Raw genomic sequence first — 114,018 nt, forward strand, 5'->3', positions numbered from 1 at the left:
GGCGAGGCCGCCTACATCCCGCTGGCCCATGACTACCTGGATGCCCCTGCCCAGCTCGATCGCAAGCAGGTGTTGGCGTCGCTTGCTCCGATACTGGCCGATGAGCGCATCGCCAAGATTGGCCAGAACCTGAAATACGACATCTCGGTACTGGCACGCTACGAGATGGCGGTCGCCGGGCCTCTGATCGATACCATGCTCGAGTCCTACGTGCTGGATTCCACCGCCACCCGGCATGACATGGACTCCCTGGCGCTGAAGTACCTGGGCGAGGGCACGGTCAAGTTCGAGGATATTGCCGGCAAGGGTGCCAAGCAGCTGACGTTCAACCAGATTGCCCTGGAACAGGCGGCTCCCTACGCCTGCGAGGACGTCGATATCACCCTGCGCCTTCACCACGAATTGCGCCCCCGCCTCGAGCAGACGGGGCGATTGGCCGAGGTGCTCGACAGGCTTGAACGGCCGCTGGTTCGGGTGCTGTCGCGGATGGAGCGCAACGGGGTAGCGTTGAACGTCGAACTGCTGCACACCCAGAGCCAGGAGCTGGCCGAGCGCATCCGTGAGCTCGAGGCCAGGGCGTTCGAGCTGGCCGGACGAGAGTTCAACCTGGGTTCGCCCAAGCAGCTGGGACAGATCCTGTTTGAAGAGCAGGGCATTCCCGTGATCAAGAAGACCCCCAAGGGCGCGCCGTCCACCGCCGAGGCGGTGCTTGAAGAGCTGGCACTGGATTATCCGCTGCCCAAGCTGATCATGGAGCATCGTGGCCTTTCGAAGCTGCGCTCCACCTATACCGACAAGCTGCCCAGGCTGGTCAACCCGTCCACCGGTCGTCTGCACACCAGCTATCACCAGGCGGTGACGGCCACCGGTCGTCTGTCGTCGTCAGATCCCAATCTGCAGAATATCCCGATTCGTACCGACGAAGGACGCCGCATCCGTCAGGCCTTTGTGGCACGGCCTGGTTATCGCATCGTGGCGGCGGACTATTCTCAGATCGAGCTGCGCATCATGGCGCACCTGTCCGGCGACAAGGGCCTGCTGTCCGCCTTTGCCGATGACAAGGACATTCACGCCGCCACGGCGGCTGAGGTGTTCGGTGTCGGCCTGGACAAGGTGTCCAGTGATCAGCGCCGCAGTGCCAAGGCGATCAACTTCGGGCTGATCTACGGCATGAGCGCCTGGGGGCTGGGTCGCCAGCTGCACATCGAGCAGAGCCAGGCCAAGACCTACATCGATCGCTACTTCGATCGCTATCCCGGGGTAGCCCGCTATATGGAGCGTATCCGTGCTCAGGCGGCCGAGGATGGCTATGTCGAGACAGTGGCCGGGCGCAGGCTCTATCTGCCGGAAATTCACTCTCAGAACCGCGCTCGTCGCCAGGGCGCCGAGCGCACCGCCATCAATGCGCCCATGCAGGGGACGGCGGCAGACATCATCAAGCAGGCCATGATCGATATGGACGATTGGCTGACCGACCAGGCGGGCAGCAATGGCTTCGATGCCTGGATGGTGATGCAGGTCCACGATGAGCTGGTGTTCGAGGTCAAGGAAGACCAGGTGGACGCCTTCATGGCCGAGGTCAAGGCGCGCATGCAGAATGCTGCCAGCCTCGATGTGCCCCTGATTGTCGAAGCCGAGAGCGGTGCCAACTGGGACGAGGCCCACTGATAGCGCCAGCCATGGTCTATGCTGTTGTCCCAATGGAGGTGCTGGCAAGGCACCGTACGCGGCCGACAAGGAGAGCAACAGCATGGCGACGCCCTGGCAACGACCCAAGATACTGGCCTTCGATATCTTCGGCACCGTGGTGGATTGGCACGGCAGTATCGTGCGCGAGGTCGAGGCCCTGGGCCTGCTTGACGGTCCCGGCTGTGCGCTGACGCCAGCTGACTTTGCCCGAGCCTGGCGGGCGGGCTACAGGCCTGCAATGGCTCGGGTGATGTCAGGCGAGCTGGGCTGGACGCGCATCGACGACTTGCACCGGATGATTCTGGACGAGCTGCTCGATCAGTATCACCTGGCGCTGGACGAGCCGGGGCGGAGGCAGCTCAACCTTGCCTGGCACCGGTTGGCGCCTTGGCCCGACAGCGTCGAGGGGCTTTCGCGACTCAAGCAACGCCATGTGATCTGCACCCTGTCCAACGGCAATCTGGGGCTGCTGGCCGAGATGGCCAAGCTAGGGGGGCTGCCCTGGGACCTGATTCTGTCAGCAGAGGTCTTCCGCGCTTACAAGCCCCATCCGGACACCTACCTAGGCGTCGCAGAGGTGTTCGAGGTGGACCCTTCGGAGGTCATGCTGGTGGCCGCCCACCAGGATGATCTCGACGCCGCTCGCGGCTGTGGCCTCAAGACCGCTTACATCGAGCGCCCCCACGAGTTTGGCGCCGATGCCCCCAAGTCGGTGGAGGGATCCTCCGCCAACGACCTTCACGCCAGCTCGCTGACGGACCTGGCCCGGGCACTGCAGTGCTAGTGGGCCAGTCGCTGGAGGCTAAGGGTAATGACCATGGAACCTGGTGATGCCTGGGGGCTGGCTTTGCTCGCCAGGTAGTCCGCCTCGACAAGAGGTCATTCACCACTGCCGAGATCGTGTTGCGGGTGCTATGGTGTCGGTCATGGAATGCCAACTTGGTCGTGGATGCCACGGCCCCATTGCCGGAGACAAGGATATGACACGGGTAAAGATGGGATGGGCAGCGCTTGCCATGGTGACGCTGGCAGGCTGTGCGTCGACCTCGCAGCCACAGACCGCCGCGGAAATGTTTGACTGTAGTGCGCTCAATCAGGCGGTGGCGAGTGCCGAAGGAGGCTTTGCTGGCATCAAGGGGCGTTTCGAAGACAACCGTCTGACCCGCACCTGGGAAACCGACGTTCAGGCGTTTCATGAGTCCTGCCTGATCACCTCATCCCAGCGTCCCGATCATTATTCCTGTTTCGGCCGCATGGACAGCAATGATCCGCGCGGGGCGCTCGCGGTCGGCGGTGAAGCGCTGGGGCAGTGTCTTGGCGCGGACTGGTCCTCGACCCGTGAGGAAGGCAGCGACCGCTTGATCTTCTCCAAGGCAGGCACCGACACCACCGTGTCACTGGAAACCTTCCTGAATGATCGCGGGCGTCGCATGGCCAGCCTGGATGTCTGGCAGCATCCGGATGATCTGCGACTGGAGTCCACCGGCCGTTGAGCGCCATCTCGACGTTGCGGACGAACACGCTGCGATCCAAGACGCTGCGAACGAAAAAGCCCCGAGCCATCGACTGGCTCGGGGCTTTTTTTGCGTCAGGCCTGCAACTTGGCAGTCGCTGGCCTCAGCGATGGATCAACGCCAGCCAACGCGGTCGAAGATCTTGATCGCTTCCGGGTTGTTTTCACCCAGCACGCTGACGTTGACGTCGTCCTTCTTGAACTCGCCCCAGGAAGACAGCACCTCATCGAGGGCGACGCCTTCCACCACCGGGAACTCGTGATTGCCCACCGCAAACAGCTCCTGGGCCTTGTCGGATGCCAGGAACTCAAGGAAAGCCACCGCGTTATCGTGGTTCGGCGCACCCTTGACCAGGCCAGCGCCGCCGACGTTGACGTGGGCACCACGGTCATCCTGATTGGGGAACAGGATCTGGACGCTCTCGGCAGCTTCGCGCTCGTCGTCGTTGTCGGACGTCAGCAGGCGCACGTAGTAGTAGTGGTTGGCGACGGCCACATCGCACTCACCGCTGGCCACGCCCTTGATCTGGTCACGATCACCGCCTTCCGGGTCCCGCGCCATGTTATCGACGACGCCCTGGGCCCACTCCTCAGCCCCTTCCTCGCCGTGGTGCTCGATCATCGATGCCAGCAGTGACTGGTTGTAGATGTTGTTGGACGAGCGAATGCAGATCTTGCCCTTGAGGCTCGGGTCGGCAAGCTTCTCGTAGGTGTCGACCTGTTCAGGATCGATGGTCTCCGGGTTGTAGAAGATCGCACGCACACGCTGGCTGAAGCCGAACCAGTCACCTTCAGGGTGGCGCATGCTGGCGGGCAGGCGCTCATTGAGTACCTCGGAGTCCACCGCCGCGAAGATGCCTTCTTCCTCGGCACGCCACAGACGGCCAGCGTCCACGGTCATCATGATGTCTGCCGGGCTGGCTTCGCCTTCGCGCTTGATGCGCTGAATCAACTGATCGGAATCGCCCTGCAGCACATTGACCTCGATGCCGGTCTCCTCGGTAAAGGCATCGTACATGGCCTGGTCTGAGTCATAGTGACGAGCGGAGTACACGTTGACGCTGCCGTCGGCGTAGGCAAGGCCGGAAGCGCTTGCCAGGGCAATGGCTGCGGCGAGGCGAGTGGCGTTTGACATCGGAGACCTCTTGTAGTGGGGAATGATAATACGTGTCATTCTGCGATGATATTGAACGGCTTGTTGCCCGTGGCGTCAATCATTGTGCCTCCACGGAGCGATGGCGATGGCTTCACTCGGCATAGTCGGCACGGCTCATTCGAGGTAAGCCCGCTACCATAGGGGCAGTTACCTCAATAGAGGCAGTAGCCTCGACGAGGATTGCGCCTGCCAGGGGTGTGACAGGCGGTGCGGGGCACGCACCGGCGCTTGCCAGCGTCTGGTGAAGGGAGCTGGCCGGCGTCTGGTAACGGAAAAGGGGGAAGGCGTGTTGGAAGGATTCGCGTTACCATGGCCTGCCCAGCGGCGCTGGTGGGCGTCCCGAGGCCGCAGGGCCTGACACCCGCCACTCTTGTTTTCGGCTCTTCAGGTGCGATGACCGTCATGCCCCCACACTCTGCCTCCGCTGCTGCCGAGCAGCTAGCACTCGAACAGACACCGTTGATGACCATGCACAAGGTCCAGCATCGCTACGCTGATGCGCTGGCGGTGCGTGATGTGTCCTTTTCGATAGCGCCAGGGGAAGTGGTGTGCCTGCTCGGGCCCTCCGGCTGTGGCAAGACGACCTTGCTGCGCATTGTGGCGGGGCTTGAGGCGCTGCAAAGCGGGGAGCTGGTGTTCGATGGGGAGCGCCTTGCGGCCCCCGGGCTGGCCCATGTCCCCCCCGAAAAGCGCAGCGTCGGCCTGGCATTTCAGGAGTCGGCGCTGTTTCCTCACCTTAGCGTGCTCGACAACGTCAGTTTCGGGCTTAAGGGACTGCCGTCAGCCAAGCGCCGACAGCGGGCGCTGGAACTGCTTGCCCAGCTTGGCATGGACGGTTATGCCGAGGCATTTCCTCATACCCTGTCGGGAGGTCAGCAGCAGCGCGTGGCCCTGGCCCGAGCCCTGGCGCCTTCGCCCAAGTTGATGTTGCTTGACGAGCCCTTTTCCAGCCTCGACGCACGACTGCGGGACCGGATTCGGGACGATACCCTGCACGTGCTGAAGCAGCTGGGCGCTGGCACCCTGCTGGTGACCCATGACCCGGAAGAGGCCATGTTCATGGCCGATCGTATCGTCTTGATGCGAGAAGGCAGGGTGGTGCAGGCAGGCACCCCGGAAGAGCTCTACTGTGCGCCCGCGACGCCCTTCGTGGTGACCTTCTTTGGGGACGTCAATCGTCTTGAAGGGACGGTGCAGCGGGGCTATGTGCGCACGGCCGTGGGACCGGTGGCAAGTGACCTGGCCGAGGGGTCGCGTGCGCAGGTGCTGGTGCGACCGGAAGCGCTGCGGGTGGTGGAGATCGACAGTCCCAAGGCGCACGAACATCACAGCCACGTGCTGATGGCACGCCTACTGGGACGCAGCAGCCTGTTGCACCTCTGCGTGCATGGCAGTGATGGCCAGGAAGCCCACATGCACGCCCGCGTACCCGGCGTCTTTCTTCCCCGCGAAGGCCAGGCCGTCCAGGTCAGTCTCGATCCGGCCCAGGCCTTCGTCTATCCGGCCGACATGGTCTGATATCAGGTGACATGAGCTGGCTCGGCTGACGCCCGGTCTGATCAGGCGCCTCTGTGACCAGGGCGCGAGCGGCGCATGGCCAGACTCAGCAGAACCACCGGAATGATCCCCACCGCCACGATTGCCAGCGAGGACGTGGACGCCTCGGCGAGCCGCTCGTCGGCGGCCAGGTTGTGGGCCCTGACCGCCAGGGTGTCGAAGTTGAACGGACGCAAAATGATCGTGGCCGGCAATTCCTTCATGACATCCACAAAGACCAGGATACCGGCGGCCAGCAGACTGCCTCGCATGATCGGCGTGTGCACCTTGCGCAGCGTGCCGGTAGCGGTCTCTCCCAGGGTGCGTGCAGCGGCATCCATCGACGGTGTGACCTTGCCCAGGCTGGCTTCCACCGCGTTGAAGGACACCGCCAGGAAGCGCACTACGTAGGCGTAGATAAGGATGAAGGCGGTGCCGCTGAGAATGAGCCCGATCACCTCGCCGGTGGCGGCCTTGTAGAGCTGATTGACATGGTCGTCGACCCAGGCAAAGGGAATCAGGATGCCGACGGCCACGACGGACCCCGGGATGGCGTAGCCAAGGGAGGCAATTCGCGTTGCCGTGCGGGTCACCGCGCTGGCTTCCAGTCTGGCGCCGTAGCTCAGGATGACCGCCAGTCCCACCGCCACCAGCGAGGCGCTGATGGCCAGCAGCAGGCTATTGCCGGCGTACTCCAGAAAGGCGCCTCCCAGCACGCTGTCGCCAGCCTTCAGGGCCATGCTGCCCAGCAACAGGCAGGGCAGCACGAAGCCCACGGTCACCGGCACGGCGCAAGCCAGTGTCGCGCCCCAGGCACGGGCACCGCTAAGTCGATACTCCGGCAGCTGCTGATAGCGGTGCGAGGTGTGATGAAAGCGGCGCTTGCCCCGTGACCAGCGCTCGAGCAGCACGAACAGGATGACGAAGGCCAGCAGGCAGGCGGCCAGCTGGGCGGCGGCGACCTGCTCGCCCAGGCCGAACCAGGTGCGGTAGATGCCCGTGGTGAAGGTATCGACGCCGAAGTACTGCACCGCGCCAAACTCATTGAGGGTCTCCATCAGCGCTAGCGATACCCCGCCCACCAGAGCCGGACGCGCCAACGGCATCGCTACCTGGGTGAACATCTGCCAGGGCGTGCGACCCAGCGTTCGTCCCACATCCAGCATGCACACCGACTGCTCTAGAAAGGCGGCTCGCGCCAGCATGTAGACGTAGGGGTAGAGCACCAGGGTGATCAGGGTGGCCGCCCCAGGCAGGGAGCGAATGTCGGGGAACCAGTAGTCACCGCGCGACCACTCGAAGGTCTCCCGCAGCAGGCTCTGCAGTGGGCCTGCGTACTGCAGAAAGTCCGTATAGGCATAGGCGATGACATAGGTAGGCACCGCCAGTGGCAGCAGCATGGCCCACTCGAACAGGCGCTTGCCCGGGAAGCGGCACATGACCACCAGCCAGGCGCAGCCGGTACCGATCGCCAGCGTGCCAAGGCCGACGCTCAGGACCAGCAGCAGGGTGTTGACCAGGTAGCGACTCAGCACAGTGTCGGCAAGGTGGCGCCAGATATCGCCAGCAGGCACAAGAATGTGGCCAAGAATGACCAGCACCGGCAAGGCGACCACGGCGGCAACACCCAGAGTGAGCCAGCCCCAGCGAGATAGCCGTCGTGATGGAGCGTTGGCCATTGAGGAAGAACTGCTGGACAAGGGGATACTCCTGGTCGGACACCGCAGGTCGGGCGGGACGCAAGATGATACCAGCCCGTCGCGGATGCTGCAGTCAGTGGAAAGGGGCAGGGGCGCGGTATCGCTCAGGTATTCCTGCAAGGCAACCACTGGATGGCTTTGAAAGTGAATGAGTATTCATTTATTTTAAAAGGCATCTGACAGGAGGCTTTTACATCGTGCGACCCCGTGATGACAGCAAGCGAGTGGGACTGCTCGAAGCCACTCTGGTCGAAGTGACAGAGCACGGCTTTCAGGTCGCCTCGGTCGCGCGTATTGCGCGTCGCGCCAAGGTCTCGCCGGCGACGGTCTACATCCACTTCACCGACAAGACAGCGCTGCTCGAAGCGACCTTTGTGCACGTGTGTGACCGCTTGATCGATACCGCGCTGGAAGCCTTCGATGACGAAGTCGACTTGCGTGCAGGGCTCAAGGCGATCTGGCGGGCGTTGTTCGGCTTGGCGCTGGAGCAGCCGCGGCTGTTTCGCTTTCACGATGCCTTTAGTCACTCGGTATGGATGACCGAGGCACTGCGTGAGCGCAACGACCGCCGACTGTCGCCGCTGCTTGACGTGGTGGACCAGGGCCAGCGCAGCGGTGTGCTCAAGCCCGCCGGTCGCGCCCTGGTGCACTGCTTTCTGTTTTTGCCGATCTATCAGCTGGTACACGGCCAGCAGTGCCACCCCTTCGACCCCAGTGACGCCAATATCGAGCTGGCCTTTGCCATGGCCTGGGATGCGATAGCCGCCAGTCCGGAGGCGGCTACGCAAGGCTGTCGCTGAATACGTCCTGTTGGCGCAACAGCCTGAACCAAGAGCCTGACGCAAGACATTGAAACAAAACTGAATACTGACCCCCGATAGCCCCTGACCCAAGACCCCTGGATGCATTGGAGCCCCCATGATCCCTTTCCGCCAGCGCCTGATTCTTCGTCGACGAAGCCTTGTTGCCACGCTGCTTGCCGTCGTTGTGATAGCCGGCTGTGAGGCCGACCAGCCGCCACTGACGCAGCAACAGGTGCATCCGGTGAAGCTGGTAGCGCTGGATGCCAAGCGCCAAGGCATGCTGATGCGCTATCCCGGTCAGGTTCAGGCGTCTGAGCGTTCGGAGCTCTCCTTTCGCGTTGGCGGAGAGCTGCGCGAGCTTGCCGTACAGCCAGGCGATGAGGTTGAAGCCGGCGACTTGATCGCTCGGCTGGACGACCGCGACGCCGAGAGTCAACTGGCCAGCGCTCGCTCCAGTTACAGCCTGGCGGAGGCGACCTACGAGCGCATGCGTATCTCGCTGGAGCGCGGCGCCATCAGCCGCTCACGCTTCGACGAGGCCAGGGCCGAATACCTCTCGGCCCAGGCCCAGCTCAAGCAAGCACAGGATCAGGTCAGCTACACCGAGCTGACGGCGCCGTTCAGCGGTGTGATTGCCTCGGTGCCTGTCGATAACTACCAAGTGGTCACCGCCCAGCAGACCATCGCCGAGCTGCAGCAGCCAGGTTCCATCGATGTCACCTTCCAGCTGCCGGAACAGCAGGTGCGCCGGATCAACGACGAGCGTGCTCAGGCGGTGCAGGACGGTGATGAGGCCGTGGTGTGGGTCACCTTCGCCGAAAATCAGCAGCAGCGGTACCCGGCCCGCTACAAGGAGCACGACAGCAGTGTGAGCCAGGGCTCGCTGAGCTATGAGGTGACCCTGACCCTGCCTGAGCCGGAGGACATCACCGTGCTGTCAGGCATGAGTGCGACCGTGCTGCTCGACATGAGTGCGCTCACCGGTGACAGCCGAGACCCCTGGCGCGTGCCGGTGGCCGCGGTGACCACTCGCGAGTCAGCCCCTGAGCAGCCTGTGGTGTGGCGCTTTGTGCCGGATGATCCCGCCGCCGCTGAAGGCCCCGGCAAGGTCGAGGCCGTGCCGGTGACGCCGGGGCCGATTACCACCCGCGGGATGTTGATCGAAGGCGAGCTTGAGGCCGGTGATCGGCTGGTGGCTGCCGGTGCAGAGCGGATGCAGGAAGGGCGACAGGTGCGCCCGTGGATCAAGGAAGAGGGGCTCTGATCAATGGTCGATTTTTTCCTGCGCCAGAAGGTGATCAGCTGGATGATCACCCTGCTGCTGGCCATCGGCGGCGTCGTCTCCTTCTTCGGCCTGGGCCAGCTCGAGTTCCCCGAATTCACCATTCGTAACGCCATCATTTCGACCCAGTACCCTGGCGCGACGCCTGAGCAGGTCGAAGAAGAAGTCACGCTGCGCCTGGAGAAGGCCATCCAGCAGATGCCTGACCTCAAGCGTGTCAGCTCGGTCAATGCCGACGGGCTGTCGCAGATCACCGTGGAGCTGGAGAACACGGTGCGCGAGAACGAGCTGGATCAGTACTGGGACCTGCTGCGCCGCAAGATCAATGATGCCCAGGTTCAGCTACCTCCTGGAGCGGGCACGTCGATCGTCAATGACGACTTCGGTGACGTTTTCGGCTTGCTGCTGACCTTGACGGGCGCGGACTACGGCCAGCAGGACCTGGAAGATCATGCCGACCTGCTGCAACGCGAACTGCGCCTGGTCGAGGGGGTCAAGAAGGTGGCCATCGCCGGCACGGTGCAGGAGCAGGTGGTAGTGTCCCTCGATCGTGACCGCATGAAGGCGCTGGGAATTTCGCCGCAACAGCTCAGCGACCTGCTCAATGCGCAGAACGTGGTCGGCGATTCCGGTCACATCAAGCTGGACGGCCTGTCCCTGTCGCTGCAGCCGACCGGCGAGTTCGACAGCGTCGAAGCGCTTGAGCAGCTGGTGGTAGGGCGGCCGGGTAATGGCCTGATTCGGCTGGGGGATATCGCCGAGGTGTCGCGTGAGCTCAGCGACACGCCCCAGTTGTTGTATCACGCGGGCGGCAAGCCGGCGCTGTCCATCGGGATTTCCTTCGCCTCCGGGGTCAATGTGGTGGAGGTCGGCGAGCGGGTAGAGGCCCGACTCGCTGAGCTGTCCCAGCGCATGCCGCTAGGGATGGAGCTGGAGACCGTGTATCACCAGCCCCACGTCGTGGAAGACGCGGTCAACGGGTTTTTGATCAACCTGGCGGAAGCCGTTGGCATCGTCATCCTGGTACTGCTGCTGTTCATGGGCGTGCGCAGCGGACTGCTGATGGGCTTGATTCTGCTGCTGACCATTCTCGGCACCTTCATCATGATGTCGATCCATGGGATTCAGCTGCAGAAGATTTCGCTGGGCGCCTTGATCATCGCCCTGGGCATGCTGGTGGACAACGCTATCGTTGTCACCGAAGGCATGTTGATCGGCATGGCCAGAGGCAAGACCAAGCGCCAGGCGGCACTCGAAGTGGTCGGACAGAACCGGCTGCCCTTGCTGGGGGCCACGGTGATCGCCATCACCGCCTTTGCCCCGATAGGGCTGTCTCCTGATGCCACCGGTGAGTTCGTCGGGTCCCTGTTCTGGGTGCTGTGCTATTCGCTGTTTCTCAGTTGGATCACCGCCCTGACCCTGACACCGTTCTTCTTTGATCTGTTCTTCAAGGACCGCGTTGCGGGCGATGACCAGAGTGACGACGTGGACCCCTACCGCGGGCTTTTGTTTCGGGTCTTCCGGCGCATGCTTGTCCTGGGTATACGGTTTCGCTACCTGACGCTGTTGCTGGCGGTCGCCCTGCTGGCCGGTGCTCTGTCGGTGTCCGGTCAGGTCAAGAACGCCTTTTTTCCGGATGCCACCACCCCGCTGTTCTTCGCCGACGTGTGGCTGCCGGAGGGGACCGACATTCTCGATACCGAGCGCACCGTCGAGCGGCTGGAGCAGAAGGTCCTCGAGATGGAAGGCGTGACCCAGGTGACCAGTGTGATCGGTGGCGGCGCCCAGCGCTTTACCCTGACCTATGCCCCGGAAGACCGCTACGCGAGCTTTGGCCAGTTGATCGTCGAGACTCGTGATCGCGACAGCCGAGAGGCGCGCATGCGCGACGTGATCGAGACGCTGCGACAAGACTTCCCGCGGGTTCAGTACAAGGTGCAGGCGCTGCAGGTAGGCCCATCGGCCAAGGCCAGCATCGAGGCGCGTATCTACGGTGATGATCCCGAGACCCTGCGTGAACTGGGGGCACAGGTGCGCGGCATCTTTCAGGATGAACCCATGGCGGACAGCATTCGCCTGTCATGGAGCAATCGCGAGAGCGTCATTGTCCCCGAGTTCCTGGATGAGCAGGCACGCCGGGTGGGGGTGACCCGCGATGGTCTGCAGCAGGCCTTCCGTCTCAACAACGATGGCGAGCAGGTCGGCGTCTATCGGGAAGGCAGTGAGCTGATCCCGATCGTGATGCGCTCCCAGGAGGGGCAGCGTCACGACATCGATAACCTGGGCGCCATCAACGTCTGGAGTGAAGAGCAAGGGCGCTACCTGAGTGCGGGCAACGTGCTGGGTGAGCTGCGTACCGAGCTGCGGGACCCCTTGATCAAGCGCCGCGACAGGCGGCGGATGTTGGCCGTCTACGCAGAGCCCATGCCGCTCTCCGGTGAGACCGCTGCCAGCGTGCTGGGACGGCTGCGGCCCCAGGTGGAGGCCATCGAGCTGCCGCCAGGCTACGCCATCGAGTGGGGCGGTGAGTACGAGACCGCCAGCGAAGCTCAGCAGGCGCTGCTGTCGTCGCTGCCGATGGGCTTGCTTGGCATGTTCATCATCACGGTGCTGCTGTTCGGGCGCCTGCGACAGTCGCTGGCCATCTGGTCCATCGTGCCATTGATGATGATCGGCATCATTGGGGGCCTGGCCCTGTTGGGAGCACCCTTCACCTTCATGGCGCTGCTCGGCACCCTGAGCCTGATCGGCATGGTGCTGAAAAATGCCATCGTCCTGATGGAAGAGATCAACGTCCAGCGCAAGATCCAGGACGATGCCCATGATGCGGTGGTCCAGGCTGCCGTCAGTCGTGTACGCCCGGTCACCATGGCGGCGATCACTACCATGTTGGGCATGTTGCCCCTGTTCACCGATGCGTTCTTTGCCTCCATGGCCGTGGTGATCGTGTTCGGCCTGGGGGTGGCGACGCTGCTGACGCTGGTGATGGTGCCGGTGGTGTACTGCACGCTGATGCGCATTCGCGCGAGCTGAGAGTGGGCCGTGATAGCTCCCGGCGACGTCAGCCGCCGGGGGCATAGAGTTCGCGATTCGGTGTGACGGCAGAGGCGTCCTGCGTGCTCTGTGCCTGCGGGTCAGTGGACGCCAAGTGCTGCTCCAGCCACCCCGTCAGCAGGGGCCACAAGGTCTCCCGGTGGCGTCGGCGGAAGCCGTCCAGGTGTCCCAGTGCGCCACTGCCCAGCGTCTCAGGAGTGAGCTGCAGACGCGTCACCGGGGCCTGGGTGAAATAGGACGTCAGCAGGTCAATGCTGTCGCGGCTGGCGTAGGGGTCGTCATCGAAACCGACCACCAGCAGCGGTATGGTCAGCCTGGCGAAACGGGCCTCTGCGGCAAGCTCAGGATCATCGAAGAAATAGCGCGGCAGACTGATCCAGTGGCTGCACTGGCGGGCAACGCCGCAGGGAACGTCTTCACTGACCCCCAAGCGCCGACAGGGGACATAGCCGGCGACGCGGGACAGCAGAGGAAACAGGATCTTCAGCAGCACATAGGCCCGCAGGCGAAGCCACGGTGACGTGATGAAGCGCAGGCAACTGGCGTTGCAGGCGATCAACACCGCGGCGCTCAGCAGTCGACTGGCCTCGCCCAAGCCAATGGCATGCCCGCCAAAGCTGTGTCCCACCGCCAGCATCGGGAGCGTCGGCCAGCGCTGGTGCGCCCAGCGCGTCACGCTGTCGGCGTCCAGTTCTGCCCAATCCTGCATGCTCACCTGTAGCTGGTCGAGGTGTTCCGGTCGCGACCGGCCTATCCCGCGGTAGTCATAGCAGATCACCGTCAGCCCTCGTTCACACAGGGCATTGGCAAACCCCTGATAGAGACGCTGGGAGACAGCGGAAGCGGGATGGATGATCACCACTCCTCGCGGGTCCTGGTCGGGTTCGAAGAGGCTGGCGCCGAGCGGATAGGCGTCGGCGGCAGGTAGGGTAAAGCGAGAGACATTGGCCATCGGTTGGGCCCTGCACGGTAGGTGGATCGAGAGGTCGGGATCTCTCGATAAGTAATACGGCGCAGGAACTAGGTCGAGGCTTTACCAAAACGGTAGCGCGGGAGGGTGAAAAGCCGAAGAGTATGCTCTCTCGGTACTGGAAATCTCGTCGCTGCAAAGTAAAAAAGCCCCCGCCGAAGCGGAGGCTCACTCGTACCGTCGCGGTGATCTTGCGTGTACTTATCCGAGCAGCTTGGAGGGCAGGCCGGTGACCAGCCAGGGGAAGTACGACATCAGCACGCAGGCCAGCAGGATCAGCGCGCAGAAGGGAATGACCGCCTTGTACAGATCCAGCGTCTCGACCTCGGGCGGGGCCACGCCCTTGAGGTAGAACAGCGCGTAGCCGAAGGGCGGGGTCAGGAAGGAGGTCTGCAGCACCACGGCGACCATGACCACGAACCACAGCATGTCGACACCCATGGTCTCCACGATGGGGAGCATGATCGGGAAGCTCAACAGTACGATGCCGGTCCAGTCGAGGAACATCCCCAGGACGAATACCAGCAGGAACATCAGGATCAGCGCACCCGTGGTGCCGCCCGGCATGGCCAGAACCAGCTCGCTGATCACATCCATGCCCCCGCCAATCGAGAACACCCCGGTGAAGGCGGTGGCGCCGACCAGCACGAACATCACCATGGTCGTCGTCTTGCCGGCCTCGATGAAGGTGGTATAGCAGGTCGACAGCTTGCGGTCGCCGAAGATCAAGAACAGGCAGAACGCCAGCGTCACGCCAATGGCAGAGGCTTCCGTGGCCGTGGCAATACCGGTGAACAGGGCTCCCAGCACGCCAAGGATCAGGCTCATGGGCGGCAGCACATACTTGCACAAGCGTACGATCAGCTCGCCGGTACTGGTTTCGGCGCGTTCCTCGACACCTACCGGGGGACCGAAGTCAGGTTTGATCAGGCAGACGATGAGCACGTACAGCGCGTACATGCCCCCCAGCAGCAGGCCAGGCACCAGCGCGCCGGCAAACAGTGCGCCGACCGACACGGGAGAGTAGCTGGCCATCAGGATCAGCATGATGCTCGGCGGGATCAGAATGCCGAGACAGCCGCTTGCCATGATCACCCCGGCGGACAGCCCCTTGTGGTAGCCGTACTTGAGCATCGGCGCCAGAGCGATCAGTCCCATGACGGCGATGGAGGCACCGACGATGCCGGTAGTGGCCGCCAGCAGTACCGAGACGATGACCACCGTCAGCGCCAGGCCGCCGCGCACACGTCCGAGCAACAGTCGCATGCTCTCGAACATCTTCTCGGTGACGCCGGAGTCGTTGAGAAAGCGTGCCATCAGAATAAACAGCGGGATCGCCACCAGAACATAGTTGTCCATGGCGCGCCCGTAGATGTTGTTGATGATGATGCCCAGCACCTGTGGGCCGGGGCCCAACCAGGCACCCAGCACCGCCATGCCACCCAGCACGAAGGCCAGCGGGTGGCCCATGAAGAGCCCCAGCATCAGTCCGGAGAACATGAAGATGGTAAGAAGTTCGGCACTCATCGGGCCTCCTCCCTGTCGTGGGTAGTCAGCTCCGTGATAGCGCGGATGACGATGGCGACGGCCTGCAGCAGGATCAGGACACCGGCGATGACCAACACGGCCTTCACCGGGTACACCGGAATGGAGACGATGCCGTAGGTGGACTCGGCGCGGCTCCATGAGCGTTCGAAGAAGCGCCAGCTATAAGTGATGAACATGATGATGAAGGGGGTGAAGAACAGCAGGTAACCCAGCAGGTCGATCAGCGCCCGGCCACGGCGGGACAACAGCTGCTTGACGATATCCACCTCCACGTGGGCGTGATGACGCAGCCCATAGGCGGCCATCAGCATGAAGTGGGTACCGAACAGCATGGTGGTGATGTCGAAGGCCCAGTCACTGGGGCGTCCGAAAAAGAAGCGCATCGCGATGTCGTAGACCACCACGAGGGTGATGATCGCGATCAGCGGAGCGATCAAACGGCCGAACCACTCGTTCAAGCAGTCAATGGCCTTGGCAATGGCGTTCATGGTGGAAGTCTCGTCGATATCCAACGATGACCGGCGGCCTGATCAAGGCCGCCGGCCGGTGAAGGCAAGCGTGTTGCCTAGTTCATGCAGGCTTCGATGTCGTCGAGCGACGGGATGTTGTCGGTGACGCGGCTCATGTTGAAGGGCACTGAGACGTCACGCCACTGGGCGTAGTCCTGCAGGTAGCTGATCATCGACTGATAGACCTTGGCATGCATCGGGTCCTCGCAGGCACCCTGCACGATCACCTCGTTGGTGATGTCCTGGATCTTGGCCAGATCCTCTTCGGACAGCTGGTTGATGGTGGTGCCATCCTCGATGAACTTGGCGGTGCCTTCTGTCGACTGCTTCTCGGACCAGGCCAGTGACCAGGCCATGGTAGCTTCAGAGGCGATCTTCAGCTTGGCCTGAGTTTCCTCGGACAGTGCGTCCCAGGCATCCTTGTTGATCATGACGCCGAACACACTGGCGGACTGGTGCCAGCCAGGGGTCATCCAGTAGTCAGCCACCTCGGAGAAGCCGGCCTTGTAGTCCACCCCAGGGGTGGAGAATTCGGCGCCATCCACCACGCCACGTTCGATGGCCTGATAGATTTCACCGCCAGCCAGAGTGACCTGAGAGCCGCCGAGTTGCTCGAGGACGCGGCCTTGGTCGCGACCGGACAGGCGCAGGCGCTTGCCTTCGATGTCGGCGATGGACTCGATCGGCGTGCCACCACGGAAACCCGATTCATTGTTGGTGATACCGTAGGGCAGGTAGACCATGTTGTACTGGCCGTAGATCTCCTGGTAGAGCTCAAAGCCCCCCCATTGGGTAATCCAGTTCAGGTAGTCGACGCCATTGAACAGGCTGGTGGTCGTTGCCAGCGGCGAAAATGCCGGGCTGCGACCGGCCCAGTAGCCAGGCCAGTCACCGGCGGCCTGGATGCTGCCGGTTTCGGTGGCATCGAAGACTTCGGTGCCAGGCATCAGGGTGCCGCCGGCGTAGAACTCGATCTGGACTTCGTCACCGGCCAGCTGGTTGACCAGCTCAGCCCAATGCTTGTCGATGGCGATCAGGTCGAGGTTCTCTGGCCAGGTGGTGGTCATGGTCCACTTTTCCTGGGCCATTGCCGAGCTGGACATGGTGGCCAGGGCGATACCAGCCACCAGGCCGGTAAGCGTGAATGTGGTGGTGTGCTTCATGCAGGTGCTCCCCGTGGGTTGTTGTGATTCTGCAAAGGAGGCGGTCGCTGCCTCTCCAGGTTGGCGTTTGGCATCCATGGTGGCGGTGCCTGGGAGTAGTGGCCGAACAGCGGGGGGACCCTCGCTGTCGCCTCGGCTTCATCAAGCTAGCACGGTCCACAAGCGTTGTTCGATGCGACACATGTCGATGAATCACCACGCTTTTTTGGCATATGCACAGCTCTTGAAGCGATAAAAAGTATCGACAATTCAAGAAAATGAATAAGTTAGAAGCGGATCTATGCTGCACCGCCATAGATCGCACGAGCGTTTAATCGGTGCTTTCATTAGACCAAAGTTGATTTATCCTGGAGCCGCCATGCATAGCCTCGTCACCCATGCCGATCTCGAGCGCCTACGCGACTATCGTGCGCGTCTGGCCCAGCAGCGTCAGCGCGGGATGGTGTGGATGACGGGGTCGCCGGAACAGGTCCGTCGTCGAGCCCTGGAGTGTCTCGCACAAGGGGGCTGGGAGGCGCCGCTGTGGGCGGGCATGGACCTCGAGGTCGTGGCAGAACCCGCACGGGACGAGGTGGAGATGGTGGCGCTCGGCAAGGCCAGGATGCGCCTGGGGCATGAACACGATCTGCTGATCGTCGATGCCCTGTCACCCGCCTCGGGGCTCGACCCCGATGCGCTGGGCGCGCTGTCCGGCACCCTGGTCGCCGGCGGTCTGCTGTTGCTGCTGATGCCAGACGACGGCGGCCGTCAGCCTGATCGGGACTACCGGCGTATCGCCGCTCATCCCTGGGCGCCGGCGTCGCTGACCAGTCACTATCTTACGCGCCTGCACCGCTTGCTGGGCGAGCTGGATGGCGTCATGCACTGGCATGGCGATGCCGGCCTGTCGCCAGCACGCTCTTTAGATGGGGCTCCAGACCGAGCTTCAGCCCAAACTTCAGACCTCTCTTCAGCTCGGGCTCCGGCGTCCTTATCGCCGACTCAATCCGAAACGGTGTCACCGTCCCCGGATGCTGACTGCCTCACCGTGGACCAGGCCGAGGCGGTGCGCCGGTTGTCTCGCCTCAAGCGCCGCCGTCCGCTGGTGATCACCGCAGACCGTGGTCGCGGCAAGTCCGCGGCGCTGGGCATCGCCTGCGCACGAATGCTGGAGCACGCCTCCGCCGATTCGCCGGTCGAGATCCTGCTGACCGCCCCCAGGGTGTCATCCGTGGAGGCGGTGTTCGCCCGTCTGGCGGCGCTGTTGCCGGAGGGCGTGCGTGACGGCAATGACTACTGCCTGGCCGCCGGGCGGCTGCGCTTCATGGCCCCAGATGGGCTTTGCGATGCCGTGACCCTGGGCGAAGCCGGAGGCGCCGGCAGCGTCCTGCTGGTGGATGAGGCTGCGGCGATTCCGGCAGCGCTGCTGGGTCAGTTGCTGAAGGCATTTCCGCGTGTCGCTTTCGCTACCACCGTGCACGGCTATGAAGGCTCTGGTCGCGGCTTTGCGCTGCGCTTCAGGCTTCAGCTCGACGCTATCACACCGCAGTGGCAGGCCATGGAGCTGACCGCGCCGATACGCTGGGCGGCCGGTGATCCCCTGGAAGCGGCGATATCGGCTCTGCTGTGTCTGGACGCGGAGATGCCCGACGTCCCGGTGGCTGCTGGCGACCTGGCGTCCCAGGTCGCGGCGCTGCCGTCGTCAGTACTCGATCGGGCGGCCCTGGCGCAAGATGAGGGAGCCCTGCGCGGGATGTTCGGGCTGCTGGTGCAGGCCCATTATCGCACCACCCCCAGTGACCTGCGGGCGCTGCTGGATGGTCCTGACACCCGCCTGTGGGTGCTGGGCCCGCCGGCCCATCCGGTGGCGGTCTGCGTGACCATCGATGAAGGCCGCTTTGACGACGACCTGGCAGAGCAGGTGCTGCTGGGGCAGCGGCGTCCACGGGGACACTTGATGGCCCAGTCCCTGGCCGCACACGCCGGCGAGCGAGGTGCCTTGACCGGGTCGTTGCGCCGGGTGTCCAGAATTGCCGTGCATCCTGACTGGCGTCGTTGCGGATGCGGAGCGCGCCTGCTCGATGATGTCGCCGATCAAGCGTCGCTAGATGGCTGCATGCTGCTTGGGACCAGCTTCGGTGCAGATCCCGAGTTGCTGAGCTTCTGGTACAGCCGGGACTATCGTCCGGTGCGCCTCGGCCTGACCCGGGAAGCGGCCACCGGGGAGCACGCGGTCATGCTGGCCCGGAGCCTGACAGATGACGGGCAGCGGATCCTTGAGCGCCTGACCCAGCGCTTCCAGCGACAGCTGCCAGGACTTCTGGCGTTCGAGCTGCCGCTGCTGCCGCCGCAGGTGGTGATGGCGTTGTTGGCCCATTCCACGCTGGCGCCGCCGGATGATCATGACCTGGGAGAGCTGACGGATCTGGCGCGGGGTCTGCGTGAGCCCGCCTTGTCGCGACCGGCGATCCAGGCCCTGGTCGTTGCCCTGGCCCGGCTGTCTCACCAGGCCATCACCTGTGGCGATCAGGGGGGGAATGGCGATCAGGGGGGGAATGGCGACCTGGCGTGGCTCGCGGCCTGGGCGTTTCAAGGCCGCTCGGAAAGTTCCCTGGCTGGAGCGCTTTCGCTCAGCGGCAAGGCACAGGTCAAACAATGGCTTCGGGACGCAGTGGGACATGGCCTGGACGTGACCGGTCACCTTTCCAAGCCGGCGGAGCAGGGGTAGAGTGCCTGCATCTGCAAAACCTGGGCATCACCTGCATGAACCGACATCTCGACACCCTCGCGCCTGCCATTGTCTGGCGCCACTTCCGTACCCTGTGCAACACACCGCGCCCGTCGGGCCATGAAGCCGCCCTGGTGGCCGCTATCGAGGCCTGGGCCGAGCAGCAAGGGATCGCTCACGACCGTGATGCCTACGGCAACCTGCGCCTGTCCAAGGCCGCAAGCCCAGGCCACGAACAGGCCCCCGGCGTCATTCTCCAGGGCCACCTGGATATGGTGGCCCAGGCCAATGCCGACATGCCCCACGACTTCACTCGTGACCCCATCGTGACCCGGGTCGAAGAGGGCTGGCTCAAGGCCGATCGCACTACCCTGGGCGCCGATAATGGACTGGGCGTTGCCGCTGCGCTGGCCATTCTCGAGGAGCCGGAGCTGGTCCACGGACCCCTTGAGGCCATCTTTACCCTGGAAGAAGAGACCTCCATGGGGGGCGCTCTCAACCTGGCCAAGGACTGGCTGACCGGCAGCATACTGCTCAATCTGGATTCCGAGGAGCCCGGTCAGGTCTACATTGGCTGTGCCGGCGGTGCTGATGTGGTGGTCGAGGCCCAGCTACCGATGGAGTCGACCAGCGAGGACGAGCAGGCGCTGACGCTCAGCCTCAAAGGCCTGCGGGGTGGGCATTCCGGGATCGACATCGACAAGGGGCTGGGCAACGCCAACCGGCTGCTGGTGCGGGTGCTGCGCGCCCTTGATGGCGGAGAAGTGCGCCTGGTGGAATACCAGGGCGGCACCCTGCGCAATGCCATCCCGCGGGAGGCACAGGCGGTGATCATGGTGCCCCGGGACGAGGTCGAGCACGTGCGCGGTCGTGTCACCCAGCTGGAGGAGGAGCTGCGTCAGGAGCTGAGCGGCGTGGATGAGGGCCTGCGCCTGACCCTGGAGCCCTGCCCAGAGCCTCGTCAGGAGGCGCTGACCTGTCACGCCAGCCGGCTGCTGGTGGCGGCCTTGCATGCTGCCCCCTGCGGCGTCGAGCGCATGAGCGTCGATGTTCCGGGCGTGGTCGAGACCTCCAACAATCTTGGCGTGATCCGCCTGGAAGAAGGCCGCTTTCACCTGTGTGCGTTGGTGCGCTCGCTGCGTGACAGTGCCACCGCCGACCTGGCCGAACGCTTCAGTGCCCTGTTTGAGCTGATCGGGGCTCGGACCCGCATTGAGAACGGCTATCCTGGCTGGACGCCACAGCCTGACAGCAGCGTGCTCGAGCGCTTCTGCACGCTGCATCGGGAGCAGTTGGGTGTGGCGCCGGAGATCAAGGTCATCCACGCCGGGCTCGAGTGCGGTATTCTCGGTGGCAAGTATCCACACCTGGAGATGATTTCCTTCGGCCCGCTGATTCGTGGTGCTCACTCCCCCGATGAGCGTGTCGAGATCTCCACGGTGGAAGCATTCTATGACCTGCTGAAGGCCGTGATCAGTGACCTGGCAAGGACCCCTGACTGAGATGAAAGAGGCGTTGCTTACGACCCCGATGACGCCGGCCTTTGCCGGCGTCTCGCTGTTGGCCCTGGTGGCGCTGTGGCTGGTCTGGCGTGGTCGCCAGCAGCGCCGCCGCCAGGATCAAGCGCTGGAGCAGCTGACACAGCGTCTGGAAGAGCGTCAGCAGGCCTCTCGTCAGCTGGAGCAGGAGCTGGCGATCAGCGATGCCCAGCTGGATGCCAGTCGAGAGCAACTGGAGACCCTGCGGCGCGAACGGGACAGCCTGCGTGAGCATATGGCCGAGGTGCGCGAGCACAATGCCCGGCTGGAAACCGAACGAGAGCAGATGACAGCACGCCACCGTGAGCAAATGGCGCTGGTGGAGCAGGCGCGGGACAACCTCAAGCAGGAGTTCCACCAGCTGGCCGGCCAGGTCTTCGAGGAGCGCCAGCAAGCGTATCAGGCACAGAGTCGAGAAGGCATGGAGTCATTGCTCAAGCCTTTCCGTGAGCAGGTCGATCAGTTCCGGCGACGGGTCGAGGAACTGACGGGACAGCACAGTCGTGAAGCGGTGTCGCTGAAGTCCCAGATCGAGCAACTGGCCAGCTTGAACGCGCGACTGGGAGAAGAAGCCGCTGGCCTGGCCCGGGCGCTCAAGGGTGATCAGAAGGCCCAGGGTGGCTGGGGCGAGCTGATGCTCGAAACGGTGCTGGAACGCAGCGGCTTGAGGCGCGACATCGAGTACCGGCGAGAGGTCTCGATGAATGGTGAACAGGGGCGCCAGCGGCCCGACGCCATCATCTATCTCCCCGAGGATCGCCACCTGATCATCGATGCCAAGGTCTCGCTGACCGCCTGGACGAGGGTGGTCAATGCTGACGATGAGGCAGAGCGAGAAGCGGCCATGAGTGCTCACCTGACCTCCCTGCGTAGCCACATACGTGGGCTCGCCGCCAAGGATTACCCGGCGTTGCCGGGGCTGCATTCACCGGATTTCGTGTTTCTGTTCGTGCCGGTGGAACCGGCCTTCGCCGCAGCCTTTGAGCGGGACCCCTCGCTGTTTCAGGAAGCCTTCGATCGCCAGGTGGTGGTGGTCACGCCGACCACCTTGCTGGCCAGTCTCCGCACCGTGGCGGGACTGTGGAGCATGGAGCGCCAGAATGAGAACGCGCGCATCATCGTGTCCCGGGCGGAGCGTCTGCTGGGCAAGTTCTCTGGCTTCGTCGAGAGTCTCGACGATGTGGGCAAGCACCTGGAACGGGCCAGTAACAGCCATCAGCAAGCGATGAACCGGCTGTCTCGCGGGCAGGGTAGCCTGGTGGCCCAGGCCGTGGAGCTTGAGCGTCTTGGCGCGCGCATGAAAAAGCCACTGCCTCAGGAGTTGAAGCGTGCGGCGGAGGCTTCCAGCACGCTGACCGGCACTGATGAGGCCGGCAGCCATGAAGGACATGGCAGGTCGTCCTGACGGCTGCCCCGGAATCTGCCTTGAACGTCACCCTTGAACCCCTGAAGTTAGAGGACTCGCGCAGGCAGCGCGGTGGTGACGGTCGGGTGGTTGGAAGCAAAACGCCCCGCGCGCCAGTGGCTGGCGCGCGGGGCGAGATCATTCAGGCCGGTGTGGCGGTGTGGTCAGCCCAGGTAGGCGCCCAGCATCCACACGGTCTTCTCCTGCTCACGGATGTAGTCCCCGACCTGAGAGGCGGTGCCCTCATCGTCGGCATCCGAGGCCACCGACAGGATTTCGCGCTGTAGTTCGATCAGCTGCTGGTACCCTTGGAGCACGCCGCGCACGCAGGCCTCACCGTCGTGCACGTCCTTGTCTTCGCCGATCCGTGACAGGGTGGTGTAGTCACTGTAAGCGTGGACGGGCTTGTGCCCCAGCGTAAGGATGCGTTCTGCGACCTCATCTACCTTGACCAGCAGGTCGGTGTAGAACTCCTCGAATTTTTCGTGCAGCTCAAAGAAATTGGGGCCCTTCACGTTCCAGTGATAGCCACGCACGTTCATGTAGAAGATCTGGTAGTTGGCCAGCAGTTCGTTGAGCTTGTTAGCCAGGTCGCTGGCGCTGCCTTGGTGCAGGCCGATGGCGTTGGTGTCGCTCATGCAATACCTCCTTGATCGCTGTGGTCCTGTATATCCTGACAGGATATCGATACCGGTGGGCGGGAGTGAAACCAATTACCTCCATCGCCGCGATAGGGCCCATTGATGACCGCTCCTAATGACATAGTGATGAACCCCTGCATTTTCAAGGGGCGTGTCCAGGGCGGCGTGTTCCATCAGCCCCAGCAAGAGCGCTTGTCGACAGATATTAGCGGCCTGACGTAGCGAGCATGGCACGCAGCAGATTTTCCGTGCGATCAGACAGCAGTTCGGCACAGCGAGCCAAGGCTTCATCGAGGTCCATGGGCCCATCTGCCAGTGCAAAGGCGGCGCTGACGCCCTCGTCCAGAGCGGCCTGCCAGCCGGGTGCCATGCGTCCTGCCAGCACGATGACCGGTACGCCACTGGCCCGTGCCGCACGGGAAATACCTATCGGCGTCTTGCCCGACAGGCTCTGGCCATCGAGCTGGCCCTCGCCGGTGATCACCAGGTCGGCATTGGCCAGCCGCTGCTCCATCCCGGCCTGCTCCATGATCATCTCGATACCCGGGCGCAGCTGCCCCCCGAGGAAGGCCTTTACCGCGAAGCCCATGCCTCCAGCGGCGCCGGTGCCTGGCGCATCTCTCCAATCCTGGCCCAGCTGCTCCGCGGCCTTGTCGGCCCAGCGCGATAGCGCGGCATCCAGGCGCTCGACGTCCTCCGGGGAGGCGCCCTTCTGAGGGCCAAAGATGGCACTGGCGCCACGCTCGCCCAGCAGCGGATTGTCCACATCCACGGCGGCCTCGACCACGACCGAGTCGAGGCGCCGGTCTAACCCGGAAAGGTCGACCCTGGCCAAGTGCTCGAGGCCGGCGCCAGTGGGGGAAATCGGCTGATCATCGGCATCCAGCAGCCGTGCCCCCAGCGCTGCCAGCATGCCGGCTCCGCCATCATTGGTGGCACTCCCGCCCAGAGTGATCAGCATGCGCTGGGCGCCGGCGTCGAGGGCCGCCAGGACCAGCTCCCCGACGCCGTGGGTAGTGCTGTGAAGCGCCGTACGCTCTTCGGGGCTCAGTGCCTGCAGTCCGCTGGCCTCTGCCAGTTCGATATAGGCCGTCTGGCTGGCGGCATGCCATCCCCAGGCAGCCTCGCCTGGTCTGCCCAGAGCATCCTGCACGGTGGCGGTACGGCGCTCGGCGCCGGTGGCGCTGAGCAGGGCCTCAAGGCTGCCTTCTCCCCCGTCTGCCATCGGACATTCATCCATGGTCAGGGTGGGGTCGGCGCGTCGCGCACCCTCGGCGATGGCGCGGGCAGCATCGGTGGCGCTCAGCGCGTCCTTGTAGCTGTCGGGGCAGATCAACACATTCATGGGTGGCCTCTCCGGTTCGAAGAAATGAGCGGGTGACATGAGCGGGTGACAAGGGGGACGACATGGACAGCCCCCTGGTCGGAATGTCCTGCTGGACCAGCGTTTGCCCCTGACTCGGGACAGCGTAGACTCTCGGAAGTATTTCACGTCATCGGCAGGAGGTCCTGATGCAAGTGTCCAAAAAATGGCGTCCTTCAAGCCGCCCCGATTGGGCGAAATGCTCAGGCGTGGCGGCGTTGTGTCTGTTGCCGTGGCTCAGCGCCTGTCAGACCACACCTCAGCAGATGCCGGTGGCGGAGCCAGCCCCGTCGCAAGCCTGCCAGTGGCCCGTCGTCGATGGGGCAGTGAGTCTTGCGGATGTGGTGGCCGTGCTCGAAGGCCGTGACTTTCTGGTGCGCGATACCGATACCGCGCTGGGGGTGGTCAGTGCCGAGAAGACCGAGCGCACGACCTACCATAATGCCGATGCGGTCAGGCCACGCCTCGGTGGCTTCGTGCTGGGGGGTAGCGGTGGGCATGTCGGCGCCGGAGTTGGCGTCGGGTTCGGTTCCTGGGGTTGGGGCGGCAGCGATGATGCCACCCGAGTGGAGCGCGTGTCCGTGGCGCTGACCGACCAGCAGGTTCAGCTGACGCGGGACATTCGTCTGTTTGACTGGACCGGCCAGCTACGGGAGTCGCGTACCGCCAGCGATGCCTCGTTCTGCGCCTCGATTCGCCAGCAGCTGGCATCCCAGGCGGGTGTCTCGGGAGGCATCGAATGAGCCGTTGCTGGGGAATACTCGTGCTGCTGTTGCTCAGCGGCTGTGCCGGCCCATCGGTCACCACGGAAGCGCCGCGGCAGATGCAGGTGGCCGTGAGCGCAGAGCAGACCCTGAACGAGGCGCTTGCCCTGTTGATGGAGCAAGGCTACGTCATCACCCAGGCAGATGGTGCACTTGGACGCATTGATGCCTCCTTGGCGCGGCCGCCTGGCTATCGTCTCGAGGTGCGGGTCGAGGACGTTGGAGACACCCAGGCCAGTGTCAGTCTGCAGGGATTTCGTGGCGGTCGCGCGCTGCCCGCTGACGTCGTAGAACCGCTGTTTGTTCAACTACAGGGAAGACTTGCCCGTTGATGTACGCACTACAATCCGTCCTGGCCGCGGCTGTCTCGCCGAAGCGCCGTGCCACCTGTGGGGATCGCCATTCGCTGTCGCCACGTGTTCGCCGCTTGATGACGATGGCCTGTCTCGTGCTTGTCCTGGTGGGGCCCTGGGCAAGCCAGGTAGCGCTGTCACACCCCCATAGCTGGGTCGATCTGTCGGTCCAGCTCGAGACCGATAGCGAAGGCCGGGTGGCGGCATTACGCCAGATCTGGCGTCTTGATCCGTTCTACAGTCTGGTGCTGCTGGAAGAGATCGATGCCGACGAGGAAGGGCGCGATGCGGCCCTCGACCGCCTGGGAGGGGACATGCTGACCAGTCTGGCTCCCCGGGACTTTTTCACCGAAGCCGAGATCGACGGCGAAAAAGTGGTTTTTCAGGGCGTCAGCGATGCCACCGTGATGGAGCGCGATGAGCGTATCGTGCTGCACTTTCGCCTGCCCCTGGCCGAACCCAGGGAACTTGCCGGCAGCACCCTCGAGTACCGGGTATATGACCCCTCCTACTACGTGGAGGTGGTCCACGAGGCCGATGCGGATGGTCCGTTGGACCAAGCGCTGACAGCGCCCGACGGCTGTCAGGCATCGGTCATCATTGCCGAACCCGATCCGGACAAGGTGATGGCGGCCGCCCAGCTGGATATCGACGACAGCGCGCCGGAAGGGTTAGGACGCTTCTTTGCCGAGACGGGGCGTGTATCGTGCTGAAGCTTCAACAACCTTGGGTTCAGGTGTCTCTCGCGGTGGGCGCCGTCGCGGGCGTGTTGCTGTTGCTGGCGGTGACCGGCGCGCTGGATACGCTCGGCCACTGGGTGCTCGCCATGCAGGCCGACCTGCATCGTCGCTTGACTCAGGCGGTCACACTAATCGACCAGACGCCGTCCGCTGCAGCCTGGGCCACCTTGATAGGCCTGAGCCTGTTTTACGGCGTTTTCCACGCGGCAGGACCAGGACATGGCAAGGCTGTGATCAGCGCCTACCTGGTCTCCCAGGGAGGCGCCTGGCGTCGCGCCCTGGCTCTGTCGGTGGGAGCCGCGCTGATGCAGGGAGCGGTCGCCATCCTGCTGATACTGGCGCTGGTGCAGGGGCTGGGCTGGCTGACCCGCGAGGCACTGGGCAGTGTGGTGTGGGTCGAGCGGTTGAGCTTCGCCCTGGTCGCACTGCTGGGGCTGTGGCTGAGCGGACGCGCGCTGAAGCGGCTGGTGTCGCTGTCGCGCCCAGCGCAGCAGTCTGCTGGGTCTGAGCACCATGGGGCACACCATCACGAGCCGCACCATATCGAGGCGCACCACCACGAACATCCGTCCCACGGGCATCATGCTCATGGTTCGCATCATGATCATCACGAGTGTTGTGGCGGTCATCACCATGTATCGCCGGATGGCAGTGGTCGCGAGGCCTGGCTGGCCGTGTTGGCGATCGGTGCCAGGCCATGTTCGGGGGCCGTGCTGTTGATGGGCGTGACCAGCCTGCTGGGCCAGCCATGGATGGGGGTGGCAGCGGTGCTGGCGATGTCGCTGGGTACCGCCATGACGGTCTCCACCCTGGGCATCGCCAGCGTGCTGGCACGGGACTGGGTGTCCGCTCGCGTGGCGCGGACATCCGCCACGCGAAGTCGCGCCGTGGCACGCCTGGCCGCCATGGTGGCACTGGCCGGTGGCGTGCTGATCATCGGACTGGGCGTTCTGCTGATGCTGCAGGTTGGCGCATCGGATCCTGGCTTGCCACTGATGGCGCCAGGTAGTCGCAGTGGTGGCCTCGGCGTGTGACAGCCCGTCAGGCGCGCAAGGACAGCCCGCCGGCCAGCGCCAGCACACGGTCCTTGGTGGCGGCCAAGCTGTCCTTGTCGTAGGCGATGGCCTGGCTGTGGCCCCACACCGGCCCTGGCCAGGCCGCGTCGCCTTCTCGCCGCACGATCACATGCACGTGCAGCTGCGCCACCATGTTGCCGAGGCTGGCAATATTGAGCTTGTCACCCCCGGCGTGGGTCTTCAGCGCCTGGCCCAGGCGAGTGGCTTCTCGCCACAGCTGTTGCTGGTCGGCTTCCGAGAGGTCGAACACCTCGATGGCGTTGGCCCGCCTGGGAATCAGTACCAGCCAGGGATAGCGGGCATCATCCATCAGGCGCAGCTGACACAGCGGTAGTTCGGTGACGGGATAGGTGTCGGCGACAAGGCGTGGGTCGATGACGAAATCGCTCATGGCGGGCTCCTGAATGGCGTTTCAGGCAGGGTACATCAGGCGGCCACGACAGGGGCATCTATTCGACGAAGTTCCTGTTCGACGACCTCCCTGCTCGATACACCCCCTATTCGAGACAAGCGAGAGAGGAAAGACGATGACCCTGGTCGAGGGAGCGGCCCTGCTGACGGCAGGTATCGTGGCAGGTTTTATCAATGTGCTGGCGGCGGGCGGTTCGATGCTGACGCTGCCGCTGTTGATGTTTCTCGGGCTTCCTCCTCAGGTGGCCAACGGCACCAATCGGGTGTCGATCACGCTGCAGAGTGTGTCAGCGGTGGCCAACTTCTTTCGTGCAGGAGCCCGTCATATCGGGCTCAGCCTGCGCCTGTCGGTGCCTGCTGTACTGGGCTCGATGCTGGGTGTGTGGCTGGCGCTCCAGGTCAGCGATGCGTTGTTCGAGACGATCTTGATGGTGGTGATGGTCGCCGCGGCAGTGATCATGCTGCTACCACAACCGAAGATCGACACTCGGCCCCTGACGGTGGAGCGGCTGACCCCTGGCATCTATCTGGCGATGTTCGTGATCGGTGTCTACGGCGGCTTCCTGCAGGTTGGGGTCGGGATTCTGTTCATGATCGTGCTGTATCGCATGCTCAAGATCGATCTTGGCCAGGTCAATGCCTTCAAGGTGCTGATCATCCTTGTTTACACCCTGCCTGCCCTGGGCATCTTTCTGTGGCATGACCAGGTGCGCTGGAGCTACGGCCTGGTGTTGGCCGCCGGCAGCATGACCGGTGCCTGGCTGGCGGTGAAGGTCAACATGAGTTCCCGGGGCGCCATGGTGGTCAAATGGCTGACGGTGGCGGTGATTGCCGTGATCATTTTGCGCCTGGCCCTCTACTGAGTGCTGTGCAGACCCTCGAAAAGCGCGACACAAAGCCTAGCGAATGAACGTCATCGTGCTAGATTATCTGAGGATGATGTATTTTGCTTACCCACCTGGCTGCAAGGAGAAGGGACAATGAAAAGGACGCTGGCATTGATTCTGGTATCGATGTTTACCCTGGCGCTGTTGAGTGGCTGCAACACGGTGCGGGGTGTCGGCCAGGACATCGAGAAGGGTGGTGAAGCCATCCAGAACAGCACCGCCTGATCGCTGGCCACAAACCTGCACTCCGCCAGGCTTTCTCCAAGGCCTTGGCAGCAAGGCCCTGGCAGAGAGCCACGGCAACGCAGGGATGCTGATCCAGCGACAGGAATAGGAATACGCACAGTAAAAGAAACAGAAACACAAACGGCGGTGATGTCACTCAGGTGCATCACCGCTTTTTTGTGGACAGGGCAGGCGCCTAGCCAGTGATGAAAAAATAAGGAACATGAGGCAAGTCAGGAGGGGATGCCAAGCATGGCGCAAGGCATCTGCTATGCTGGCCCCTTGTCATGTGCAGGGCCGCCTGGCGCCAGCGTTCAGGCAGCAAGTGACCCCTTGCCATGGGCCAGACGAAAGGACATTCAGGCACTGGAGGCCGATGATGAAAGCACTTCTTCCGTTATTCATGGTTGCTGCGCTGGCAGGGTGCAGCGCGTCGTCGGGCGGGACCGGTGAGCCCGCTCCGTTGCCACCCAAGCGGGCTCCCTTGGCCGAAGCCTGTGACGCGGCGGCTGTTCAGAACTGGGTGGGGCAGCATTACCAGGAGGCTCAAGACGAACGCCTGAAAGCCGAAAGTGGTGCCAAGACCCTGCGCGTGCTGAGACCGGGCGGAGTGGCGACCATGGACCTGCGCCTGGACCGCTTGAACGTGCGCCTGGATGACGCCGATACGATTGTCGAGCTGGGCTGCGGTTGATCCCACGTGCTGGCCGGCATTGTGATGGTGCGGGCCAGCAACCAGGAACCGTAACAGGAACCAGCACCGTCACCGCAGGCTGCGACAGGCCGCCTAGCGGCTGGCCTGTCGGGTCATCGCCGACCTCGTCGGATACGGCTTCGGGTGTCTCAGCGTTGGCCCAGCTCCTGCTGGGTGCGCTGCTCCTCTTCTTCCGCCTGCTTGCGCAGCTTCTTGCGCAGGGTGGCCTTTTCATAGCGCAGCTTGCGTATCGGCGTGTCCAGCGTCAGCGGCGGTACCGTGGCGGGGCGTCCGTCCGAGTCCACCGCGACCATGGTCAGGTAGCAGCTGTTGGTATGGCGAATGATCTTCTGGCGAATGTCCTCCGCCACCACCTTGATGCCAATTTCCATTGACGAGCGGCCGACGTGATTGACGCTGGCCAGGAAGGTCACTAGCTCACCCACATGGATGGGCTGCTTGAAGCGCACCTGGTCGACCGACAGGGTGACCACATAGTGACCTGAGTAGCGACTGGCGCAGGCATAGGCCACCTCATCGAGTTTCTTGAGGATGGCGCCACCGTGCACCTTGCCACTGAAATTGGCCATGTCGGGTGTCATCAGCACGGTCATGGTCAGTTCGTGCTGACCCGGGAGGCTCTGTTCTAGCATGGATGGCTCCTCAAGCATGCAGTTCGGTCTGTGATGCACATAGCATAACGCCTTGCCTCCGCGAGCGGAGACAAGGCGCACGTTGAAACTCAGTTGTTGCCGGCACTGTACAGCGGGGCGGTGACCGATCGGCCCGCCTTTGCCATCATCTCGCCCGGCTCGGGCGGCTCATAGCCAGGTCAGACACACCGAGATGATGATGCCGGTGATAAACAGCTGAACCAGGCAGAAGCCCATGATGTCCTTGGCCTTCAGTCCTGCAATTCCCAGCACCGGCAGCGCCCAGAAAGGCTGCAGCAGGTTGGTCCAGGCATCGCCCCAGGCGACCGCCATGGCGGCACGCGGGATGTCCACGCCAAGCGCCTGAGCGGCAGGAATGACGACAGGTGCCTGGACGGCCCACTGGCCTCCGCCCGAAGGCACGAACATGTTGACGATGCCGGCGCTGATGAAGGTCCAGAACGGCAGGGTGGTCTCGGTAGCGAAGGACACCATGGCCTGCGACATGGTCTCGGCGAGTCCTGACTGCACCATGATGGCCATGATACCGGCGTAGAAGGGGAACTGGATGACGATGCCGGCCCCGCCCTTGATCCCCTCGTTCAGGCTGTTCAGCAGGCTCTGAGGGGTGCGATGCAGCACGATGGCCAGAAACAGGAACATGAAGTTGACCACGTTCAGGTTCAGGCCACCGCCACCGACGAAGTAGCTGATCAGGTAGATCAGACCTGGCATACCCACCAGCAGCGCCAGCGTCATGCTGTTTTCCAGGCGCTCGGCCGGGCGGCTGATGCGCACGCGGCGGTCTTCTTCCTCTCCCAGCAGGGCCGGATCGACGTACACGCTTTCCTTTTCCCCCGGCAGCATCATGCGGTTGACCAGCGGCACCGCGATGAACAGAGCCAGCACAATCAGCAGATTGAAGTAGGAAAAGATGGTTTCGCCGGTGCCGATGACACCGATCTGCTCTGCCCAGGGGTTCCCTTCCGTGGCAATCGTCAGGGGGACCGATCCGGCCAGGCCGCCATGCCAGACCACGAAGCCGGAGTAGGCACTGGCGACCAGCAGGCGATAGTCGACGCGCACGACGCGGGCCAGCTCCTTGGCGAACAGGGCGCCCACCACCAGGCCGAAGCCCCAGTTGATCCAACTGGCGGCCAGCGACACCAGGGTGACCAGCAGGATGGCGGCACCCGCGTTATTGGCGATGCGAGCCAGACTTGCCAGCAGGCGCTTGACCGGTGGCGAGCTGGCCAGCATGAAGCCGGTGACCAGTACCAGCAGCATCTGCATGGAGAAGGACAGCAGGTTCCAGAAACCGTCGCCCCAGTACGTCAGCACCGCCATGGGCGACTGGCGCTCCACCGCGATGGCCGCTGCCGCAGCGATGATGGTCAGGAGCAGGACGAAGACATAGGGATCTGGTAGATAGCGCTCCACCAGTTTCACGGCGGGTCGTGACAGAGCTCTCAACATGGCGTATTTCGCTTCTTCTGGTTGTGAAAATGGCCTTCCCGGCCACCTGGCGTCAACGGTGCCGCAGTCCGCCGCCGGGCGTCAAAGTCACCTTTCAAGCGATGACGTTTGGGCATACACCGGCATCTGAGCTGACAGCAGGGGCATCGACCGGGCGAAGGCCTTAACCCGTGCTGCTCCAGCGCGTGCTGCGATAGCGAAGATAGTAGGCCACAAGGACCCCGGAACGCACTGCGGTAAAAGTCGTAAAGGCTAACCAAAGTCCATGATTTCCCATGCCTTGGGTCAGCCACCACAGGGGCAGATAGGCGGCCAGTGCAATAAAGATCGAGTTGCGCATTTCGGCAATGGCGGTGGCGCCGATGAAGACTCCATCGAGCAGGTAGCTCCATACCGCCACCAAGGGCATCAGGATTACCCAGGGCATGAAATCCGCGGCGCTGGCGCGTACCTCGGGAAGCCCGGTGAGCAGGGCGATCAAGGCGTTACCGCCCAGGGCAAAGGCCAGGCTTGCCAGGGCGGCGGTCGCCAGCGAACACAGGGCAGCCGCTCGCACCGACAGGGCGAAGTCATCGAAGCGCCGGCGGCCGATGGCATGGCCGGTCAGTGCCTCTGCGGCATTGGCGAATCCGTCCAGGCCATAGGAGGTGAGCATGATGAACTGCAGCAGCACCGCATTTGCCGCCAGCACCGTATCTCCCTGGGCGGCCCCCTGGGCGGTGAAGAATGCCTGGGCAAACAGCAGCCCCAGCGTGCGCACGAACAGGTTGGCATTGACCGAGAACAGCTCGCGATAGGCGCCCACGGTAAACAGCCGGGCCCGCTCGAAGTGGCCGCCCAAGCGGCCGAGGCGGTGCCGGCACCACCACAGCCCCAGCGCCACCGTGCAGTAGTCCGCGATCACCGTAGCCCAGGCGACGCCGTCACTGGTCATGTCCAGGCCCACCACGAACAGCAGGTCGAGGACGATGTTGACGCCGTTATTGGTCAGCAGCAGTGCCAGCGTCACGCGACTGTTCTGCTGCCCCAGGAACCAGCCAAGGATGGCGTAGTTGGCCAGTACCGCAGGTGCCGACAGCAGCCGGATCTCGGCGTAGCTGGCGGCCAGTTCGCTGGCTTGCGGGCTGCCATCGAGCAGCCATAGCCCCAGCGCAATCAGCGGGCGCCCCAGCAGGATCAACAGCACGCCGATGGCGCCGGCCAGCAGCAGTGACTGGCCGAGCAGATGACGGACCTGGTCATCTCGACTGCGCCCCATGGCCTGGGAAGTGAGGCCGGTGGTGCCCATGCGCAGAAAGCCGAAACCCCAGTAGAGAAAGCCGAACAGCGTGGCCCCCAGGGTCACACCGGCCAGGTAGCGTGAGTCGGGCAGGTGGCCGACCACGGCAGTATCCACGAGCCCCAGCAGGGGCACGGTGATGTTGGACAGGATGATCGGCCAGGCCAGCGCAGCGATGCGCGGCAGTCGACCAAGGGTGTCGGCTAGGCCGCTGGGGGAAGAGGGTGGAAGACTGGCCACGGTTGCACGTCTGCTCGGCTGTTGAAGATTCGGGTGAGGAGCGCAGTGTCCCGGCGCCGACCTCACGGGTCAAGCGGGACGCCTTGGCGGTCATGACGCAATGGCGTCATCCGGATCGTCATGGTGCGATGGATGGCCACGGAATGGCCGCTGGTCCGTTGGTTGCGTCTTTTATAGCGGCACAGCGTGTGCAATGTCAGACATATTGAATGCTGGTTCATTGATATCCGAGTGAAATGTTTAGTATCAGTTACTACCAAAAAATTACATTCCGTTTCCATCTCTAAGGTGACAGAAATACCTCTTCTGGCTACTAATAAGATAATCCCCTGAATTAATAAAAAAGGACTAGCAAGCAGGAGTAAGAAGGAGCAAGAAGCAGCCAGTAGACATCACGGGTGAGAAGGAACAGCCCCATAAAGGCTGGCGACCTTGGTGGCAGTGTGACGAACAATGATGAATCGGTAATTAAGACATAACGTATATAAAAATATCGATTTTACGCAGGAGTATCCACAATGAAAAAGTCCCCTCTCTTTTTCGCGAACCCCCTTTGCCCCAAGGCCGTCAAGTCCGCTGCCAGGCACCCCCAGCACCGCCGTCAGCGCGGGGCAACCGCTATTGAATACGGTGTTATCGTCGCCTTGATCGCTGCTGCGCTCTTCTTTGTATTTGGTGCAGGGGAAGGAAGTGGTGGATCTCTGGCCGACATGATTAGCAGCCTTCTTGATGACGTAAAGACAACTCTTGGCATCACTGACTCTTGAGGACTCAGAGGCACTTCAGCTGTATCGAATTCCTTTGGGTATTGTCGATGTCGGTGGCTAATCAATGGCGGCTATAAACGAGGCGAGCGGAGTGGGAGTGAAAGGGCTGCGAGTCGCGGCAACGGTGCTCATTCTATTGGCCATTATGCTGGCAGGCTTAGGGTGGTACACGAGCAGTACCGAAGCACCTCCGCTGGGGGCGGGGATTGAGTCGATGCAACATTCTGCGTCGCCCGAACCCCTGGGCTATCCGGTGCTGGTGGCCGCTCGGGAGCTGAGTGCGGGGGAGCGCCCCTCTGACCTGCCCGATGCACTGCGGCTGGCCTATTTTCCTACCCCGCTGGATGGCAGCTTTGCTGAGCTAGCCCAGGTGCCGGATGCGCGCCTGGCGCGGCCCCTCGGTGAGGGGGATGTACTGAGGCCGGGCGGATTCGTCGGCGGTGGTGCCCTGGCCGATGTGGTGCCCCCAGGCTTTCGTGCCGTCGGGGTGGGTATCGACGCGGTCATCGGCGGAGGTGGTTTCGTGGCGCCGGGGGACCGGGTCGACGTGTTGTTCTTTGCCGAGACGGATGACGGCAACGGTCAGCGCCATCGGCTGGCACGGCGGTTGTTTTCCGATGTCAGCGTGCTGGGGGTAGGCGAGCGGCTAGTAGGTGGCGACCGCCAGGAAGACAGTGGCTCTGAGCGCACGGCCGTGCTGGCCATGCCGGAAACCCAGACCGCGCGGCTGCTGCTGGCCGAGGCGACGGGGCGGCTGCGACTGGCAGTGGTGGGCAACCAGGAAGCGGCTCTGGGCGAATCCTTCGATGACGGTTTGCGCTTCGCGCTGGGGCAGAGCGTCCTGCCGGTATCGCTGGGCCAGAGCCTGAGCCAGCCCGGCAATAGCGTCAGCTTCGATGAGCTTACCGGCATCGAGCGAGAACCGCCCAGACCGGCGGCGCAGGCGTCACGCGCCCAGGGATACCAGGTGGTGCAACACGTCGGAGCCAGCAGTCGAGTGGTCTCACTGCCGTGATCGCGGGCAGCCAGCGGTAGGAAGGCTGGAAACGGGCGGTCAACAGACTGACATCATAATGAGAGGTTCGGCAGCGGTGGCGGCAGTCGCCATGGCTAGCGGAACCCGCGCAGGGAACAGGACCAAGCATGCAGCTAGATGGCAAGATCGCCCGACCGAAGTCGGTGTGCTGGAGAGTGTGTGCCCGCGGGACATGGCGCGGACTGGCGCCAGGCAAACGCCTGGTAGCCGTGCTGCTGCTGGCAGTAGCGTTGATCCCCGCTGTGGGGCTGGCGCAGTCACCCGAGTCACGGCTGAGCCTGGCCGTCGGTGATCAGCAGTGGCTGGGCCAGCCAGGACGTATCACCCGCACCGCGGTGGGGCGAGGTGACATCATTGACGCCCAGGTGCTGGACCCGCGGTCGCTGCTGGTGACCGCCGTCGGCCCCGGAAGCACCAGCCTCAAGGTATGGGTCGACGGTGCCAGCCAACCCCGGGAAACGTTAATACAGGTGCGCCCCGCCGGTGGCGAGGGGCTCGAGTCGGAGTACTCACTGGCCCCCGGCACCTCGCGTCCTGACGTGCGTGGCGTGACGCGCTCCCTCGAACGCCATGATCAGGCGATCTCTCGCTTTGCCAGCGATCCCATCGATGGGACCACCCAGGCCGGGCCGGTGCAGGTCCAGACCGACATCCGCGTGGTAGAGGTCAACCGCAGCCGCATGGCCTCCGCGGGCTTCTTCATCGGGCGCAACCAGGCCGGCTCGACCCGTTTCGCCCTGGGCCGCAGCGATGAGACGCTCGATTTCCTGGCGGGCGGTGCGGTGGCCCCCAACGCGGGTGACGGCGGCTTCTCGATCATTCAGGTCAATACCAGTGGCGTGCTCTCGGCACTCAGCGCCCTGAGCGCCAATGGCTTTGCCTATACCCTGGCAGAGCCCAGCCTGGTCAGCCTGTCTGGCCAGAGCGCCAGCTTTCTTGCCGGTGGCGAATTTCCCTTTCCCGTGCAAAGCGGTGACGACCAGATCAGCGTCGACTTCAAGGAGTTCGGTATCCGTCTGCAGTTGACGCCGACGGTGCTGGACGAGCGTCGCATCATGCTCAAGGTGGCGCCCGAAGTGTCCGAGCTGGACTTTTCCCGCGGGGTGCAGACAGCCGGTATCGCGGTGCCGGCGCTGAATGTGCGCCGCACCGATACCACGGTGCAGCTGGGCAACGGCGAGAGCTTCATCATCAGTGGTCTGGTCAGCCGCAACATCATTCAAAGCGTCGACAAGATCCCTGGGCTTGGTGATATCCCGGTCATCGGCGCGTTCTTCCGCTCGACACGCCTGGATCGTGACGAGAAGGAACTGGTCATGATCGTGACGCCGCACCTGGTCAGGCCGCTGGCCGCCGGGGTGGATCTGGGGCCGATGCCTGGCGCCGCGTTCGAGAGCTATGAGCCGAACTTCCTGGAACTGATGTTCGATCCACAGGATGCACAAGCCATAGAGCGTGTGTCCGAGGTGGGCTTCAGTCGCTGATCGGTGGTTGTGGGTGGGGTGAGAGGAGAGCGCCATGCCATTTCGTCAAAAGCGTGCCGAGGTCAGTCAGCGGAAGGCGGCGCCGGGGGCAGAGCCTGCCTTGATCAGCGAGCTTCACCAGCTGGTGGTCGAGCGCCTGGAGGATGACGTCAGGGGCATCGCCGATGAGCCCATGCAGCTGCGTCAGCAGGTGCGCGAGCTGGTGACAGAGGCGCTTAGCCTGCGGGGCTACGCCACGCCGACCGACAGTGTCGACGCTGTGGTCGAGGATGTCTGTCGCGAGCTCAATGGCTTCGGGCCCCTGGAGCCATTGCTGGCCGATGACACCATCTCCGACATCCTGATCAATGGTCATCGCCAGGTCTACGTCGAACGCCGTGGCCGGCTGGAGCCGTGTCAGCTCGCCTTCCTCGATGATGATCACATTCTCAGGGTCGTGCGACGCATGCTGGCGCCCCTTGGCAAGCGTCTGGATGAATCCAGTCCGATGGTGGATGCCCGCCTGGCCGATGGCTCCCGGGTCAACGCCATCATTGCGCCGCTGTCGCTGAACGGGCCCAGCGTCTCGATTCGCAAGTTTCGGCGGGAGGCGCTGACCGGGCAGGACCTGGTGGCCATGGGCAGCGTGCCGGCCAACCTCATGACCTTTTTGCGCCGAGCGGTGGAAGAGCGCTGCAATCTGTTGGTCAGCGGTGGCACCGGAGCCGGCAAGACGACGCTGCTGAACGTGCTGAGCGCAGCGATTCCACCCCAGCAGAGGGTGGTCACCATCGAGGACAGTGCCGAGCTGCAGCTGGCCAGCCACCACGTGGTGCGGCTGGAAACCCGAGCGCCGAACATCGAAGGAGAAGGCGAGGTCGGCGCCAGTGCACTGGTCAAGAATGCCCTGCGCATGCGCCCCGACAGGATCCTGCTGGGGGAAAGTCGGGGCGACGAAGTGCTGGACATGCTGCAGGCGATGAACACGGGACATCAGGGCTCGATGAGTACCGTTCACGCCAATTCGGCCGCCGATGCCGTGGTACGGCTGGAGATGATGGTGCGCATGTCGCGCTTTCAGGGGACCGATGCGCTGGTGCGTCAAATCATCACCACTGCGCTCGACCTGATCGTGCACGTCGCTCGCGACAGCAGCGGTCAGCGTCGGGTAGCAGAGGTGCTGCGTGTGGTCGGGTTACGCCAGGGCGAGGTGGTCCTGGAGCCGCTCTACCGAGAGGGGCAACCGGTGACTGACCACCTCACGGCGCGGCCAGCAGACCAGGCGTCTGCGGTCTGCTGGCCGCGGCTGCTGGCGGCGCTGGTGGATGGCGCTGAGGAGGCGCACCCATGAATGTCTGGGTGGTTTTTTCGCTGGTGGCGGCATGCCTTGCCACGGCTGCATGGCTACTGATGAAGAGCGCGCGTGCCCACACCGAGCGCGCGGCTGGCGGTCAGCGCACCGCGCGACGCCGCTCGCTGGTTACCCATGACTCGCTGATGGAATGGCTGGTCGAGCGCCTGACGGCGGCAGGGTTGCCCGCCTCGCCACTGAGTGTCGCTGTGGCCGGTGGCAGTCTGCTGGTGCTGGCGATGTTGCTGCTGTCACGCCTGGGGACCGTCTGGGGCCCGGCGACCGTGGTGCTGGTGGTGGTGCTGGCCAATGCGCTGATTCGTGTGCGTGCCGCGCGCACCCGGCGCCGTGCACGCCGTCAGCTGGCGCCATTTCTCAGTCAGGTCAGCCGTGGCCTGGTGGCCGGTCAAGGGCTGGAAACCGCCTTCGTGCACGCGACACGGCGGGTACGTCCTCCACTGTCGGATGCGCTGTCTCGCGTCATGTTGAGGCGTCAGCTCGGTCAGGAACTGGACGAAGGGTTGGCCCGTGAGGGGCAGATACTGCGGCTCGACGAGTTGGGGCTGCTGGCTACCGCCATGCGCATCAACCAACGCCATGGCGGCAGCCTGTCCGACATGCTCGATGCCTTTGCCGCCGCCTTGCACCAGCGTGAGCAAAGCGGTCGTGAGTTGGCGGCCATGACCGGAGAAACCCGCATCAGTGCTCTGGTACTGGGCCTGTCCCCCCTGCTGTTGACGCTGTTTATCCAGCTGACGCAGCCGGCATTTCTGCTGCCCATGCTGGAGAGCAGCGGAGGTCGCCAGGCCCTGGCGCTGGCCGTGGTCCTGCAGCTGAGCGGGGGATGGTTGCTGTGGCGCATGCTCAAGTCGGTATGACCCCCTCACTGCAACGAACGTCTGCCGGCGCTGCAACGCGGGTAGGTCAGACAAGGAGAACAGGCGGCTGATGTGGAATCTTTGGTGGAGCGGGTCCGTCGTGGCCTTGGCCCTGGCGGCCGCAGCCTTGCTGATCAGTACGCGGCTGCCCGTGGGCGAGGAAGGACAGCGCCGGCGGGAGGAGTCGCGGCTACTGCGGGAAGGGCGCGGTCTATGGCGCAGTCGCGCCAGCCGCCCTGGTCTGGCGGGACGGCTGTCCTTGCGTCTTCGGCAGTCTGGGCATGTGGGGGCCAAGGCTCAGCTGGCGGTGCTGCTGGCGTGGGCCGTGGTCATGGTCGGCGCCGCCATGCTGGGCGGGCTGCTGGCGATCATGGGCGGCAGGCCTGTGGCGGGTATCGTGGTCATGTCTGCCCTGTGGGGGGGCTTCGCAGCGGGGCTGGGGTGGCTCGCGCTGGAGCGCAAGCGTCGTCGTCGAACGCTGCGGCTCGATGAAGATATCGAACTGGTGCTGCAGGTGACGCGGATGCTGTGGGACACCGGCATGACCCTGGAAAGCCTGCTGCATCGACTGATTCAACAGCTGGGTGCGACGACCCCGGATATGGTGCTGGAACTGCGGATCGCCGCCAACCGCATCGACAGCGGCCAGGATCGCGAGAAGGTGCTGGAAGAGCTGGCCGCGGTGCAGGCCAGCGAAGGCGTCGAGCAGTTCTTCCTGATGTTTGCCCAGATGGCCAGAACGGGAGGCCGCGCCAGGGATAGCCTGACCACCCTGGTGGAACGCCTTGGGGCCCAGCGCCGCACACGCCTGCAACAGCGTGTCAGTCAGCTGTCCGGAACCATGTCGCTGGTGATGATGCTGTGTCTGTTCCCCGCCCTGTTGATCGTCATGGCCGGTCCCGCCTTGGTCAACCTGAGTGGACTGATGGGATCCCTGGGAGGGCCGTGATGCCGAGTCCTTTGCTTCACTACCGGTGGGAGACGCCGATGACATCGAGAGATCGCCACTCCACCCTCGCCGCTTCCGGCCAACCACCAGCTGGCATGCCACGGCACCCCGGAATGGGGGGCGCGTGGTGCGTCCTGGCCGCGCTGCTGGGAGTCTCGCTGCTGAGTGGATGTACCAGCGCGTCTTCACAGCCCATGCCCATGACGGCGTTCGCGCCGGCCGTCGAGGTGGTGGGCGACGCCCAGCAGCAGAGCAGCGGGCCCTGTGGACGCCGCTATGCTGCCGATATCGGTGTCGAGCTGTCGTTGATCGAGCGCATGCTGGACGACGGCAAGCCGCGCTCCGCCGCCGCTCACCTGGAGGCAGGTGACTATGGGCTGCCCCTTGCCTGGCGTCTTGAAGGCGATGCACGACGCGCCATCGGCGATGTCGAGGGCAGTAACCGCGCCTACGAGGCCCTGCTGGGCACCTGCCTGGTGGCAGATGGCTATCGCGGGCTGGCACGCAATGCCTTTCGTGCTGGCCGTCACGACCAGGCCATGACCCTGATGCGGCAGGCCCGGGAGTCCCGGCCGATCGATCCACGCATCCGCAATGATCTCGGCTACCTGCTGTTGCTGGCAGGCGAATCGCAGCAGGCGGCGGAGGAATTTCGCACCGCGCTGGAGCTCGACCCCAGCCACCAGCAGGCGGCCGCCAACCTGGTGCTGGCCCTGCGGCTGAGCGGGCAAGCCGCTCAGGCCGAACGCACCGCACGACGCCTGGGAGTCGACGCCCGACTGCTGGCGGCGCCGCCGCGTACGATCTCCCCGGCGGCATCTCCCGCTGAGAGGACGGAATCATGATGAGCCGACGCAGGATGCGCTCCTGCAAGGAGCGATGGACCGTGATGTGCAAGGACATTGTCACCCAGCCCAAGACCCTCATTGTGGCGGCGATGGTCTGCCTGCTGCTGAGCCTGGCGCTGATGCTATGGCCGGATCGCGCGGAAGCGCAGCAGACCGCTACCAGCCATCCCGGCATCGTGCGACTTTCCGCCAGTCGCGACCCCTTCGGCGAACGTACCCGAGGAATGCTGGCCGCACAGCGTGAGGGACGCGTGGCATCGCCCTCCGTCCAGGTGCTGTCGGGCAAGGTCCAGAGCCAGATCTATCAGCGCTATGTGGACAGCTTCGGCCACCCGATTCCAGAGCGCTATATCGAGACCGGCTTTGGCGAGGATTGAGGCTGGCACTCCGCGACGGCGACTGATGACATCGGCTGGCAGGCTGCAGCGACAGCGAGGCGCCATCGGCGTGATGACCGCCTTCCTGCTGGTCTGGCTGGTCGCCCTGGTGACCCTGGCCCTGGATGCCGGGCGCCTGTATCTGGAGCAGCGTCGCCTGCAGCAGGCGGCGGACCTGGCGGCAGTATCCGCGGCGGCAAGTTGCCAGGCGCTGTTTCAGGGGGATGCCTGTGGCCATGCCAGCCTGCGCCTGTGGGCCATCGATGCCGTGCAGGAAAATGGCATCGATGTGGACGCGGGGGACGCCACCCTGACCCTGACCCAGGGCGCGGTTGACGACGGTGGCAGGTTCCTCACGGAGTCAGGGCTCGCCAACAGCGTCGAGGTCAGACTTCAGCGTGAGGTGCCCAGCAGCCTGCTGGCCAACCTGGGTGAGCTGATCGGCGGCGAGGTGGACGACAACACCCGGCTGACCGCTACCGGGGTGGCAAGGCGCGCCTCGATGGTAACGCTGAGCGCCGGGACCAGCCTGCTTGAGGTCGATACCAGCGAATCGGCAGTACTGGCGCTGCTGCTCGATCGGCTGGTCGGTGCTCGGCTCGACCTGACGGTGCTGGGGGCGTATGACGGCGTTGGGCTCGAGCTCAGCCTGGGCGAACTGCTGGGGGTCGAGTCGCTGGACGTGGACCTTGAAGAGCAACTCGCGCAATCGCTGGATCTCGAGGCACTGGGCCAGCGTATCCGTGAGGCACTGGACTCGGTAAGCGCCAATCCGGTGCGTCCGGGGGCGCCTGGCGAGCGCTTCACCATGGCCGAGCTGCTGGCGATCGACCCACAGGGAGAGGTCGCGGTGCGCGATATTCTCACCGCTCGAGTGCCGGTTCGCGAGCTGCTGGAAGGCGCGCTGTTGCTCGACGCCAGCAAGCAGGGCGGAGTCCGTCTCGGGCTGGCAGACCTTTCCTCGATCGCCGTCGGGCTGGGGTTGGCCGACCTGTCGCTGGCACTCGAGGTCATCTCTCCTCCGACCATCGCCGTGGGACCTCCGGGCCCCGCTGGTGCAAGTCTGGCCAGCGACTGTTCATCGTCCTGCTATCGTAGCGTCGCCCGCAATGCGCAGCTCGAGCTGTCGTTGGAGCTTGGGCTTGGGCTGGCCGGACTGCTGAATGTGGAGGTAAGCACCCGGGTGACCGGGGCTGAAGGGCGCGCGGCGGTCGACGCCATGGCGGCGCTGGATGACGGGCTCGAGCTTAGCGTCGTGGCCCAGCGTTCGCTAGTGCAGATCGAGCAGGAGGTCAGGTTGCTGGGGCTTTTCTCCAATGACGAAGGTGCCACCGCGGGCAGCGCCCAGGGCGCCAAGGAGCAGCGACGACTGGTCTGGCCCGACCAGTCCCGGGCGGTCTTTGATGGCCAAGGTGGGGCCCAGGTGACCCAGGTGCTGGACGGACTGGTCACGAGTGTGGTCAACCAGCTGGGCTTGCTTGGTGGGCTGGTATCCACTCTTGGTGTGCCCTCCCTGCTGTCGGCGACGCTGTCTGACGTCAACGCGACCTTGCTGGAGCCGGCGCTCGAGGGCTTGGGCATCGGCGTCAACACCCTGGATGTACGGGTGCTGGCGGTGGATGCAGGGGGCGTTGAGTCGCTGACGGGGTGCGCCACCAGCTGGGCAGGCTGTCAGGACGGCGAGTCGCCCTGATACGACAACCGAATGACTCGGTGGAGGAGCGATGAACAGACACCGCAGGGGAGTGCAGGGCCAGCGAGGGGCGGTGGCCATCGAGTTCGCCGTCGTGCTGCCGATTTTCCTGCTGCTGCTGTACGCCTTGATCAGCTACTCGGTGGCCATGGTGCAGCAGCACCAGTTGACCCAGGTGGCCAGCGAAGCGGCGAGGTCTGCCGCGGTGGTCGCCAGTGCCCCGTGGCTCGCCGAGGAAGACGTCGAGTCTGACGCCGCGCAGCGGGTACTCGACAGTATCAGCGCCATGGGCTGGAGCGCCGAGCAGACTCCAGGATGCGCCGATGGTGCCAGAGTGCGTCTTGAGGGCGACAGCCTGATCGTGTGCCTTGAGCGCCGGCCCGCGATCACGCCGCTCACCCTGCTGGGGATCAGCGTGCCTGACCTACCGGAGGCCCTGAGTGGGCGTGCAGTGGTCAAGCTGTAAACGCCAGGAGCCGCCCTGGGGCGGCTCCTTCTAGCGTGAACGGTCAGCATGAACTTTCAGCATGAACTTTCAGCATAGACATGCCGGCCTCAGCACGTCAGCGTTAGCACGTTAGCGTCAGTATGGTCGACGATGGCCGGAGGTGATCAGGCCGCCGTGATGATGTGGTACTTCTCCATCAACGTCTCGTGGCTTTCGACACGCTCGGGGTCCAGCGGTATGCAGTCCACCGGACACACCTGCTGACACTGAGGCTCGTCGTAGTGACCGACGCACTCCGTGCACAGGTTGGGGTCGATGACGTAGATCTCCTCGCCGGGAGAAATGGCGCCATTGGGGCATTCCGGTTCGCAGACGTCGCAGTTGATGCACTCGTCGGTGATCATCAGTGACATTGAGGGTCCTCACGCAGAGTCGCGGCCCTGGGGCCGGGGCTTCCGGTCAGGCGCGTCGCACAGCGACGGGAGTTGGCCTGGCGGGCAGCCCGGGGAAACGGCATTGCCGGTCCCGGTGTTCGGGATCAACGGGATTGGTCCTGCAGCGCAAGAGGCATCCGCAGCGTCAAATCCCAGTGTGATGGTCAGGTATTGTAATGGCTACGCAGGGTTTGTGCGACCTTGGGGTGCACGTGCTTGCTGATGTCTCCACCGAGGCGAGAAATCTCTCGCACCAGGGTGGAAGAGATGTAGGAATTCTCGACCTCTGGCGTCAGAAAGACGGTTTCCAGATCAGGCATCTGCGCGCGATTCATGTTGGCGAGCTGAAGCTCGTACTCGAAGTCGGATACCGCCCGCAATCCTCGCAGCAGTACCCGCGCATTCTGGGCTTGCATGAAGTCGGTCATCAGCCCGCTGAAGCCGACAACCTCTACGTTGCCAAGGGGGGCGACCACGTCTCGGGTCAACTCGAGTCGGGTATCCAGGTCCAGCGCGGGCCCTTTGCCGGGGCTCGCCGCGATGGCGACCACGACTTTCTCGAACAGGCGTGACGCCCGTTCGATCAGGTCGTAGTGACCGTTGGTGATCGGATCGAAGGTGCCGGGATAGACGGCCGTCGTCATCACCTTTGCTCCTGTCTCTCGTCGTCGTTGTCGGCAAGCTGGCCAAAGGGGTTGTCCACCGCCAGCGATACCGGCTGGGCGTAGCCCGGGATATGGATGCTGTCGTGCTGCACCTCGAGCTCCGGTCCTTCGAGCACGCCCTCACCGAAACGATAGCGCACGGCGAAGTGCCCCGCATCCGCCTGCTGGTGATAGGCACGGGCCTGGGCCCGTGTGACCTCGCGGCGCTCACGCCAGGCATCCATCGCCTGGGCTCCGTGGCGCTGGGTCAGCAGCCGCTCGGTGGCATTCGGCGAAATCAGCACGCCGGTGGCATTGTTGCCGCCAAAGCCTTTGGCATTGATCAGGCTGGCATCTGCGACGAAGGATTGGGTCTCACGGAAGAACCGAAGGCGCTCGGCGTGGACATCGTCTGCGACCTTGTCCAGGGTGCAGATCCCCGGCAGCAGGCCATGGGCGAAGCTGCCCAGGGCGCTGGTGAGCTGATCACCGGCGGCGCTGCCCTGGGAATGTCCCAGGAAGGCCTTGATGGCCACCACTGGCCACTCGGTGATGCCGTTGGCCTTGGCCACCGCGTCAAAGACGTGGGACTCGGTGGTGCGGTTCTTCGGTGTCGAGGTACCGTGGGCATGCAGGAAGGAGCGCTCGCGCAGGCTCTTTTCTCCAAGCATGTCGCGGATCAAGGCGCAGGCCTTGCCCAGGGTTACGTAGTTGCCGATACCGGGCGCCGAGATCGAGCGCTTCCAGCCGTCGGCGTTGACGAAGACCTCCGGTGCAGCAGCCAGGATATCGGCGCCTGTTTCCAACGCCAGGGCGTCGTCCATCAGCATCACGAATTGGCTGGACTCGCCCATGGTAAAGCCGCAGTTGCGGGCGAAGGGGCGGCTGGCACGCTGGTAGTCGGCGTCGGTCAGCAGCTCCAGGGCGTCCAGGGCCTTCAGGCTATCATCGTCGGCAAGGGCCCCCATGGTGCGGAAGCCCTCGATGATCTCGGGAGTGATGGGCGCATCGGCGGTGCCCACCATGACGATTCTGCGACGGCCGCTGCGGATGTCGTCGATCCCCAGGCGCAGGTTGTACAGAAAGCTGGCGCAGGCCCCCAGCGCCGCGCCCGTGGCGCCGACGCTGCCCAGTACATAGGCGTTGAGGAAGTCGGCAGGCATCTGCCCGTAGCCCAGCGGCATCTGCTTTGAGGTGGCGCGTTTGCCGGACACAAAGCTCTTGAGCAGGCCGCCCCAGCCCTCGTCATCCAGCTGGCCGATCGAGTTGCCGGCGTAGACGGCGATCGCATCCGGGTCGAGCCGGTCGCGCAGCGTGTCCCAGTCGAGGCCGCTGTCGCCCAGGCAATCGCTGGCAGCGAACACCGCCATGGAAAGACCGCGGGGGTGGTGCACGCTGCGATATAGCTGGCTGGGATCAAAGCCGCTGGGTAGCTGGCCGGCGGCGCGCACCTGAGCAGGGCGTGTCTCGGGCAGCATGACGTCCATCTGCCCCGCTGGCACGGTGACTTCCAGGTGATGCCGGTCGACCTCACGCACCTGCCAGGTAGGCGGCAGGTCGTCGGGTAGCTGGCGTCGACGCAGGCGGAAGGTGATCGGCGATTCCAGCGCCAGGTTGGCGCGACGATTGGCTGGCAGGCCTTCGTCGTTGAAACGCGGATCTTCGATGCGACGAATCAGGGTATGGCTAAGTACCTGGTCACGGGTTTCGAGCGCCAGTTGGGCGGCATCGAGCTCCTGGCCCTGGGCATTGTGCCAGTGCTGGTCAGCATCGCAGTGGGCCAGGCGCATCATGGCGGCCAGACCGAGCAGGGTGGAGGTCTGCTCGTCGTCGGAAAGGGCGTCGAGCACGGTGCGACGGAAGGCCTGATGGCCCGAGGTACGGCCGGCCGGGTTGACGCCGCCCATGCCCACGATCACCGGTAAGTGTGACAAGCCGGAGTCCTCGTATTGAAGCGGGTGAAAGGCTCGCTCTGGGAGCGCAGAAAACGGCGCTGATGAAGACCCGGGCAGATCAGCACGTCAGTGCTGCCCTTGGTCGAGGTGACGCCAACAGGCCAGAAGCGGGAATCCGTGGATTCGGCGGTCTGGCTTCAGCGCTGCTGGTGTTCATGCCTCGATGCCAAGGTGGCGAGGAGTCGTGCCTCGCGCGATGCTGCCCGTGTCCCAAGCAAAACGCCGTTCGATATTGCCACGGGATAGGATTTCAGGCCAGCGATGTTAGCACCTGGTCGGTCCTTCGTCATGCGCGAGCAGGGCGACAGTGCTGCTGCGACAGCGTGCACCGGGTGTGTTGCAAGGTGTTGCACATGGTGAGAGTGGCGCCGTTGCCCTTGCGCTGGCGAGCATTGGGCTGGGGCGTCTGTACCTGCTCACTTACCGGGGCTTTGGTACACTGGCTGTGCTATTCACGGCAGCATGTCGCTGTTGCCGCTTTCCCCGCTCGAGACCGCATATGTCTGATGTTCCCCGTATCGTGACCTCCGCCCAGACCGGCCCTCACGAGGACCTGCTGCGCAGGGTCACTCGTGGCCTGTCCCATGTCTGGCGCAAGCCTTTGGCTCAGCACACCCGAGACGCCTTTGACGATGCCGAGGCCTGGCGTCGCTCCCAGGGTGAGCGAGGGCTTATTCTCGATGCCTGCTGTGGTGTCGGTCTGTCGACACGCAGGCTGGCCGAGCAGTTTCCCGAGCACAGCGTAATCGGCGTCGACCGCAGCGCCGACCGCTTGTCCAGGGATCATGGGCCGCTGCCGGACAATGCCTTGCTGGTGCGTGCTGACCTGGTGGATTTCTGGCGTCTGGCCCTGGCGACGGGCTGGCAGCCCGAGCGGCACTATCTGCTGTACCCCAATCCCTACCCGAAGTCGGTCCAGCTGAAGCATCGCTGGCACGGGCACCCGGTGTTCCCGGCCATTGTGGGGTTGGGCGGGAGGCTTGAGGTGCGCTCCAACTGGCGGGTCTACGTCGAGGAGTTTGCCGCCGCGGTGGCTCTGGCCACTGGAGTGTCGGCGCCGGTCGAGGCCCACGACCCCGGCGCAGCACCGATGACCCATTTCGAGCGCAAGTACCACGAGCACCACCAGCCTCTGTGGCGCCTGGTCGCCACGCTCGATCATCGCCCCCAGCTGATGCCAACCCCCTAGCGGACGGGGTCAGCGGGCGCCGGGGGCGGTCAGGCTATGGCTGACGGCGCGGAAGTTCTCGCCCAGGGTGGCGACCAGCCAGCGGGCGATAGGGCCCTTGGCGGCATCGCGGCGAATGACCGTTTCGACCTCGATGCTCGGGGGCTCGCCAAGGCCCGGTCCTGTCAGCGTCTGCAGCTTGTCGCGAAAAGGCGGATAGTCTGCCACGTGCTCCGGTACCAGCGACCAGCCGAGTCCGCGGGCCGTCAGCTCCGCCATGGAGTAGAAGCTATTGAGGCGCCAGTGCATGGGACTCAGGCAAGGCTCGGTGTGGGGCGGTGCCGTCGCCTCGCTATGGCGTGACGCCATCATCAGCTGTCGATAGCTGGCCAAGGCCGACGGCGTTACCGCTGCCTGCTGGGCCAGGGGGTGAGTGCTTCCTACCACCCAACGCTGCTTCAAATGGGCGATGCGACTGCCCTCAAGGGGGCCTGCCGCATGCACCTGACTGAGCAGAATGCCCAGGTGGGCGGTGCCCTGCTCAACCCATTCGGCGACGTCCCCCTGGGCGCCGTACAGCAGGGTCAGCGACAGTGCGGGGTAATGCTCGGCAAGGGCCTCCAGCGTCGCGTCCACCGGGGGCATCTCGATCAAGGCTTCATGCATGGCCACCACTAGCTGGGCCTCTTCGCCCTGTGCCAGGGTCGCCGCACGGGCGTTGAGTCGTTCGCACTGCGCTTGTACGGCTCTGGCTTCCGGCAGTAGCGCATGGCCCGCTGCGGTCAGGGTGGGGGAGCGCGAACGGCGATCGAACAGCTCGCAGTCAAGGTCCAGCTCAAGATGGGAAATGCCGGTACTTACCGCCGATTGCGCACGCCCAAGGTGACGCGCGGCGGCCGAGAACGAGCCCTGCTCGGCGCAGGCGATGAACAGCTGAATCTGGTCCAGGGTCCAATGCATGGTGGAAGGCCTACCTATCTGTTTACCTGATAGTAGCTAGCTGGAATCCATCGGCCAAGTTCCTAGAATAGGCGGCATCGTCAAGCGACAACGCCCTCGGGCGGGAGTGAACGTGATGCGGTCCTTGAAGGAACGTCTGGTACATATGGTGTCATTTGAGCTGGGTGGGCTGGTGATCGTCACGCCGTTGGCCAGCATGCTCAGCGGTCACGGCCTCGCCGAAATGGGAGTGCTGGCGGCCGGGCTCGCCACCGCCGCCATGCTGTGGAATCTGGTGTGGAACTGGATGTTCGACCGCTGGGTCCCCAGTCGCCGGCGCACCTTGCAGCAGCGTCTGGCCCAGGCCTTTGGTTTCGAGCTCGGGCTATTGGTCATGACGCTTCCTGCGGTGGCCTGGTGGATGAACATCGGTCTGGTGGAAGCGTTCTGGCTGGACGCCGGCTTTATGCTGTTCTTCCTGATCTATGCCATGGTTTTCAATTCGCTGTTCGACCGGATTGTCGAACGTCGTCTTCAGGGAGCAAGCGGATGAGTTATCTGTATCTGGCACTGGCCATCATCGCCGAGGTCATTGCCACCTCGGCGCTCAAGGCCTCCAATGAATTCACCCGGCTGTGGCCCAGCGTAGTGGTGGTGGTGGGTTACCTGGCGGCCTTCTACCTGCTGTCGCTGGTACTGCGCAGCGTACCGGTGGGGATCGCCTACGCCTTCTGGGCGGGGCTGGGCATTGTGCTGGTGACCCTGGTCGGCATCATCGTCTACGGCGAGAAGCCCGACCTGCCCGCCCTGGTGGGGCTCGCCATGATCATTGGCGGGGTCTGCGTGATCCAGCTGTTTTCTTCTGCGGCGTCCCACTGACGGTTCTCGGCGTCCCACTGACGGTTCTCGGCGTCCCTGTGACGGGTTCTCGGCGTTCCTGTGACGGGTTGTCGGCGTCCCTATGAGCGTGACGGGTAGCGATAAGCGCTGCGGCGTGGTCATGTCATCGACCCGCAGTCGAATCCTGTCGCGCCAGGCGGTAGACTCGGCCCTCGTTGCGTCGAAACGGCGTGACGTCCGTCCACCCCAGGGAAGTCTTCATGTCGTCGCGCTCTTCATCCGCCATATCCGCCTTGATGACCACTGCGTTGCTGACGCTGGCTACCGTCGTGGTGCCTGCCGCCAGCGTGCAGGCGGCGGGCTTCTCGAATCTTGCCGAATTGACGAATCAGGGCTTCCAGGTCAGTGCCGAGGCACGCTTGCTCGAAATGGGCGCCGCGCCAGCAGAAACCCTGGGTAGCCTGGAACCGGGCCGCTTGTTGACGCCGGCATCGGTCACCAAGGTCTACACCGCCGCAGCCTCGTTGGATGCCTGGGGGCCACAGCATCGCTTTACCACCGATGTGGTCAGCACCGCTCGTCCGGATGCCGGCGGGACCGTGGCGGGCGACCTGGTGCTGGTGGGCGGCGGCGACCCCAGCCTGACCAGCGAAGACCTGTGGCGCCTGGGTCAGCGGCTGCACCAGGCGGGCGTGCGGCGTGTCTCCGGCAGGCTGGTCGTCAGCCAGTGGCGCTTTGGTCCGGTGACCTGCCGTACCATCGACCGCTGCACCGCCCGTGAGCGTTCCGACAATGCCTACAGTGCGCTTTTGACCTCGGCCGGCGTCAACTACGGCAGCTGGTGCGTGCAGGTGGCCCCTGGCGCCGTGGGTGGCCCTGCGCGGATCACCGGCTGCAACAGCCAGGCGCCGCTGTTCGCGGTCAACAATCAGGTCACCACTCAGGGCGCCAATGCCGGTACCAGCCTGCAGGCCACCCGGGTCACCGGCAGCACCGGCGAGACCCTGACCGTCAGTGGACAGATTTCCTCCAACGCCTTGCCCCGTGAGGTCTACCGTGCCAGCGCTGATCCCGCGGCGCAGACGGCTGCCACCTTCCAGGCCATGCTGGCGAGCATGGGGATCACGGTGGAAGGGGGCGTGGCCACGACCAGCGAGCCGCCGCCGGCCTCCGCACGGCGCCTGGCGGCGGTGGATGGCAAGCCGCTGCAGGAAATTCTGCTGCGTATGCTCAACTACTCCAACAACTACATGGCCGACGTGCTGGCGCTGAATCTGGTCGATCAGCCGAGGGCGGAGCTCGATCAGGCCGGGACGGCACTGGAAACCTTTATTGCCCAGGTGCCAGGTCATGGCGCAGCGACCATGGAAAGCGGCAGTGGCCTGACCACGGGCAACAAGATATCCGCCATGGGGGGGAACGCCCTGCTGGAGTACATGTTCCAGCGAGCCGACCTGTTCCCGGTGTTCAACGCAGGACTGCAGGCGCCCACCAATGGCCCGATGCGCTTCATTCGACGGGGGTCGTCGACCTTCCAGAGCCACGTCACGGTGAAGACCGGCACGCTTAACCAGCCGGTGGCGGTGCGTGCCGTGACCGGCTACTTCCGTACCGCAAGCCATCGCTTCGGGGTATTCACGGTGCTGGTCAACGGCACCTCCTCCACGCCCTATATCAGCTGGTCCAGGGTGCTTGACCTGGTATCTCTCGATCTGGATCGCATGATTGCCAACCACTGAGGGACGCAGGAACGCGTCCCGCTGCACGAGGAAGTCTCATGAAGCCCGGACACACCGGCTGGCGCCACCTGATTCACTCGACGCGTTACTCATTGAAGGGATTGCGAGCGGCCTTTCGTCATGAATCGGCCTTCCGCCAGGAGCTGGGGCTGTGCATGGTGCTGGTACCGCTGGCCTGGTGGATTGGCGATACCCCGGTGGAGTGGATCCTGCTGGTGGGCAGCTGCTTCATGGTGCTGATCGTGGAGCTGGTCAACAGCGCCATCGAAAGCGTGGTCGATCGCATCGGGCCCGAGCGCCATGTGCTGTCCGGGCGAGCCAAGGATATTGGTTCCGCCGCAGTGATGCTGGCGCTGTTCATGGCGGGATTGACCTGGGCGTTGCTGGCCGCCGAGAAGTTCTTGATGGGCTAACGGCCATCTTGCGCCAGCGGAGGGTGTCGGGACCGCCGCGCTTGTTTATGCTCAGGGTATGAACCGAGGCATACACCGCCGGCTGAAGCGCACGGCGACGATGACGAACAAGGAGAGCCGCCATGGAACAGAGCCCGGACTTTCTTCCCCGCGATGATATTCCGGCTGCCTTGCACGGTGCTCTGGACAAGGCATGGGGACGCCTGGCCGCGCGTATCGATCAGGCGGACAACATCGCCGAGATGAGCGGCAGCGAGCCCCCCGGTGAGCTGTATCAGGCGCTCGAAACCCATCGACGGGTCGAGCTCGCCCGAGTGCTGGCGATCTCCGAGTTTGCCGCCGAGACGCTGGTGCGCTATCCCCAGTGGCTGGGCTGGTTGGACTCCAGTGGTGAGCTGGATCGTGCGCTGAGCCTTGCAGAGCTCCAGGAGCTGTTGGATGAGGTCCTGGCGTCGGCCGACGACGAGGCTGCCATGCAGGCGGCGATTCGGCGCTTTCGTGCCGCGCGCATGCTGGGGATCGTGTGGCGTGATATCAATCGCCCTGAGGGCATCGATGCCTGGGCCACCGGCGCTGCGGTGTCGCGCCTGGCCGAGGTCTGCCTGGAAGGTGCGCTTGGCTGGCTCGAGCGCTTTGTCGAGGCCCGCTGGGGACGCCCCGCGCCCCGCGGGGACGGCAGCGAGCAGCGCCTGGTGGTGCTCGGCATGGGCAAGCTGGGCGCCGGCGAGCTGAACCTGTCGTCGGATATCGACCTGATCTTCGCCTATCCCGAGAAGGGCGAGACCCAGGGCGGGCGCAAGGCGCTGGACCACGTCGAGTACTTCACCAAGCTCGGGCAGAAGCTCATTTCGGCCCTGGACCCGGTGACCGCCGAAGGCTTCGTCTTTCGCGTCGATATGCGCCTGCGCCCGCTGGGGGACGGCGGGCCACTGGTCGGCAGCTTTGCCTCACTGGCGGGCTACTACCAGGATCAGGGCCGCGAGTGGGAGCGCTATGCCATGCTCAAGGCGCGCCCGGTGGCCGGCGATATCGACGCCGGCTACGAGCTGTTGTCGAGCATTCGCCCCTTCGTCTATCGCAAGTACCTGGACTTCGGTGCCATCGAGTCGCTGCGGGAGCTCAAGGCGATGATCAATCGCGAGGTCCGGCGCAAGGGCATGCAGGGCAACATCAAGCTGGGCCCCGGCGGCATCCGCGAGGTCGAGTTTATCGTTCAGGCCTTTCAGCTGATTCGCGGTGGGCGTGATACCGAGCTTCAGGTCACCTCATTGAAGACCGCCATGCAGCGTCTGCCGGAGCTCGGCCTGTTGCCCCAGGGCGTGGTCGACGAGCTGCTGCCGGATTACGCCTTCCTGCGTGATCTGGAGCACGCCATCCAGGCGCTGGAGGATCGCCAGACCCAGGCCCTGCCCGATGACGAGCTCGACCGCGAGCGTGTGGCGCTGGCCATGGACGCCAAGGACTGGCCGGCGCTGATGGCGCAGCTGGATGAGGTGCGCGCACGGGTCCGCCAGCACTTCGACGCGGTGATCAGCGATCCCGAAGACGAGGTCGAAGAGGACACGGAGGAGGGCGCCAACCTCGAAACCTGGCGCCAGCTGTGGCGCGGCGAGCCGGACGACGAGGAGGCCGAGGCCACGCTGGGGCGGGCCGGTTTCCATGACGCCGCCACCGCGCTCAAGCGGATCAAGGGCCTGGCGGGATCGCGGCAGGTTCAGGCCATGCAGCGGGTGGGCTTTGAGCGCCTTGACGCGCTGATGCCGATGCTGCTGGACGCGCTGGCCGACAGCGAGGCACCCGATGCGTCACTCGAGCGAGTGCTGCCGCTGATCGAGGCGGTGCTCAGGCGCACCGCCTACCTGGCGCTGCTGCGGGAGAACCCGGACGCCCTGGGCCACCTGATGAAGCTGTGCGGCGCGAGTCCCTGGATCGCCGAGCAGATCGCCCGTTATCCGATCCTGTTGGATGAGCTGCTGACGCCTGACACCCTCTATACCCCGGCCGACAAGCAGCGTCTGGCCGATGAGCTGCGCCAGACCCTGGCGCGGATCCCCGAGGATGATGAAGAGGCCCAGCTGGAAGCCCTGCGGGTGTTCAAGCACGCCCAGGTGCTGCATGTGGCGGCCTCTGACATCGCAGGCACCCGTCACCTGATGAAGGTCAGCGATTATCTCACCTACATCGCCGAGGTGATTCTCGACGCGGTGCTGGTGATGGCCTGGAAGACCCTGACCCGCAAGCATGGCTTTCCGCTTGGCAAGGATGGCGAGCGGGCCGGCGAGACCCCGGCATTCCTGGTCGTCGGCTACGGCAAGCTCGGCGGCATTGAGCTGGGCTATGGCTCGGACCTCGACCTGGTGTTTCTGCATGACTGCGCGTCCCAGGGCGAGACCGACGGCAAGCGCCCGATCGACAACACCGTCTTTTTCACCCGCCTGGGACAGCGCATCATCCACCTGCTGTCGGCGGTGACGCCAGCCGGGTCGCTCTACGAGGTCGACATGCGACTGCGCCCCTCGGGCAATGCCGGTCTGCTGGTCAGTCCCCTGAGCGCCTTTGCCGACTATCAGCGCGAGCAGGCCTGGACCTGGGAGCATCAGGCGCTGGTGCGCTCCCGGGTGGTGGCCGGCAGTACCGAGCTGACCGAGGCCTTCGAGCAGGTACGCCGCGATATCCTCGGCAGCGAGCGGGAGCAAGACGCCCTGCGCGATGAAGTGGTCAAGATGCGCCACAAGATGCGTGACCACCTGGGGTCAAAGGGCAGTGACGACACCTTTGACCTCAAGCACGACCCCGGTGGCATGGTCGATATCGAGTTCCTGTGTCAGTACGCGGTGCTGGCACTGTCCCATCAGACGCCGGAGCTCATGCGCTTCAGCGACAACATGCGAATTCTCGAGACCCTGGAAGAGACCGGTCACCTGGCCCCCGACGAGGCCCAGGCCCTGCGTGATGCCTACCTGGCCGCGCGCAGCGCCAACCACCGTGCAGCGCTGACCCGGGAGACCGCCCGCGGCGATGTGGTCGAGTTCAAGGCCCATCGGCAGGTGGTCATCGACGCCTGGCGGCGCTGGCTGGAGCCAGAGGCTTAGGGCCTTCATGTCCTGAGAAGGATGACCGCGGGGATCGCCGTCCCAGGTAGTGTCTAGCTGCCAAGGGCGAGTCGCCCTAGGGCCTGATCCAACCCGCGCAGATCGGTGATCAATGGGGTGTCCTGGGGGAACGGCGAGGGTTCGCTGTGCTGGCCGACGCCGATAAAGGCGGTGGCGTTGGAGCGAGCGGCGCGATAGTCATTATAGGAGTCACCGACCATGACGGTAGTGCTGGCTGACCAGCCGCGCCTGAGCAGCAGGCCAGCGAGGGCGGTGACCTTGTCCGGCGGTGCACCGATGACCTCGTCGAACTGGGCGGCCAGCCCTCGCCGCACAACCACGTCCTCGAGCTCGCGCTGTGGCGTGGCGGACAGCAGGACCAGCGGGCAGCGGCCACGCCACTGGGTCAGGGCCTGCATGGCCCCGGCAATCATCGGCGCACTGTCCATCAAGGCCTGCATGCGCAGACGAAACTGCTCGCACAGCGCATCGACACGTGCCTGGCTGGGTGTGCGTCCCAGAATCTGTCCCTCGATGTGTCGGAACTTCACTTCCCGTGGCTGTCCGCCTCTTCGTCCCAGGTAGGCGGCCACCGCGGCGCGTACCGCCGCAGGATGATCGTCGTAGAGTGCGGCAAAGGCCTCGCGCTTGAGGCGGGCCGAGTCGAGAATTACACCGTCGCAGTCGAACACCAGGGCGGTCGGAATCATCCGGAAACTTCCTTGTGAATGGCGCTCGCGCGGCCTGCTGGCCGCGCGAGCGAACGCAGATCACCACTCACGGCTCAGGACTGACGCTTGAGCTTGCCGTGGACCCATGCCTTGGCCGGGGTCTGCCCCAGCAGCACCAGTGCGATGACCGTGGTCAGCACCAGCGACAGCGGGTTGGTCAAAAGCGCCAGCAGGAACTGACCGCCGCTATCGCCCACCGAGGCCATGGCCTGGCGATAGGTTTCATCCAGCAGCGGCCCGAGGATGACGCCGAGAATGATCGGGCCCATCTGGAAGTTGAAGACCTTGAGCCAGTACCCGAGGATGCCGAAGCCGAGCATCCAGTACACCTCGGTCATATTGCTGTTGATGGAGTAGGTGCCGACCACGCAGAGCACCAGAATCAGCGGGATCAGGATGGCCTTGGGAACCTCGACCACCTTGGAGAAGATCTTGATGCCGGTGAGGCCGAAGATCAGCAGGAAGATATTGGCCAGGGCCAGATTGCCCACGGTGAACCAGAAGATGTGCGGCGTTTCGATCATCAGCATGGGACCGGGATTGAGGCCGTGGATCACCAGCGCACCGATGATCACCGCGGTGACCGCGTCGCCGGGCATACCCAGAGTCAGCATCGGCACGTAGGCGCCACCGACCGCCGCGTTGTTGGCGGTCTCCGGCGCCACCAGGCCCTCGTAGGCGCCTTCGCCAAAGGGAACCTTGGGGTTCTTGACGGTGCGCTTGGCATGGTCGTAGGCAAACAGCGAGGCGATGTCGCCACCGGTACCGGGCAGCGCGCCGACCACCACACCGATGATCGCGGTGCGCACCGAGAGCGGCAGAAACTTCAGCACCATGTTGAGGGGCGGAACGATCTTGTCGACCTTCTGCTTGATCGGCACCTTCTTCAGGTTGTGGAGCTGGTAGAACGCTTCGGCCACGCCGAACAGGCCGATCATCACCACCACGTAGTGAATGCCACCCATCAGCTGCATGTTGCCCATGGTCAGGCGTGGCGTGGCGGTGACCATGTCCAGGCCGACCAGGCCGATGGCGGCGCCGAGTGCGACTGAGAAGATGCCCCGGGCCAGGGACTTGCCCGACAGCGTGCTGACCAAGAGCAGGCCCAGCACGGCGATCAGAAAGTAATCCCTGGGGGCGAACTGCAGTGCCATGTCGGCCAGGTAAGGGGCCGTGCCAGCCAGCACCAGGGTGCCGAGCAGGCCGCCGATCACCGACATGACGGTGCTCAGGCCGATGGCACGTCCTGCCTCGCCCTTCTGGGCCAGAGGATAGCCATCGAAGGCGGTGGTGACCGCCGAGGGAGCGCCGGGGATGTTCAGCAGAATGGCCGTGCGTGAGCCGCCGTAGACGCCGCCGACATAGATGCCGACCATCAGCGCCAGGGCATTGTTGATGTCCCAGGTGAAGGTGAAGGAGATCAGGATGGACACGGCCATGGTCACCGACAGGCCGGGAATGGCGCCGATGTAGATGCCACCCAGGGTGCCGAGCGCGGTCAGCAGCAGCAGGGACGGGTCAAACCAGGCCATGGTGAAGTAGGCGAAGGTATCGTTCATGTGTCCTCCGGACTCACGGCAGGTAGACGCGGAACACCAGGGTGAACAGCGCGTAGATGATGGCGATGGAAACGCCTGCGATGACCAGCGAGCTCACCACCTTGCCGCCGCGGTAATAGATGAACATCGCGGACAGGAACAGGAAGGTGCTGATATAGAAGTGGATACCGTCGATCGCTATCAGGTAGACGACCGAGATGACCGAGAAGACCACGATATGAGGCTTGAAGTGCTCAGCGAGAAAGGCCTTGAACTCCTGGAGGCTGCTGGTCAGCTCAGGGGCGCGGCGCTTGCGTCGATGGCTGATCAGGATCACCACCGACGAGGCCAGCATGATCAGGCCCAGACCGATAGGGAAGGAGCCGGGTGAGTTCAGTGACGGAATGCCGTCGATCTGGTAGGCCTCATAGAGAAAGGCCAGGCTGAAGATCAGCAGCAGCCAGTCGAAGCATTTTTCGCCGGGCTTGACGATCTCGACGGGGGATTCGTCAGCAGAAGGCTTGTCATTCATGGCAGGACTCCATCAGACCGCCGCCACGACAGCAGCGTAGGGTCTGGACACCTGTATGGCAGTCGCCGTGCACCGTTCAGCGCACGGCAACGCAAGCGAGTTGAGGCGCCGCAGGTGCGGCGCCCATGTCACCAAGGCGCAGTGCGCCACTATTGGGTGGCGGCCTGACCACCGGGACGGGCGATGCCCAGCTCCTCAGGCGAGGTCTCGACGCTGCCTGCCTCGAACATTGACCAGGCGGTGACTGACTGCCAGTTGCTCAGGTACTGTTCGGCCTCGTCGCCGGTGAGGTTCAGAGGTTCGGCACCGAAGTTCGCCAGAAAGGTCTGGAAATCGTCATTGGCCACGGCCTGCTGGTAAGCGTCCTCGAGGATGGCCTTCACATCGTCCGGGGTTTCTTCGCGCACGAATACCCCCCAGAACGGTCCCCAGGGCAGGAAGCTGTCGATCTCGGGGAGGGCATTGGTGATCGGCGGTACGCCAGGCAGCGAATCGATTTCCTCGCTGGTCACGACGGCCAGTCCCTTGAGCTTGCCACTGCGAATCTGTTCGCCAGCGGCGGCCAGACTCAGGGGCATGAAGTCGATATGGTCGCCGAGCATGGCGGTGATGCCAGGGCCGTCGCCACCGAAGGTCACGGTGCGCACATCCAGCTCATCCACCGCATTGATCATGGCGTAGACCGTGCTGGGCAGGCCGCCGGCACCGGTACCGCCCATGCGTAGCTCGCCCGGATGCTCCTTGGCATGGGTCATCAAGTCGGCGAAGGTATCGAAGGGGCTGTCGGCCGGCGCTGCAATCACCACCAGTCCCTGACCGATGATGTTGACGGTATGCATATCGGCGTAGCTGAAGTCGGCCAGACCCATCAGCGGATAAAGCTGCGGATTCTCGGCACCGTAGAGCAGGTTGTAGCCGTCCGGGCGCTGGGTCATGACGTAATTCATGCCAATGACTCCGGTACCGCCAGGACGATTGGTCAGCACCACGCTGGCGTCCAGCACTTCCTCTACATGGGGGGTCAGGCTGCGTGCCACGTTGTCGGTGGCGCCACCGGCTCCCCACTGGATGGTGCCGGTCAGGTTGCGCTCCGGGTAGTCCGCCTGGGCACCGCCAGCGGCGGCAAGGGTGCCAAGGGTGATGGCGAGTGTCAGGGTCTTCAGTGCAGGGGTAGGCATGGTGTCCTCCAGTCTTGTTTGTTGGCGGCGTGCTATCGCCCGAGCTATGACATTCGAGCTATGACATCTGAGCGACGGCATTCCGCCTGGCCCTGTCGGCGCTTGCTGCTTCTGGTTGTCTTGCTTGGGCCCAGGGTAAATGTGAGTCATGGTGCTCGATGATGCGCGACGTTTCGTACCGTGACTTCATACTGTTCGTTCGCATCACGAACCAAAGTCCTTTATGCGAACACTAGGAGCAGTCTCGAAGAGAGTCAATGCACCTGGCGCGCATCTACGACCATGGTGGAAGGAGTGGAACGGTGGAATGGTGTCTGAAGCAAGGGGAGGCCGACCAAAGCATAAGACGCCAGTACGTCGCTGAGGTTGACCAAACGCTGGCAGAAACGGCTAGTGCGTCCCCAGGCGCAGGCGGCATGACGGAAATGGTGGGCCTCTTGACGGCGGCGGACGGGGCTGGGGCTTGAAAGGGTAAAGGGCGTTGCAACTTAGACCTTTGATGTAGTCGATAGGCTTGCCAAAGGGGAGTCGCTTTCGTGCATAATGCGAACACAAGATCGCTATGCGAACTTTTCGCGAGATTAAGGCGTTGCTCGTCACCCTGGGTGTCAGAAGTGTCGGACGTCTGGATAGCCCGTCATTCGGGAAAGCCAGCGTCTCGAGCAGGTCGGTCTCACGGAGGAGTTCCTGGTGAACCCCGAGATTTGTCAACGCGCCGTCTTTGTCTAAGGGGGCGCCCCGGAGGACAGCATGCGTGCCATTGCCACGGTATGTCTCAGCGGTGACCTTCGCTCCAAGCTGGAAGCCATTGCCCGTGCCGGTTTCGCCGGCGTCGAGATTTTCGAGAACGATCTGATTTCCTTCGATGGCTCGCCGACCGAGGTGCGCCAGCTATGCCAGCGCCTGGGGCTTACCATCGTGGCGTTCCAGCCATTCCGTGACTTTGAAGGCATGCCGGAGCCCGCGCGCTCGCGCAATCTGCAGCGCGCTGAGCGCAAGTTTGATGTGATGGAGGAGCTGGGCACCGACTTCATGCTGGTGTGCTCCAACGTCTCGCCCCAGTCGCTGCCTGACCACGAGCGTATCGTCGCTGACCTGCGGGAGCTGGCGGATCGCGCCGAGGCGAGAGGATTACGCATCGGCTACGAGGCGCTGGCCTGGGGCCGCCACGTGTCCGACTACCGCGACGCCTGGGAGCTGGTGCGTCAGGCCGACCATCCGGCGCTGGGCATCGTGCTGGACAGCTTTCATATTCTGTCGCGGGGCCATGATCCCGCCGGTATCGCCAATATTCCGCGGGACAAGATCTTCTTCGTGCAGGTAGCGGACGCCCCCTTGCTGGACATGGATGTGCTGCAGTGGAGCCGGCATTTTCGCTGCTTTCCGGGCCAAGGACGTCTACCCCTGGCGTCCTTTATGCAGGCGCTGGCCAAGACCGGCTACGACGGGCCGCTGTCCCACGAGATCTTCTCGGATGCCTTCCGTGCCGCGCCCACCGATGTCACCGCCATGGATGGCATGCGTTCGCTGATCTACCTGGAGAACCTGGTGCCAGAGGGCCCATGGGCGAGCGATATTCCTTCGTCCAGCGGCTATCAGGGGGTGCATTTCATCGAATTTACCCTGGACGAGGATAGCGCCGCGCCATTGGGCGAGTTCATCGGTGCTCTGGGGTTTCGCCATGTGGGTCGCCATCGCTCCAAGAATGTCGAGCTGTGGAAGCAAGGTGACATCCATCTGGTGCTGAATTTCGAGACGGACAGCTTTGCTCATACATTCCGCCTGCTGCATGGCACCTCGGTTTGCGCGGTGGGTTTTCGTGTGGCGGACGTGGGGCAGGCGCTGGATCGGGCCAAGGCGTTCAAGGCGCCGCTGTATCGCGGCCAGGTCGGAGAAGGGGAGATGGAAATACCGGCTCTGCGCGGCGTCGAGGGTAGCCTGATCTATCTGGTGGATGAGCAGGCCGCGCTGGACCGTCAGTGGCAGACGGACTTTGAGTTGTTCGACCAGGACAGCCGCGACGAGGCGGGGCTTGTGCGCATCGATCACCTCTCCTACGTCTTGCCAGCCCCGCAATTGCTGGGATGGCAGCTCTACTACCACACCGTGCTCGGATTCGAGGCCGATACCGAGAACGAAATTGTCGATCCCCACGGCATGATGGTCTCTCAAGCCGTCAACAGCCCGGATGGCAGCATTCGTGTGCCACTGACGGTATCCCAGGCCCAGGGCACTCTGCCGGGGCGTTTTTTGAGCGAGTTTCGTGGTGGCGTGCAGCAGATCGCCTTCGCCAGTCACAACATTCTGGCAAGCGTCGATGAGCTAAAGGCGCGGGGCCTGCCGCTGTTGCGCATTCCCCCCAACTACTACGACGACCTGGAAACCCGCTTCGACCTGGAGCCTGAGTTTGTCGAGGCGCTGCGCAGCCGCAATATCCTGTTCGATCGCAACGACGGCGGCGACTTCCTCCACGCCTATACCGACACCTTTGCCGGCCGCTTCTTCTTCGAAATTGTCGAGCGTCGCGATGACTACCAGCGCTACGGTGAGGCCAACGCTGGAGTGCGGTTGGCGGCGCAGTCTGCCCAGGCATAAGCCAGGACGCACCGTCAGCAGCCCAGCTCAGCCCAAACCAGCTCATCGCGCTCGATGTGCAACCCATGTGTCACGTACCCGCTATCGGCTCTCCGCCCCTGAGGAGTGAATATCATGAAGTTAGGCCTTATCGGCAAGGGTATCGCCAACTCCAGTTCGCCGGACCTGCATGCCCGGCTGGGGTCGCTGGCCGGTATCGACGTAAGCTACGACCTGTTTGATGTTGATGCGCGGCCGATCACCTCCCTGGAGGACAAGGTAAGGGCGCTGATCGACGAAGGATACCGGGGCGTCAACGTGACCTACCCGTTCAAGGAACAGGCGTTGGCACTGGCCGATGACGTATGCGTTGGCGCTCGCCGCGTCGGGGCGACCAACACCCTGGTTTTCGAAGGCGGTCGCATCATTGCCGACAACACCGACTTTTCGGGTTTCATGAGCGGCTATCGGGCGACCCTGAGGGGGCGCCCTCCTGGGCGGGTGCTGCTGGTCGGTACCGGAGGCGTCGGCAAGGCCGCGGCCTTTGCGGTGGCCGAGCTCGGTGCAACGGACGTATGGCTGGCTGACCTGGACGCCGCCCGGGCCGAGGCGTTGGCCAGCGAACTTCGCCATGCTGGCTTCACCGCGCAGGCGGTAGATGCCGCCACGCTAGGCGAGCAGGCGGCGCAGTGTGATGGCTTGATCAACTGCACCCCCATCGGCCACGAGAAGAGTCCGGGCTGTCCGCTGGACCCTTCAGTGCTGCGCCCCCACCACTGGATCTTTGATGCCGTCTACGTGCCGGCGGTCACCGAGTTCGTCGCCGCTGCCAGGCAGGCTGGTGCCGGAGTGATGAGTGGCGTCAGCCTGTTCGTGTTCCAGGGCGTGGACGCCTTCAAGCGGTTCTGTGAGGATGAGCATCAGCGTGCTGCCGCCGATGAGCAAGCCGCATCCCTGTTCGCCCACTACCGGCGAGAACTGTTGAAGGAGAATCTCTGATGAGTGGCAAGGTGCTGGTTCTGCATGGTCCCAATCTCAACCTGTTGGGCACCCGTGAGCCCGATATCTACGGTCACGAAACCCTGGCGGACATCGACAATGGGCTGCGCGAGCATGCGCTGCTCGCGGGATGGGAGCTGAGTAGCCGGCAGAGCAATCATGAAGGCGAGCTGATCGACGCCATTCATGCCGCTCGTGTGGACGGCACGGTGGCCATCATCATCAATCCTGCCGCCTTCACCCACACCTCGGTGGCCATCCTGGATGCACTGAACGCCTTCGACGGCAGCGTGATCGAGGTCCACCTGTCCAACGTGCACAAGCGCGAGAGCTTCCGTCACCACTCCTACGTGTCGTTGCGGGCCGACGGCGTTATCGCGGGGCTCGGCAGCCAAGGCTATCACGCCGCCCTGGAGGCGCTGATCAAGAAGGGCTGATCAAGAAGGACTGACGTGTCTCCAGGTCATGGCGAATGACCACCCGTAAAAAACAGGAATGGCGTTCCAAAATTTCTGGCGTTTGACTATCCTCCTGGCGAGTGGGCCTTTTACGCGGGTGTGCTGTCCCGTGGTCATGAAAGGCGTTGCAGATAACGTTGGCAGAGAGGAAACGGTGATGGCCGGTGTCATGGAACGCACCCTGGGAATACTGGAGTTGCTTGCCAAGGAGGCCGAAGGGCTTCCCCTGGCAGCGATAGCCGAACGCCTTGGTATGCCCAAGAGCGCAGCACACCGCCTGCTGCACGACCTCATGCGCTATGGCTATGTGCGTCAGGCCAGGGAGCAGGGTGACTATCTGCTGACCACTCGGCTGACCTCATTGGGCCTCGGCTTTCTTAGTGCGTCGGGTATTGTCGATGCCGCCCAGCCATTGCTCGATCGTCTGGCACACAGCAGTGGCGAACTGGTGCGTCTTTCGGTGGTGGATGGCAACAGCTTGACCTGGGTCGCCAAGGCCCAGGGCGCGCGGGGAGGCCTGCGCTATGACCCGGACATGGGCGCGGTGGCTCGGCTGTCCTGCAGCGCCTCGGGGCTTGCCTGGCTCAGCACGCTGAGTGATGAGCAGGCGCTGGGCCTGGTGGAGGAACAGGGCTTCGGTCAGCCAGAGGACTACGGTCCCAATGCCGTGACCACCGCCCAGGGCCTGCTCGAGGCCCTGGCGCTGACCCGGCAGCAAGGCATCGCCATGGTCATGGAGACCTTTGCGCCCGGCATGCACGCCATGGCCGCCCCGATCCTGCGCAGTGGACGTTGCGCCAGCGGTGTCATCAGTATCGCAGGTCCGGGTTTCCGCTTGACCCAGGAACACATGCACTCGCTCCGCGAGCCGCTGCTGGACGTGGCGGAGGAGCTGGCAGCGTCGACGGCGGCATCCGGAATGCTACGTCGAGCGCACTACTGAGCAAACACTACAGACATGCCGGCGCCGTCGATTCGCTGCGTTATGCGCTGCTCGAACCCCTCACCTATACCGCATAGGCTCTGGGTTCTGCGCTGCGGGCGCCTGGCGCCTCATGCCGCTCGGCTGATGACTTCAGCGCTTCCCTAAGTCGTGCGCGCCTTTCGCAGCCATCGCTGCGGACAATGCCCTGACAACGACAAAGACAACGACAAGGAGAACAGCATGCGACCTCTACGTATCGGTGTGATGGGGGCCGGCATCATCGGCCGTGAACACGTGGCGTTGGTACAGGCGTCGGCAGACGCTACCTTGGCGGCTATCGCCGATGTGACGGACGCCGGTCGTGCCTTCGCCGACGGGTTGGGCGTGCCCTGCTATACCGACTACCTCCAGATGCTCGATCAGGTCGAGCTCGATGCGGTGATTGTGGCGCTGCCCAATGCCCTGCACGTGGAGGCCGGCCTGGCCTGTATCGAGCGGGGGCTGCCGACGCTGATGGAGAAGCCGATTGCCGACTCTCTGGCGGGAGGGCTGCGGCTGGCCGACGCCAGCGAGGCGGCGGGGGTGCCCATGCTGGTGGGCCATCACCGTCGCCACAGTCCCGACATGGTCGAATCGTTGCGGGCCATCCAGGCGGGAGAACTGGGTCAGCTGGTCACCGTCAGCGGGATGTGGCTGTGTCGCAAGGACGAGCCCTATTTCGATCAGGCATGGCGGCGGGAAGCGGGTGGCGGTCCCATCCTGATCAACCTGATTCATGAGATCGACTGCCTGCGTTTTCTGTGCGGTGAGATCGAGAGCGTGCAGGCGGTGACCGCCAACAAGGCGCGGGGCTTCGAGGTGGAAGACAGCTTTGCGCTCATCCTGTCATTTGCCAACGGCATGATTGGCTCCTTTGTCGGCAGTGACGCGGTGCCCTCACCCTATATCTGGGACGTCGCTTCTGGTCAGTCCCCCAACTTTCTGCATGAGCCGGGTGATTGCTACGTGATTGGCGGCACCCGCGGTAGTCTCAGCGTGCCGGGTATGGCGCTGTGGCGTCATGCCGGCCAAGGTCACTGGCGTGAGCCGCTGATGCGAGAGCGTCTGCAGCCTCCGCGCAGCCACTGCTATCCCGAGCAGCTGCGTCACTTCATCGCCGTGGTGAGAAAAGAGGCCGAGCCGCGTGTCAGCGCAAGGGAAGGGGCGATGACCCTGGCCGCGACTCTGGCGGTGGACAAGGCCGCTCGCCAGGGCGGCCGGGTGCTGGTCAGCGAGATGCTGACGTCGTGACGCCGCTGTCGTGACGTGGATCGCGACATGAATGGCGGCGCACTGGCTCAGCTACTTTTCCTCCGACTGGTAGCCAGGACGATGCCGCCAACGGTAATCAGGGCAGCGCCGATCCAGGTTTCGGGGCGGGGAACATCGCCAAAGAAGACGAAGCCGAACAGCGCCGCCCAGATGATCTGCAGATAGAGAAAGGGCGACACCAGCGAGGCGGGCGCGTAGCGCATGGCCAGGATCAGACTGAGCTGGCTGGCCGCCCCCATCAGTCCGACAAACACAAACAGCGGCAGGTGGACAGGATCCACCGGTGACCAGAAGCCGGGTACCACCAGCGAGCTGACCACCGCCCCGGCCAGGCCCGCGTAGAACAGCGATGTCAGCGGATGATCGGCTCGCCCGAAGCGCCGAGTCGTCAGCTGGTACAGGGCGAAGCACAGCGTCATGCCGAAGGGCAGCATGATGGCGGGGTTGGCTCTCCAGTCCAGCGGCCCCACGCAGATCACTACCCCGATGAAGCCGATGATGATGGCCAGCCACTGGGGAGCGCTGACGCGTTCCTTGAGCAGCGGAATCGCCATCAGCGTGACCAGCAGCGGAGAGCTGAAGTTCACCACATAGACCTGCAGCAGCGGCAGGCTGCGAAAGGCCAGGTAGGCGAAGGTGCTGGCGCCCAGCAGCAACAGCCCCCGCAGGCACTGACCGCGCAGCGAGGTCGTCTTGAGCATGGCCATGCCTGGCCCACGTCCCAGCCACAGGAAGTAGCCCACCAGTACCAGCACATGGCCAACGTAGCGCGCCCACACCACCTGCACCGGTGAATAGTCCTGGGCCAGGGTTTTTACTCCGGTATCCAGCATCGTGAACAGCAGGCCCGCCGCCAGCATGAAGCCTATTCCCTTCAACGGCCGGTCCCGGTTGAGCGCCTCTGGCGGTGTCAGCACAGCGGTGTCTGGGGCAGCAACGGCGTCCTGGCCTTCCGACCTCGGCGCAGCAGATGAAGACGACGAAGGGGATGAAGGTGAAGGAGAGGATGTCGGAGAGGGCGGCATAGGAATCCAAAAGAGTGTCGGTCAACGAAATGCGGGCCGCGTGGCCTAGGAAAACACTGCATACATGCCTGCGTCGACGATTCGCTGCGTTGCGCGCTGCTCGAACTTTTCACCTATATCGCATAGGCTCCGGGTTTTGTGCGGCGCGCGCCTTGCTCCTCATGCCGCTCGGCTGATGCCTTCAGCGCTTCCCTGATGGTGGATGAAATATAGCAGGCTAAGCGACCGCCTGCGTCGTCCAGCTCACATCATGTTTCCTCTGACTGTCCCTGTGTCCGTGCCAGGACCGCCATCGCCGTGTCATGAGCCCTGCGGGCGCGCTCGAGTGCTGATACGCCTTGGCGCTGCAGGGCTGGCGTTGGCACTTCGATGCTGAGCGGAAGGTCATCTGCCAGCTGGCGTAACAGCCCCGACAGGTTGGCCTGGCCCTCGCCGGGAAAGGCGCGCTCCTCCCTGGCCTGGCGAAGGATGTCCTGCATGCACTCAGGGACTGGCCCTGGCACATCACAGAGCTGGGCATAGCGCATCCAGTCAGGTGGGACCGTGGCCAGCTGCTCAAGCGTGCTGCGGGATCGGTCGAAGTGAAAGGCATCCACCAACAGGCAGGCATTGGCATGCTGTCGGCGGACCTGGGTCACGATATGGCGGGCTTCTGTCAGGTTCCTGACCGCCGTCCATGGCATGAACTCCAGGTGCGGGAACAGTCCTGCCGGAGCGGCCAGCTCACACAGCTCGGCAAAGTTGTCGATCAGTCGATCCGGTGTATCGTCATTGCCGGCCACGAGAATATCGCTGGCACCGAGTTCTGCTGCCACCTCGATAAAGCGCTCGACGTCCTGTTTCACTCGCGTTGTCGGCGTCAGCCGCAGGATCTCGACATCGCCAACCTGAATACCGGTCTCCCTAAGTCGCTGCTTGGTGGCTCGCAGCAGCCCTGGGTCCGTGAGAATGGGGTGGCTGAGCTCTTCCGGCGTGGCCGGAATCAAGCGCAGTCCTGCTCGATCAAAGCCCGCACGAGCCGCTGTTTCCACCATCTCGGGAGGCGACAGGTCGAGTACGGTCAACGCCGCCAGCGACAGCGGGCGGCGATGGTTCGGTGAAGAGATCTCTTTGTGCATGTGGGGCCTCAACATGTGGACTGGCAAGACGGGAAGGATAGCGAGGGGCTGACGACAAGGAAGCGACCATAGACGGGGCGAAGGAAGGCGTGGCGACAACCGGTCAGCATCAGAGTCACTGACGCGCGGCGTGACGACCGGCGATATAGCCAAAGGTCATGGCCGGACCAAGGTTGATGCCTCCAGCCGGGTAGAAGCCTCCCATGATGCTGGCCATATCGGTGCCCGCCACGTACAGCCCCGGGATGGGCTGGTTGTCGCGATCAAGGACGCGAGCATGCGGGTCGGCCTTGAGCCCTGCGAAGGTGCCGAAGCAGCCGGGGAGCACCTTGACCGCGTAGTAGGGACCTCGCTCGATGGGGGCAACGCAGGGGTTGGGGGTGACCGCAGGATCGCCCTGCTTGCGATTGTAGGGCGTGGTGCCGCGCTGGAAGTCTGGATCCTCGCCCTGTCGTGCGGCCGCGTTGTAGCGGGCCAAGGTGTCGACCAGGCCGTCGCTGTCGATTCCGCAGGCCTGGGCCAGGGCCTGCGGGGTGTCGCCGCAGGCGAGATAGCCCCTGGATATCCAGTGGCGCATCGGCAGCGGGAAGGGGCGGCTGATACCCAGCCCGTAGCGTCGTTGAAAGCGATGATCGCAGATCAGCCACGAGCATACCTCTTCACCTTCCGGCACCGCCTTGAGCATGGCATCGACGTAGTCGTAATAGCCGCCCGCCTCATTGACGAAACGCTGGCCATTGGCCAGGACGCCGATGACGCCTGGCTTGCCGCGATCGATGATATGAGGGAAGTGGCCGGTACTGCCATCCGGCCAGGGCACCAGTGATACCGGAGCCCAGGCCACAGGGCTGTGCAGGCTGGTGTCCACCTGCCCGCCCATGGATTCACCCAGCGACAGGCCATCACCGCTGACACTTGTCGGAGGCAGCGGCCAGTGTTCCCTGCCGCTGGGAGTGCGCGGAAACAGCGCCTTGCGCCGCTCGGTGTGCCAGGCAAATCCGCCTGCCGCCAGCACAATGCCGCGGCGAGCCTGGAGCGTCACCAGGCCATCCGGCGTATCGACCTCGACAGCGGCCACTCTGTCATTGTGTCGCAGCAGGCGGCGAGCCGCTGAAGACGTCCAGCACTCCACGCCCAGATCGTCGGCGGACTTGGCCAGGCGTGCGATCAGGGCGACACCGTTGACCAGTTGCATGGCCCGGCCATGGCGAGCGAGATCCATGCCGTGGCGCACCAGGCGTTTGGCCACGTGAACAAATGCCGTCAACGAGCGGGTGGCTGACAAGAACGCGGACAGGTCTGAGCCGGCCTGAATGGGCATACCGGCAAGGGCTGTTTCGCGCATGGTGGTGCGCAGCTTCGCCAGGGTGGCCGGCGCCAGCTGTCTGGCGTCGAAAGGGGCGGCGATGAGCGAGCGACCGCCGGTGCCCGCACCAGGTGACGCAGCGTGCATGTCGGGAATCGTGTTACCCGCCTCGAAGGTCAGCGCGGTCTGCTCGTGAAAGAACCTGGCCATCTCGGGGGCTGCGTCGAGAAAGGCGTCGATGCGGGCTCCGTCGAAGTGGTCACCCAGTTCGTGCTCCAGATAGCGTCTTACCGTCTCACGGGATTCGTTGATGCCCGCCGCCTGGGCCAGATGATGGCGGGGCACCCACATCCAGCCCCCTGACCAGGCGCTGGCTCCACCCATGACGGCGGATTTTTCCAGCACCACCACAGACAGGCCCTCGTGGGCTGCGGTGACGGCCGCGCTGAGTCCGGCGGCACCAGATCCGATGACAACAAGATCCACCTGTCGTGTAAGGGAGGCGTTGGGCATAAGAGGACCTGTAGGGAAGAGATTCGGGCGTGAACACTGGCGTCGTCAGTAGCGAAGCCAGTGGTGAAGGTCAGTGGCGCAGGTAAGTGGCGAAGTAAGTGGTGAAGATAAGTGACGTAGAGAGAAAGCGTAAAAACCTGAACAGCGTTCCGCAAATAAAATAGAACGTCGTTCAGGTTTTTTCAATGGGTCGGTTGCTCGCTCGATAGGTGGCACTAGTCAGCGCATACGACGAGAGCAGGCAAGGACAGCAGGCAAGAGCAGCAGAAAGGCGGGACAGCACAGCAGCCGTGAGCCGGATAAGGTAGCGGCTCTCGGGCGACCCTAGAAGGTCATCATTCCGCTATGCCCCAGTCCCCAAATCACCAGGCTCAGGGTAACGAAACTGGCCACGGTGCTGGCCATCAGGGCGGCCGCCCCGACCCCTTCCATGCCAAAGCGCTGGGCGATCAAGGGATAGATGCTGATCATCGGGCAGGCGGCGAAGATCATGGCGCCGGCAAACAGGTGGGGTGGCAGCGGTCCCGTCACCGTCTCCAGGGCCAGCAGCAGGCCCAGCACCAGCAGCGGGTGCAGCAACAGCTTGCCTGCCATGATCTGCCCCATGTCCTTGAGCATGCCGCGAATCTTCAAGCCATACAGGGTGCCGCCGATGACGAACAGCGCGGCGGGCCCGGCGGCGCCTGCCAGCAGCTCGATGGTCCGCGTGAGGGTGTCGGGCAGGCGAAACCCGCTGGCCGCGATGACAAGGCCTGCCGTCAGCGAGATCAGGATCGGGTTGCGGGTAAGGCGCTGGCAGGTCTGACGCAAGGCAGCGCCCGCCTTGGCATTCGCCTGCTGGCCGATTTCCGCCAGTACCAGCGCGCCGGGGATGACCAGCAGCACCTCGACCATCATGGTATGCACCAGGATGACACCCGCCGCCGCCTGGCCCAGCGCCAGAGCCGCGATGGGGTAGGCGATAAAGCCACTGTTGGAGGCCGACATGCCCAGCGCCTGGATGGCACGTTCCGTGGCGGTCTTGCGGCGGCGATTGCGCGGCAGCCACAGACACGCCACAAAGGTGGCCACCGAGCCCAGTGCGTAGGCAAGCAGCAGCGGCAGGCTGATGACCTCTCCCAGGGAGTTACGCGTGAGCGCACCGACAATCAGCGCCGGCAGCGCGGCGTACAGCACAAAGTTGGCGACGCCGGACAGCTGGACCGGCGACACCAGGTTCCAGCGCCTGGCCAGAAAGCCGACGCCAATCAGCAGAAAGATCGGCGTGGTAATGGAGAGTATGGCGAGCATTCAGGCCTCCCTGCCGGCGTCAGCTCAAGCGTGGTCGAACAGGTGGCGAGATCAGCTGACATTGGCGCGGATCTGGCGTGCCTTCTCCTGCAGTAGCGGAAGGTAGCGCTCAAGCAGCGTGTCATGGTCGACCCGAGCGGCATTGGTGCTGATGTTGATGGCGCCGATCAGCTCACCGTGGGCATCGTAGGCGGGCACTGCCAGGGAGCGCAGGCCGGAATCGAGCTCCTGGTCCACGATCGCATAGCCCAGCTCGCGGGCGCTCAGGATGGCTGCCTTCAACGCGCTGCGGTCGGTGATGGTCGTGTCGGTGAAGGGTTCCAGGGTGACGCGCTCGACAAAGGCGTCCAGCGCCTGGTCATCGAGTTGGGCCAGCAGCATCCGCCCCATCGAGGTGTAGGCGGCCGGCAGCCGAGTGCCCACGGCCAGCGTAATCGCCATCAGTCGCTGGCGCGAGGCCGAGCGGGCGACATAGGTGACCTCGTCGCCGTCCAGTACGCCAAGCGATGAGGATTCACCGCTCTCGGCGGTGATGTCCTCGAGCACCTGTTGAATCAGGTGACGATAATTGTTGGCGGACAGGAAGGCATAGCCAAGCTGCAGCACCCTGGGGGCCAGTTCAAAATGGCGCTGGTCCTTGCGCACATAGCCGAGTGCATGCAACGTCAGCAGGAAGCGTCGGGCACGGGCGCGGTTCATGCTGGTACGTGCAGCCACCTCGCTCAGCGTCATGCGTGGGTGGGCCTCATCAAAGGCCAGAATGACATCGAGGCCGCTGGCGAGAGCGGTGACAAAGTCGCGATCGTCCGGGCTCAGGGCGGCGTCCGTCGGTGCCGTATCCATCGAGGTGTCCTTTCGGAAAGATAAAGCGTGGATGATACCAGTGCGGCAATGGTCTGAGGGCGTGTCGACACACCGCTTGGCGAGTGTCGGACCTCCCGTCCATGTGGTTAACCTAGCATATATGTTCGACTTGCGAACACTTGTACGACTATTGGCGAGGCGGCATGATTCAGATATCCCCGTTCACCCGCCTAGCACTGCAAGAGGAAACGCCATGACTGCCGCCCTGCTGAGCCACCCCTGCATGAGCCAAGATGCGCTCAAGGACTGCCGTGATGCGGACTTTATCGCCGCAATGCTGGCCTTCGAGCTGGCCCTGGTGCGTGCACAGGAGCGTATCGGGGCGGTGCCGCCCGGTACCGCCGCAGACATGACCGAGCGGCTGGAGCATCACGCGTTCGATGTGGACGAACTGGCCCGTGGTGTTGCCAGTGGCGGTAATCCGGCCATTCCCTTCGTCAAGGCAGGCCGTGGCGCGCTGCCGGATCATCTCAAGCGTTACTGGCACCAGGGGGCCACCAGTCAGGATGTGGTGGACTCGGCCTTGATGCATCTGCTGACACCTCGTCTGGGAGCCATCGATGGACTGCTTGAACGGTGCCGGACCGCAGGCATGGCGTTGATGCAGGCACATGCCGATACGCCCATGGTCGGTCGTACGCTGATGCAGCAAGCCTTGCCGATCACCTTTGGCGCCAAGGTAGCCCAGTGGACGGTGGGGCTCGAACAAGCCAGGCGACGGCTGGGTGAGGTGGCGGATCAAGGTCTGCCGGTACAGTTTGGCGGTGCGGTAGGCGTGCACTCGGGATGGGGCGATGAAGGCATGGCCCTGATGCAGGCGATAGCCCAGGAGCTGGGGCTGAGCTGCCCGATATTGCCCTGGCACACCAATCGCCAGCCGATCCATGCCCTGCAGACGGCCCTGGACGCCGTGGCCGGGGCGGTGGAGAACCTGGCGCTCGACGTCTCCCTGCTGACTCAGACCGAGGTTGGTGAAGTCAGTGAACCCAGCGCCCCCGGCATGGGTGAGTCTTCGTCGATGCCGCACAAGCGCAACCCGGTGCGCTGTGCGCTGATACGCTCGTCGGCTCGTCGGCTGCATGGACACACCAGCGTGGTGCTGGGTGCCGTGGCGCAGCCGCTGGAGCGCGGACTGGGGGAGTGGCATGCCGAGTGGGTGCCCCTGACGGAATCGGTGCTGCTGGTGGAGGGCGCCCTGGAACAGGCGGCGGTGCTGCTCGAAGGCCTGGAGGTCCACCCCGAGCGCATGGCGGCCAACCTGGCGGTGACCGGGGGCGCCATCATGGCCGAGCCGGTAGCGCGTCTGCTGATCCCGTCCCTGGGGCCCGAGCGTGCCAAGGCGCTGGCGGCAGACGCCGCCGAACAGGCCAGGCAGCAGGGGCGCCGTTACGCTGATGTGCTGGTGTCGCTGGTGCTGGAAGGTGGTGACGCGGTGAACGGCGGCGCCGACGCCAGCACACTGCCCAGTGCCGAAGCGATACGAGCGGCCACCGATCCCGCCTTATACATTGGTAGCAGCAAACACCAGGTCCGTGCCGCGCTTGAGTGGCTGCAGCGCTGATAACCCTCTGAAGCAAAAGACAACCTCCAGTAAAGGCGAGCGCAGAGTCGATCTGCGCTCGCCTTTTTTGCATTTGACGATCGAGGGAATCGACAGTAGGTTTGTTCGTATAACAAACCTACGTTCACATAGCGAACAAAAAAGATGCGTGGTCCAGGCAACAGCGTCCTGGGCTATTCATCAAGAGCTCAACATCAAGAGCACAGCATTCAGCACACCCCTCCAGAACACACATGAGGCAATCCACATGGCCGAGATCTTGAGCCTGAGTGATGCGGTGAAGCGCTACGTCGAGGATGGCGCCACCGTTGCCATGGAAGGCTTTACCCACCTGATTCCGTTTGCCGCCGGGCATGAAGTCATTCGTCAGCGCAAGCGTGATCTCACCTTGATCCGCATGACCCCGGACCTGGTCTACGATCAGCTGATCGGTGCGGGTTGCGTCAAGAAGGTGATCTTTTCCTGGGGGGGCAACCCTGGCGTGGGGTCGCTGCACCGACTGCGCGATGCGGTGGAGAAGGGCTGGCCCCATCAGATCGAGATTCTCGAGCATAGCCATGCGGCCATGGCCTGCGCCTTCGAAGCAGGGGCCGCAGGACTGCCGCTGGCGGTGTTGCGAGGCTATGTGGGCAGCGAGCTGCCCAACGTCAACGAGCAGATCAAGTTTATCGAGTGTCCCTTTACCGGTGAGCGCCTGGCCGCCGTTCCATCGGTGCGCCCGGATGTGTCCATCGTGCATGCCCAGAAGGCGGATCGGGCCGGCAATGTGCTGGTCGAGGGCATCATCGGCGTGCAGAAGGAAGCGGTGCTGGCGGCCAAGCACGCCATCGTCACCGTCGAGGAGATCGTCGACGATCTGGGGGCGCACCCCAATGCCTGTGTGATTCCGGGCTGGGCCATCGACGCCATCGCCGTGGCGGAAAAGGGCTCGCTGCCGTCCTACGCCCACGGTTACTACCCCCGGGACAACCGCTTCTACAAGGAGTGGGACGCCATTGCACGGGACCGGGATGCCTTTACCCGGTGGATCGACGACAACATCATCCAGACAGGGGGGCACGCCTGATGAACACCGCTACCGACTACACCTCCGCCGAGATGATGACGGTGACCGCCGCCCGCGCGCTGGAGAACGGCATGACCTGCTTTGTCGGCATTGGTCTGCCCTCCGAAGCCGCCAACCTGGCACGCCTGACCCACGCTCCCGAGGTAGTGCTGATCTACGAATCCGGCACCCTGCAGACCAAGCCCGATGTGCTGCCGCTGTCGATTGGCGACGGTGAGCTGTGTGAGTCGGCGCTGACCACCGTGTCCGTGCCCGAGATGTTTCGCTACTGGCTGCAGGGCGGCAAGGTCAGCGTCGGCTTTCTGGGCACGGCGCAGATCGATCGCTACGCCAACCTCAATACCACGCTGATCGGTGACTACACCGCGCCCAAGGTACGCCTGCCGGGCGGTGGCGGGGCGCCGGAAATCGCCACCAACGCCGGCGAGGTGTTCATCACCTTGAAGCACTCGCCACGCGCCTTCGTGCGCGACGTGGACTTCATCACCACCCTGGGCTTCGGCCGCGACGGCAAGGGACGCGATGGCGTGCCCAACATCGGCAAGGGGCCGACTCGGGTGATTACCGATCTGTGCGTGATGAAGCCTGATCCCGTGGATCGCGAGCTCACCGTCGTCTCGCTGCACCCTGGGGTGAGCCGCGAGCAGGTGCAGGAAGCGACGGGCTGGGACATCCGCTTTGCCCCCGAGCTTGCCGCGACGCCCGAGCCCCGCGACCACGAACTGGCGGTGCTGCGCGAACTGAAGGCCCGCACCGAGCGCGCCCATAGCGGCCAGTAAGAGCCTCGGTTTTCCCCTGTTTACGACACGCCCCGCGCCGATGCGCGGGGACAGCAAGGAGTCCGCCATGACCGACGTCTATCTCTGCCATCCTCGCCGCAGTGCCATTGGCCGCTTCGGCGGTACCCTGTCCAGCGTGCGCCCTGATGATCTGGCGGCCGATATCTTCAAGGCAGTGCTGGCTCAGGCGCCCGATCTTGACCCTGCGGCCATCGAAGAAGTCTTCATGGGCTGCGCCAATCAGGCCGGTGAGGACAATCGCAACGTGGCGCGCATGTCGTCGCTGCTGGCGGGGCTTCCCACCTCGGTACCGGGCACTACCATGAACCGGCTGTGTGGTTCCGGCATGGATGCGGTGGGGACCGCCATGCGTGCGATCAAGGCCGGCGAGATGGATCTGGCCCTGGCCGGTGGCGTCGAGTCCATGTCGCGGGCGCCTTATGTCATGGGCAAGGCGGAGGGGGCGTTCTCCCGCGGACAGACGATCGAGGACACCACCATCGGCTGGCGCTTCGTCAATCCGCTAATGAAGAAGGTCTACGAGACCCACTCGATGCCGGAAACCGCCGAGAACGTGGCCGAGCAGTTCGCTATCTCGCGGGCCGACCAGGATGCCTTCGCCGTGCGCTCCCAGGAGAAGACCGCACGGGCCCAGCAGCAAGGGCGTTTTGCCCTGGAAATCACGCCTATCGAGATTCCCCGGCGCAAGCAGCCGCCGCTGGTCTTCGACAGCGATGAGCACCCGCGCTCCGGCACCACCCTGGACAAGTTGGCGAGCTTGCCGACACCCTTCAAGCAGGATGGCAGCGTCACCGCCGGCAATGCGTCGGGGGTCAACGATGGTGCCTGTGCGATGCTGGTGGCCAGTCAGGCCGCGGTGGAGCGCCACGGCCTGACGCCCATGGCGCGCATCTTAGGAATGGCCACCGGCGGGGTCGAGCCGCGTATCATGGGCTACGGCCCGGTGCCCGCGGTACGCCGCCTGCTGGCGCGCACCGGGGTAAGTATCGATGAGATCGACGTGATCGAGCTCAACGAAGCCTTCGCCGCTCAGGCGCTGGCCTGCATGCGGGACCTGGGCATTGCCGACGATGACCCCCGGGTCAATCCCAATGGCGGCGCCATCGCCCTGGGACACCCCCTGGGGATGTCCGGTGCGCGGCTATTGATGACCGCCGCCCACGAACTGCATCAGCAGCAAAAGCGCTATGCCCTGTGCACCATGTGTGTGGGTGTGGGGCAGGGGATTGCCACCTTGATCGAGCGCGTTTGATCCCGCCAACGGAGACCGCCATGAGCTTTGCCAAGATCCACCACCGCACCCTGAGCTATCGCCTGCTGGGCAGTGAGGCGCTGCCATTACTGGTGTTGGCCCATCCGCTGGGCATGAATCAGTCGGTCTGGGATGAGTTGCTGCCGCGCCTGATCTCACGCTATCGGGTGCTGACCTGGGACCTGCCGGGTCACGGGGCCAGTGGGCCATTGGAGCCCGGCGGCGCGATCACCCCGCAGGACCTGGCGGATGAGCTGCTGGCGCTGCTGGCCGAGGTGGGGATTGCTGACACCACGCGCCTGCATTTCGTCGGCACCTCCATCGGTGGTGTCATTGGCCAGGCGTTGATCGCGCATCATCCCGAGCGACTGGCCTCGGCCAGCCTGACCAATACCGGGGCGCAGATCGGCAATCTCGAACTGTGGTCGACCCGCGCCGGACGCGTGCGCGCCGAGGGGCTCGCCGCCATGTCCGGAGAAATCGTACCGCGCTGGTTCGCCGCCAGGGCGTTTGAGGCCAACCCGGCGCTGGCGCCAGGCTGGCAGCTGGCCATGGGCCGTGGCGACGCTGAGTCCTACGCCCAGCTGTGCGAGATGCTGGGGCAGGCGGATTTCCGGGGCCGCCTCGGCGATGCGGGTCATCACCCTCCAGCGCTAAGGGTCAACCTGCTGGCGGGCAGTGAGGATCTGGCGACGCCTCCCGCCTCGCTGGAGGCCTTGGCCGAACACATCCCCGGTGCTGAGCTGACGGTATTCGATGGCGTCGGCCATGTGCCCTCGGTGGAGGCACCCCAGCGCTTGTGCGACTGGCTGCTCGATGCGCTGGCGCCGGAGCTGGGCGATGTGGCCGAGCGGGGTGTTGCCTATTCGGTCGGGATAGAGACACGCAAGCAGGTGCTGGGGGAGGCGCATGTGGCGCGCTCCACCGCCAAGGCGACGTCGCTGGACGCGCCGTTTCAGCAGATGATCACCCGGCTGGCCTGGGGCGAGCTGTGGTCCAATGACGACCTGACGAGACGCGAGCGCAGCATGATCACCACCGGCATTCTCGCCGCCCTGGGGCGCGAGGAGCTGACCCTGCACTTGAACACCGCCCAGCGCATCGGGCTGAGTGAGGCGGAACTGCGTCAGGTGTTGATGCATGTCGCCATCTACGCTGGCGTACCGGCGGCCAACCACGCCTTTGCCCTGGCCAAGGAACTGGGCTGGGGCGCCTGTGAAGGTGAGGGCTAGGCAGGGTAGGGCAGGGTTAATCTGCATCTGCCGCACGGTTGTCGCCGCAGGGGAAGAGTGATACATAGCTGTCACACAATGGCAGCGCTGAATGTTCCAGTAGGGAGTGCCGAGTCCTTTCTGTCTGCTTCCCTCTATTCCGTCGTTCACTACATGGCCGAGTGCCCGTGATAGTGGCCTAACGTTTCGGGCCGTTGCTAGACTGGAACGGGGACGGATGCTGGGCATGAGGGCGCGGCCCGGTGCATGCCCTTATTTGGCGGCAAGAGGTAACTCCTAGATGCGGTTCATGACGTGTGTGGCAGCGTTGCTCGGTGGGCTGATGGCCCACTCGGCGGCGGCCGATTGGCGTTTCACCCAGGCCCACCAGATGTTTGGCGATGCGCCAGCGGCCAAGGTAGAAGATGGCGACGGTCATTCGCTGGCGCTGGTGTGCTTCAATGGGGTGCCCATGGTGTCGGTGGCGGGTTACGCCTCCGGCATGGGTGCAGACCGGCGCAAGCCTCTGGATGTGCTGGTGGATGGCATCGGCTATCGCCTGGAGTCCCGTCATTCACCCAAGGATGGTGTCTGGTTCGCGCCTTCGCCGGCTCGTCTGACGCGCACTCTGCAGTCAGGCAACGTCGCCGTGATCACTCCCCAGGACACGCTGCCAGCGCGCTTCTCGCTGATGGGGTCTGGCGAGCCCATCGAACGCGTGCTCGCTGCTTGCCAGTGAGCCCTGTCATCCCCCGTAGTTGAGATGGCCAGCGCCCTGATGCCCAAAACCCTGACGTTTTATGCTCAATCACCGTATCAAGCTGCGTCATCTCAACGCCTTTCTTGAGGTCTCTCGGCGCCGCAGCTTTGCGCGAGCTGCCGACTCCCTGGCGATCACCCAGCCGGGCATTTCCAAGGCCATCCGTGAACTCGAGGACATCGTCGGTGCCACGCTGTTCGAGCGTGGCGCCCAGGGCGTCAGTCTGACCCAGGCCGGGCTCACCCTGTTAAGGCACGCCGGCCCTGCGCTGAAGGCCCTCGAGGAGGGCGTGGGTGCCCTGGCGGATGCCCATGGTGGCCAAGCCTGGTTGAGGATCGGTGCGCTATCCACGGTGGAGTCACGGCTGATGCCCGCGGCTCTCGGCCGTTTCCAGACATCGCCTCACGGCCCCACGACCAGCGTCACGGTGGTCACGGGCGCCAGCGCCTATCTGCTGTCTCGACTGTCACTTGGCGAGCTGGACATGGTGGTCGGACGGATGACAGAAGCCCGCGAGATCCGTGATCTGGCCTTTGAGCATCTCTACTACGAGTCCTTGCGGTTGGTGGTGCGTCCCGGCCATGGGTTGGCCGGACACGCGCTTGAGGATACCGCCCCCCTCGGGGAGTGCCGCTGGGTACTGCCGCCCCAGCAGACGACCCTGCGACAGCAGGTCGACAGCTTCTGTGTGCGTCACGCCATCAGCCTGTCGTCGCCCTGTCTCGAAACCCTGTCGCTGACGCTCAGCCGCCGTTACACCCTGGAGAATGATGCCATCTGGGTGGCGCCCTTCGATGCCGTGGATGACGACCTGCAGGCAGGCCGTCTGGTGGAATTGTCGCTGGCCTTCGAGCATCAGGGGGGATCGGTAGGACTCTGTACCAACGCGTCAGTGGACACCAGCCTGGCGCTGGATGATTTCGCCGAGGCACTGCGCCAGGCCGCCGCCGAGCGCCAGCACTGAACGTTAGGCCATAGTGATCGGTGCCAGGATCGGCTGGCCATAACCTCTGGGTTATGGACGCTCGTCAAGGTCTCAATTGGCAGTCCGTCAGGGGCTGGTCACACTGGCGTCATCGCCTTGCCGGCGAGACGTGTCTGAACAACCAATAATCATCCCTTACGTCAGGACCTGGCCCTATGACTCTTCGTCGTCGTTTTGTCGAGCGCGATCGCCAATCGCATCCGCCCGCCTATGCTCCCGGTTACAAGACCACGGTGCCGCGCTCTCCTTCCCAGGCCTTGGTCAGCCTGCAGACTCCCAGCGTGTCTGAATTGACCGGCCCGGACTTTCAAAAGCTGCGCATGGGACCCCATGACAACGACCTGTTGCTCAACTTCCGCGATGGCACCGCCCCCGGCCTGCCAGTGGGAGAGCGGGTCATCATGTTCGGGCGGGTCATCGACCAGTTCGGCAAGCCCGTGCCCCACACCCTGGTTGAAATGTGGCAGGCCAACGCGGGCGGCCGTTACCGCCACAAGAAAGACAGCTACCTGGCCCCGCTGGACCCCAACTTCGGCGGGGTGGGGCGCTGCCTGACCGATGAGGACGGCTGGTATCACTTCCGCACCATCAAGCCAGGCCCTTACCCCTGGCCCAACGGCATCAACACCTGGCGTCCGGCGCATATCCACGTCAGCGTCATGGGGCCTGCCATCTCCACTCGCTTGATCACCCAGATGTACTTCGAGGGCGATCCACTGATTCCGATCTGTCCGATCGTGCAGACGCTCAACGACAAGGAAGCCGTCGGCACCATGATCGGACGTCTCGACATGGCGCGCTCGCGTCCGATGGACGCGCTGGCCTATCGCTTTGACCTGGTCGTGCGCGGCGAGCTGCAGACCTATTTCGAGAATCAGTGACACCGTCGGCAGCAATGCTTCCGACAACCAACAGTGATATGCCCTGCGGACGTGTGGCTATGGCGTCCGACGGCAAGGAGATTCCATGCAACAGCCCAATTTCACCCCCACCGCCAATCTGATGCTGCGTGAGACGGCGTCCCAGACAGCGGGCCCCTACGTGCATATCGGTCTGGCACTGGCCGTCGCCGGCCTGCCCGAGCGCGACGAAGAAATCTGGAACGAACTGGCCAAGGACAGTGCCAGCGGCGAGCGCATCGAAGTGGTAGGACGGGTCATCGACGGCAACGGCGACCTGGTCCGCGATGCCTTGCTTGAGGCGTGGCAGGCCGACAGCAGCGGCCACTATCAACCCGCCTTCGACCTCAAGGCGCCGTTCAACAGTTTCGGGCGCACCGCGACCACCGCCGAGGGTGACAGTGAATGGCGTTTTGTGACCGTCAAGCCCGGTGCCATCGCCCGTCCCGACGGCCGCACCATGGCCCCTCACATCAACCTGGCGATCTTTGCCCGGGGCGTGAATATCCATCTGCAGACCCGCCTGTACTTTGACGACGAGAGCGAGGCCAATGCCGACTGCCCCGTGCTGGGCGCGATTGAGTCACCCAACCGTCGTCAGACCCTGATCGCTCGTCGTGAAGACAGTGAAGGCGGACTGCCGCGCTATCGCCTGGATATCGTGCTGCAGGGGGAGGGGGAAACGGTGTTCTTCGACTTCTGATCGTGTTCGCTTGACCACACGGACGTCGCGGCCTGAACCGCGACGTCCGTGTCGCTATTTGCCCGCGTTTGCACCGACGCTTCCATGGCCTATGCTAGCGATCCTTTCCTCCCAGGCATCGAGGCTTCTCCATGGATATCCATCGCATCAACCCCACCCCCCGCTGGTCCGACATCACCGTGTTCAACGGCATGGCCCACTTCGTTGAAGTCGCCGAAGCGGATACCAGCGCCGACATCACCGGTCAGGTCGAGCAGATCTTCGCGCAGGCCGAGGAGTCGCTGGCCAAGGTGGCCAGTGACAAGACTCGGATTATTTCGGTGACCATCTACCTGACCGACTTCGCCAACTTCGATGCGCTGAATATCGCCTGGGAGCGCTGGTTCGAGCCCGGCACCGCCCCCAGTCGTGCCTGCGTCAAGGCCGAGCTGGCCAACCCCGAGCTGCTGGTCGAAATGGCCTTCGTGGCAGCGGCGGGGGATGATTTTCGATAACACGTAAGCGTTAGCCACCCGCTACAGGCAGGGCCTTGGCCCTGCCGTCCCGCCACGTTTTTCACGGATACTTCCCGCTGCGACGATTCTCCACCAGTACCTCGAGGATGGCGTTGGCCGCCTGCATCGTCTCGCTGGGCGCTTCGCCACGTCGGCGGCTGCACACGATCGGTGAAGTGATGTGCTTTTCGGCCAGGTAGAGGTAGCGGATACCGTCGCGGTTCTGTCGCTTGACCTGTTCCGGTACCAGGGTGATACCGAAGTCCGATACCACCAGGCCCAGCGCCGTCTGCATCTCGTTGGCCTCCTGGGCCACCGTGACCTTGAGGCCGCGCCGGCGAAACAGCCCCAGCACGATATCGGCAAGGCTGGGGCGTGGGCTTGCCGGGTACAGCACCAGCGGATAACTCGCCAGCTCGGCCATGGTCGGGGTGGTGCCCACCAGCGGGTGTCCTTCCGGCACCGCCGCCATCATCGGCTCCTCGAACAGGACTTCCTGTTCCACATCCGGGTCGTCGAGACGCAGACGCCCAAAGCCGATGTCGATCCTGCCTGCCTTCAGCGCCTGCACCTGTTCCACCGTGGTCAGTTCGGCCAGGGTCAGCTCTACCTCGTCCTTTTGTCGCAACTCCCTCACCAGCAGCGGCAGCTGTCCATAAAACAGCGATGGCACGAAGCCGATACCGAATAATTCCTTGTGGCTGCGGGACATGCGGCGCACGGCGGCCACGGTGGTGTCCAGCTTCTCAAGCATCTGCAGGGCATGCTCATGGAAGAACTTGCCGGTGGGCGTCAGGGCCAGGCCTCGGGGTCCACGGATAAACAGCTGGGCCCCCAGCTCTTCCTCCAACTGATTGATCTGCCGCGTCAATGGGGGCTGCGCCATATGCAGTCGAGCGGCGGCCCGGGTGATATTCAGCTCTTCTGCTGCAGCGCAGAAATAGCGTAGGTGTCGAAGCTCCATGATACCTCCAGGGTATGCCTGCTTACCCAGACCATATTGGTTCCGCGGTCCGTAGACAACCAGAATTCGTGAAGACGCCGTAAACAGGGGGTTTCGCATCATGGGCCACAAGAGATGGCGTGTGAGAGAAGTCGCCTCTAAGTAAGAAAAATCTTACTCAGGTATGGCTTGTTCACCCGTTTCCGTTCTGTCACGTGCCGGAGTTCCTATGAGCATCACCATTGCATCCATCGAGACGTTGCTGGTCGATCTTCCGACCATCCGGCCGCACAAGCTGTCGATGGCCACCATGGCCACCCAGACCCTGGTGATTGTGCGACTGCGATGCTCCGACGGTATCGAGGGGCTGGGTGAAGCCACCACCATCGGTGGTCTGGCCTATGGCCCGGAAAGCCCCGAGAGCATGAAGGTCAACATCGATACCTATCTGGCACCGGCGCTCGAGGGCCTGCCTGCAGACAACATCAATCTGGCCATGGCGCGTCTGGACAAGCTGGCCAAGGGCAACGTCATCGCCAAGTCGGCGCTGGAGACCGCGCTGCTGGACGCCAAGGGCAAGCGCCTCGGGGTGTCGCTGGCATCGCTGCTGGGCGGCCCTCGCCATGACCACCTGCCGGTGCTGTGGACGCTGGCCAGCGGTGACACCGATAAGGACATCGAGGAGGCCGAGCGGCGCCTGGAGCAGCGTCGTCATCGCGACTTCAAGCTCAAGATCGGTGCCAATCCGGTGGCGCGTGACGTCAAGCACGTGGCCGCGATCAAGGCCGCGCTGGGGGATCGCGCCAGTGTCAGGGTCGACGTCAACCAGGCCTGGGATGAAGCCACCGCGGTGCGGGCGATTGCCGAGCTCGAGGCCGCCGGCGTCGAGCTGATCGAGCAGCCCATTCCCGCCCACGAGCGGGCCGGACTGGCGCGTCTGTCCAGCCGTTTCGAGGTGACCATGCTGGCCGATGAAGGCGTTCAGGACCTGCGCTGTGGCCTGGCGCTGATCGACTCCGGCTTCAGCGGTGCCTTTGCCCTGAAGATTGCCAAGAGCGCCGGGCCCCGGGGGGCGCTGCGTCTGGCCCACCTGGCCGAAGCGGGCGGCATCGGGCTTTACGGCGGCACCATGCTCGAAGGCACCATCGGCACCGCCGCCTCGTTGCATGCCTGGGCCACCCTGCCCGAGATGGCCTGGGGCACCGAGATGTTCGGCCCCTTGCTGCTGACCGACGACATCGTCACCCGACCGCTGCACTACACCGACTTTGGCGTTGCCTTGCCGGATGGCCCCGGCCTTGGCCTTGAGCTGGACGAAGACAAGCTGCGCGAGTACGCCCGCCGTTAAGGGCGCCTTACCCCACGACCACCAGGAGACACGCCGTGCTATTTCACGTCGAAATGACCGTCAAGCTGCCGCCGGACATGGACCCCAGCCGGGCCGCCGAGATCAAGGCCACCGAGAAGGCCTATTCCCAGGAACTGCAGCGCGCCGGCAAGTGGCGCCACCTGTGGCGAGTGGCGGGCAGCTACTCCAACGTCAGCATCTTCGATGTGGAGGACAACGCCGAACTGCAGGAGCTGGTCGCGAATCTGCCGCTGTTTCCCTACATGGAGATCCGCGTCAAACCGCTGTGCCGCCACCCGTCCTCGGTACGCGAGGACGATCGCTGAATCACGTCGGGAAGGGCGTAACGCTCCCTTCCTGGTCATCCCCGAGCCCGGCCGGCCCCCTGACGAGCCTACGGCAGATGCCGTCCCGGCCAGCTCACCCCGCGCCAATGTCAACGAAGACGTCAATAACAACGATAACAGCGCCATCCCGTGAGGAGTGTGAGATGAACAAGCTAACCACCACCACGCCAGTCCGTATCTTTGACACCCCGGAGGTCCAGGACTTCCTTAACACCGTTGCCGGCTTCGACAAGAGCGGCGGCGACGAGCGCGCCAAGGAGATTCTGCATCGCCTGCTGTCGGACCTGTACAAACTGATCGACGACTATGACGTCACCCCGGAGGAGTTCTGGGCGGGTATCAGCGTGCTCAACGCACTGGGTGCCGGCACCCAGTTCGGCCTGCTGGCGCCGGGTCTTGGCTTCGATCATTACCTGGATATGCGGATGGACGCCGAGGACGCGGCCCGCGGCCTTCAGGGCGGCACCCCGCGCACCATCGAAGGGCCGCTCTATGTGGCCGGCGCACCCGAGTCCGAGGGCTTGGCGCGCATGGACGATGGTTCCGACACCCAGGCCGAGGTGATGTGGCTGACCGGTCAGGTACGTGACACCAGCGGCCAGCCCATCGCCGGGGCCAAGGTCGAGATCTGGCACGCCGACAGCAAGGGCAACTACAGCTTCTTCGACCCTTCCCAGTCGGACTATCACCTGAGGCGCAGCATCTTCACCGACGCCGATGGCCGCTATCGTGCCCGCAGCATCATTCCCTCAGGTTACGGCTGCCCCCCCGACAGCCCGACCCAGCAGGTGCTTGACCTGCTCGGCCGCCACGGCCAGCGCCCGGCGCATATCCACTTCTTTATCTCGGCGCCAGGCCACAAGCACCTGACCACCCAGATCAACCTGGCCGGTGACCCCTACACCTTTGACGACTTCGCCTTCGCCACCCGCGAGGAGCTGGTGGTGGACGCCAGTCGCATCGACGACCAGGCCGAGGCCAGTGCCCGTGGCATTGAAGGACCCTTCACCGAGGTGGTGTTCGATATCGAGCTTGCCGCCACCAGTGATGAGGCCCTGCAGGCGCGCCACAGGCGCCCGCGTGCCCTCGAAGACGTCTGAGACGCGCACCCACTGCCCGATCGCCGGACCCGTGCCGGCCCCTGACTCACACAGGAGCGTCTCGTTCGCGGACTGTGCCTTGCCCCTGACCGGCCCGACAGGCCGACAAGCGACGGGCGAGGCGAGGACGAGATAAAGGACGAGATAGAGGACGAGAGAGGAGAACAACGATGAGCAATAAACTCGACCAGATCGAAGCCCGCGTCCGCGGTGCCGTCGAAGACAACCCCGAGAAGGGCGTCTTCCGCTGCCATCGCAGCATGTTCACCGACCCCGAGTTCTTCGAACTCGAGATGAAACACATCTTCGAGGGCAACTGGCTGTTCATGGCCCACGAGAGTCAGGTCGCCGAGCCCGGCGACTACTTTACCCTGAACATGGGGCGCCAGCCGGTGGTCATCACCCGCGACAAGGACGGGGAGCTGCACGCGCTGATCAACGCCTGCGCCCACCGTGGCGCCACCATCTGCCGCCGCAAGCAGGGCAACAAGGGCACCTTTACCTGTCCGTTCCACGGCTGGACCTTCAAGAACGATGGTCGCCTGCTCAAGGCCAAGAACGAGAAGGTCGGTGCCTACCCGGATGCGTTCAAGCAGGACGGCTCCCATGATCTCAAGCGACTGCCGAAGTTTGCCAACTACAAGGGCTTTCTGTTCGGCAGCCTGAGCGCCGACGTTATGCCCATCGAGGACTACCTGGGCGAGACCAAGAAGGTCATCGACAACATCGTCGACCAGGCTCCCGAAGGCCTCGAGATTCTGCGGGGGACTTCCTCCTACACCTACACCGGCAACTGGAAGCTGCAGGCCGAGAACGGGGCCGACGGCTACCACGTCAGTACTGTGCACTGGAACTACGCCTCCACCATGGACCGCCGCAACTATGACGAGGGCGGCACCAAGGCGGTGGACGCTGACGGCTGGTCCAAGTCGAAGGGCGGTTTCTACTCCTACGAGAACGGCCACATGATGCTGTGGACCCGGCTGCTCAACCCTGAGGTGCGCCCGGTGTACGAGCACAAGGAGCGCATCGAGCAGGAGCTGGGCGAGGCCCGGGCCGACAACATCGTCAACCAGACCCGCAACCTGTGCCTGTACCCCAACGTCTACCTGATGGACCAGTTCTCGACCCAGATTCGGGTGCTGCGGCCGCTGGCGGTGGACCGCACCGAGGTCACCATCTACTGCTTCGCGCCCAAGGGCGAGTCGGCGGAGAACCGCCGGGTGCGCATTCGCCAGTACGAGGACTTCTTCAACGTCAGCGGTATGGGGACGCCGGACGACCTGGAGGAATTCCGTGGCTGCCAGAACGGCTACAACGGCGCCCTGGCCGAGTGGAACGACCTGTCCCGCGGCGCCAAGCAGTGGATCGATGGTCCGGATGAAGACGCCGCCGCCATCGACATGAAGCCGCTCAAGAGTGGTGCCTCGCCAGAGGATGAAGGCCTCTACGTGCTGCACCACCAGCACTGGGTCGAGGAAATGCTGCGCGCCATCGACAAGGAACGCAGCCAGTTCATCGCGACCACCACGGCCACCACCTGAGCCCCACACAGAGGAGCATGATCATGAGCACCAGCTATCACGATATCCAGGCCTTTGTGTACCGCGAGGCGCGGCTGCTGGACGACCGCCAGTGGGACGAATGGCTGACCCTGTACGCCAAGAAGGCCGAGTTCTGGATGCCCTGCTGGGACGATGACGACACCTTGACCCAAGACCCCCACAGCGAGATTTCGCTGATCTACTACCCCAACCGGGAGGGGCTTGAGGATCGCGTCTATCGGATCAAGACCGAGCGCAGCGGCGCCAGTACCCCTGAGCCTCGTACCACCCATCAGATCACCAACATCGAGGTGCTGAAGGAAGAGGGCGATGTGGTCGAGGTGCGTTTCAACTGGCATACCCTGAGCCACCGCTACAAGCAGACCGACAGCTACTTCGGGGTGTCCTACTACACCCTGGACGTGTCCGGCGAGAGTCCGCTTATCACCCGCAAGAAGGTGCAGCTCAACAACGATTACATCCACCAGGTGATTGACGTGTACCACGTCTAGCGCGTCGCAGGAGAACGACCATGAGCTACACCATTGCGCTCAACTTCGAAGATGGAGTGTCGCGCTTCATTGACTGCAACGAGGGCGAGACCGTCCTCGATGCCGCCTACCGCAACAAGGTCAACCTGCCGATGGACTGCTCCGATGGCGTCTGCGGCACCTGCAAGTGCCACTGCGACCAGGGCGAGTTCGAGCTGGGTGACGAGTACATCGACGAGGCGTTGTCCGACGAGGAACTGCACGAAGGCCAGGTGCTGACCTGCCAGATGGTGCCGTCATCGGACTGCGTGCTGTCGGTGCCGGTGGCCTCGACCCTGTGCAAGACCGCGGTGGACACCCGCAGCGCCTCGGTGGTGCACGTCGAGTCGCTGTCCGAGGACTCCATTGAGCTTGCCATCGACATCGAGGGCGAACCGCTGCAGTTCCTGCCCGGTCAGTACGTGCACCTGGAGGTGCCGGGAGCCGAGCAGCATCGCAGCTACTCGTTCAGCTCACTGCCAGGGGAGAGCCGTGCCAGCTTTCTGATTCGCAATGTGCCTGACGGCCTGATGAGCGGCTATCTCAGCGAGCGCGCCAAGGGCGGTGACGCCATGGCGGTGACCGGCCCCATGGGCAGCTTCTATCTGCGCGCTATCCAGCGCCCGATCCTGATGCTGGCGGGCGGTACCGGACTTGCGCCCTTCCTGTCGATGCTCAAGCAGCTGGCGTTGCTGGAAGCACGGGGCGAGGGCGCCGGACAGCCGATCCACATGATCTACGGGGTGACCAAGGACGATCACCTGGTCAAGTGTGAGGAGCTGGATGCCGCCGTCGAGGCGCTGCCCGACTTTGACTATCTGACGGTGGTCGCGGACGAGGGCAGCAGCCACGAGCGCAAGGGCTACGTCACCCATCACATGGACGAGAGCAAGCTGCATGGAGGGGATGTCGATGTCTACCTGTGCGGCCCGCCGCCGATGGTGGACGCGGTGCTCAAGCACTTCGACAGTCAGGGCATCAAGCCCGCCAGCTTCCACTACGAGAAGTTCACCCCCAACTGAGTGAATCGCCAGCCAGGCCAGGGACCTACGCCGATGGTGTCCCTGGAGACATAACGACAATCACAACCTGACGAGAATCGACCATGACAACCATTAAAAAGCGCTCCGGCGCACGTTCTCTCTTCGGTCGTCGAGCCGCGCTCGGCGCTCTGATCCTGACACCGGCCCTGGGCCTCACCCTGGGGGCCTCCAGCCCGGCCCAGGCCGACCATGACGTCAAGCTGGGCCTGATGCTGCCCTATTCCGGTACCTACGCGGCCCTTGGTGAGTCCATCACCAATGGGCTCAAGCTTGCCATCGAGCAGGAGGGTGGCAGCCTCGGTGGTCACGGCGTCGAATACGTGGCCCTGGATTCCGAAGCCAACCCCTCCAAGGCGCCCCAGAACATGAGTCGCCTGGTCAAGGGCGACGGTGTCGATGTGGTCATCGGTCCGGTCCACTCAGGCGTTGCCATGGGCATGCTGCGGGTGGCCAAGCAGACCGGTGCGATCACCATCATTCCCAACGCCGGGCTCGAGGCCGCCACCAACCAGCTGTGCATGCCCAACGTCTTTCGTACCTCGTTCAGCATGTGGCAGAACAGCTACCCCATGGGCCAGGTGGCCTATGACCAGGGCCATCGCAGGATCGTCACCATCACCTGGGACTATGCCGGCGGCAAGGAAGATCTGGCCGGTTTCGAGCAGGCCTTCACGGAGGCCGGCGGCGAGATCGTCGAGCAGATTCTGGTGCCCTTCCCGAGCACCGAGTTCCAGACCTACCTGGCCCAGATCGCCAGCATCGCCCCGGATGCGGTCTACACCTTCTTTGCCGGTGGCGGCGGGGTTGGCTTCGTGCGCGACTACGCCGCGGCCGGGCTCAACGACAGCATTCCGCTGTACGGTTCGGGCTTCTTGACCGACGGCAACCTGGTGGCCCTGGGCGACGCCGCCGACGGCGTGCAGACCACCATGCACTACGCCGAGACCCTCGACACTCCGCAGAACCAGGCCTTTGTCGCCGCCTATCAGGAGGCCTACGGCGAGATCCCCGACACCTACGCGGTGCAGGGCTATGACGCCGGCAAGATGCTGGCCCAGGCCTACGGCGCGATCGACGGCGAGCCGACCCGGGAGGCGCTGATCGCCGCACTCGGCTCGGTGCAGCTCGACAGTCCGCGCGGACCGGTGAGCTTCTCCGAGTCCCATCACCCGATCCAGAACGTCTACCTGCGCGAGGTAAGGGACGGCGAGCACCACGTCACGTCGATCGCAAGCCCACAGCTGGAAGTTCCCGACAGCGCCTGCCCGATGAAGAGCTGAGCCCAGCAGGCGGCCGCGCGAGCGTGCGTGCCGCCGCCTGCTTGCCCTCATCCAGACGAGGAGAACGACGATGGATCTTGCCTTCTTCGGGGTACAGCTGCTCAACGGCCTGCAATACGGCCTGCTGCTGTTCCTTATCGCCAGTGGCCTGACGCTGATCTTCGGCATCATGGGCATCATCAACCTGGCCCATGGCGCCATGTACATGATCGGCGCCTACCTGGCCTTCGACCTGACCCAGCGGCTCGGCAACTTCTGGCTGGCCATCCTGATCGCGGTCCCCATCGCGGTGATGCTCGGCCTGGTCATCGAGCGACTGTTTCTGGACACCCTGTACAAGCGTGACCACCTCTACCAGGTCCTGCTGACCTTCGGCCTGATCCTGGTGCTCAACGAGGCCCAGCGCATCATCTGGGGCGGCGACGTGCACTCGGTGGCGTTGCCGGCGCCCTTCGACGGCTCCATCGCGCTTACCGACAACCTGCAGTACCCGGTCTATCGGCTGTTCGTGGCGGCGGTATGCCTGGCGCTGGCCGGTGCCATCTACTGGGTCATTCGCCATACCCGGCTGGGCATTGTCATCCGCGCCGGTGCCGTCAACCGCGAGATGGTCGAGGGCCTTGGCATCAATATCCGCACCCTGTTCACCTTGATCTTCAGCGTCGGCGTGGCGCTGTCGGCCTTCGCCGGGATGATGGCGGCGCCGCTGTCGTCGATTACCCCCGGGATGGGGGATTCCATCCTGATCACCTGTTTTGTGGTGGTGGTCATCGGCGGCATTGGTTCGATCAAGGGGGCCTTCTTCGGTGCCCTGTTGATCGGCATGGCCGAGACCTTCGGCCCGGTGCTGATTCCGAGCCTCGCCAGCATGCTGATCTACCTGATCATGGCGCTGGTGCTGTTGATCAAGCCGCGCGGGCTGTTCGCCTGACGCCGGCACACCCTGACACGACCTTGACGGGCGAGTATCCGCCCGGAGGAGAGGGACCATGTTGCACCGTTATCCCAAGCGCGTGACGTTTCTGCTGCTGGCAGGTCTTGCGCTGTTGATCGCCTATCCGGCCTGGGGGCCGGCCCTGTTCGGGGAGTCCAGCGCCTTCTTCATGGAGAAGCTGACTCTGATGCTGATCTTTGCCCTGTTCGCCGTCAGCCTCGATCTGCTGGTGGGTATTCTTGGCCTGGTGAGCCTGGGCCATGCGCTGTTCTTCGGCCTTGGCGCCTACACCCTGGCCATGGCCAGCCCCGACTTCAGCGCCGCCTCGCTGTGGTGGATGCTGCCGCTGGTGATGCTGGTCTCAGGTCTGGTCGCCACCATCGTCGGCGTGCTGGTGCTGCGCACCAAGGGCATCTTCTTCATCATGACCACCCTGGCCTTTGGCCAGATGCTCTTCTACACCGTCAGCACATCCAGCATGACCGGCGGTACCGATGGGGTCTTCATCATGTTCAGGCCGAGCCTCGCCATGGGCGAGACGCCCCTTGTCGATCTCGACAATCCGCTGACCTTCTTCTACTTCTGCCTGGCGCTATTGGTGGCGGTCTATCTTATCCTGCGCGCCCTGACCCGTTCCCACTTTGGCCAGGTGCTCGATGGCATCCACGACAACGAGCACCGCATGCAGGCGCTGGGCTACGCCACCACCGGCTACAAGCTGATCGCCTTCGTGGTGTCAGCGATGATCGCCGGTGTCGCCGGCATGCTGGCGGCGATGCAGTACGGCTTCGCCAATCCCGCGCAACTTGGCTGGCACCACTCTGGCGAGGTGCTGATGATGGTGATCCTTGGCGGCATGGGCACCATCTTCGGGCCGATCCTCGGCGCTTTCGCCTATGAACTGCTGCTGTACTTCTATGAGCACCTGACCAACCACTGGCCGATCCTGATGGGGATGACCATCATCGTCGCGGTGCTGGTGCTGCCCCGGGGCATCGCCGGACTACTGCTCGATCCGCCAGGACGCAAGACGTCGCTGTTCGGGCGCTGGAGCGCGGCCAGAGATGCCCAGCAGGCAGAGCGTGTCGCCTCGGCGCCGCAGGCGTCGGCGGGCAAGTCCGCCGGGGAGGTGTCGTCATGAGCAGCATGCTGTCGACCCGCGGCCTGACCCGCAGCTTCGGAGGCCTGCTGGCGGTCAATGATGTGGACTTTCAGGTCGAGCGTGGCGAGATCCACGCCATCCTGGGACCCAATGGCGCCGGCAAGAGCACCCTGATCAATCTGCTGTCCGGGGAGATTCCCCCCACCCGGGGCGAGATCGTCTATCGCGGCAACGCCATCCAGGGCAAGAAAGCCCACCAGGTCGCGCGACTGGGTATCGGGCGCAGTCACCAGAAGACCAATATCTTTCCGCGCCTGACCTGCCTGCAGAACTGCCAGCTGGCGGCGCGTATTCACCATGGTGGGGTCATCGGCAGCTGGCGCTCGCGCAAGCGCGCCAAGGAAGTGGACGAGCGGGCGCTGGCAGCGCTGGACACCTGTGGCCTGGTGCCCCGCGCCCATACGCTGTCCTCCGGTATGAGCTACGGCGAGCAGCGCCAGCTGCAGATCGCCATGGTGCTGGCCACCCAGCCGCAGCTGATGCTGCTGGATGAACCCATGGCAGGCATGGGCCGCGAGGAAACTGACCAGGTCGCCGATCTGCTCAAGCGGCTGTCTCGCGACTACACCATCGTGCTGATCGAGCACGACATGGACTCGGTGTTCCGCCTGGCCGATCGCATTACCGTGATGGTCGACGGCTGCGTGCTGGAAAGCGGCGACACCCAGAGCATTCGTGCAAGCGATACCGTGCGTGACGTCTATCTGGGTCGCCATGACTCGGGCCAGGACGAGGCCTCTGACGATATCGATGACCGCCCCCACCGCCGCGAGGTAGCGCCATGAACGCCCGACTTGATCGCACCATGAATGGCGCTGGCAGCGGAAGTGGCGCGGACACGATCGACACCAGCGCGCCGTTGATCGACGCCCGAGGTCTGCACACCTTCTATGGCGAGAGTCATGTGCTGCACGGCGTGGACCTCAGCCTGAATGCCGGTGAGACGCTGAGCCTGCTCGGTCGCAACGGCATGGGCAAGACCACCACCCTGAAGTCGATCCTGGGCTTTGTGCCACCGCGCCATGGGGAGGTGCGGATCATGGGCGTGGACACCCGCAAGCGGCGGCCTTGGCAGGTGATTCGCCAGGGGATCGGCTATGTGCCGGAGGGGCGGGGCATCTTCCCTGGCCTCAGCGTGCGTGAACACCTGGTGATGGCCGCCCGCACCGGCGTCGATGGCCGCAGTGAGTGGAACATCGAACGGGTGCTGGACACCTTTCCCCGGCTCAAGGAGCGGATCAGCCACGATGGCTCGCTGCTGTCCGGCGGCGAGCAGCAGATGCTGTCGATCGGTCGGGCACTGATGCTCAATCCTCGGCTGGTTATCCTGGACGAGGCCACCGAAGGGCTGGCGCCGCTGATCCGTGACGAGATCTGGTCGATCATCCGCACCATCAAGGCCTCGGGCATCGCCAGCATCATCGTCGACAAGAACATCGACAACCTGCTTGAGGTGGGCGACCGCCACCTGCTGATCGTCAAGGGCAAGGTGGTGTTCGACGGCAGCAGTCAGGCGCTCAGGGATGACCCCTCGATTCTTGATACCCACCTTGGCGTGGGGTGAGTCGCGCCCATCGCTGGACCATAGGCATAGGACTGTAAGTACAGGACCGTAAGCACAGGACCGTAAAAACAGGACCGTGAGATGAAACGATTTGAACAGAAAGTGATGCTGATCACCGGCGCCGCCCAGGGCATTGGGCGGCGGCTGGCGGAAAGGGCCGCACAAGAGGGCGCCCTCCTGGTGCTGGTGGACCGCGCCGAGCACGTGCATGACGTGGCGGGTGCGCTGGCCGACCAGGGCGCCGAGGCGCTGGCGCTGACGGCCGATCTGGAAACCTGGGACGGCGCCGAGGCCGCCATGGGTGGTGCCATCGAGCGCTTTGGGCGCATCGACGTGCTGGTCAACAACGTCGGTGGCACCATCTGGGCCAAGCCCTACACCCACTACGCGCCGGAGCAGATCGAGGCCGAGGTACGCCGCTCGCTGTTTCCGACCCTGTGGTGCTGCCGTGCGGCCTTGCCTCATCTGATCGAGAGTGGCGGCAATATCGTCAACGTATCGTCGGTGGCGACGCGGGGCGTCAACCGAGTGCCCTACGCCTCGGCCAAGGGTGGGGTGAACGCCCTGACCGTGGCACTGGCCATCGATATGGCCGAGCACGGGGTACGGGTCAACGCCACCGCCCCCGGTGGCACCGAGGCACCACCGCGGCTGACGCCACGCAACGCCGAGCCCCAGAGCGAACAGGACGCGCTGTGGTACCAGCAGCTGATCGACCAGACCAAGGCGTCCAGCCTGATGCATCGCTACGGCACCCTGGATGAGCAGGTGGGGCCGATCCTGTTTCTGGCATCCGATGACGCCAGCTACATCACCGGTAGCGTGCTACCGGTGGCTGGCGGTGACCCAGGCTGATCAAGGAGCCCAACCATGCGCCATCCCTCTGCTGATACCGGGAACGACCGGGCCAGCGCTTCCTGGCTAGGTTCCCTGGCGCGGGATCTGTCGCTGTCGGCGGTGACGGCGGGCTTCGTGGCGGTACTGATTTCCTATTCAGGGCCGCTGGCGATCTTCTTTCAGGCCGGGGCAGCGGCGGACATTTCCCCCGCCATGATGACCTCCTGGGTGTGGGCCATCTCGCTGGGGGCGGCGGTCTCCGGCATCGTACTGAGCCTGTGGCTCAGGGTGCCGGTGGTGACCGCCTGGTCGGCGCCGGGCACGGCGTTGCTGGTCAGCCTGTTTCCCGAATTGTCCCTGGCCGAGGCGGTGGGGGCCTACCTGAGCGCGGCGGTACTGATGCTGGTCATCGGCATCAGCGGCAGCTTCGACCGGCTGATGGCGCTGATTCCCAAGGGCGTAGCCGCCGGAATGATGGCCGGCATCCTGTTCCAGTTCGGGCTGGACGCCTTTGCGGCCATCGAGACGTCGCCGTCGCTTGCCCTCGGCATGCTGGTGGCCTATCTGCTGTCCAAGCGCGTGGCGCCGCGCTACTGCCTGATCCTGTTGCTGCTCACCGGTATCGTGCTGGCCGTGCTGCTGGAGGATGCCAGCCTGGCTGGCGTCGGCCTGCACCTGGCGGTGCCGGTGTGGATCACCCCGGAATGGAGCCTCGCCAGCACCCTGAGCCTGGCGCTGCCGCTGGTGGTGGTCAGCCTGACCGGCCAGTTTTTGCCAGGCATGGCGATCCTGCAGGGGGCGGGCTATGACACCGAGGCCAGACCAATACTGACGGTGGCGGGAGTGACGTCCCTGGCGACCGCCTGCTTTGGCGGTATTTCCACCGTGGTCGCCGCCATCACCGCCGCGCTGTGCACCGGCAAGGAGGCCCACGAGGACCCGGAACGGCGCTATGTGGCGGGGGTCGCCAACGGCGTCTTCTACCTGGTCGGCGGGCTGTTCGCCGGTACCATTGTGGCGCTGTTCAGCTCGCTGCCGGGGGCCTTCGTGGCGTTGCTGGCAGGGCTTGCACTGATTGCTGCGATCGTCAGCAATCTGGCTGCCATGATCGCCGCCGATGATCATCGAGAGGCCTCTGTGATCGCCTTTATGGTCACCGCTTCGGGCATGAGCCTGTTCGGACTGGGCGCGGCCTTCTGGGGTGTGGTGATCGGCGGCGTTGCGGTGAAGCTGTTGCATGGCGCAGGTAGCAAGAGCTGAGACCTGCCCGCAAAGGTCAGAGTCACATGTCTGGTACCTCTGGCCGGGGGTGCCGGCCCCCGCATGCAGCTAGGGTTGTTGTACGGGGCAGCCAAGTGGCCGACTCTCACCGGTGTGGCGGGCAACGATTCCCCGCTGCGTTTGTGTTCGCAGCACCAGGATGACGTCATGCAGCGCTATTCACGATGTTCCCTTGCCTGCCATTCTCTGGCGGCGTTGATCCTTGTCGCATTCGGCGTCGTCTATCTTTCGCGCAGTGAATTTATGCCTTACCACGCGGCGGCCATGGGGTCGGATTGGGCGTCGGTGGACGGCGGGACCCAGCAGGTGCTGCTGGCGTTGATGCGCGCCCTTGGCGGTGCTTGCCTTGGCGTGGCGGTGTTGGTGGGCACCCTGTTGTGGGGGCCCTTCCGCCGGGGAGAACGCTGGGCAACCCTGGCGATACCCATGGCAGGGCTGCTGCTGTGCGCCACTTCGCTGTATGCCCAGCTTGGGGTGGCTCTGAAGACCGCCGCTTCGCCGCCGATGTTGCCGGTGCTGGTCGCCGGGGCGCTTCTGCTGGTGGGGCTGCTGATGTCACTGCGACATGGCGGAACCCAACTTGCACCCAAACCCAGACCCGATGAATAGCGCCAGATGCTCTAGCGGTGAAGGAGACCGCCTGCTCGAGCAGGGCGAATGTGGCTGGCGATGATGTCCTCGCGTACCGGAGCCTGAGGGTCCTCGATGGCCGCGAACAGCAGTTCCATCGCGCGGCGCCCGGCCAGGGATGGGTCGGTGGCGGTGGTGGTGATCTCGATGTCGAAGATCTCGCTATAGGGGAGGGTATCGATGCCGAGGACCTTGGTGTCACGGTACGACCAACCGGCGTCGTGGAGCGCGCTGAGCGCCCCCAGGGTCATCAATTGGTTGAGCCCTATCAATGCCTCCGGGAGGCCGTGGTTGGCCAGGTGTTCGGCGACCGCACGATAGGCGGGTTCGGCGGTGTAGTCTCCCTCACGGGGATCCAGTGACAGCGGCCGCCCGGCCTGACGGTAGGCCTGCTGGATGCCGTCCAGACGCTGCTGGGTGATACGCGAATTGAACGGTCCGGTCACCACCAGCGCCCGCTGGATATCGAGGTCCAGCATGGCCGATCCGATCAGTCGCCCTGAGGTGGGGTTGTCGAGCACCACCCGGGAAAAATCCCCCACCGGCAGCACGCGATCCAGCATGACCACGGGCAGACCGGTGTCGCGCAGGCTATCGATGTAGACTGGCCGGTAGTCGATGGCGTCCGATACCGGAGACAGAATGATGCCGGCCACCTGATAGCTCAGCAGGGTCGCGATGGCGGAGGCTTCTACCTCGGCGGAGCCGTCGGTATCCATCAGCAGGATGTCATAGCCCTGGCGCTTGGCATCGCGAGAGATGGCCTTGATCGCCTCACTGTAGAAGGGATTGTCGATACTGGCCGCGACAACGCCGATCAGCCGGCTCTGACTGCTCCTGAGCTGGCTGGCGAAGGCGTTGGGCACATAGCCCAGTTGACGAGCCGTCTGCAGGATGCGCTCGCGAGTTTCGGGCTTGACCTTGTCAGGCTGGTTGAAGGCCCGGGACACGGTGATGTGGGTCAACCCGACCTGCCGAGCGATGTCGGTGATGGTGATATTGCCTTTACGCTTCATGATGGCGCCAATGGTCTCCAGGCACAGGGTGGGCTACATGAGCCGGTGTCGTCAGGGACAGGGCTGGCTAACGGTACCACACCCCTGTCCTGGGCCCTGCCTGTCGGGCGAAGGCGTCTCGCCTGACACGTCGGTCGAGGTTAATGGCAGGTGTAGCCTCCGTCGATGGGCAGACTGATGCCAGAGATCATTGCGGCTGCGTCAGACAGCAGAAAGGCCACCGGCAAGGCGACCTCGCGCGGGGTGGCGAAACGCCGAAGTGGAATGGCCGCGAGCATCGGGTCGCGCTTCTCCGGGGCCGACCAGGCCATCTCCGCCATGGGGGTCAGGGTCACTGTGGGGTTGACGCTGTTGACGCGAATGCCCTGGGGTCCCCATTCGAGGCAGAGCACGCGGGTCATCGCGTCCATGGCGGCCTTGGACGCGCAGTATCCCAGGTGTTCACTGAGAGCGACGCTGGCCGCCTGGCTCGAGACATTGACAATGCTGCCCGCGGTGGCGTCGGCGATCATGCGCTTGGCGCACTCTCTGGTTACCACAGCGCAGGCGGTGACATTGGTGGCGAGGATGCGCTGGATGTCGTCGGCCTTGGCCTCCAGCGCCGTGTCCAGTATCGATATTCCCGCACAGTTGACCAGGCCATCGAGTGGCGGTAGCTCCGCTATCGCTGCGCTGACGGTGTCTTCGTCGGTGATGTCCACGGGCACGGCGGTGGCATTGAGCTCGCAGGCCAGTGCCGTCAGGCGTGTCTGGTCGCGGCCGATCAATATCGGCTGGCCACCCAACTCGTGAATGACGCGAGCGATATCGACACCAATGCCACTGCTGGCGCCGGTCACGACGATACGACGATGATCCAGACGAAAGGGCAGGCGATCAGCTGTCATCGAGGGGGCTCCTCCGGTGATGAAGAACGTATGGCATCGAGTCGGTGCATCAAGGGGGCGAGGCTCGGATAGAGGTCGCGGTAGATACCGTAGAGCACGTCGTAGCGTGACATGGCCTGGGCGTCGGGCTGCGCGCGGGGGACAAGTGTCGGTCGGTGGCAGGATGGCTCCAATGACAGGAGGTCCACGTGTTGCCCCGCCAGCAGGGCGGCCCCGAACGCGGCTTCAACATCGTCACGATAGGTGAAGACCTCGCGTCCGGTGATGTCGGCGATGATCTGCATCCACAGATCGGAGTGCGTGACACCCCCCACCACGATCAGTCCGGGGGCCAGCGGGGCATCCATGGTCGCGGCGGCTTCCATATTGTGGCGCAGGGCAAAGGCCACTCCCTCGAGTACCGCGCGGTAGAGGTGCTGGCGGCGGTGGGTCAAGTTGAGCCCGAAAAAGGCGGCGCTGGCCCGCGCATCCCACAGCGGACTGCGCTCCCCCATGAGGTAGGGCAGAAAGACGAGACCATCCGCGCCTGGAGATAGCGCAGCGGCGGCCGGTTCCAGCATGGCATAGGCGGCGTCCGGGTCGTGATCCTCGCCAAACAGGACGTCCAGGCACCAGCTGAGCGAAGCGCCAGCGGTCAGCGCGCCACCGAAGGTGTAGATGTCGCGACTGCCATTGTGCACGTGGGGCATGCTGACCAGCCCCCGCGTCGGCTCGAGCTGCTGGCGGATGAAGCCCCAGCACATGCTGGTGCCGATCATCGCCACATGGTGGCCGGTGCTGGTGGCGCCCGCGGCCAGGGTGGCCATGGCGGCATCGACGCCGCCTGCCACCACGGGGATGCCCGGCAGCAGTCCAAGCCAGCGGGCGGCGGCCTCTGTCAGTGTTCCGATCGAGGCATCCGAGTCCACCAGCCGCTCAGGCAACTTGTCGCGCTCGATACCCAGGGCCGTGGTCATCTCCTCTGACCAGCAGCGGTTCGCCAGGTCGTAGATGCCGCCAATGTTGCCGGCAGAGCTATGGTCGACGGCGACTTCCCCCGTCAGCAGGTACGCCATGTAGCTATTGGGCGGCAGCAGGTAGCGGGTGTTCGCCCATACCTCGGGGCGATGGCGCTTCAGCCACAGCATCTTGGTAAAGCCGTAGTAGCTGTCGACACTATTGCCGGTGATGGCTTCCAGTCGTTCAAGGTCGATATGCTGCTTGACCCATTGCACCTCGGCCTCGGCGCGTCGGTCCATCCAGATCAGGCAAGGGTGGAGCGGCGTCATGTCGGCGTTGACGGCAATACCGGAGCCCCCGTACAGGCTGCTGATGCACAGTGCCTTGACCGAGTCTGGGTCAATGCCCGGCGCCTTCAGACAATCCCGGATGCCGTCGACGATGGCCTGCCACCAGACCTCAGGCCATTGTTCCGCCCAGCGCGGGTGGGGCGTGTCCACGCGATAGCCGTGCTGGCGGGAAGCAAGAATTCGTCCACCTGCATCGATGATCAGTACCTTGGCGCTCTGGGTGCCGATATCGATGCCGATCACTGTCTCCATGTCAGCTCCTTGAGAATCTCGAACGTTGTCCTTGAGCCTTGCCGATAAATGGCTGCCACGAGAGCTCGGCGGCAGGGGTCAGGGAGCAAGTAGGACCTTGATCGAGTCGGTGGAGTCCGCGAGCTCAAAGCCCTGTTCAAAGTCGTCGAGGGAAAGTCGGTGGGTGACGATGCCCTTTGAGGTGATCCGCCCACGGGCGAACAGGTCGATGGCGATGGGATAGGTGTAGGGCGCCAGGTGTGCTCCGCGCACGTCCAGCTCCTTACGGTCGCCGATGATCGACCAGTCGACGCTGGTTTCCTTGCCGAACACGCTGAATTCGACAAAGCGGCCGAGCTTGCGAATGAGGTTAAGGCCCTGGGTAACGCCGGCGGGGACGCCGGTCGCCTCGATGTAGACATCGCAGCCGTAGCCGTCGGTGGCGGCCTTGACCGTGGCCTCGACATCGTCCCGAGCAGGGTTGAGCACGATGTCGGCACCGAACTGCCTGGCCAGTTCAAGCCGCTCATCGACCATGTCGATCACGATCAGCTTGCGCGGTGTCTTCAGGTGGGCGATCTGGACCATACCCAGGCCAATGGCGCCGGCGCCGGCGATGACCACCACGTCGTCGAGCTGAATGTCACCGCGGTTGACCGCATGGATGGCGCAGGACATCGGTTCGATAAAGGCGGCATCATCGTCATCCACCTCATCGGGAATACGGTGGACTCGACCAGTGGTGCCGATCTTCAGGTACTCCGCCATGCCACCCTCGGCCACGACACGCTGAAAACCGTGGATGTTGTGGACTTCGCACATCCAGTAGTGCCCTGTCTGGCAGTAGCGGCAGGTGTTGCAGGGTACGATCTGTTCAGCGATGGCGCGGTCGCCCAAGGTCAGCCCAAAGTGCTCCGCAGCGCCGTCGCCCAGCTCCACGACTTCGCCGAAGAACTCATGGCCCGCGGCTACCGGTGCCTTGACCCAGGGATCATCGCCCTCCCAGAACATGGCGGCGCCGGAGCGGCACTTGCAGTCGCTGGCACAGATGCCACAGGCCACGATTTTCAGGATCAATTCGTTGGGGCCCGCCCTTGGCGTATCGCGGGTTTCCAGGCGGTAGTCGTAAGGGGCGTGGCAGACCACCGCCTGCATGGTGGCTTTCATTGGCGTGTCATTGGCGGACATAGGCACTCTCCGAGACAGATGAACGAGGTAGACCGTAGTGGCGCTGGGCAGCGTCAAGGCGTTCGCTTGCGGCTGATGTAGATGGCGAGCAGGATGATCCCGCCCTTGATGACGTTCTGCAGGTAGGGGGATACCCCCATCAGATTGAGGCCGTTGTTGAGGACCCCCAGCAGCATGGCGCCGACCAGGGTGCCGAGAATCATGCCCCGCCCTCCGGTGATGGCCGCACCCCCAAGTACCACCGCGGCGATGGCGTCCAGTTCGAAGCCGACGCCGGCATTGGGCTGCCCGCTCATCAGGCGCGAGGTAAGAATCAGTCCGGCGATGGCGGCGGTGGTGCCGCTCAGGGTGTACACCAGCAGCTTGTAGCGCGAGACGCGGATACCGGACAGGCGGGCGGCTTCCTCGTTACCACCGATGGCATAGAGGTAGCGCCCGGTGGCGGTGTGGGACAGCAGCACATAGCCGATGGCGAAGACGACGAGCATGACCAGAATGGGCATCTCCAGTCCTGCGATGGCGCCCCGGCCGAAGAAGGAAAATTCCTGGGGCAGCCCGGAGATCGGGTAGCCCCCGGTGTAGATCAGGGCCAGACCCCGGGCAATGCCCATGGTGGCCAGGGTGACGATGATCGGCGGCATGCCGGCAAAGGCCACGAACAGTCCGTTGATGGCGCCAAAGGCGGCGCCGATCAGCAGGCCGAGAAGAATGGCCAGACTGGGCGGTACGCCCGCCACCATCAGGCCCGCCATGAGGGTGCCGGACAGCGCCATCACCGGGCCCACCGACAGGTCGATGCCGCCGGTCAGGATGGCGAGGCTCATGCCAGCCGCCAGAATGGCAATGATCGAGGCCTGACGTGCCAGGTTGAACAGGTTGTTGGAGGTCAGAAAGTTGTCATTGATGACGGCCATGGCGAGGAAGACCACGGCAAAGCCGATCAAGGGGTAGAACACGGGAGTACGACGTAGACGGGAGTACCAGCTGGGCGTTGCTGCCGTCGGCATGTCGTGAGAGGAGACGGGCTGGCTCATGCGCTGAGTCCTCCAGTGGCGTGGTGCATGATGGTGGGCGCATCGAGCTGCGCTCCGCTCAGGACGGTGGAAATGGCGCCCTGGTAAAACACGGCAGCGCGGTCGCACAAGCCGAGAATTTCGGGCAGTTCAGAGGAAATCATGATGATCGAGACCCCCTCGGCGGTGAGCGCCTTCATCAGGGCGTAGATCTCGGACTTGGCGCCCACATCGATGCCGCGGGTGGGCTCGTCGAAGATCAGCACCTTGCACTGATGGCCCAGCCAGCGGGCGATGACCACCTTCTGCTGGTTGCCGCCACTCAGGTGGCCGGTCTCGGTCTCGATGCTGGGCGCCTTGACCTTGACGCTTTGCATCAGTCGGGAGGCTGCACTGGCCTCATCGCGGTGGCGCAGCAGGCGGGTAGCGCCGCGAAACCGCGCCAGGTTGTTGAGGCTGATGTTGTCGCGACAGGAGAAGGGCAGAATGAGTCCCTGGGTCTTGCGGCTTTCCGGCAGCAGACCGATGCCGTGATCCAGGGCGGTGGCCGGGTGATCGAAGGTGACCTGTCGTCCCTCCAGCATGATGGCGGCATGGGCTGGGCGGGTTGCTCCCAGCAAGCCCAGGGCGAACTCCGTGCGACCGGAGCCAACGAGCCCGGCGAAGCCCAGGATTTCGCCCCGGTGAAGCTGGAGTCGGTGGTCGGGGCCGTCCGGCATCAGCTTCAGCGACTGCACATCCAGCACGACCTGGGCAAAATCCGCATCGCAGCGTGGGGCGGGAAAAATGTTCTCGACCCGACGGCCGACCATCAATTCGATCAGGTCGTCCACGCTAGTGTCGGCCACCGTCACATCGTCGATCTTCTGCCCATCCCGGAGCACGGTGACCCGGTCGCAGATGGCGAAGATTTCCTCCATGTGGTGGGAAATAAAGGCCATTCCCACCCCCTGGGCGCGAAGCTCTCGCATGATGTCGAAGAGGTGGTCTGCCTCGCTGGGTGTCAGGGTGGCGGTGGGCTCGTCGAGGACCAGTATTCGCGCATCCAGCGACAGTGCCTTGGCAATTTCGATAAATTGCTGATCGGCAATGCTGAGCTCGGAAATCGGGCAGTCCAGGGGGATGGATACCTTGAGGCGACGAAACAACGCGCCAGCCTTCTCCACCATGGCACGGCGATCTCTCAGACCAAGCCGATTCTTGAGTTCGCGACCGAGAAAGATGTTATCGACAGCATCGAGGTCCGGAATCAGGCTGAATTCCTGGAAGATGATCCCGACCCCTGCGTTCAGTGCATCCTGATAGCCTGAAAAGTGTCGCACGCTGCCGTCGATGACGATGTCACCCTGATCCGGCTGGTGAATGCCACACAGGATCTTCATCAAGGTCGACTTTCCCGCACCGTTTTCGCCAAGCAAGGCCAGGACTTCACCGGCATGGATGTCGAGTGACACGTCGTCCAGGGCACGGACCCCGGGAAAGGATTTCGAAATATGTCGCAGTGACAGGAGTGGCGTCATGAGGCGTTCCCGGTGACGCCGAGGGCGGACGCCCTGGCATGCACCTGTGCTCGATGAGAAGACGATGGGAGCAGGAGCGAGCGGTTTGGGTCGATCCTGCACGCCAGTTACGGCAGCGCCGCAGGGGCGCTGCGCCGGGGGTTACCAGTGGAAGTCGCCCGCCAGGCTGCGATCGATCAGCTCGACATCGATCGGGATTTCTTCGGGGGCGGTGCTGGCTCCCCAGTGCTTGGCGAGACCCAGTCCAAGGCCGAGGCGGACCATGTCACGGGGATACTGGGCAGAGGTGGCGATGAAGGAGGAATCCGCTTTCTGGATTTCGGCAACCGCTTCGGGATGGCCGTCGACGCTGACGAGCTTGATATCGTTGCCGCTCGAGTCAATGGCGATCAGCGCGCCCAGCGCTCCGATATCATTGACGCTGAAGATACCGTCGAGGTCGGGGTGGGCCTGGATCAGGTTTTCGGTGACCGTCATGGCATGGGTGCGCTCCTGACGGCCATTCTGCTTGTCGATGATCTCGATACCCGGGTGTTCACCCAAGGCTGCGGTGCACCCTTCGATGCGCTGCAGGATGGGGACCACGGGAATGCCGTCCAGCAGCGCCACCTGGCCTTCACCGCCGAGTTCTGTTGCCAGGTAGTCACACGCCTTGTAACCCGCGTCGTAGTTCTTGGATCCGACAAAACCATCGGTGGGGCCATTGGCCTGGGCATCAATGGCGACGACGGTGACGCCCGCCTGCTGTGCTGAAATCACCGCGGTTTCGACGCCCACGGAGTCGGTGGGATTGAGCAGCAGAATATCGATCCCTCGCTGCACCATATCCTCGACGTCGTTCACCTGCTTGGCCACATCATGGCGGGCATCGGTGATGATCAGTTCCGCGCCCATGCTCGAGGCAGCCTGCTCCAGGGATTCCTGCATCGTCACAAAGTACTGATTGTTCAATTCTTGAAAGGACATGCCTATCTTCAGCGGCTCCTGCGCCAGGGCAGAGCCCGAAACAACAAGGGTTGTGAGTGCAGCTGACAGCGTGAGGCAGCGGGTGTGGAGAGTGGCGGCCATGGTGAGATCCTGTGTTGTTATTTGCGTGGCTAGGTGCACGAATCATCACGACGTTTCCCATGCTGTGAGGTCATGATGAGGCGGTCATTAGTGCTGGTCGGACTTTCATTGCGACCTATGATGTTCACGTGAACATAACCGCAAGCTAGTAGAGGCTGTGTAGGCGGTCAATGGGGATTCGACTAAGGTTTATACGCTGTCGATTCAGCCATTGATCATGGGATAAAGGACGCTAATTCAAGGGGATATATAAGATTGTTTGACGATATTCGAGGCGGAGTCAGGCGTGTGTAGATGCTGATTTGGCACACAATTAGGAAAGTACTGCCGTCGTGTCTGCGCGGAAGATTCGTTGCGTTGCGCGCTTCCCGAATGCCTCACCTATACCGCTTAGGCACCGGCTTCCACGCTTCGCTCGCCTGGCGCCTCATTGCGCTCTGCTGATGTCTTCAGCGCTTGCTCAGATCATCAATGACATCGAGAAAGCGGGGCATGGAACCTTCGCGCCGCCGCCGATGGCGCGCTGGACTCCTGTGTCATTCTTTAGTCGACGAGGGCGAAGAGGGTATTGCCCGGCTCGATGACACCGACTAGTTTTATCATATGTATGATGTATTGCGCCGGTGGTCTTAGCGTCCTTCGATGTGGGCATCGCCGATGCATCGTGGCACTCCCCTGCGGTGACCGCTGTGCTCCTGCCGCAGGGCTCTTTTCGTGCAGGAGGCACAAGATGTCTGTTATTACGTCGGTGGTCGTGACCCCTATCGCCTTTCGCGATCCACCCTTGCTGAATGCCAGCGGTATTCATGAACCCTGGGCGCTCAGGTCCATCATCGAGGTGGTGACGGAGAGTGGTGTGTGTGGCATCTCCGAGTCGTATGGAGACGAGCAGACGCTGTCACAGCTCAACAAGGTCGCCCCGCTGTTGGTGGGGCTCGATGTCTTTCACTGCAACAGACTGCTGGAGACGGTCCGCCAGACCGTCGGTGAGACGGTGACGGAAGGTGGGATCGAGCTGGCGCCAGGGACTAACCAGTCCACCACTGTGCCACGGGTCTTTGCTGCCTTTGAGGTGGCCTTTCTGGATGCTGTTGGCAAGCTGACGGGACGCAGTGTCTGTGACCTGCTCGGCGGTAAGGTGCGCGATGCGGTGCCCTTCAGTGCGTATCTTTTCTACAAGTACGAACGGCATGGCTTCACCGAGGACCCCTGGCAAGACCGCTGGGGAGAGGTGCTAACGCCGGCAGATGTGGTCCGCTGCGCGCGGCAGATGATCGACCAGTACGGCTTTCAGTCGATCAAGCTGAAGGCTGGCGTCTTTAAACCTCAGCAGGAACTTGAGGCGATGAGGGCTCTGGCTGAGGCGTTCCCCGGCTATCCGCTGCGCATCGACCCTAATGGTAACTGGTCAGCAGAGACAACGAAGCGTTGGCTTCCGGAAATGACAGGGCTACTTCAGTATCTGGAAGACCCCGCACCGGGCAAGGATGCCATGGCGGAGGTCAACCAGGTGTCGGACATTCCGCTGGCCACCAACATGTGCGTTATCGGTTTCTTTGATCTGCCCGAGGCGCTGCGCAAGGGATCGGTGGATGTGATTCTCTCGGATCATCACTACTGGGGTGGGCTGCAGGCCACTCGAGATCTGGCCAGGATCTGCGAGACCTGGGGGTTGGGCCTGTCGATGCAGTCGAATTCGCATCTTGGCATCAGCCTGATGGCCATGGCCCATGCCGCTGCCGCGATCGATAACCTGTCCTATGCCTGTGATACCCACTACCCGTGGCAGGAAGAAGAAGTGATCGTCGGAGGCAAGATCGCCTTTGATCGCGGTAGTGTGGCGATACCAGATGCTCCTGGGCTGGGGGTGGAGCTGGACCGCGAGGCATTGGCGCGACTGGCGGATAACTATCGTCATTGCGGCATTCGTTCACGCAACGACGTGGCGGAGATGCAGAAGTACGATCCTCGATGGACGGGCGCCACACCCCGCTTTTGATGCGGCCCTGGGGGCCACACTACATGAGCGCGCCCCGCGAGACGGCTCTCGCGGGGCGCGCTGGTAGCGGCGCTCGACGACGCCTTGTCGTCGAGCGTGGTTGCCGTCCTCAGGGAAACACTGCATAAATTACTGCGCTCGACATCTCGGCTGCTGGCGGTACTCAAGATCCTCATTTAACCACTTGTAAACTCCGGTCTTTCCGTTCCGGCAGTCGCCGATCTGCCATCGCTCGCTACGTTTACTCCGCGCTTCCTCAGGCGTCGGCCTTGGCCTTTCTCGCCTTGCGTGCCGGTGCCTTGGCTGCCTGATTCTTGGAGGCAGGTGCACTGGGGACCTCTGCGTCGGCCTTGGGCTCCTCGCGCTTCTTGATCACGGTGGTGCCGGCGAAGGTCTCACCCTCCACGTAGACCTCACCGTAGTAGGAGGCCCGCAGCACTTCCTTGAGTTCGCTGATCAAGGGGTAGCGCGGGTTGGCGCCGGTGCACTGGTCATCGAAGGCTTCTTCCGCGACTTCATCGAGCTTGGCCAGGAAATCCGCTTCGGCTATCCCTGCGTCCTTGATCGAGGCGGGGATATCCAGGTCGCGCTTGAGCTCGTCGAGCCAGTTGATCAGCCGCTCGACCTTCTGGGCGGTGCGGTCTCCGGCCTGTGACAGTCCCAGGTGATCGGCGACTCCGGCATAGCGACAGCGCGCCTTGGGCCGGTCGTACTGTGAGAACGCCGTCTGCTTGGTCGGGTTGTCGTTGGCGTTGAAGCGCACCACGTTGGTGATCAGCAGCGCATTGGCCAGACCATGGGGCAGGTGGAACACCGCGCCGAGCTTGTGGGCCATGGAGTGACACACGCCCAGGAAGGCGTTGGCGAAGGCCATGCCGGCGATGCTGGCGGCGCTATGCACCTTCTCGCGAGCGACGGCGTTGCGCTCGCCTTCACGGTAGCTGACCGGCAGGTACTGCTTGAGCAGCTTCAGCGCCTGCAGCGCCTGGCCATCGGAGAATTCATTGGCCAGCACCGAGACGTAGGCTTCCAGCGCGTGGGTCACCGCGTCGTAGCCGCCGAAGGCGGTCAGCGACTTGGGCATCTTCATCACCAGGTTGGCGTCGATGATGGCCATGTTCGGGGTTAGTTGATAGTCCGCCAGCGGGTACTTGATGCCGGTCTTGTCGTCGGTGACCACCGCGAAGGGGGTCACCTCGGAGCCGGTGCCCGAAGTGGTCGGAATGCACACCAGGCTGGCCTTCTCCCCCATGGTGGGGAACTGGTAGATGCGCTTTCTGATATCCATGAAGCGCATGGCCAGCTCCTCGAAGTGTACCTCCGGGTGCTCGTACTTGACCCACATGATCTTGGCGGCGTCCATCGGTGAGCCGCCACCGAGGGCCAGGATCACATCTGGCTGGAAGCTGGCCATGGCCTCGGCGCCCTTGTCGACGATGGACAGGGTGGGGTCGGCCTCGACGTCATAGAAGGTGTGGACCTCCATGCCCTGGGCCTTGAGCAGTGCGGTCAGTTCATCGACGTAGCCGTTGTTGAACAGGAAACGGTCGGTGACGATGAAAGCTCGCTGCTTGTCCTTGAGGTCGGTCAGGGCCACCGACAGGCTGCCGCGACGGAAGTAGATCGACTCGGGGAGCTTGTGCCACAGCATGTTTTCCGCCCGGTTGGCCACCGTCTTGGTGTTGATCAGGTGCTTGGGACCGACGTTCTCCGAGATGGAGTTGCCACCCCAGGAGCCGCAGCCCAGCGTCAGCGACGGCGCCATGTCGAAGTTGTACATGTCACCGATGCCACCGTGGGAGGTGGGGATGTTGATCAGGATGCGCGCGGTCTTGAGACGGTCGCCAAAGTAGCGAATGCGCTCCTTTTGGGTGTCCTGGTCGGTGTACAGGCCCGAGGTGTGGCCGATGCCGCCGAATTCGACCATGGTGCAAGCCTGGTCCACGGCGTCCTCGAAGGAGCTGGCGCGGTACATGCCAAGGGTCGGCGACAGCTTCTCGTGGGCGAAAGCGTCGTCGATATCGACCCGCGGGCCCTCGCCGATCAGGATCTTGGTATCGGCGGGCACCTGGATGCCGGCAAGCCCGGCGATGGTGACCGCCGACTGGCCGACGATGGCAGCGTTGAGGTGGCCATTCTTCAGCAGGATCTGACGCACCTGGTCGGCTTCGGCGGGCGACAGCAGATAGGCGTTGTGGGAAGCAAAGCGCTCACGTACCTCGCTGTAGACCTCGTCCAGCACGATCACCGCCTGCTCCGAGGCACACACCACGCCATTGTCGAAGGTCTTCGACATCAGCACCGAGGCGACCGCCCGCTTGATGTCGGCGGTCTCATCGATGATCACCGGCACGTTGCCGGCGCCCACGCCAATGGCCGGCTTGCCGGAGGAGTAGGCCGCCTTGACCATGCCGGGTCCACCGGTGGCCAGGATCAGGTTGATGCCTTCGTGCTGCATCAGGGCTTCCGAGAGTTCCACCGAAGGCTGGTCGATCCAGCCGATGATGTCCTTGGGCGCCCCTGCCGCCACCGCTGCCTCCAGCACCAGCCTGGCCGCTGCATTGGTGCAGTGACGGGCCCTGGGGTGGGGCGAGAAGATGATGCCGTTGCGGGTCTTCAGCGAAATCAGCGCCTTGAAGATGGCGGTGGAGGTCGGGTTGGTGGTGGGCACGATGCCGCAGATCAGACCCACCGGCTCGGCGATGGTCATGGTGCCGGCCTCGTCGTGGGCGGCGATCACACCGCAGGTCTTGTCGTCCTTGTACTTGTTGTAGATGAACTCCGAGGCAAAGTGGTTCTTGATCACCTTGTCTTCGAGCACGCCCATGGCGGTTTCTTCCACCGCCTGGCGGGCCAGCGGAATTCGAGCGTGGTTGGCAGCAAGCGACGCCGCTCGAAAGATCGTGTCGACCTGCTCCTGGGAGAAGCTGGCAAAGACGCGCTGCGCGGCCTTGACCCGTTCCACCAGGGCATCGAGTTCAGCAAGATTGGTAACCGCCATCAGAGGCCTCCAGACAAGAGATAGAAAGACAAAAAGCAACCTGCGAAACCTCCTCCAGCTCCCTGGTTAGGCGTGCCACGGAGGAGGCTTGAAAAGCGGCTTTGTACGTACCTGTCCCCGTCAGTCTATGGCTGTCACGATTCAGCGCTGCTGATAGAGGTCAGCTTTTTCGCCGCTTATATACCGTTTCGAACATCATGATGATCGCAAGCATGGGATCGGCCTATCCGTGGACCGGGGTATGAGACGTGCGTTTGGCGAGATTCAGTGGTGGCCGCGAGAGGTAGGCATCGAGGCTGGCATGACCCACCTGCGGCACTGAAGAGACGGCGGAGCGGTACAAAATGTCACTGTTCGCCCCCTTGCGAGGGATCGGCGAGCTGTCTAGGATTCTGTGACGATAGTTGTACGAAAGTTGTTCGCAACGAAAGCTTTGCGACATAAAGCTGTGCGACCCATGAGCTGCGCGACGCGAGAGCTGCGCAAAACGGACGTTGTGCAAAACGGAGGGAGTCGGTATGTGGAGCCTCAAGGATTTGCAGTTGCAGCCCATCGCCGGGGAATGGCGAGACGGGGGATCTGGAAAGGCACTGGAAGTGTACGATCCCTATCATCAGACGTCGTTGATCAAGATCGTCCAGGCGGATCGTCATGATGTGGATCGGGCGTTCGAGACCGCGCAACAGGCCCAGCAGCAGTGGTCTGCCACCAGTGCCATCGAGCGGGCAGCCGTACTGAGAAAGGTGGCCGAGCGTCTCGAGGCGCGTAAGGACGAGTTGATCGAATGGTTGGTTCGCGAGTCCGGGAGTACCCGCATCAAGGCGGAACTTGAATGGAACAATGCCCGGGAAATGTCGCTGGAAGCCGCCGCCATGGCGACCCGCGTGCAAGGATCGATGGCCGCGTCCAGCGTGCCGGGCAAGGAACATCGCGTTTATCGCAAGCCACTGGGCGTCATCGGCGTCATCAGTCCCTGGAACTTTCCCTTTCACTTGACCCAGCGCACCATCGGGCCGGCGTTGGCCTTGGGTAATGCCGTGGTGCTGAAGCCTGCCAGCGACACGCCGTTGACCGGTGGACTGTTATTGGCTCGGCTGTATGAAGAGGCTGGCCTGCCGGCCGGGCTGCTCAGTGTTGTGGTGGGCTCTGGCAGTGAGTTGGGGACGCCCATCGTCGAGCATCGGTTGGCCAAGCTCATTTCCTTTACGGGTTCAACGGAAGTCGGACGGCAGATTGCCAAGGGCGCTGTGGGCGGTCGCTTCATCAAGCCGGTGGCGCTGGAGCTGGGCGGTAATAGCCCCTTTGTCGTACTCGATGATGCAGACATTGACCAGGCGGTCAGAGCCGCCGTGGTGGGCAAGTTCATGCACCAGGGGCAGATCTGCATTGCGATCAATCGGCTGATTGTCGATGCCACCATCTACGATGAGTTCGTGGAGCGCTTTGTCGAGCGGGTCAAGGGGCTCAAGGTCGGAGACCCTGCCGAGGCCGACACGGTCATTGGTCCGATCATCAATGAGCAACAGCTCGAGAGCTTGAAAGAGGTCGTGCACAAGGCTCGGCAGTCGGGGGCCAAGGTGGCCCTTGAGGGGTCTTTGGAAGGGCCCTGTCTACGGCCTTGGGTATTTCGCGACGTCAGCGAACAGATGGACATGGCCTGCAATGAGATCTTCGGGCCAGTCGCCGGGATCATCAAGGCCCATGGTGAAGACGACGCCGTACGTATCGCCAATGCGACCGAGTACGGCCTTTCCGCAGCCGTCTTCAGCGGCTCCCTGGAGCGCGGCGAACGCGTCGCCCGGCAGATCGACTCCGGCATGGTGCATGTCAATGACATGCCGGTGAATGACGAGCCTCATATGCCCTTCGGTGGCGAGAAGAACTCGGGCATCGGCCGCTTCAATGGTGACTGGGTGCTGGAGGAGATGACCACCGTGCAATGGGTCAGCGTTCAGCGTGAGCCCCGACAGTATCCGTTCTGATGTGGCTGACGAAATGAAGCCACGCAGTGTCAATTTTACTTAGTTCCCGAGCAACTGCTCCGCTGGCGGGGCGCTCGCCCCCTAGCCAGTGTCACATTGGCACGCTAGGGTGATAGTGAACTTCGACCAATGTTGTACAAGGAGATGTCATGAAGAACAGCATGATGCGTCGTTTTGGTATGGCTTTCGTGATCGCCATGATGGCCGGTGGCCTGGCAGCCTGCGAAGAGGAAGGACCCGCGGAGCAGGCCGGTGAAGAGATGGATCAGGCGGTGGAAGATGCCGGCGAATCCATGGAAGAGATGGGCGAGGAGATGGAAGAGTCTGCCGAGGACGCGACCAACTAAGCCTGTCGATACATCGTTTTAGGTAAGAGCCTTGTCTCAGACGAGTCGGCATTGATGCCAGTGTTCGCCGACCAGCCGGCCGAGCTGGTGATCGATTGAGCAGTCTTTGCTTTAGCGATATACAGCCAACGCTGGTATGCCAATCGGTCACATGAGACCTTCAACGATCAGTAGGATAAAGAGCCTGCCCTATGGGGCAGGCTCTTTTCTTTTTTGTTGGACAAGGATGACGAAAATGACTCTGTTGAAGGTCACCAGCTTTCTTAGCTGCGCACTTTTCACCTGCAGCGCGCTGGCAGCCACCGAAGCGCCTCACTGGTCCTACCAGGGTGAGACCGGACCGGCTCATTGGGCGGAACTTAGTAACAGTTACGAGATGTGCGGGCTGGGCCATAACCAATCGCCGGTGGATATCGCCTATGGTGTTGATGCGGCGCTGGCACCGCTTGAGCTCTCCTATGGCCAGCCTGGGGCTGCGGTGGTCAACAATGGCCACACGGTTCAGGTGGCCTCTTCTCAGGACAATACCCTGACGCTGGATGGTGACGTCTATACCTTGTTGCAGATGCATTTCCATGCGCCGTCTGAGCACACGGTGGATGGACGCCAGTTCCCGCTGGAGGCGCACTTGGTACATGCCAACAAGGAGGGAGATCTGGCAGTCGTGTCCGTGATGTTCGAAGAAGGTGAGCAAAATGCCGTGTTTGACGGGCTTGTGGCGAGTTTGCCCAGTAGTGCCGGAGATACGGCGGAAATAGATGGCGGCATTGACTTCGCCCAGGTGCTACCGGAGGACCAGGAATATTTTCGTCTGAATGGTTCGCTGACCACCCCTCCTTGTACCGAAGGTGTTCGCTGGTTGGTGATGAAAGCGCCGCAGTCGCTGTCCTCCGACCAGATGACTGCCTTTGCTCAGGCCATCGGCGATGACAACAACCGCCCGATTCAGCCGCGCAATGCGCGGGTCGTGATCGAGTAAGCTGAGGGTTGGCGGGTGCATGCTGGCATGTGCCCGCCTGTCGCTGCAGTGGCGTCGTTTCCTTGGAAACTGCACGGTCTTTGCGGAATACGCGCAAGGAGAGGGCTAGCCAAGACGCGCCCAGGCTTCTAATGTAAATGGGGAGTTCATACTCATCATTCCCTGGAGGTGTTACATGAAGCAAGGAACGTTTCGTCGCCTGGCCCTGGCTGCTGCTATTTCGTCGTTGATGTTGGTCATGGCCGGTTGCGAGGATGATGCAGCCGAGGAAGCTGGCGCCAAGGTGGATGACACTCGCGAAGCCGTCGAGGAGCAGGCGCAGGAGCTTGCAGCGGATGCCGAGCAGGCCATGGATGAGGCCGCAGAGGGCATGGCGGAAACCGCTGACGACGCGGAACAGGCCATGGATAACGCCGCCGCCGAAGCCGAGCAGGAAGCCGACGAGGCCGCCGCCAGCATGGCGGAAACCGCTGACGACGCGGAACAGGCCATGGATAGCGCCGCCGCCGAGGCCGAGCAGGAAGCTGACGAGGCCGCTGCCAGCATGGCTGACGCTGCTGACGATGCGGATCAGGCCATGGATGAGGCTGCCGCAGAGGCCGAGCAAGAGGCCGACCAGATGGCGGACAGCGCCGGTGAGACGGTCGAAGAGGCCGGCGATGAAGTTGAGCAGGCCACCGACAAGGCCGCGCAGTAATCTGTCTGACGCCGCTGCGCTGTCGCCTGGGGCCCTGTCTCGGCTAGGCACCAAATGCCGACTCACGCCGCCAGCCTTCAGCTGAATAGTGCGGAGTTGCTCGAACAGCTCTACCCTTCACGCGGCAAATGAAGAAAAAGGGGCCGAGATCCTAGGATCTCGGCCCCTTTTGCGTTCGCTGCCGATAAGCGTCGACCGCTTGCCGGCAGCGGGTAGCACAGACTGCCGTCAGGCGTTTTGTTCGATGCCCTGCACGTACCAGGGGGCATCGTCACGCATTTCGCGCACCAGGTGCCAGGTTTCGTTGAACTCTGTTTCGGTGCCGTTTTCGTTGAGCACTCCATGGAACAGCACGCGGGCTTCGGCCTGGGTGCCCAGTTCCTGCACCCCACCGAGTTCCGCAAACAGACGCACGATCTCGGTCTGGTTGTTGGCCGGCTCGCTGGCGCGCTGCTCGCGCAGCAGGTTGTAGAGCTCCGGTGTCACGTACTCCTGGATGCGCGGGAGGTCGTTGTTGTCCCAGGCCCGCTGCAGGGTCATGAAGTGCTCCTTGGCACCACCGAGGAAGCGCTCACGGTCGAACCACTCTGGGTCGCCCTGAGGACCGCCGAAGGCGGCACCGGAAGTACCGGAGCTGCCGGGCATCTGGAACGGAGAAGAGGGGGCCTGCTCGCGCTGCATGCCATGTCCGCCACCTCCGGCCGATGCCGTTGCCGAACGACGCCGGGCCAGCAACTTGAACGCCAGGAAGGCGAGGCCCGCCATCAGCAGGATATCGACCATGCCAAGCCCATCGAAGGCACCGCCGAAGAACAGTGCGCCGAGCAGGCTGCCGGCCAGCAGGCCGCCTAGCATGCCTCCCATCAGGCCGCTCTTCTTGCCCGCGGTGGGTGCCGCGTTCGGACGCGCCGTGTTTTGCGTCTGGGTGGCGCTGGGGCTGGCCTGACGCGAGAAGGAGCCGACACTCTTGCCGCCGCCCAGGCGACGGGCATCGGCGCTGTCGACGGCGAGGCCGAAGCCCATCACGCCGACAAGAATCATCACGAGAAGGTGACGCATCTAGACATCTCCATAATTCGGCCTGCGTTGGCCTGTCTTTACCGGTGTCCCTGGTGGTCACCGGTGAGTCGCTCGTCCATTCTAGCGATAACGAGCGTCGCGGGAAGCCGTGTACAACGAAAAGGCGAGGAGAGAGTATGCTGATCGAGCGTAGCGATAGTCTACTACTGGTGGTCGACGTACAGACGGCCTTGATGCCGGTGGTGGCGAGGGGCGACCAGGCGATCACCGAAATTGGCTGGCTGGCAGCCGTGGCGGAGCGCCTGGAGGTTCCGGTGTGGGTGACCGAGCAATACCCCCAGGGGCTGGGGACGACGGAGCCGCGCCTGACGTGCGCCCTGCCACAGAGCGCGCGCTGGTTTACCAAGAGCCACTTCAACGCCTGTCGAGAACGCGAGGTGGCGCAAGCCCTTGAGGCGGCAACGCCGCGTCAGGTGGTGATCGCCGGAGCCGAGGCCCATATCTGTGTGCTGCAAACGGCGCTCGGACTGTTGAAGCAGGGGGTCGAGGTATTCTGGCTGGTCGAGGGTTGCGTCAGCCGGCGCGGGGAGGAGGCGAGACTTGCCGGCGAGCGGGCCCGTCAGGCCGGCGCCCACTTGGTCAGCGCTGACATGGTCGCCTACGAGTGGCTCGAGCGCTGCGATGACCAGGCCTTTCGTGAGGTGCATCGTGAATTGCTGCGACCCAGGGCGTCGCG

At 63.8% G+C, this 114,018-nt stretch carries 103 protein-coding genes (2 of these 103 only partly in view); 68 read left to right on the plus strand and 35 right to left on the minus strand.

From position 1 onward, the window contains the following. From polA to KUV45_RS19330, 3 genes are all read left to right on the plus strand, one after another. On the plus strand, positions 1 to 1,668 hold the 3' portion of the coding sequence (gene polA, locus KUV45_RS19320; protein WP_222163934.1) for a DNA polymerase I. Its footprint begins 1,119 nt before the window's first position; 1,668 of the gene's 2,787 nt are visible here — the last part of the coding sequence; its start codon lies off the left edge, out of view; its stop codon occupies positions 1,666 to 1,668. A gap of 82 nt (positions 1,669 to 1,750) precedes the next feature. After that, on the plus strand, positions 1,751 to 2,473 hold the full coding sequence (locus tag KUV45_RS19325) for a haloacid dehalogenase type II (protein ID WP_222163935.1): 723 nt from the start codon (positions 1,751 to 1,753) through the stop codon (positions 2,471 to 2,473). 196 nt (positions 2,474 to 2,669) lie between these two features. Further along, entirely contained in the window at positions 2,670 to 3,182 is a 513-nt protein-coding gene (locus KUV45_RS19330) for a hypothetical protein (protein ID WP_222163936.1), read from the plus strand. A 135-nt stretch (positions 3,183 to 3,317) separates the two neighbouring features. Here KUV45_RS19330 and KUV45_RS19335 read toward each other — a convergent pair whose 3' ends face one another. Next, the gene (locus KUV45_RS19335; RefSeq protein ID WP_206940683.1) at positions 3,318 to 4,337 is read right to left on the minus strand and encodes a Fe(3+) ABC transporter substrate-binding protein; all 1,020 of its coding nucleotides are present in this window, start codon (positions 4,335 to 4,337) and stop codon (positions 3,318 to 3,320) included. A gap of 423 nt (positions 4,338 to 4,760) precedes the next feature. On the opposite strand from KUV45_RS19335, the gene KUV45_RS19340 reads away from it, so the two are divergent. Further along, a complete protein-coding gene (locus tag KUV45_RS19340; protein WP_206940681.1) occupies positions 4,761 to 5,876 on the plus strand; it encodes an ABC transporter ATP-binding protein in 1,116 nt (371 codons plus the stop codon). Positions 5,877 to 5,917: 41 nt separating this feature from the next. Here KUV45_RS19340 and KUV45_RS19345 read toward each other — a convergent pair whose 3' ends face one another. After that, positions 5,918 to 7,573 carry an iron ABC transporter permease gene (locus KUV45_RS19345; RefSeq protein ID WP_222164041.1) on the minus strand — a complete coding sequence of 552 codons (1,656 nt, stop codon included), beginning with the start codon at positions 7,571 to 7,573 and terminating at the stop codon, positions 5,918 to 5,920. Positions 7,574 to 7,791: 218 nt separating this feature from the next. Here KUV45_RS19345 and KUV45_RS19350 point away from each other — a divergent pair, with 218 nt between their 5' ends. The 3 genes from KUV45_RS19350 to KUV45_RS19360 all read left to right on the plus strand — a co-directional run bounded on the left by KUV45_RS19350 (position 7,792) and on the right by KUV45_RS19360 (position 12,712). Then, complete coding sequence (locus KUV45_RS19350; RefSeq protein WP_222163937.1) at positions 7,792 to 8,394, plus strand: TetR/AcrR family transcriptional regulator; 603 nt, start codon at positions 7,792 to 7,794, stop codon at positions 8,392 to 8,394. Positions 8,395 to 8,512: 118 nt separating this feature from the next. After that, positions 8,513 to 9,661: an efflux RND transporter periplasmic adaptor subunit gene (locus tag KUV45_RS19355; RefSeq protein ID WP_206940677.1), complete on the plus strand. Its 1,149-nt coding sequence runs from the start codon at positions 8,513 to 8,515 to the stop codon at positions 9,659 to 9,661. 3 nt (positions 9,662 to 9,664) lie between these two features. Then, positions 9,665 to 12,712, plus strand: a complete 3,048-nt coding sequence (locus tag KUV45_RS19360) for an efflux RND transporter permease subunit (RefSeq protein WP_222163938.1) — start codon at positions 9,665 to 9,667, stop codon at positions 12,710 to 12,712. Positions 12,713 to 12,740: 28 nt separating this feature from the next. Here KUV45_RS19360 and KUV45_RS19365 read toward each other — a convergent pair whose 3' ends face one another. From KUV45_RS19365 to dctP, 4 genes are all read right to left on the minus strand, one after another. Then, positions 12,741 to 13,685, minus strand: coding sequence for an alpha/beta fold hydrolase (locus KUV45_RS19365; protein ID WP_222163939.1), 945 nt, complete (start codon positions 13,683 to 13,685; stop codon positions 12,741 to 12,743). Between the two features lie 219 nt (positions 13,686 to 13,904). Then, entirely contained in the window at positions 13,905 to 15,230 is a 1,326-nt protein-coding gene (locus tag KUV45_RS19370; protein ID WP_206940669.1) for a TRAP transporter large permease subunit, read from the minus strand. Continuing rightward, positions 15,227 to 15,739, minus strand: a complete 513-nt coding sequence (locus KUV45_RS19375) for a TRAP transporter small permease subunit (RefSeq protein ID WP_206940667.1) — start codon at positions 15,737 to 15,739, stop codon at positions 15,227 to 15,229. The genes KUV45_RS19370 and KUV45_RS19375 overlap by 4 nt, the downstream gene beginning before the upstream one ends. Before the next feature lie 77 nt (positions 15,740 to 15,816). Continuing rightward, positions 15,817 to 16,923, minus strand: a complete 1,107-nt coding sequence (gene dctP / locus KUV45_RS19380; RefSeq protein WP_206940665.1) for a TRAP transporter substrate-binding protein DctP — start codon at positions 16,921 to 16,923, stop codon at positions 15,817 to 15,819. Between the two features lie 358 nt (positions 16,924 to 17,281). Between dctP and KUV45_RS19385 the strand changes: the two genes are divergently transcribed. The 3 genes from KUV45_RS19385 to rmuC are packed head-to-tail and all read left to right on the plus strand — an operon-like array spanning position 17,282 to position 22,573. After that, on the plus strand, positions 17,282 to 19,630 hold the full coding sequence (locus tag KUV45_RS19385; RefSeq protein ID WP_222163940.1) for a tRNA(Met) cytidine acetyltransferase TmcA: 2,349 nt from the start codon (positions 17,282 to 17,284) through the stop codon (positions 19,628 to 19,630). Positions 19,631 to 19,665: 35 nt separating this feature from the next. Further along, a complete protein-coding gene (locus KUV45_RS19390) occupies positions 19,666 to 21,132 on the plus strand; it encodes an aminoacyl-histidine dipeptidase (protein ID WP_222163941.1) in 1,467 nt (488 codons plus the stop codon). Between the two features lies 1 nt (position 21,133). Then, positions 21,134 to 22,573 carry a DNA recombination protein RmuC gene (gene rmuC, locus KUV45_RS19395; RefSeq protein WP_222163942.1) on the plus strand — a complete coding sequence of 480 codons (1,440 nt, stop codon included), beginning with the start codon at positions 21,134 to 21,136 and terminating at the stop codon, positions 22,571 to 22,573. Positions 22,574 to 22,737: 164 nt separating this feature from the next. Here rmuC and KUV45_RS19400 read toward each other — a convergent pair whose 3' ends face one another. Together KUV45_RS19400 and KUV45_RS19405 are read right to left on the minus strand one after the other, a co-directional pair. Beyond that, the gene (locus KUV45_RS19400; RefSeq protein WP_222163943.1) at positions 22,738 to 23,211 is read right to left on the minus strand and encodes a Dps family protein; all 474 of its coding nucleotides are present in this window, start codon (positions 23,209 to 23,211) and stop codon (positions 22,738 to 22,740) included. A gap of 208 nt (positions 23,212 to 23,419) precedes the next feature. Next, the gene (locus tag KUV45_RS19405; protein WP_222163944.1) at positions 23,420 to 24,559 is read right to left on the minus strand and encodes a glycerate kinase; all 1,140 of its coding nucleotides are present in this window, start codon (positions 24,557 to 24,559) and stop codon (positions 23,420 to 23,422) included. Between the two features lie 167 nt (positions 24,560 to 24,726). On the opposite strand from KUV45_RS19405, the gene KUV45_RS19410 reads away from it, so the two are divergent. From KUV45_RS19410 to KUV45_RS19425, 4 genes are read left to right on the plus strand one after another with little or no spacing between them, the layout of a single operon-like run. Next, on the plus strand, positions 24,727 to 25,320 hold the full coding sequence (locus KUV45_RS19410; protein ID WP_222163945.1) for a hypothetical protein: 594 nt from the start codon (positions 24,727 to 24,729) through the stop codon (positions 25,318 to 25,320). Then, complete coding sequence (locus tag KUV45_RS19415) at positions 25,317 to 25,673, plus strand: hypothetical protein (RefSeq protein WP_222163946.1); 357 nt, start codon at positions 25,317 to 25,319, stop codon at positions 25,671 to 25,673. The genes KUV45_RS19410 and KUV45_RS19415 overlap by 4 nt, the downstream gene beginning before the upstream one ends. After that, positions 25,673 to 26,407 (plus strand): DUF1007 family protein, encoded by a 735-nt coding sequence (locus tag KUV45_RS19420; protein WP_224852132.1) that lies wholly within the window; start codon positions 25,673 to 25,675, stop codon positions 26,405 to 26,407. The genes KUV45_RS19415 and KUV45_RS19420 overlap by 1 nt, the downstream gene beginning before the upstream one ends. After that, positions 26,401 to 27,468: a nickel/cobalt transporter gene (locus KUV45_RS19425; RefSeq protein ID WP_224852131.1), complete on the plus strand. Its 1,068-nt coding sequence runs from the start codon at positions 26,401 to 26,403 to the stop codon at positions 27,466 to 27,468. Before KUV45_RS19420 ends, KUV45_RS19425 begins: the two co-directional genes overlap by 7 nt. A gap of 7 nt (positions 27,469 to 27,475) precedes the next feature. On the opposite strand, the gene KUV45_RS19430 is transcribed toward KUV45_RS19425, so the two are convergent. Further along, positions 27,476 to 27,901 (minus strand): HIT domain-containing protein, encoded by a 426-nt coding sequence (locus tag KUV45_RS19430; RefSeq protein ID WP_222163947.1) that lies wholly within the window; start codon positions 27,899 to 27,901, stop codon positions 27,476 to 27,478. Positions 27,902 to 28,037: 136 nt separating this feature from the next. Between KUV45_RS19430 and KUV45_RS19435 the strand changes: the two genes are divergently transcribed. From KUV45_RS19435 to KUV45_RS19445, 3 genes are all read left to right on the plus strand, one after another. After that, on the plus strand, positions 28,038 to 28,784 hold the full coding sequence (locus KUV45_RS19435; protein ID WP_206940646.1) for a sulfite exporter TauE/SafE family protein: 747 nt from the start codon (positions 28,038 to 28,040) through the stop codon (positions 28,782 to 28,784). A gap of 117 nt (positions 28,785 to 28,901) precedes the next feature. Next, entirely contained in the window at positions 28,902 to 29,033 is a 132-nt protein-coding gene (locus KUV45_RS19440; protein ID WP_206940644.1) for an entericidin A/B family lipoprotein, read from the plus strand. A gap of 379 nt (positions 29,034 to 29,412) precedes the next feature. Next, on the plus strand, positions 29,413 to 29,727 hold the full coding sequence (locus KUV45_RS19445) for an I78 family peptidase inhibitor (RefSeq protein WP_224852130.1): 315 nt from the start codon (positions 29,413 to 29,415) through the stop codon (positions 29,725 to 29,727). A 149-nt stretch (positions 29,728 to 29,876) separates the two neighbouring features. Here KUV45_RS19445 and KUV45_RS19450 read toward each other — a convergent pair whose 3' ends face one another. The 3 genes from KUV45_RS19450 to KUV45_RS19460 form a co-directional block, all read right to left on the minus strand. Then, positions 29,877 to 30,380, minus strand: coding sequence for an acyl-CoA thioesterase (locus tag KUV45_RS19450; protein WP_206940639.1), 504 nt, complete (start codon positions 30,378 to 30,380; stop codon positions 29,877 to 29,879). Positions 30,381 to 30,548: 168 nt separating this feature from the next. After that, entirely contained in the window at positions 30,549 to 31,856 is a 1,308-nt protein-coding gene (locus KUV45_RS19455) for a short-chain fatty acid transporter (protein WP_206940637.1), read from the minus strand. Between the two features lie 163 nt (positions 31,857 to 32,019). Then, positions 32,020 to 33,375 (minus strand): MATE family efflux transporter, encoded by a 1,356-nt coding sequence (locus KUV45_RS19460; RefSeq protein WP_224852129.1) that lies wholly within the window; start codon positions 33,373 to 33,375, stop codon positions 32,020 to 32,022. 518 nt (positions 33,376 to 33,893) lie between these two features. Between KUV45_RS19460 and KUV45_RS19465 the strand changes: the two genes are divergently transcribed. From KUV45_RS19465 to KUV45_RS19510, 10 genes are all read left to right on the plus strand, one after another. Continuing rightward, positions 33,894 to 34,142 (plus strand): Flp family type IVb pilin, encoded by a 249-nt coding sequence (locus KUV45_RS19465; RefSeq protein WP_222163949.1) that lies wholly within the window; start codon positions 33,894 to 33,896, stop codon positions 34,140 to 34,142. Positions 34,143 to 34,206: 64 nt separating this feature from the next. Beyond that, positions 34,207 to 35,157, plus strand: a complete 951-nt coding sequence (cpaB, locus tag KUV45_RS19470; protein WP_224852128.1) for a Flp pilus assembly protein CpaB — start codon at positions 34,207 to 34,209, stop codon at positions 35,155 to 35,157. Between the two features lie 128 nt (positions 35,158 to 35,285). Beyond that, positions 35,286 to 36,662, plus strand: a complete 1,377-nt coding sequence (locus KUV45_RS19475; protein ID WP_222163951.1) for a type II and III secretion system protein family protein — start codon at positions 35,286 to 35,288, stop codon at positions 36,660 to 36,662. A 34-nt stretch (positions 36,663 to 36,696) separates the two neighbouring features. Then, positions 36,697 to 37,992 (plus strand): CpaF family protein, encoded by a 1,296-nt coding sequence (locus KUV45_RS19480; RefSeq protein WP_222163952.1) that lies wholly within the window; start codon positions 36,697 to 36,699, stop codon positions 37,990 to 37,992. Continuing rightward, on the plus strand, positions 37,989 to 38,870 hold the full coding sequence (locus KUV45_RS19485; RefSeq protein WP_222163953.1) for a type II secretion system F family protein: 882 nt from the start codon (positions 37,989 to 37,991) through the stop codon (positions 38,868 to 38,870). The genes KUV45_RS19480 and KUV45_RS19485 overlap by 4 nt, the downstream gene beginning before the upstream one ends. A gap of 70 nt (positions 38,871 to 38,940) precedes the next feature. Beyond that, a complete protein-coding gene (locus KUV45_RS19490) occupies positions 38,941 to 39,819 on the plus strand; it encodes a type II secretion system F family protein (protein WP_206940619.1) in 879 nt (292 codons plus the stop codon). 38 nt (positions 39,820 to 39,857) lie between these two features. Further along, positions 39,858 to 40,664, plus strand: coding sequence for a tetratricopeptide repeat protein (locus tag KUV45_RS19495; protein WP_222163954.1), 807 nt, complete (start codon positions 39,858 to 39,860; stop codon positions 40,662 to 40,664). Beyond that, complete coding sequence (locus tag KUV45_RS19500; protein ID WP_222163955.1) at positions 40,661 to 41,044, plus strand: DUF3613 domain-containing protein; 384 nt, start codon at positions 40,661 to 40,663, stop codon at positions 41,042 to 41,044. Before KUV45_RS19495 ends, KUV45_RS19500 begins: the two co-directional genes overlap by 4 nt. 70 nt (positions 41,045 to 41,114) lie before the next feature. Beyond that, on the plus strand, positions 41,115 to 42,737 hold the full coding sequence (locus KUV45_RS19505; RefSeq protein ID WP_222163956.1) for a pilus assembly protein TadG-related protein: 1,623 nt from the start codon (positions 41,115 to 41,117) through the stop codon (positions 42,735 to 42,737). A gap of 31 nt (positions 42,738 to 42,768) precedes the next feature. Then, on the plus strand, positions 42,769 to 43,203 hold the full coding sequence (locus KUV45_RS19510; protein WP_206940611.1) for a TadE/TadG family type IV pilus assembly protein: 435 nt from the start codon (positions 42,769 to 42,771) through the stop codon (positions 43,201 to 43,203). A gap of 146 nt (positions 43,204 to 43,349) precedes the next feature. Here the strand turns inward: KUV45_RS19510 and KUV45_RS19515 are convergent, their stop codons facing one another. The 3 genes from KUV45_RS19515 to KUV45_RS19525 form a co-directional block, all read right to left on the minus strand. Then, the gene (locus KUV45_RS19515) at positions 43,350 to 43,598 is read right to left on the minus strand and encodes a YfhL family 4Fe-4S dicluster ferredoxin (protein ID WP_206940609.1); all 249 of its coding nucleotides are present in this window, start codon (positions 43,596 to 43,598) and stop codon (positions 43,350 to 43,352) included. Positions 43,599 to 43,783: 185 nt separating this feature from the next. After that, positions 43,784 to 44,263: a pantetheine-phosphate adenylyltransferase gene (coaD, locus tag KUV45_RS19520; RefSeq protein ID WP_206940607.1), complete on the minus strand. Its 480-nt coding sequence runs from the start codon at positions 44,261 to 44,263 to the stop codon at positions 43,784 to 43,786. Continuing rightward, a complete protein-coding gene (locus KUV45_RS19525; protein WP_222164044.1) occupies positions 44,263 to 46,170 on the minus strand; it encodes a beta-ketoacyl synthase in 1,908 nt (635 codons plus the stop codon). Before KUV45_RS19525 ends, coaD begins: the two co-directional genes overlap by 1 nt. A 547-nt stretch (positions 46,171 to 46,717) precedes the next feature. Here KUV45_RS19525 and KUV45_RS19530 point away from each other — a divergent pair. Further along, the gene (locus KUV45_RS19530; RefSeq protein WP_206940605.1) at positions 46,718 to 47,407 is read left to right on the plus strand and encodes a tRNA (guanosine(46)-N(7))-methyltransferase TrmB; all 690 of its coding nucleotides are present in this window, start codon (positions 46,718 to 46,720) and stop codon (positions 47,405 to 47,407) included. 9 nt (positions 47,408 to 47,416) lie between these two features. Here KUV45_RS19530 and KUV45_RS19535 read toward each other — a convergent pair whose 3' ends face one another. Further along, entirely contained in the window at positions 47,417 to 48,346 is a 930-nt protein-coding gene (locus tag KUV45_RS19535; RefSeq protein ID WP_206940603.1) for a LysR family transcriptional regulator, read from the minus strand. A gap of 115 nt (positions 48,347 to 48,461) precedes the next feature. On the opposite strand from KUV45_RS19535, the gene KUV45_RS19540 reads away from it, so the two are divergent. The 5 genes from KUV45_RS19540 to glnE all read left to right on the plus strand — a co-directional run bounded on the left by KUV45_RS19540 (position 48,462) and on the right by glnE (position 54,409). After that, positions 48,462 to 48,878: a PACE efflux transporter gene (locus tag KUV45_RS19540; protein WP_222163957.1), complete on the plus strand. Its 417-nt coding sequence runs from the start codon at positions 48,462 to 48,464 to the stop codon at positions 48,876 to 48,878. Continuing rightward, positions 48,875 to 49,204, plus strand: a complete 330-nt coding sequence (locus tag KUV45_RS19545) for a multidrug efflux SMR transporter (protein ID WP_222163958.1) — start codon at positions 48,875 to 48,877, stop codon at positions 49,202 to 49,204. The genes KUV45_RS19540 and KUV45_RS19545 overlap by 4 nt, the downstream gene beginning before the upstream one ends. 221 nt (positions 49,205 to 49,425) lie before the next feature. Continuing rightward, positions 49,426 to 50,904 carry a D-alanyl-D-alanine carboxypeptidase/D-alanyl-D-alanine-endopeptidase gene (gene dacB / locus KUV45_RS19550; protein WP_224852127.1) on the plus strand — a complete coding sequence of 493 codons (1,479 nt, stop codon included), beginning with the start codon at positions 49,426 to 49,428 and terminating at the stop codon, positions 50,902 to 50,904. Between the two features lie 38 nt (positions 50,905 to 50,942). Beyond that, on the plus strand, positions 50,943 to 51,317 hold the full coding sequence (locus KUV45_RS19555) for a diacylglycerol kinase (protein WP_206940597.1): 375 nt from the start codon (positions 50,943 to 50,945) through the stop codon (positions 51,315 to 51,317). Positions 51,318 to 51,439: 122 nt separating this feature from the next. Further along, entirely contained in the window at positions 51,440 to 54,409 is a 2,970-nt protein-coding gene (gene glnE, locus KUV45_RS19560) for a bifunctional [glutamate--ammonia ligase]-adenylyl-L-tyrosine phosphorylase/[glutamate--ammonia-ligase] adenylyltransferase (RefSeq protein ID WP_222163959.1), read from the plus strand. 53 nt (positions 54,410 to 54,462) lie between these two features. Here glnE and KUV45_RS19565 read toward each other — a convergent pair whose 3' ends face one another. From KUV45_RS19565 to KUV45_RS19580, 4 genes are all read right to left on the minus strand, one after another. Continuing rightward, positions 54,463 to 55,119 (minus strand): HAD family hydrolase, encoded by a 657-nt coding sequence (locus tag KUV45_RS19565; RefSeq protein WP_222163960.1) that lies wholly within the window; start codon positions 55,117 to 55,119, stop codon positions 54,463 to 54,465. Positions 55,120 to 55,193: 74 nt separating this feature from the next. After that, on the minus strand, positions 55,194 to 56,699 hold the full coding sequence (locus KUV45_RS19570; protein ID WP_222163961.1) for a tripartite tricarboxylate transporter permease: 1,506 nt from the start codon (positions 56,697 to 56,699) through the stop codon (positions 55,194 to 55,196). Between the two features lie 13 nt (positions 56,700 to 56,712). Continuing rightward, complete coding sequence (locus KUV45_RS19575) at positions 56,713 to 57,210, minus strand: tripartite tricarboxylate transporter TctB family protein (protein ID WP_222163962.1); 498 nt, start codon at positions 57,208 to 57,210, stop codon at positions 56,713 to 56,715. 149 nt (positions 57,211 to 57,359) lie between these two features. Further along, positions 57,360 to 58,388, minus strand: a complete 1,029-nt coding sequence (locus tag KUV45_RS19580; RefSeq protein WP_222163963.1) for a tripartite tricarboxylate transporter substrate binding protein — start codon at positions 58,386 to 58,388, stop codon at positions 57,360 to 57,362. 750 nt (positions 58,389 to 59,138) lie between these two features. Between KUV45_RS19580 and KUV45_RS19585 the strand changes: the two genes are divergently transcribed. From KUV45_RS19585 to KUV45_RS19605, 5 genes are all read left to right on the plus strand, one after another. Beyond that, positions 59,139 to 60,983: a bifunctional sugar phosphate isomerase/epimerase/4-hydroxyphenylpyruvate dioxygenase family protein gene (locus tag KUV45_RS19585; RefSeq protein ID WP_222163964.1), complete on the plus strand. Its 1,845-nt coding sequence runs from the start codon at positions 59,139 to 59,141 to the stop codon at positions 60,981 to 60,983. 114 nt (positions 60,984 to 61,097) lie between these two features. Then, complete coding sequence (locus tag KUV45_RS19590; protein WP_222163965.1) at positions 61,098 to 61,961, plus strand: shikimate dehydrogenase; 864 nt, start codon at positions 61,098 to 61,100, stop codon at positions 61,959 to 61,961. Further along, positions 61,958 to 62,398: a type II 3-dehydroquinate dehydratase gene (aroQ, locus tag KUV45_RS19595; RefSeq protein ID WP_206940858.1), complete on the plus strand. Its 441-nt coding sequence runs from the start codon at positions 61,958 to 61,960 to the stop codon at positions 62,396 to 62,398. The genes KUV45_RS19590 and aroQ overlap by 4 nt, the downstream gene beginning before the upstream one ends. A gap of 178 nt (positions 62,399 to 62,576) precedes the next feature. Continuing rightward, positions 62,577 to 63,362: an IclR family transcriptional regulator gene (locus tag KUV45_RS19600; RefSeq protein ID WP_222163966.1), complete on the plus strand. Its 786-nt coding sequence runs from the start codon at positions 62,577 to 62,579 to the stop codon at positions 63,360 to 63,362. A gap of 222 nt (positions 63,363 to 63,584) precedes the next feature. Continuing rightward, complete coding sequence (locus tag KUV45_RS19605; RefSeq protein WP_222163967.1) at positions 63,585 to 64,634, plus strand: Gfo/Idh/MocA family protein; 1,050 nt, start codon at positions 63,585 to 63,587, stop codon at positions 64,632 to 64,634. 47 nt (positions 64,635 to 64,681) lie between these two features. Here KUV45_RS19605 and KUV45_RS19610 read toward each other — a convergent pair whose 3' ends face one another. The 5 genes from KUV45_RS19610 to KUV45_RS19630 all read right to left on the minus strand — a co-directional run bounded on the left by KUV45_RS19610 (position 64,682) and on the right by KUV45_RS19630 (position 70,750). After that, complete coding sequence (locus KUV45_RS19610) at positions 64,682 to 65,572, minus strand: DMT family transporter (RefSeq protein WP_224852126.1); 891 nt, start codon at positions 65,570 to 65,572, stop codon at positions 64,682 to 64,684. Positions 65,573 to 65,928: 356 nt separating this feature from the next. Next, the gene (locus KUV45_RS19615; protein ID WP_222163969.1) at positions 65,929 to 66,798 is read right to left on the minus strand and encodes a sugar phosphate isomerase/epimerase; all 870 of its coding nucleotides are present in this window, start codon (positions 66,796 to 66,798) and stop codon (positions 65,929 to 65,931) included. A gap of 115 nt (positions 66,799 to 66,913) precedes the next feature. Beyond that, positions 66,914 to 68,617 carry an FAD-dependent oxidoreductase gene (locus KUV45_RS19620; RefSeq protein ID WP_222163970.1) on the minus strand — a complete coding sequence of 568 codons (1,704 nt, stop codon included), beginning with the start codon at positions 68,615 to 68,617 and terminating at the stop codon, positions 66,914 to 66,916. Between the two features lie 324 nt (positions 68,618 to 68,941). Further along, positions 68,942 to 69,907: an AEC family transporter gene (locus tag KUV45_RS19625; RefSeq protein WP_222163971.1), complete on the minus strand. Its 966-nt coding sequence runs from the start codon at positions 69,905 to 69,907 to the stop codon at positions 68,942 to 68,944. A 51-nt stretch (positions 69,908 to 69,958) separates the two neighbouring features. Continuing rightward, positions 69,959 to 70,750 carry an IclR family transcriptional regulator C-terminal domain-containing protein gene (locus tag KUV45_RS19630; protein WP_222163972.1) on the minus strand — a complete coding sequence of 264 codons (792 nt, stop codon included), beginning with the start codon at positions 70,748 to 70,750 and terminating at the stop codon, positions 69,959 to 69,961. Between the two features lie 214 nt (positions 70,751 to 70,964). Between KUV45_RS19630 and KUV45_RS19635 the strand changes: the two genes are divergently transcribed. The 10 genes from KUV45_RS19635 to KUV45_RS19680 all read left to right on the plus strand — a co-directional run bounded on the left by KUV45_RS19635 (position 70,965) and on the right by KUV45_RS19680 (position 80,502). Continuing rightward, entirely contained in the window at positions 70,965 to 72,332 is a 1,368-nt protein-coding gene (locus KUV45_RS19635) for an adenylosuccinate lyase family protein (RefSeq protein WP_222163973.1), read from the plus strand. A 247-nt stretch (positions 72,333 to 72,579) separates the two neighbouring features. Continuing rightward, positions 72,580 to 73,398, plus strand: a complete 819-nt coding sequence (locus KUV45_RS19640) for a CoA transferase subunit A (RefSeq protein ID WP_206940583.1) — start codon at positions 72,580 to 72,582, stop codon at positions 73,396 to 73,398. After that, entirely contained in the window at positions 73,398 to 74,177 is a 780-nt protein-coding gene (locus KUV45_RS19645) for a CoA-transferase subunit beta (RefSeq protein WP_222163974.1), read from the plus strand. Before KUV45_RS19640 ends, KUV45_RS19645 begins: the two co-directional genes overlap by 1 nt. A 67-nt stretch (positions 74,178 to 74,244) precedes the next feature. Further along, complete coding sequence (pcaF, locus tag KUV45_RS19650) at positions 74,245 to 75,450, plus strand: 3-oxoadipyl-CoA thiolase (RefSeq protein ID WP_222163975.1); 1,206 nt, start codon at positions 74,245 to 74,247, stop codon at positions 75,448 to 75,450. 20 nt (positions 75,451 to 75,470) lie between these two features. Then, positions 75,471 to 76,682, plus strand: coding sequence for an alpha/beta fold hydrolase (locus tag KUV45_RS19655; RefSeq protein ID WP_222163976.1), 1,212 nt, complete (start codon positions 75,471 to 75,473; stop codon positions 76,680 to 76,682). Between the two features lie 280 nt (positions 76,683 to 76,962). Then, positions 76,963 to 77,400, plus strand: a complete 438-nt coding sequence (locus tag KUV45_RS19660; RefSeq protein WP_222163977.1) for a hypothetical protein — start codon at positions 76,963 to 76,965, stop codon at positions 77,398 to 77,400. Positions 77,401 to 77,461: 61 nt separating this feature from the next. After that, a complete protein-coding gene (pcaQ, locus tag KUV45_RS19665) occupies positions 77,462 to 78,385 on the plus strand; it encodes a pca operon transcription factor PcaQ (protein WP_222163978.1) in 924 nt (307 codons plus the stop codon). Between the two features lie 176 nt (positions 78,386 to 78,561). Then, complete coding sequence (gene pcaH / locus KUV45_RS19670) at positions 78,562 to 79,287, plus strand: protocatechuate 3,4-dioxygenase subunit beta (RefSeq protein WP_206940569.1); 726 nt, start codon at positions 78,562 to 78,564, stop codon at positions 79,285 to 79,287. Between the two features lie 85 nt (positions 79,288 to 79,372). Then, a complete protein-coding gene (gene pcaG, locus KUV45_RS19675) occupies positions 79,373 to 80,008 on the plus strand; it encodes a protocatechuate 3,4-dioxygenase subunit alpha (RefSeq protein ID WP_222163979.1) in 636 nt (211 codons plus the stop codon). 131 nt (positions 80,009 to 80,139) lie between these two features. Next, positions 80,140 to 80,502, plus strand: a complete 363-nt coding sequence (locus KUV45_RS19680) for a RidA family protein (RefSeq protein ID WP_222163980.1) — start codon at positions 80,140 to 80,142, stop codon at positions 80,500 to 80,502. 61 nt (positions 80,503 to 80,563) lie between these two features. Here KUV45_RS19680 and KUV45_RS19685 read toward each other — a convergent pair whose 3' ends face one another. Continuing rightward, the gene (locus KUV45_RS19685) at positions 80,564 to 81,466 is read right to left on the minus strand and encodes a LysR family transcriptional regulator (protein WP_206940563.1); all 903 of its coding nucleotides are present in this window, start codon (positions 81,464 to 81,466) and stop codon (positions 80,564 to 80,566) included. A gap of 208 nt (positions 81,467 to 81,674) precedes the next feature. Here KUV45_RS19685 and KUV45_RS19690 point away from each other — a divergent pair, with 208 nt between their 5' ends. The 14 genes from KUV45_RS19690 to KUV45_RS19755 all read left to right on the plus strand — a co-directional run bounded on the left by KUV45_RS19690 (position 81,675) and on the right by KUV45_RS19755 (position 95,024). Beyond that, positions 81,675 to 82,793: a muconate cycloisomerase family protein gene (locus KUV45_RS19690; RefSeq protein ID WP_206940561.1), complete on the plus strand. Its 1,119-nt coding sequence runs from the start codon at positions 81,675 to 81,677 to the stop codon at positions 82,791 to 82,793. 35 nt (positions 82,794 to 82,828) lie between these two features. Next, positions 82,829 to 83,119 (plus strand): muconolactone Delta-isomerase, encoded by a 291-nt coding sequence (catC, locus tag KUV45_RS19695; RefSeq protein ID WP_206940560.1) that lies wholly within the window; start codon positions 82,829 to 82,831, stop codon positions 83,117 to 83,119. Between the two features lie 164 nt (positions 83,120 to 83,283). Further along, positions 83,284 to 84,240, plus strand: a complete 957-nt coding sequence (catA, locus tag KUV45_RS19700; protein WP_222163981.1) for a catechol 1,2-dioxygenase — start codon at positions 83,284 to 83,286, stop codon at positions 84,238 to 84,240. A 170-nt stretch (positions 84,241 to 84,410) separates the two neighbouring features. Next, on the plus strand, positions 84,411 to 85,784 hold the full coding sequence (locus tag KUV45_RS19705) for a Rieske 2Fe-2S domain-containing protein (protein ID WP_222163982.1): 1,374 nt from the start codon (positions 84,411 to 84,413) through the stop codon (positions 85,782 to 85,784). A 23-nt stretch (positions 85,785 to 85,807) separates the two neighbouring features. Further along, positions 85,808 to 86,296, plus strand: coding sequence for a benzoate 1,2-dioxygenase small subunit (gene benB, locus KUV45_RS19710; RefSeq protein WP_222163983.1), 489 nt, complete (start codon positions 85,808 to 85,810; stop codon positions 86,294 to 86,296). 20 nt (positions 86,297 to 86,316) lie between these two features. Beyond that, positions 86,317 to 87,336, plus strand: a complete 1,020-nt coding sequence (gene benC, locus KUV45_RS19715; protein WP_222163984.1) for a benzoate 1,2-dioxygenase electron transfer component BenC — start codon at positions 86,317 to 86,319, stop codon at positions 87,334 to 87,336. 83 nt (positions 87,337 to 87,419) lie between these two features. Next, the gene (locus KUV45_RS19720) at positions 87,420 to 88,637 is read left to right on the plus strand and encodes an ABC transporter substrate-binding protein (protein WP_222163985.1); all 1,218 of its coding nucleotides are present in this window, start codon (positions 87,420 to 87,422) and stop codon (positions 88,635 to 88,637) included. Between the two features lie 70 nt (positions 88,638 to 88,707). Continuing rightward, entirely contained in the window at positions 88,708 to 89,568 is an 861-nt protein-coding gene (locus tag KUV45_RS19725; protein WP_222163986.1) for a branched-chain amino acid ABC transporter permease, read from the plus strand. 58 nt (positions 89,569 to 89,626) lie between these two features. Next, complete coding sequence (locus KUV45_RS19730; protein WP_222163987.1) at positions 89,627 to 90,712, plus strand: branched-chain amino acid ABC transporter permease; 1,086 nt, start codon at positions 89,627 to 89,629, stop codon at positions 90,710 to 90,712. Next, positions 90,709 to 91,518, plus strand: a complete 810-nt coding sequence (locus tag KUV45_RS19735; protein ID WP_222163988.1) for an ABC transporter ATP-binding protein — start codon at positions 90,709 to 90,711, stop codon at positions 91,516 to 91,518. Before KUV45_RS19730 ends, KUV45_RS19735 begins: the two co-directional genes overlap by 4 nt. Next, entirely contained in the window at positions 91,515 to 92,297 is a 783-nt protein-coding gene (locus KUV45_RS19740; protein ID WP_224852125.1) for an ABC transporter ATP-binding protein, read from the plus strand. Before KUV45_RS19735 ends, KUV45_RS19740 begins: the two co-directional genes overlap by 4 nt. 81 nt (positions 92,298 to 92,378) lie before the next feature. After that, positions 92,379 to 93,152: a benzoate diol dehydrogenase BenD gene (gene benD / locus KUV45_RS19745; protein ID WP_222163989.1), complete on the plus strand. Its 774-nt coding sequence runs from the start codon at positions 92,379 to 92,381 to the stop codon at positions 93,150 to 93,152. A 15-nt stretch (positions 93,153 to 93,167) separates the two neighbouring features. Further along, positions 93,168 to 94,394, plus strand: coding sequence for a benzoate/H(+) symporter BenE family transporter (locus tag KUV45_RS19750; RefSeq protein ID WP_222163990.1), 1,227 nt, complete (start codon positions 93,168 to 93,170; stop codon positions 94,392 to 94,394). Positions 94,395 to 94,562: 168 nt separating this feature from the next. Further along, the gene (locus KUV45_RS19755) at positions 94,563 to 95,024 is read left to right on the plus strand and encodes a hypothetical protein (RefSeq protein ID WP_222163991.1); all 462 of its coding nucleotides are present in this window, start codon (positions 94,563 to 94,565) and stop codon (positions 95,022 to 95,024) included. Between the two features lie 11 nt (positions 95,025 to 95,035). Here the strand turns inward: KUV45_RS19755 and KUV45_RS19760 are convergent, their stop codons facing one another. From KUV45_RS19760 to KUV45_RS19790, 7 genes are all read right to left on the minus strand, one after another. Next, entirely contained in the window at positions 95,036 to 96,061 is a 1,026-nt protein-coding gene (locus tag KUV45_RS19760) for a LacI family DNA-binding transcriptional regulator (protein ID WP_222163992.1), read from the minus strand. A 140-nt stretch (positions 96,062 to 96,201) separates the two neighbouring features. Continuing rightward, positions 96,202 to 96,948: an SDR family oxidoreductase gene (locus KUV45_RS19765; protein WP_222163993.1), complete on the minus strand. Its 747-nt coding sequence runs from the start codon at positions 96,946 to 96,948 to the stop codon at positions 96,202 to 96,204. After that, entirely contained in the window at positions 96,945 to 98,489 is a 1,545-nt protein-coding gene (locus KUV45_RS19770; protein ID WP_222163994.1) for an FGGY-family carbohydrate kinase, read from the minus strand. The genes KUV45_RS19765 and KUV45_RS19770 overlap by 4 nt, the downstream gene beginning before the upstream one ends. A 78-nt stretch (positions 98,490 to 98,567) precedes the next feature. After that, complete coding sequence (locus KUV45_RS19775; RefSeq protein ID WP_224852124.1) at positions 98,568 to 99,656, minus strand: zinc-binding dehydrogenase; 1,089 nt, start codon at positions 99,654 to 99,656, stop codon at positions 98,568 to 98,570. 53 nt (positions 99,657 to 99,709) lie between these two features. After that, on the minus strand, positions 99,710 to 100,690 hold the full coding sequence (locus tag KUV45_RS19780; RefSeq protein WP_222163995.1) for an ABC transporter permease: 981 nt from the start codon (positions 100,688 to 100,690) through the stop codon (positions 99,710 to 99,712). Further along, complete coding sequence (locus KUV45_RS19785; RefSeq protein ID WP_222163996.1) at positions 100,687 to 102,189, minus strand: sugar ABC transporter ATP-binding protein; 1,503 nt, start codon at positions 102,187 to 102,189, stop codon at positions 100,687 to 100,689. Before KUV45_RS19785 ends, KUV45_RS19780 begins: the two co-directional genes overlap by 4 nt. Positions 102,190 to 102,330: 141 nt before the next feature. Then, positions 102,331 to 103,257 carry an ABC transporter substrate-binding protein gene (locus KUV45_RS19790; RefSeq protein ID WP_222163997.1) on the minus strand — a complete coding sequence of 309 codons (927 nt, stop codon included), beginning with the start codon at positions 103,255 to 103,257 and terminating at the stop codon, positions 102,331 to 102,333. 730 nt (positions 103,258 to 103,987) lie between these two features. Between KUV45_RS19790 and KUV45_RS19795 the strand changes: the two genes are divergently transcribed. Continuing rightward, on the plus strand, positions 103,988 to 105,256 hold the full coding sequence (locus KUV45_RS19795; protein WP_222163998.1) for a glucarate dehydratase family protein: 1,269 nt from the start codon (positions 103,988 to 103,990) through the stop codon (positions 105,254 to 105,256). A 256-nt stretch (positions 105,257 to 105,512) separates the two neighbouring features. Here the strand turns inward: KUV45_RS19795 and adhE are convergent, their stop codons facing one another. Next, a complete protein-coding gene (gene adhE / locus KUV45_RS19800; RefSeq protein WP_222163999.1) occupies positions 105,513 to 108,257 on the minus strand; it encodes a bifunctional acetaldehyde-CoA/alcohol dehydrogenase in 2,745 nt (914 codons plus the stop codon). 518 nt (positions 108,258 to 108,775) lie between these two features. Between adhE and KUV45_RS19805 the strand changes: the two genes are divergently transcribed. The 4 genes from KUV45_RS19805 to KUV45_RS19820 all read left to right on the plus strand — a co-directional run bounded on the left by KUV45_RS19805 (position 108,776) and on the right by KUV45_RS19820 (position 112,262). Then, positions 108,776 to 110,239, plus strand: a complete 1,464-nt coding sequence (locus KUV45_RS19805) for an aldehyde dehydrogenase family protein (RefSeq protein ID WP_222164000.1) — start codon at positions 108,776 to 108,778, stop codon at positions 110,237 to 110,239. Positions 110,240 to 110,388: 149 nt separating this feature from the next. Continuing rightward, positions 110,389 to 110,586: a hypothetical protein gene (locus tag KUV45_RS19810; protein ID WP_206940522.1), complete on the plus strand. Its 198-nt coding sequence runs from the start codon at positions 110,389 to 110,391 to the stop codon at positions 110,584 to 110,586. A gap of 235 nt (positions 110,587 to 110,821) precedes the next feature. Further along, positions 110,822 to 111,565 (plus strand): carbonic anhydrase, encoded by a 744-nt coding sequence (locus KUV45_RS19815; RefSeq protein WP_222164001.1) that lies wholly within the window; start codon positions 110,822 to 110,824, stop codon positions 111,563 to 111,565. 175 nt (positions 111,566 to 111,740) lie between these two features. Further along, positions 111,741 to 112,262, plus strand: a complete 522-nt coding sequence (locus KUV45_RS19820; RefSeq protein ID WP_222164002.1) for a hypothetical protein — start codon at positions 111,741 to 111,743, stop codon at positions 112,260 to 112,262. Between the two features lie 228 nt (positions 112,263 to 112,490). Here the strand turns inward: KUV45_RS19820 and KUV45_RS19825 are convergent, their stop codons facing one another. Next, positions 112,491 to 113,321, minus strand: coding sequence for a Tim44 domain-containing protein (locus KUV45_RS19825; RefSeq protein ID WP_222164003.1), 831 nt, complete (start codon positions 113,319 to 113,321; stop codon positions 112,491 to 112,493). Between the two features lie 137 nt (positions 113,322 to 113,458). Between KUV45_RS19825 and KUV45_RS19830 the strand changes: the two genes are divergently transcribed. Then, positions 113,459 to 114,018 carry the 5' portion of an isochorismatase family protein gene (locus KUV45_RS19830; RefSeq protein WP_222164004.1) on the plus strand. 22 nt of this gene lie beyond the right edge of the window, so the window shows 560 of its 582 coding nt (coding positions 1-560); its start codon is at positions 113,459 to 113,461; the stop codon falls past the right edge of the window.

Source organism: Halomonas sp. DP3Y7-2, from assembly GCF_019800795.1.
Lineage (GTDB): Bacteria > Pseudomonadota > Gammaproteobacteria > Pseudomonadales > Halomonadaceae > Halomonas > Halomonas litopenaei_A.

Coding starts and splice junctions, on each gene's coding strand:
- KUV45_RS19325 (WP_222163935.1), top strand. CDS start 1,751: ATGGCGACGCCCTGGCAACGACCCAAGATACTGGCCTTCGATATCTTC.
- KUV45_RS19330 (WP_222163936.1), top strand. CDS start 2,670: ATGACACGGGTAAAGATGGGATGGGCAGCGCTTGCCATGGTGACGCTG.
- KUV45_RS19335 (WP_206940683.1), bottom strand. CDS start 4,337: ATGTCAAACGCCACTCGCCTCGCCGCAGCCATTGCCCTGGCAAGCGCT.
- KUV45_RS19340 (WP_206940681.1), top strand. CDS start 4,761: ATGCCCCCACACTCTGCCTCCGCTGCTGCCGAGCAGCTAGCACTCGAA.
- KUV45_RS19345 (WP_222164041.1), bottom strand. CDS start 7,573: ATGGCCAACGCTCCATCACGACGGCTATCTCGCTGGGGCTGGCTCACT.
- KUV45_RS19355 (WP_206940677.1), top strand. CDS start 8,513: ATGATCCCTTTCCGCCAGCGCCTGATTCTTCGTCGACGAAGCCTTGTT.
- KUV45_RS19360 (WP_222163938.1), top strand. CDS start 9,665: ATGGTCGATTTTTTCCTGCGCCAGAAGGTGATCAGCTGGATGATCACC.
- KUV45_RS19365 (WP_222163939.1), bottom strand. CDS start 13,685: ATGGCCAATGTCTCTCGCTTTACCCTACCTGCCGCCGACGCCTATCCG.
- KUV45_RS19370 (WP_206940669.1), bottom strand. CDS start 15,230: ATGAGTGCCGAACTTCTTACCATCTTCATGTTCTCCGGACTGATGCTG.
- KUV45_RS19375 (WP_206940667.1), bottom strand. CDS start 15,739: ATGAACGCCATTGCCAAGGCCATTGACTGCTTGAACGAGTGGTTCGGC.
- dctP (WP_206940665.1), bottom strand. CDS start 16,923: ATGAAGCACACCACCACATTCACGCTTACCGGCCTGGTGGCTGGTATC.
- KUV45_RS19385 (WP_222163940.1), top strand. CDS start 17,282: ATGCATAGCCTCGTCACCCATGCCGATCTCGAGCGCCTACGCGACTAT.
- KUV45_RS19390 (WP_222163941.1), top strand. CDS start 19,666: ATGAACCGACATCTCGACACCCTCGCGCCTGCCATTGTCTGGCGCCAC.
- rmuC (WP_222163942.1), top strand. CDS start 21,134: ATGAAAGAGGCGTTGCTTACGACCCCGATGACGCCGGCCTTTGCCGGC.
- KUV45_RS19400 (WP_222163943.1), bottom strand. CDS start 23,211: ATGAGCGACACCAACGCCATCGGCCTGCACCAAGGCAGCGCCAGCGAC.
- KUV45_RS19405 (WP_222163944.1), bottom strand. CDS start 24,559: ATGAATGTGTTGATCTGCCCCGACAGCTACAAGGACGCGCTGAGCGCC.
- KUV45_RS19410 (WP_222163945.1), top strand. CDS start 24,727: ATGCAAGTGTCCAAAAAATGGCGTCCTTCAAGCCGCCCCGATTGGGCG.
- KUV45_RS19415 (WP_222163946.1), top strand. CDS start 25,317: ATGAGCCGTTGCTGGGGAATACTCGTGCTGCTGTTGCTCAGCGGCTGT.
- KUV45_RS19420 (WP_224852132.1), top strand. CDS start 25,673: ATGTACGCACTACAATCCGTCCTGGCCGCGGCTGTCTCGCCGAAGCGC.
- KUV45_RS19430 (WP_222163947.1), bottom strand. CDS start 27,901: ATGAGCGATTTCGTCATCGACCCACGCCTTGTCGCCGACACCTATCCC.
- KUV45_RS19435 (WP_206940646.1), top strand. CDS start 28,038: ATGACCCTGGTCGAGGGAGCGGCCCTGCTGACGGCAGGTATCGTGGCA.
- KUV45_RS19440 (WP_206940644.1), top strand. CDS start 28,902: ATGAAAAGGACGCTGGCATTGATTCTGGTATCGATGTTTACCCTGGCG.
- KUV45_RS19445 (WP_224852130.1), top strand. CDS start 29,413: ATGAAAGCACTTCTTCCGTTATTCATGGTTGCTGCGCTGGCAGGGTGC.
- KUV45_RS19450 (WP_206940639.1), bottom strand. CDS start 30,380: ATGCTAGAACAGAGCCTCCCGGGTCAGCACGAACTGACCATGACCGTG.
- KUV45_RS19455 (WP_206940637.1), bottom strand. CDS start 31,856: ATGTTGAGAGCTCTGTCACGACCCGCCGTGAAACTGGTGGAGCGCTAT.
- KUV45_RS19465 (WP_222163949.1), top strand. CDS start 33,894: ATGAAAAAGTCCCCTCTCTTTTTCGCGAACCCCCTTTGCCCCAAGGCC.
- cpaB (WP_224852128.1), top strand. CDS start 34,207: ATGGCGGCTATAAACGAGGCGAGCGGAGTGGGAGTGAAAGGGCTGCGA.
- KUV45_RS19475 (WP_222163951.1), top strand. CDS start 35,286: ATGCAGCTAGATGGCAAGATCGCCCGACCGAAGTCGGTGTGCTGGAGA.
- KUV45_RS19480 (WP_222163952.1), top strand. CDS start 36,697: ATGCCATTTCGTCAAAAGCGTGCCGAGGTCAGTCAGCGGAAGGCGGCG.
- KUV45_RS19485 (WP_222163953.1), top strand. CDS start 37,989: ATGAATGTCTGGGTGGTTTTTTCGCTGGTGGCGGCATGCCTTGCCACG.
- KUV45_RS19490 (WP_206940619.1), top strand. CDS start 38,941: ATGTGGAATCTTTGGTGGAGCGGGTCCGTCGTGGCCTTGGCCCTGGCG.
- KUV45_RS19495 (WP_222163954.1), top strand. CDS start 39,858: ATGACATCGAGAGATCGCCACTCCACCCTCGCCGCTTCCGGCCAACCA.
- KUV45_RS19500 (WP_222163955.1), top strand. CDS start 40,661: ATGATGAGCCGACGCAGGATGCGCTCCTGCAAGGAGCGATGGACCGTG.
- KUV45_RS19510 (WP_206940611.1), top strand. CDS start 42,769: ATGAACAGACACCGCAGGGGAGTGCAGGGCCAGCGAGGGGCGGTGGCC.
- KUV45_RS19515 (WP_206940609.1), bottom strand. CDS start 43,598: ATGTCACTGATGATCACCGACGAGTGCATCAACTGCGACGTCTGCGAA.
- coaD (WP_206940607.1), bottom strand. CDS start 44,263: ATGACGACGGCCGTCTATCCCGGCACCTTCGATCCGATCACCAACGGT.
- KUV45_RS19525 (WP_222164044.1), bottom strand. CDS start 46,170: ATGGGCGGCGTCAACCCGGCCGGCCGTACCTCGGGCCATCAGGCCTTC.
- KUV45_RS19530 (WP_206940605.1), top strand. CDS start 46,718: ATGTCTGATGTTCCCCGTATCGTGACCTCCGCCCAGACCGGCCCTCAC.
- KUV45_RS19535 (WP_206940603.1), bottom strand. CDS start 48,346: ATGCATTGGACCCTGGACCAGATTCAGCTGTTCATCGCCTGCGCCGAG.
- KUV45_RS19540 (WP_222163957.1), top strand. CDS start 48,462: ATGCGGTCCTTGAAGGAACGTCTGGTACATATGGTGTCATTTGAGCTG.
- KUV45_RS19545 (WP_222163958.1), top strand. CDS start 48,875: ATGAGTTATCTGTATCTGGCACTGGCCATCATCGCCGAGGTCATTGCC.
- dacB (WP_224852127.1), top strand. CDS start 49,426: ATGTCGTCGCGCTCTTCATCCGCCATATCCGCCTTGATGACCACTGCG.
- KUV45_RS19555 (WP_206940597.1), top strand. CDS start 50,943: ATGAAGCCCGGACACACCGGCTGGCGCCACCTGATTCACTCGACGCGT.
- glnE (WP_222163959.1), top strand. CDS start 51,440: ATGGAACAGAGCCCGGACTTTCTTCCCCGCGATGATATTCCGGCTGCC.
- KUV45_RS19565 (WP_222163960.1), bottom strand. CDS start 55,119: ATGATTCCGACCGCCCTGGTGTTCGACTGCGACGGTGTAATTCTCGAC.
- KUV45_RS19570 (WP_222163961.1), bottom strand. CDS start 56,699: ATGAACGATACCTTCGCCTACTTCACCATGGCCTGGTTTGACCCGTCC.
- KUV45_RS19575 (WP_222163962.1), bottom strand. CDS start 57,210: ATGAATGACAAGCCTTCTGCTGACGAATCCCCCGTCGAGATCGTCAAG.
- KUV45_RS19580 (WP_222163963.1), bottom strand. CDS start 58,388: ATGCCTACCCCTGCACTGAAGACCCTGACACTCGCCATCACCCTTGGC.
- KUV45_RS19585 (WP_222163964.1), top strand. CDS start 59,139: ATGCGTGCCATTGCCACGGTATGTCTCAGCGGTGACCTTCGCTCCAAG.
- KUV45_RS19590 (WP_222163965.1), top strand. CDS start 61,098: ATGAAGTTAGGCCTTATCGGCAAGGGTATCGCCAACTCCAGTTCGCCG.
- KUV45_RS19600 (WP_222163966.1), top strand. CDS start 62,577: ATGGCCGGTGTCATGGAACGCACCCTGGGAATACTGGAGTTGCTTGCC.
- KUV45_RS19605 (WP_222163967.1), top strand. CDS start 63,585: ATGCGACCTCTACGTATCGGTGTGATGGGGGCCGGCATCATCGGCCGT.
- KUV45_RS19615 (WP_222163969.1), bottom strand. CDS start 66,798: ATGCACAAAGAGATCTCTTCACCGAACCATCGCCGCCCGCTGTCGCTG.
- KUV45_RS19620 (WP_222163970.1), bottom strand. CDS start 68,617: ATGCCCAACGCCTCCCTTACACGACAGGTGGATCTTGTTGTCATCGGA.
- KUV45_RS19625 (WP_222163971.1), bottom strand. CDS start 69,907: ATGCTCGCCATACTCTCCATTACCACGCCGATCTTTCTGCTGATTGGC.
- KUV45_RS19630 (WP_222163972.1), bottom strand. CDS start 70,750: ATGGATACGGCACCGACGGACGCCGCCCTGAGCCCGGACGATCGCGAC.
- KUV45_RS19635 (WP_222163973.1), top strand. CDS start 70,965: ATGACTGCCGCCCTGCTGAGCCACCCCTGCATGAGCCAAGATGCGCTC.
- KUV45_RS19640 (WP_206940583.1), top strand. CDS start 72,580: ATGGCCGAGATCTTGAGCCTGAGTGATGCGGTGAAGCGCTACGTCGAG.
- KUV45_RS19645 (WP_222163974.1), top strand. CDS start 73,398: ATGAACACCGCTACCGACTACACCTCCGCCGAGATGATGACGGTGACC.
- pcaF (WP_222163975.1), top strand. CDS start 74,245: ATGACCGACGTCTATCTCTGCCATCCTCGCCGCAGTGCCATTGGCCGC.
- KUV45_RS19655 (WP_222163976.1), top strand. CDS start 75,471: ATGAGCTTTGCCAAGATCCACCACCGCACCCTGAGCTATCGCCTGCTG.
- KUV45_RS19660 (WP_222163977.1), top strand. CDS start 76,963: ATGCGGTTCATGACGTGTGTGGCAGCGTTGCTCGGTGGGCTGATGGCC.
- pcaQ (WP_222163978.1), top strand. CDS start 77,462: ATGCTCAATCACCGTATCAAGCTGCGTCATCTCAACGCCTTTCTTGAG.
- pcaH (WP_206940569.1), top strand. CDS start 78,562: ATGACTCTTCGTCGTCGTTTTGTCGAGCGCGATCGCCAATCGCATCCG.
- pcaG (WP_222163979.1), top strand. CDS start 79,373: ATGCAACAGCCCAATTTCACCCCCACCGCCAATCTGATGCTGCGTGAG.
- KUV45_RS19680 (WP_222163980.1), top strand. CDS start 80,140: ATGGATATCCATCGCATCAACCCCACCCCCCGCTGGTCCGACATCACC.
- KUV45_RS19685 (WP_206940563.1), bottom strand. CDS start 81,466: ATGGAGCTTCGACACCTACGCTATTTCTGCGCTGCAGCAGAAGAGCTG.
- KUV45_RS19690 (WP_206940561.1), top strand. CDS start 81,675: ATGAGCATCACCATTGCATCCATCGAGACGTTGCTGGTCGATCTTCCG.
- catA (WP_222163981.1), top strand. CDS start 83,284: ATGAACAAGCTAACCACCACCACGCCAGTCCGTATCTTTGACACCCCG.
- KUV45_RS19705 (WP_222163982.1), top strand. CDS start 84,411: ATGAGCAATAAACTCGACCAGATCGAAGCCCGCGTCCGCGGTGCCGTC.
- benB (WP_222163983.1), top strand. CDS start 85,808: ATGAGCACCAGCTATCACGATATCCAGGCCTTTGTGTACCGCGAGGCG.
- benC (WP_222163984.1), top strand. CDS start 86,317: ATGAGCTACACCATTGCGCTCAACTTCGAAGATGGAGTGTCGCGCTTC.
- KUV45_RS19720 (WP_222163985.1), top strand. CDS start 87,420: ATGACAACCATTAAAAAGCGCTCCGGCGCACGTTCTCTCTTCGGTCGT.
- KUV45_RS19725 (WP_222163986.1), top strand. CDS start 88,708: ATGGATCTTGCCTTCTTCGGGGTACAGCTGCTCAACGGCCTGCAATAC.
- KUV45_RS19730 (WP_222163987.1), top strand. CDS start 89,627: ATGTTGCACCGTTATCCCAAGCGCGTGACGTTTCTGCTGCTGGCAGGT.
- KUV45_RS19735 (WP_222163988.1), top strand. CDS start 90,709: ATGAGCAGCATGCTGTCGACCCGCGGCCTGACCCGCAGCTTCGGAGGC.
- KUV45_RS19740 (WP_224852125.1), top strand. CDS start 91,515: ATGAACGCCCGACTTGATCGCACCATGAATGGCGCTGGCAGCGGAAGT.
- benD (WP_222163989.1), top strand. CDS start 92,379: ATGAAACGATTTGAACAGAAAGTGATGCTGATCACCGGCGCCGCCCAG.
- KUV45_RS19750 (WP_222163990.1), top strand. CDS start 93,168: ATGCGCCATCCCTCTGCTGATACCGGGAACGACCGGGCCAGCGCTTCC.
- KUV45_RS19755 (WP_222163991.1), top strand. CDS start 94,563: ATGCAGCGCTATTCACGATGTTCCCTTGCCTGCCATTCTCTGGCGGCG.
- KUV45_RS19760 (WP_222163992.1), bottom strand. CDS start 96,061: ATGAAGCGTAAAGGCAATATCACCATCACCGACATCGCTCGGCAGGTC.
- KUV45_RS19765 (WP_222163993.1), bottom strand. CDS start 96,948: ATGACAGCTGATCGCCTGCCCTTTCGTCTGGATCATCGTCGTATCGTC.
- KUV45_RS19770 (WP_222163994.1), bottom strand. CDS start 98,489: ATGGAGACAGTGATCGGCATCGATATCGGCACCCAGAGCGCCAAGGTA.
- KUV45_RS19775 (WP_224852124.1), bottom strand. CDS start 99,656: ATGTCCGCCAATGACACGCCAATGAAAGCCACCATGCAGGCGGTGGTC.
- KUV45_RS19780 (WP_222163995.1), bottom strand. CDS start 100,690: ATGAGCCAGCCCGTCTCCTCTCACGACATGCCGACGGCAGCAACGCCC.
- KUV45_RS19785 (WP_222163996.1), bottom strand. CDS start 102,189: ATGACGCCACTCCTGTCACTGCGACATATTTCGAAATCCTTTCCCGGG.
- KUV45_RS19790 (WP_222163997.1), bottom strand. CDS start 103,257: ATGGCCGCCACTCTCCACACCCGCTGCCTCACGCTGTCAGCTGCACTC.
- KUV45_RS19795 (WP_222163998.1), top strand. CDS start 103,988: ATGTCTGTTATTACGTCGGTGGTCGTGACCCCTATCGCCTTTCGCGAT.
- adhE (WP_222163999.1), bottom strand. CDS start 108,257: ATGGCGGTTACCAATCTTGCTGAACTCGATGCCCTGGTGGAACGGGTC.
- KUV45_RS19805 (WP_222164000.1), top strand. CDS start 108,776: ATGTGGAGCCTCAAGGATTTGCAGTTGCAGCCCATCGCCGGGGAATGG.
- KUV45_RS19810 (WP_206940522.1), top strand. CDS start 110,389: ATGAAGAACAGCATGATGCGTCGTTTTGGTATGGCTTTCGTGATCGCC.
- KUV45_RS19815 (WP_222164001.1), top strand. CDS start 110,822: ATGACTCTGTTGAAGGTCACCAGCTTTCTTAGCTGCGCACTTTTCACC.
- KUV45_RS19820 (WP_222164002.1), top strand. CDS start 111,741: ATGAAGCAAGGAACGTTTCGTCGCCTGGCCCTGGCTGCTGCTATTTCG.
- KUV45_RS19825 (WP_222164003.1), bottom strand. CDS start 113,321: ATGCGTCACCTTCTCGTGATGATTCTTGTCGGCGTGATGGGCTTCGGC.